Origin of the sequence: Enterobacter sp. SES19, assembly GCF_011765665.1 — a bacterium.
GTDB classification, from domain to species: domain Bacteria; phylum Pseudomonadota; class Gammaproteobacteria; order Enterobacterales; family Enterobacteriaceae; genus Enterobacter; species Enterobacter pseudoroggenkampii.
This window is the reverse complement of the sequence record NZ_CP050320.1, coordinates 1945311-2057973: the sequence shown is the minus strand read 5'-3', so window position 1 is coordinate 2057973 and position 112663 is coordinate 1945311. Positions and strand designations below refer to the sequence as shown.

Below are 112663 nucleotides of genomic sequence, written 5' to 3'. Positions count from 1 at the left end.
TTAGCTGACATTGAGAGTGGGTGGCGCTATTGTGCGCCGCCCCTGTAAAAATCTCAACGCTTCGGGTTTTCGAGCTGGCAATTGTTCAGCACAATGCGGTCGCGCTTGTAGACCGTGGCGCTGTCGCCTTTCGACCAGAAGACGTAGATACCGTCGGAGTAACGTGCGCCGGAGGCCGACATACCCTGCTTCAGCGTCAGCAATTTATTGTCGTAAACAAAGCTGGCCTCCTGACGTGGATTATTCAGCTTCACGGTCAACGGTTTTTCGTCGCAGCGATACTCCAGCGTATCGGTCTGCATGCGCTCAAGGAACTGGTTATAGACGCTGCATCCTGACAGCAACAAAGGGGCGGCAATAAGAAGAAGTTTTTTCATGGGCGTATTCCGAAGACTTTCCTGGTCCTGGAGGGCATGGCTGCCCCCCTGTTTCGTTCCATTCTAACGACGACGCGCCGCGCTGAATTTCAGTTAACTCTGATTATGACGAGGATTGGCCGGGAAAATCGCCCCGAGGACGCTCGCTTCACGCGCACCGGTTACCGACGGCAAGTTGCCCGGCAGTCCGGCAATGGTGCGCCAGGCGAGCCATGCGAAGGCCAGCGCCTCCATATCATCACCGCTGATGCCGGCCTCATCGGTCGTGGTCACTTCGGTACCCGGCAGCAGCCCGGCAAGACGCGCCATCACTAGCGGGTTACGGCTTCCTCCGCCGCACACCAGCAGGCGCTCACACCCACCGCTGAGCAGAACCTGTTCGGAGATCGACACGGCCGTCAGCTCAGCAAGCGTCGCCTGGACATCCTGCGGCGCGAGCGCCGGGAATGGCGCCAGCTGACGCTCAAGCCAGCCCAGGTTGAAGTATTCACGCCCCGTGCTCTTAGGGGCCGGCAGGGCAAAATAAGGATCGCTTAGCATCGACTGCAGCAGCGGAAGAATCACTTTCCCTCCGCTCGCCCACTCCGCGTTTTTATCATACGCTTGGCCGCACTGACGCCAGATCCAGGCATCCATTAGCATATTGCCCGGGCCGGTATCGTAGCCGCGGACCGGCTGTCCAGGAATAAGCATCGACAGATTGGCGATCCCACCAATGTTAAGCACCATGCGCCGTTCTGAAGGGTGCGCCAGTAACGCCTGATGGAACGCGGGCACCAGCGGCGCGCCCTGTCCGCCAAGGGCGATGTCACGACGACGGAAATCGCCTACTACCGTCACGCCCGTCTTCGCCACAATCTGGTTGTTATCGCCGATTTGCAGAGTATGCGGGGCCTCTCCGATGGGCTCATGCCAGACCGTTTGTCCGTGACACCCGATGGCCACCACATCCTGCGGGCGAAGACGTTCTTTTTGCATCAAAGCCTGCACCGCATCCGCAAACAGCGCTCCCAGGCGGACATCCAGCTGTCCAAGCTGGAAGAGGGTCAGCTTCTGCCCCTGACAGATACTCAGAATATCCTCTTTCAGTGAAATGGGGATTGGCCAGGTCAGGCTCGCCTGCTGTGCCACCATGTTTTCGTCAATGGCGGCCAGAACGACATCTACCCCATCCAGACTGGTGCCTGACATCACACCAATGTAGCGACCCGATTTCATGCGCTTTCCTTACGTTGCGTGGGCTAAGGATATCCACTCAACCATAAACGGCGCCGCTTTGCCATCCGGCAATAATATTTTTTAACAATGTCAGACGGGTAACACAGGCGGACCTGTTTATGTCTCGTTAAGTCAAATTCAAGTACAATTTTCCTATTGTTAATGCAAAGATATGAACTATGGCTCCTTATGCCATATAATTTAGCCATAACGGATGCCCTCAATCGGGCGTTTTTGGTGAACAGGAGATTCAAATGATTTTACGTGTACTGGGCGTTTCGCTGATTGGTTTAACTCTGGCTGGCTGTGTGAATGACAGTTCACTTTCTGGCGACGTTTACAGCGCTTCTGAAGCGAAACAAGTTCAGAACGTGACTTACGGTACCGTTGTTAACGCACGCCCTGTACAGATTCAGGGTGGCGATGAAAACAACGTGATGGGCGCAATTGGCGGTGCCGTCCTGGGTGGTTTCCTGGGTAATACCGTCGGCGGCGGCACGGGTCGCTCTCTGGCAACAGCCGCAGGTGCCGTTGCGGGTGGCGTAGCCGGCCAGGGCGTTCAGGGTGCGATGAACAAAACCCAGGGCGTAGAGCTGGAAATCCGTAAAGACGACGGCAGCACGATCATGGTTGTTCAGAAACAAGGCAGCACCCGCTTCTCTGCAGGCCAGCGCGTTGTGCTGGCGAGCAACGGAAGCCAGGTGACCGTTTCCCCACGTTAATTAAAAGTGGATGTGGTCCTCGGGCCACATCCATTTACAATATATATCACTCTCACAAATATAATTACAAAATACATTCACCTCATCCATTATTAATCACGCCTTATATTGTTTCTGCGCAAAGTATTTATTGCACTAATTGATTAGACTCTTCGCAACCATCTTCTCTTTATTCATTATAATTTGTAAAAATTCTATGCTTGCGAATCGTCGCGCTCTAACGAGCCGTTATATTACGTTCTGTCTCGGTTGCCTTGTTGTTATCGAGATATTACACGCGCTTTTTTTAAAACTCGTTGAATGGGTTCCGTCCTTTTCACCACTTTTATTCCCTACGCTCACCATTTTTCTTCTGGTGTTTCACCTGTTTATTGCCTGTTTTATGGCAATGAAATACTGGTGTGACAAAAGACGGTTGTATCTGGTCGCAATCGCCTTTGCCTTTGCCGGGTCCGCACTGCTGATGGTCGGAACGCTGACCAGCTTCCCCGCCTGGCTGGATCTCTATCAGTTCAACGTCGTGAACTACAACGATGCGATGATCTACTATATGTTCCGCCACTTTTTAATGGCGGTGCTGTTTATCGTGGCAGCAATACTCTATCCCATGCGCGATTACCCTCTTTCACGGTTGGCGCATATCTCAATTGTGAGCGGGGCGTCTCTTTTTACCGCCTGTGCAGTGGGACTGGCCTGGATATATTCCAGCCACTCACCCTTGTTATCCATTGACCTGGTTGATAATGAAACCCGGCAGTTTATGGTCCTCTGGAGCCATTGCATTAATATATCTTTAATTGTTTTCTGGGTGATAACATTAGTAGCGCTGATGTTTGTCACGCGCGTGCGCAATTTATTCTGGGTAGGCGGAAATTTTCTGTGCGTTTGCTATATCGTCACGCTTTCAATGCTGTTAGCAGGTGGACATGCCGAAGATATCTCCTGGTACCGCGCCCGGTTATTTGAAACTGTCGCCACGCTGCTGATTATTTTTGTTCTGCTTTACGATGTCTTCAGACTGTATCGCGACTCACACGTAAAATATCAGCAGTCGTATCAGAACTCGATCCGCGACCCGCTCACGCGCCTTTATAACCGCAGCTATTTTTATGAATCGTTAAACCAGGCGCTGGATATCGCCAGACCCAATCGCCCCGTTTCCGTCATCGTCAGCGATCTCGATCGCTTCAAGCGTATTAACGACACCTACGGACATCTCCAGGGCGATAAAGTCCTGCAGTTTGTCGCCAACCTGCTAATGGATTCCGTGCGCCCGCAGGACATCGCGGCCCGTATCGGCGGTGAGGAGTTTGTGCTGATGCTGGCCAACACGTCGTCAGACTCCGCGTACCAGGTGGCCGAGCGCATACGCATGAAGCTAAGCAGCTTTGATAAAACCAGCAGCGGCGGTCAGTTGCCGGAGCCCATCACCATCAGTATGGGGGTGTTTACGGCAACGTCATCAACGATAACCGCAGAAACGTGCGTGGAAAGTGCCGACAAGGCGATGTATGAAGCGAAGGAGACGGGTCGTAACCGTGTGGTCGTCTTTAAGTAAAAAAAGGCCTTGCTGCTGCAAGGCCTTATTGTTTGTCAGTCTCGCGACTGCAGCTCATGGATGTTTTGCTCAAGACGCCCAATGAGGCTGATGAGCATTTCCAGCTCCGCCGGTGAAACGCCTGACAGGATTTCACCGCGCGTCTTGGTAATCACGGCTTCCATTTCCGTGATGATAGGCGCCGCTTTTTCGGTGAGTTTAATCCGTTTCGCACGACGATCGCTCGCGCAGGTTTGTCGCGAGATCAACCCCTTCTCTTCCAGCTGGTCAAGCGTGCGCACCAGCGACGGTTGCTCAATGCCTATCGCTTTTGCCAGTTGAATTTGCGACTGATCGGGCGGCAGCTGATGAATGTTGTGCAGCGTGACCCAATGCGTCTGTGTGAGTTCCAGAGGTTTCAGGCGATGGTCAATCAGAGCACGCCAGACGCGTACCAACCTTGCCAGATCAGAACCTAATGGCGATTCCAATTTCATCTCCTTATAATTAGCTTGCTAAGTTATTATACTGATTTTAGAATAGTGTGCAGCATTTGTATTGCCAAAACAAATGCAATACTGCATTCATCGAACTTAAAAGTATGACTTACACTGAATTGTGATGCTTCATCATACTATGACAAGCCAACGCGGCATTCTGTTCACTGCAAAGGATTTCTGCCCGTGACGTTTTTTCATCGCTCAGAGGGGTTACCCCTTCAGGACCTGATCTTCGGTGCGTCAGTCTACTTTCCCCCCCTGTTTAAGGCCGTGCTGGTGGGCTTTATTCTCTGGCTCATCGCGCATCGTCTGCTTCGCGACTGGATGTATTCCGGCGAAATATGGCATCCCATGCTGATGGATCTTTCCCTGTTTGCCCTCTCCGTATGTCTGGGCCTTGCTGTCTTGATGGTGTGGTGACTATGCCTCTGAAAACGCTGAAGTACTTTTCCACCCTGTTTGTCCTTGCCCTCGCGCTGGTTGCAGGCTGGTGGATGTGGAATTTTTATATGCAGTCGCCCTGGACGCGTGACGGTAAAGTTCGCGCTGAACAGGTCAGCATCACCCCTCAGGTGTCGGGAAGTATCACGACGCTACTGGTTAAGGATAACCAGTTCGTCAAAAAGGGAGATGTTTTATTCCGAATTGACGACACCCCGTACCACATTGCGATTCTGAACGCCGAGGCGCAGCTGGCGAAAGCCCAGTCTGACCTGGCAAAGGCCAACAACGAGGCCAACCGCCGCCGTCACCTGTCGCAAAACTACATCTCAGCGGAAGATTTAGACACCGCGAATATCAACGTTAAGGCCATGCAGGCGAGCGTCAACGTGGCGGAGGCGACGCTGAAGCAGGCGCAGTGGCAACTGACCCAAACCGTGATTACGGCACCGGTCGATGGATGGGTGACCAACCTCTCCGCCCGCGTGGGAAACTACGCCACTACCGGCCAGCCAGTTTTTGCCCTCGTCGACAGCCACTCCTTCTACGTCGTGGGCTATTTCGAAGAGACCAAGCTTCGCCATATCCGCGAGGGATCCCCCGCCGCGATTACGCTTTACAGCGGCTCGCAGAAGTTACAGGGTCACGTATCCAGCATTGGCCGGGCCATTTACGATCAAAGCGTTGAAACAGATTCCGGGCTGGTGCCGGACATTAAGCCGAACGTGCCCTGGGTGCGCCTGGCCCAGCGCGTTCCGGTTCGCGTAGAATTTGACCGTTTACCGCAGGACATTACCCTGGTCTCCGGCACCACCTGCACCGTCTCCATCGGAAACCGGTGATGAAGCTGCCGGCACTCTCCTGGCACAACACCCCGTGGATGAAAGCGACGCGTCCCCAGTGGCGCTACGCGCTGCGTAACGGCATTGCCATGTGCCTGGCGCTGACCGTCGCCTACTACCTGAACCTGGATGAACCCTACTGGGCGATGACGTCTGCCGCGGTGGTGAGTTTTCCTACGGTCGGCGGGGTAATCAGTAAAAGCCTTGGCCGTATCGCAGGCAGCCTGCTCGGCGCCACCGCGGCGTTAATTATCGCCGGCCATACGCTGAACGATCCGTGGCTGTTCCTGCTGAGCATGGCGGCGTGGCTGGGGTGCTGTACCTGGGCCTGCGCCCATTTTACCAATAACGTCGCCTACGCTTTCCAGCTGGCGGGCTATACCGCCGCCATTATCGCCTTCCCGGTCGTCAACGTACTCGACACCACCGAGCTGTGGGATATCGCGCAGGCGCGCGTCTGTGAAGTCATTGTCGGGATCCTCAGCGGCGGCTTCATGATGATGATCCTCCCCAGCACCTCCGACGGCACCGCGCTTATCACCGCCCTCAAGACCATGCACACCCGGCTGCTTGAGCACGCGAGCCTGCTGTGGCAACCGGATACCAGCGATGAGATCCGCCTCGCGCATGAAAAGGTGATCGGACAGATCCAGACGATGAATCTGTTGCGTATTCAGGCGTTCTGGAGCCACTACCGCTTTCGTCGTCAGAACACCTTGCTAAATTATTTGCTGCACCAGCAGCTGCGTATGACCAGCGCCATCTCCAGCCTGCGCCGGATGCTGCTCAACTGGCCGACGCCGCCGGAAAACACCCGTGCCGTCATCGAAACACTGCTCGCGGCCCTTGCGCGCCCGGATGCGGACATCTACACCGTTGCGAAGATCATCGCCCCGCTCGCCCCGGTTGATGAATACGACTATCGCCATCGCGCCTTCTGGCAGCGTCTGAATTACTTTTGCCGACTGTACCTGCGCAGCAGCCGCTGGATTAACGCGGTTGAGAATGCCACGCCGGTCACGGAGTTCAACGTGCCCGGGAGCCCGGCTCTCGCCCGCCATACCGACTACCTGGAGGCGCTGTGGAGCGGTTTTCGCACCTTCTGCGCGCTGATGTTGGTGGGGGCGTGGAGCATCACCACGCAGTGGGAGTCCGGTACGGCGGCCCTGACGCTTGCCGCCATCAGCTGCGTGCTTTACTCCGTCGCGGCCTCGCCGTTCAACTCGCTGACGCTGCTGCTGCGCACCCTGGTGCTGCTGTCATTGTTCAGTTTTGTGGTGAAGTTTGGCCTGATGGTGCAGATAAGCGATCTGTGGCAGTTCCTGCTGTTTCTGTTTCCGCTGTTGACCACCATGCAGCTACTCAAGCTGCAAATGCCAAAACAGGCGGGCCTCTGGGGACAGCTGATTGTCTTTATGGGCTCGTTTATCTCCGTGACCAATCCGCCGGTGTACGATTACGCCGATTTTCTCAATGACAACCTGGCGAAAATCCTTGGCGTGGGGCTGGCGTGGCTGGCTTTCGCGGTGTTGCGTCCCGGCTCCGATGCCCGCAAGAGCCGCAGGCATATCCGGGAGTTACGCCGGGGGTTTGTAGACCAGCTCAGCCGTAAACCGCATCTGGGTGAAAACGTGTATGAATCGCTGGTGTATCACCACGTCAGCCAGCTGAATAACAGCCAGGACGCGCTGTCCCGACGCTGGCTGCTGCGCTGGGGCGTGGTGCTATTGAACTGCTCGCACGTGGTCTGGCAGCTTCGCGCGTGGGAAACGCGTTCCGATCCGCTGTCGCAGGTTCGTGATGTGTGTATTTCCCTGCTGCGCGATGTAATGAGCGAGCGCGGTGTTCAGCAGCGGCCGCTGGCAGCCACGCTGAATGAACTGCAGCGGATCTGCGATACGCTTGCACGACATCATCTTCCCGCCGCCCGTGATTTGGCCTCGATAATCTGGCGGCTGCACTGCTCGCTGTCGCAGCTGGAGCAGGCCCCACCGCCGGGAACGATTGGGGATCAGATCACGCCGCAGGCATAGCGTGCCCCGCCGCCGCCAAGCGGTTTAGGTTGATCGGACATATTGTCGCCGCCGACATGGATCATCAGCGCTTTGCCTTTGACTTCATCCAGCTTTTTCAGACGCGGCGCGACAACGGGATCGGTGGCTTTACCGTCGTTATTGACCACCAGCACGGGCAGATCACCTAAATGCCCCATTCCATCCGGGCCTTCATGCTTGCCGGTATGCTGCGGATCGAGGTGACCCCCTGCCGCTTCTGCTGCTGACGCTTTGCCCTCTTTTAATGCGGGCTGACAGCTGCCTTTGGCGTGAACATGGAAACCATGCTCACCGGGAGGGAGTGCTTTGAGGTTGGGAGCGAACTCCAGCCCTTTGTCGGTTTCCGTGATTTTCACCGTACCGATGGACTGACCCACACCCTGAGAGGTGACGAGATTCATTTCCACTTCGTCGCTGGCTGCCTGCGCCCCTGCGCAAACAACCAGCGCGACCATTGCCAGAGCAAAACGCTTCATATGACCTCCGCTGGTTATTTTTTGCCCCTTAAGTGTATACCAGGGGCAAAGATTTCACCGGAAAGTCACCTTCTGGCGGTTTATGGCACGTCGTAACCCAGCGCGGCTTTGCGGATGCGGAACCACTGCTGGCGGGTCATCTGCAGCTCTTCAGCGGCCAGTGCAGAACGCACGCGTTCTATTTTGCCGGAACCAATAATGGGCAGCGGTTTTGACGGCAGACGCAGGATCCAGGCATAAACCACCTGTTCGATGCTCTCCGCGTTCAGCTCGCGGGCGATAGTGTCCAGTTCGTTGCGCAGCGGCTGGAATTCATCATCATTAAACAGGCGTCCGCCTCCCAGGCACGACCAGGCCATCGGGCGAATACGCAGTTGTTGCAGCTGGTCGAGGGTACCGTCCAGCAGCAGCGGCTGGTGTACCGGGGAGATCTCAACCTGGTTAGTGGCCAGGGTAAACGGCAGACGAGACTGAAGCAGCGCAAACTGTGCCGGGGTAAAGTTAGAAACGCCGAAGTGACGCACTTTCCCACTCTGGTGCAGGTTCAGGAAGGCTTCCGCCACCTCATCGGCATCCATCAGCGGGTCCGGACGGTGGATTAACAGCAGATCGATACGATCGGTCGCCAGATTGACCAGCGACTGCTCGGCGCTCTTGATGATATGCGCGCTGTCAGTGATGTAATGACCGAGGGCGTGTTCTGGTTTTGCCGTGGTGGCAATTCCACACTTCGTGACGATCTCCATGCGATCGCGCAGTGCCGGGACCAGCTTGAGCGCCTCGCCGAACGCGGCCTCGCACTGGTAACCGCCGTAAATATCCGCATGGTCGACCGTGGTGACGCCCAGATCGATATGCTCTTCAATAAAGCTCGCCAGCTGGAGGGGGGACATATTCCAGTCCATCAGGCGCCAGTAGCCCATCACAAAACGGGAGAATTTTGGCCCCTGGGGGGCAAGGGTAATTCGCTGAACCATAACATTTTCCTCAAGGACGTGATGTCATGAGTATACGCAATTACCGTGTTAAAAAAGTGAAGGTTGCTGGGGTTCTTCGGTCTCACCGGCTTTGTTTGCGCGTATTTTGCGCAGAAGACGCTGACGGCAGAGGCGTAATACCTCCTGCTTCTGCGTGTCGCTAAAGTTTTGCCAGTTAAAACGCTCATCGCGGGTACGCATGCACCCGCGGCAATATCCGCGTTCATCCACCTGACAAATCCCCCGGCACGGGCTCTGGATGGGGAAAAACTCCAGCTGCTCTGCCACACTCACCTCCGGATAACCACTCTCACCTACAGTGAAGACGCTAAACGCGCCACGTGCAAGGCCTGTACCACAGATTTGTGGCATTAAGGTTTCACTAATCTTCCCTCTTTATACTCGGCCCATCATGATAATGACAGGTTCATCGATCGATGTGGTTAATCAAAAAGTTACAATGTAACGACATTAAATTTACTCTGGGCTGTGCACTCTTCTTTACGCTAATCAACGGACTGTTTATCCAGCGCAGCTGGGCCATTATTGCCCCTGCGCACCTGCACGACATCCTCTTTGCCGCGTCCGTACCGCTGGTGCTGTTTTGCGGCTGGGTGATTGTCTTTAGCCTGCTGAATATCCCCTATATCCGCAAGCCGCTGCTGATTGTATTGACGATCGGCTGCGCCGCGGCAACCTACTTTATGTACACCTACGGCGCGGTGATCGATCAGAACATGATTGTGAACGTGTTCGAAACTAACTCTCAGGAAGCGACGGCCCTGGTGACCCCGCAGATGATTTTGTGGATTGTCATCGCTGGCCTCGTGCCTTCCGTGGTGCTGGCGTTGACCCGCATTCGTACCGGAAAATGGTGGTATGCGCTGCTGACGCGTGTTGCCGCGATGCTCGGCGCTCTGCTGGTGATTATCCTGATTGCCGCGCTGTTTTATAAAGACTACGCGTCGCTGTTCCGCAATAACAAAAGCATCGTCAAAATGGTCACGCCGGCGAACTATGTCAGCGCCGTGGTGAAGTACAGCAAAATGCGCTGGTTTGCTGGCGATCAAACTCTGGTGCGTATTGGTGAAGATGCCCACAAAGGGCCACTGATTACCGGTCAACAAAAGAAAACCGTTCTGGTACTGGTCGTTGGGGAAGCCTCTCGCGCGGCGAACTACTCCCTTAATGGTTACGATCGTGAAACTAACCCGGAGCTGAAAAAGCAGGATGTGATTAACTTCCCGCAGGCTTCCTCATGCGGCACCGAAACCGCGGTTTCCGTTCCGTGCATGTTCTCCGGCATGACGCGCAGCAAATACGATGCCGACCTGGCTCACCATCGCGAGGGGCTGCTCGACGTGCTCAAGCATGCGGGTGTCAACCTGCTGTGGCGCGACAACGACGGGGGCTGTAAAGGGGCCTGCGATCGCATCCCTCACACCGACATGACGCAGTGGAATCTGGATCAGTTCTGCAAAGACAAATCCTGTATTGACGATGTCAATTTCTATCGACTGGACAACGTGCTGGATGGTCTGAAGCAGGACACGGTACTGGTTATCCACCTGATGGGAAGCCATGGTCCGGCGTACTATCGCCGTTACCCGGACAACTTCCGTAAATTCACCCCAACCTGCGACACCAATGAGATTCAGGATTGCGATCATCAGGCGCTGATGAATACCTATGACAACACTATTCTCTACACCGACAGCATGGTCAGCAAAACCATTGATGCGCTGAAAGCCCGTCAGGCGAGCATGAACACCGCGCTGATTTATCTCTCCGATCACGGTGAATCACTGGGTGAAAGCGGTATTTATCTGCACGGTACACCGTACATGCTGGCGCCGGAGCAGCAAACGCATATTCCGTTTATGTTCTGGCTGTCACCGGATTACGCGAATAACTTTGGCATCAACGAACAGTGTTTGCGTGACCATGCAGCAAAAAATGCGGTTTCTCAGGACAATTTGTTCTCGACCGTGCTGGGTATGATGGACGTGAAATCAACGGTTTATCAACAGCAGCTGGATATACTGAGCGCATGTCGTCAGTAAACTCTCTTGCATTAGACCGAACGGTCTATTAGAGTGCAGCCATGAGCAGAAATACTGAACACGATACCCGCGAACATCTACTGGCGACCGGCGAGCAACTTTGCATGCATCGCGGGTTTACCGGTATGGGGTTGAGCGAGTTATTAAAAACCGCTGAGGTACCGAAAGGGTCGTTTTATCACTACTTTCGGTCCAAAGAGGCCTTCGGCGTAGCGATGCTGGAGCGTCATTATGCTGGCTACCACCAGCGCCTGGCGACCCACTTTGCATCGGGTGAAGGTAACTACCGGGATCGTGTTCTGAACTACTATCAGGAAACGCTGAACCAGTTCTGTCAGCAGGGCATTATCAGCGGTTGCCTGACCGTTAAACTGTCTGCAGAAGTATGCGATCTTTCTGAAGATATGCGCACAGCGATGGATAAAGGTGCCCGCGGCGTGATCGCCCTGCTGGCCCAGGCGCTGGAAAAAGGCCGCGACGAAAAAACGCTGGCCTTTACCGGCGACCCCTTAATGCAGTCTCAGGTGCTCTATTCCCTCTGGTTAGGGGCCAACCTGCAGGCAAAAATTTCGCGCAGTGCCGTGCCGCTGGAAAGCGCGCTGGCACATGTGAAAAACAGCATTACTGCGCCTGACGTATAATGGGCGCTTTTTATTTACCTTATTACTAGTCGACTGGTCTACTCAGGAGTCTTTATGTCAGCTGAAAAACTGTTTACCCCATTGAAAGTGGGTGCCGTCACGGCGCCAAACCGCGTGTTCATGGCTCCGCTGACCCGTCTGCGCAGCATTGAGCCGGGTGACATCCCAACCCCACTGATGGGTGAATACTATCGTCAGCGCGCAAGCTCTGGCCTGATCATCACCGAAGCCACGCAGATTTCTGCTCAGGCGAAGGGTTATGCGGGTGCGCCGGGTCTTCACAGCCCGGAACAGATCGCCGCATGGCAGAAAATCACCGCGGGCGTCCACGCTGAAGAGGGTCGCATTGCGGTCCAGCTGTGGCATACCGGTCGTATCTCTCACAGCAGCATTCAACCTGGCGGCCAGGCACCGGTCTCCGCTTCGGCCCTGAGCGCCAATACCCGTACGTCCCTGCGCGATGAAAACGGCAATGCGATCCGCGTGGATACCTCTATGCCGCGTGCGCTGGAGCTGGACGAAATCCCGGGGATTGTTAACGACTTCCGCCAGGCCGTGGCCAACGCCCGTGAAGCCGGTTTTGACCTGATTGAGCTGCACTCCGCGCATGGCTATCTGCTGCACCAGTTCCTGTCACCGTCGTCTAACCATCGCACCGACCAGTACGGCGGCAGCGTCGAAAACCGCGCCCGTCTGGTGCTGGAAGTGGTGGATGCGGTATGCAAGGAGTGGAGCCCGGACCGTATCGGCATTCGCGTTTCCCCTATCGGGTCTTTCCAGAACGTCGACAACGGCCCGAACGAGGAAGCGGATGCTCTGTACCTGATCGAAGAACTGGCTAAACGTGGCATCGCTTATCTGCACATGTCCGAGCCTGACTGGGCCGGCGGTAAGCCTTACACGGATGCTTTCCGTCAGAAAGTGCGCGAGCGCTTCCACGGCGTGATCATCGGTGCAGGCGCCTATACCCCGGAGAAAGCCGAAGACCTGATCGGCAAAGGGCTGATTGATGCTGTCGCGTTTGGCCGCGACTACATCGCCAACCCGGACCTGGTTGCTCGTCTGCAGAAAAAAGCAGCGCTCAACCCGCAGCGTCCGGAAAGCTTCTACGGCGGCGGCGCGGAAGGCTACACCGACTACCCTTCTCTGTAATCTCGCCATTGTTCATTGATAGCGGCGATATTTCGCCGCTATACTAAAACATCGTTTCTGTTCAAAAAGACAGTCTATTTCATTGTTTAATGAGGAAATTATGCGCCTACTTCACACCATGCTGCGCGTTGGCGACCTGCAACGTTCTATCGATTTCTACACTAACGTCCTGGGCATGAAGCTGCTGCGCACCAGCGAAAACCCTGAATACAAATACTCGCTGGCGTTCGTGGGTTACGGCCCGGAAACGGATGAAGCGGTGATCGAGCTGACCTACAACTGGGGCGTTGACAGCTATGAGCTGGGCACGGCCTACGGCCATATCGCGCTGGAAGTGGACAACGCGGCCGAAGCGTGTGAGCGCATTCGCAGCAACGGCGGTAACGTCACGCGCGAAGCGGGCCCGGTAAAAGGTGGCACCACCGTGATTGCATTTGTGGAAGATCCCGACGGTTACAAAATCGAGCTGATTGAAGCCAAAGACGCCGGTCGCGGTCTGGGCAACTGATCCCTCAGGGCGCAACGTGCGCCCGTAGTTTTACTGCATCCCCCCGCAAAATTTGCCATAATGCGCTCTGCTTTTTCCCCATGTAAGAGACCCTGATGTCCGATAACGCTCAATTTAGCGGTCTGTGCGACCGTTTTCGTGGTTTTTATCCCGTTGTCATTGATGTAGAAACAGCCGGATTTAACGCTAAAACCGATGCGCTGCTCGAAATTGCCGCCATCACGCTGAAGATGGATGAACAGGGCTGGCTTACACCGGACACCACGCTGCATTTCCACGTTGAACCTTTCGAAGGGGCAAACTTACAGCCGGAAGCGCTGGCGTTTAACGGTATCGATCCGCATAACCCGCTGCGTGGTGCAGTAAGTGAATATGACGCGCTGCACGCCATTTTTAAAATGGTGCGTAAAGGCATGAAAGAGAGTAACTGCAGCCGCGCCATTATGGTGGCCCATAACGCCACCTTCGATCACAGCTTTACCATGGCCGCCGCCGAGCGCGCGTCGCTTAAACGCAACCCCTTCCATCCTTTTGTCACCTTCGACACCGCCGCGCTGAGCGGCCTGGCGCTGGGACAAACGGTGTTATCAAAGGCCTGTATTACGGCTGGCATTCCGTTCGACGGCACGCAGGCGCACTCCGCGCTGTATGACACGGAGCGTACCGCAGAGCTGTTCTGTGAGATCGTCAACCGCTGGAAGCGTCTGGGCGGCTGGCCGCTGCCGATGGATGACAGCGAAGAATAAAAAAAAAGCGACCTTATCTGGTCGCTTTTTTATTTGCGCAGAAAATTACTCTGCGTCCGGCTCTTCCGTTTTGTACTTCGCTGCCGTCTCTTTGATCAGCTGCTGCAGTTCGCCGCGCTGATACATTTCAATCAGGATATCGCAGCCGCCAACCAGTTCACCGTCAACCCACAGCTGTGGGAACGTCGGCCAGTTCGCGTACTTCGGCAGTTCAGCGCGGATGTCAGGGTTCTGCAGGATATCAACGTAAGCAAAACGCTCACCACAGGCAGACAGCGCCTGAACCGCTTGCGCGGAGAAGCCGCAGCTTGGCAGCTTTGGAGAACCTTTCATATACAGCAGAATCGGGTTTTCAGCGATCTGGCGCTGGATTTTTTCAATAGTGGTGCTCATGTCTTGCTTCCTTTAACTTCTGTTACGGCATTCGTCTGACATTGTAGCGGTTCAGACTGGCATCGGAAAATAACATTTTTGTCACGTTTATACATTCTACTCCGAGTCAGGAAAAGTTGCATTGCAAATGGTGTTTACCCCTGCGGCGGTCAGGGTTTTGCTTAGGGAATGGGCAAATGAGCGACAGAACGATGAATTTTTTTGCACTTGCTTACGAAACACGATTGTAGATTGAAAAATGCTATTAACTTTCTGGCTTTTTATAGATTAGAATCGACGGGCTTTGTAAATCACACGCGGGTATTATTGATGACCTGCATTTATCAGGGGACTGCCCAGTGGCGCGGATAAATAAAATCTCGATCACGCTCTGTGCTTTACTGTTTACTTCACTCACTTTCACGCCAGTGGCAAACGCCTCTCAGCAGGCGCGGCATTCTGCTGTACAAAAAAACCATCTGGTGAAAGCCACAGAACGTAAGAAAAAAACCACCGCTAAGAACGACAAGAAAAAAACACCGGCTCAGACGAAACAGACCGCTTCCAGCAAGACGAAAACCAAACCTTCCCGTACTGCCCACTCCGCCAAAAGTAAAGCTTCGCAAACCGCCGCTAACCTTGTTACTGAAAAATGCATCACGCGTAAAGGCCATAAGGCGAAATGCACGAAGGTCACGAAAATAGCGGAAGTGCATAAAGTGCGCGTACAGAAAGCGCAAAAAACCGCGATGAACAAACTGATGGGGCAGATTGGCAAACCCTATCACTGGGGTGGCAGCTCGCCACGTACCGGTTTTGACTGCAGCGGCCTCGTCTATTACGCCTATAAAGATCTGGTCAAGTTCCGCATTCCTCGTACCGCTAATGAGATGTACCACCTGCGCGATGCCTCACCGGTTGACCGCGGTGAGCTGGAAAACGGCGATCTGGTGTTCTTCCGCACTCAGGGTCGCGGCACGGCTGACCACGTCGGCGTCTATGTCGGCAACGGAAAATTCATCCAGTCACCGCGTAGCGGCCAGGATATTCAGATCACCTCTCTCAGTGAAGACTACTGGGTACGCCATTACGTCGGCGCACGTCGCGTGATGACGCCGAAAACCATTCGCTAACCCCTGCCCTGCCACACCCGTGGCAGGGTAAGTTCCTCTTTTGCATACCCTTTCAATTTGCTATCCTGTCCCTGTTGTCTGTGTGGTTATTGACAACGCAAAATACAATAAGGAGAGAAGCAATGTCGTTCGAATTACCTGCACTACCGTATGCAAAAGACGCCCTGGCACCGCACATTTCTGCGGAAACCCTGGAATATCATTACGGCAAGCATCACCAGACGTACGTCACTAACCTGAACAATCTGATCAAGGGCACCGATTTTGAAGGCAAAACGCTGGAAGAGATCGTCCGCAGTTCAGAGGGTGGCGTATTCAACAACGCGGCTCAGGTGTGGAACCACACCTTCTACTGGCACTGCCTGGCGCCAAACGCCGGTGGCGAACCTGCCGGTGAACTGGCTACCGCTATCAACGCCGCCTTTGGCAGCTTCGCGGATTTCAAAGCGAAATTTACCGATGCAGCCATCAAGAACTTCGGTTCGGGCTGGACGTGGCTGGTTAAAGAGGCGGATGGCAAACTGGCTATCGTGTCCACCTCTAACGCAGGCACTCCGCTGACCACCAGCGCTAAGCCGCTGATGACCGTGGACGTATGGGAACACGCTTACTACATTGATTACCGCAACGCGCGCCCGAACTACCTGGAGCACTTCTGGGCACTGGTTAACTGGGACTTTGTGGCGAAGAACTTCGCCGCGTAAGAGACACGCAGAAGGGTTCGCCCTTCTGCGTTTTTGGTTTATTCCGCAGCGCAGGCTGCTTCAGGCTGTTTACGACCCGACATCATCACCAGCAGCAGGCCGAGCGCGGCAATAATCGCCCCCATCACCGGCACAAAGCTGTACCCCAGTCCCCCTGAAATCACGGCCCCACCGGCCGCCGCACCGAGCGCGTTGCCCAGGTTGAAGGCGCCGATGTTGACCGACGATGAGAGGCCCGGCGCTTCATGCGCGACGCGCATCACGCGCATCTGCAGCGGCGGCACCACGGCAAAGGTGGCGGCTCCCCAGACGACCATCGCGATCGCGGCGCCAAACTCATTACGCGCCAGCCACGGAATGGCAATCATGATGACAATCAGCAGGGTTAAGAAGCCCTTCAGCGTGCCGCTTACGGAACGGTCGGCAAATTTCCCACCGAGATAGTTGCCGATCGAGAAGCCCACGCCTATCAGCACCAGCATCGCGGTCACAAAGAGAGGCGTTGCGTGGGTGATGTCATGCAATACCGGTGAAATATAGGTGTAGAGGGTAAACATCGCCCCTGCCCCCAGCACGGTGGTGAGCAGCGCGGAGAGCACCTGCGGGCGCACCAGCACCGACAGCTCTCTGCGCACGTCAGGACGTTCACCCGCGCTGCCTTTCGGCAGGGAGAAGAACAGCGCCACCATTGCGACCACGCCCAGTCCAGCCGTCGCCAGGAATGACATCCGCCAGCCAATAACCTCGCCCAACCAGGTTGCCGCAGGCACCCCGCCAATGTTGGCAATCGTTAGCCCCATAAACATGGTGGCTACGGCGCTCGCCTGCTTATGTTTTGGCACCACGCTGGCAGCCACGACCGATCCCAGCCCGAAGAACGCGCCGTGGTTAAGGCTGGTCAGAATGCGTGACAGCATCAGCGTGGTGTAGTCCGGCGCAATGGCCGAAAGCACGTTGCCCAGGGTGAAAATCGCCATCAGGAAAATCAGCGCATTGCGGCGCGCGCGGTGCGAAAGGAGAAGCGTCATCAGCGGCGCCCCCACCATCACGCCGATAGCATAGGCGCTGATTAACATCCCTGCCGCAGGGATCGAGACGTCCACGCCACGGGCGATGACGGGCAGTAACCCCATCGGGGAGAATTCAGTGGTGCCAATCCCAAAAGCGCCAATCGCCAGGGCCAGCAGGGGAAAATTGATTTTCATGCGTCAACTCCGGATGCCGTGTCATGTGGTGACACAGAACAAAGAAGCGGAAAGCATGACATCAATCACAAAAAATGAGAAGTTAACAAAATGGCAAAAGATTTTTGCCAGAGAAGTAACAATCGGGTCGATCGGGAGGGAGAAGGCTCTCCCTCCGCGTAAATCAGTGCAGCGCAGCCGTCAGACCGGCCGCGACAATCAGAGCCAGCACAATAACGGTGGTGAACAGCGAAAACTTCAGATCGGAACTCATCAATTTTTCTCCTTTTAATCCCCCCACGAAAAGTGAGCCTGCTCATTTTTGCATAATTTACGTCAAAAATCTTCCTGGATTTAGGCTGATAAACACTTTACCTCTTCCCCTTTTCATCAAGATAGGACAAAATTCCACGCTAAATTTATTAGCGTACCGGCCATTGACCCCCTCCTGACGTCCCGTGTCGTTTTCCCGGCGTGCCGCAATTCAAGATTGCGTGATAAGGGTGAGAGAAGGCAAACGTTTACCTTCAAGTTTTTCAGGAGTTTAGGATATGGTCTGGAGTGACATTTAATGGCAACAATTAAAGACGTAGCAAAACGCGCAAACGTTTCCACTACAACCGTATCACATGTAATTAACAAAACCCGCTTTGTGGCGGAAGAGACGCGCAACGCCGTCTGGGCAGCGATCAAAGAGCTGCACTATTCGCCAAGTGCGGTTGCGCGCAGCCTCAAGGTTAATCACACCAAGTCCATTGGATTGCTGGCCACCAGCAGTGAAGCGGCCTATTTTGCCGAGATCATTGAAGCGGTTGAGAAAAACTGCTTCCAGAAAGGCTATACCCTGATTCTGGGCAACGCGTGGAACAGCATTGAAAAACAGCGCGCCTACCTGTCGATGATGGCGCAAAAGCGCGTTGATGGCCTGCTGGTAATGTGTTCCGAGTATCCGGAGTCCGTGCTGTCCATGCTCGAAGAGTATCGCCATATTCCGATGGTGGTGATGGACTGGGGAGAAGCGCGCGCGGACTTCACCGATTCCGTTATCGATAACGCCTTTGAAGGCGGCTATATGGCCGGTCGTTATCTGATCGAACGCGGTCACCGCGAGATTGGCGTGATCCCCGGTCCGCTGGAGCGCAACACCGGCGCGGGCCGTCTGGCCGGTTTTATGAAAGCGATGGAAGAAGCGCTGATCAACGTGCCGGAAAACTGGATTGTGCAGGGCGACTTTGAGCCGGAGTCGGGCTACCGCGCAATGCAGCAGATCGTCTCCCAGCCACACCGTCCGACCGCCGTTTTCTGCGGGGGTGACATCATGGCTATGGGCGCGCTCTGCGCTGCCGACGAGCTGGGTCTGCGCGTACCGCAGGATATTTCCGTGATCGGGTATGACAACGTGCGTAACGCGCGTTTCTTCACGCCAGCGTTGACCACCATTCACCAGCCGAAAGATTCGCTGGGCGAAACGGCCTTCAATATGCTGATGGACAGGATCGTCAACAAACGTGAAGAGTCGCAGTCCATTGAAGTTCACCCGCGTCTTATCGAACGCCGTTCCGTTGCGGACGGTCCGTTCCGCGACTACCGTCGTTAATCGCTTTACGGGGCCAGCTATGCTGGCTCCCGTAACCATTCCCGGTTTAGCGTTTCGCTGTCTCCCAGATAATCCAGCAGCCAGGCCATCGCAGGCGAGACATCACTTTGCTGCCAGGTCAGGCAGCAGGCCGCATCCGGGAACGGATTCTCCAGCGTCAGCTCAACCCACTCTCCGGTATCGATGCGCGGACGCGCGAAATGAACGGGCACCATCGCGACGCACAGTCCGGCGCTGAGGCACGTCGCCGACGATTCCCAGTCAGGGGCCACCACCCGCCGCTGGTTGTCCAGAAGCCAGGTGATACGCTTCGGCAATGAACGGGAGGTATCCTCCAGCACCAGCGACGGCCAGTTGCGCAGCGTATCATCGCTGAGCGGCCCCTCCATCGCCGCCAGGGGATGATCGCGTGCCACCACGCATTTCCAGCTCAGCATCCCCATGTCGCGAAAGGCGTAACGTCCCCCAACCGGGATCGCCTGCGTAGCGCCAATCGCCATCTCCGCCCTGCCGTCCGCCAGCGCATCCCACACCCCGTTGAACACCTCCTGCGAGACCCGCAGCTCAACGTCAGAGAAATGACGATAGAAATCCACGATCATCTGCCGGGTGCGTTCCGGCTTCACGATGTTATCCACCGCGATGGCGAGATGTCCCCGCCAGCCGTTGGCGATCTGCTGACACTGTTCGCGGGTGATCTGCATTTTTTTGATAACAGAACGCCCTTCCTTCAAAAACCACGCGCCTGCGGGCGTTAATTCCACATCACGATGGCGTCGCTCAAACAGCGGAACCGCCAGCCACTCCTCCAGCTGACGCACCGTGTAGCTGATGGCCGAAGGGACGCGGTGCAGCTCCTGCGCTGCACCGCTGAAGCTGCCGTTACGTGCAACAGCATCGACCACTTCAAGAGAATAATCTGACCACATTTTCTGCCTGCAAAAAATTTGAATGCACCCGACAAATATTAGCGTTTCACAAGCCGCTTTGCACTCCCTACACTCTGCGCCAACGTACACCTGCCTCCTCAGGAGAATAAGAGAATGCAACCCAGGAAAGGATTTTTAGTCTGGCTCGGCGGCTTAAGCGTGCTGGGCTTTTTGGCCACCGACATGTACCTGCCCGCGTTTGCCGCGATGCAGGAAGACCTGCAAACCCCTGCGGCGGCCATCAGCGCCAGCCTGAGCCTGTTCCTTGCCGGTTTTGCTTTCGCGCAACTGCTGTGGGGACCGCTCTCGGATCGCTTTGGCCGTAAACCGGTACTGCTGCTGGGTCTGGCCATTTTTGCCGTGGGCTGCCTGGGGATGTTGTGGGTGCGCGATGCCACCTGGCTACTGGTGCTGCGCTTTATTCAGGCCGTGGGCGTCTGTGCTGCGGCGGTGACCTGGCAGGCGCTGGTGACCGACTACTATCCGGCTAACCGCACAAACCGTATTTTCGCCACCATTATGCCGCTGGTGGGTCTTTCCCCTGCCCTGGCTCCGCTGCTGGGCAGCTGGATCCTCGCGCACTTTGACTGGCAGGCCATTTTTGCCACGCTGTTTGCCATCACGCTGGTGCTGATGCTGCCGGCGTTTGCCCTCAAGCCCGCGCATAAAAAAGAGGCGCATGCGGATGCGAAGCCGATTACCTTCACCTCCCTGCTGAGCACCAAGGCGTATCGCGGGAATGTCCTGATCTATGCCGCCTGCTCGGCCAGCTTCTTCGCGTGGCTCACCGGTTCGCCGTTTATTCTGCACGATATGGGCTACAGCCCGGCGGCCATCGGCCTGAGCTATGTTCCGCAGACTATTGCGTTCCTGGTGGGCGGATACGGCTGTCGCGCGGCGCTGCAAAAATGGGAAGGTCAGCAGATGCTGCCATGGCTGCTGGTGCTGTATGCGCTGAGCGTCATCGGCACCTGGGCCGTCGGGTTTATTCCGGGCGCGGGCCTGGCTGAAATTTTGGTCCCCTTCTGCGTGATGGCCGTGGCGAACGGGGCGATTTACCCGATCGTGGTGGCACAAGCGTTACGTCCGTTCCCGCAGGCGACAGGCCGCGCCGCAGCGCTGCAAAATACCCTGCAGCTGGGTCTGTGCTTCCTGGCAAGTCTGGTGGTCTCGGCGCTGATTGCGACGCCACTGTTAACCACCACCAGCGTGATGCTGGTCACCGTTGCGCTGGCGGTGATGGGTTATCGCATGCAGGCCTCCGCGCAGCGTGAGCAGGATAGCGGCGCTCAGGTGGAAACCTCGCATGCCTGATTGCGCCAGAAATCATGTTACATTTCAGTGATTAGGTTGCTAACAATTTTCTATTGAATCACCAAATTTTGAGGCCTATACTAAATTTGGTTCGATTAAATACGATAAATATTAAGTGTTAACGGGAGCCGGAGCGCTCCCGTTTTACCATGGAAGGCATTTCGGCAAGGGTAATCTCCCTTCCTCTGTTCTACGTCGGATATTAGCCTCGCGGTATTTACCGTGAGATTTCTCACAAACCAAAAAAAGCGTCTACGCTGTTTGAAGGTTCTGATCACATCAGGGTGATGGAGAAGCTATGAGTTCATCGTGTATAGAAGAAGTCAGCGTTCCGGACGATAACTGGTCCCGGATCGTCAGTGAACTGTTAGGTCGAGCAGGCATCACTATCAATGGATCATCGCCATCCGATCCTCAGGTTAAACATCCCGACTTTTTTAAACGCGTATTGCGGCAGGGATCGTTAGGCCTGGGAGAAAGTTATATGGACGGCTGGTGGGAGTGCGAACGTCTGGATACCTTTTTTGCCAGCGTGCTGCGTGCCGGTCTGGAAAACCAACTCCCGCGCAATCTGAAAGACACCCTGCGCGTCGCCTCTGCCCGACTGTTCAATCTGCAAAGTAAAAAACGCGCGTGGATCGTCGGCAAAGAGCATTACGATCTCGGCAATGACCTGTTCAGCCGTATGCTGGACCCGTTCATGCAGTACTCCTGCGCCTACTGGAAAGACGCGTCGACGCTTGAAGAAGCGCAGCAGGCAAAGCTGCGTCTGATTAGCGAGAAGCTGCAGCTACAGCCCGGCATGCGCGTGCTGGATATCGGCTGCGGCTGGGGTGGGCTGGCGTATTTTATGGCGAAGCACTATGGCGTCAGCGTAGTGGGCGTCACGATTTCAGCGGAACAGCAAAAAATGGCGCGGGAGCGCTGCCAGGGTTTCGATGTGGATATCCGGCTGCAGGATTACCGTGATCTGAATGAACAGTTTGACCGTGTCGTTTCCGTCGGCATGTTCGAGCACGTCGGGCCGAAAAACTACGACACCTATTTTGAGGTGGTGGATCGTAATCTGAAACCGGACGGCATCTTCCTGCTGCACACCATCGGCTCTAAGCGGACCGACAATAACGTTGACCCGTGGATCAATAAATACATCTTTCCGAATGGCTGTTTACCGTCCGTTCGCCAGATTGCCAACGCCAGCGAATCCCATTTTGTGATGGAAGACTGGCATAACTTTGGCGCGGATTACGACACCACGTTGATGGCATGGCATGCGCGTTTTCAGGAGACCTGGCCTGAGATTGCGGACAACTATTCTGAGCGATTCAAACGGATGTTTAGCTATTATCTGAATGCCTGCGCGGGGGCGTTTCGCGCACGGGATATTCAGCTCTGGCAGGTGGTATTCAGCCGGGGGATTGAACACGGACTGCGTGTCGCACGCTAAAAAATAACCCCGGATATCCGGGGTTATTTTTTATTCTTCTTCAGTGGTCTTTATTATTGCGGCTTCTTTTGCTGCCAGCACGCGCTCAACCGTATCCACCACCGCCTGGGTTTGCGGATCGATTTCGATATTCACACGATGCCCCAGTTTTTTGGTGCCCAGCGTGGTGCGCTGCAGCGTTTCAGGAATTAAATGCACGCAAAAACGCGTTGGCGTCACTTCTCCCACCGTCAGGCTAATCCCGTCAATGCCAATAAATCCTTTATAGAGGATGTATTTCATTAATGACGGGTCCTGCATTTTAAACCAGATTTGACGGTTATTTTCCGAGGTCACGATTTTCGCCACTTCGGCAGTGGTCATGATGTGCCCGGACATCAGGTGACCGCCAATCTCATCGCTGAACTTCGCCGCGCGCTCAACGTTGACGGTATCGCCTACCACCAGCTCGCCCAGGTTAGTGATCCGCAGCGTCTCTTTCATTAAATCAAAGCTAATCTGGTTGCCGTTAATTTCGGTCACGGTCAGGCAGCAGCCGTTATGCGCAATCGACGCACCGGTTTCAATGCCCTCAAGCATATATTCCGGCAGCTCAACAACATGAGTACGGAAATTAGGTTTTTCATCAATGGACACCACTTTGGCGGTGCCCTGCACAATACCAGTAAACATGCTTACAACTCCTGTTTTTTCCGGACGGTGGTGACACCGTTTAATCCCACCACAATAACAGTTGGAAAAACAGGTTGCCAGCGGAGCGCATTTTCTGGCGATTTTTTCACTAGATAAATAGCTAAAGCCCGCTACAATAGCTGGCACCCCCCTGCATTTTCTTCTCGCTGCCCGTTTCGGCGGCTTTTTTAGTCTCTCAAATAACAACAAAATAAAGGTGTTCACGTGCAGAAGTACATGAATGAAGCGCGCCAGTTATTGGCACTGGCTATACCAGTGATCATCGCGCAAGTGGCCCAGACCGCAATGGGATTTGTGGATACGGTAATGGCAGGTGGCTACAGCGCCACCGATATGGCGGCCGTGGCTATCGGTACGTCAATCTGGCTTCCGGCCATCCTGTTCGGCCACGGTCTGCTGCTCGCACTCACGCCTGTTATCGCTCAGCTCAATGGCTCGGGTCGTCGCGAGCGCATTGCCCATCAGGTCCGTCAGGGGTTCTGGCTGGCAGGGTTTGTCTCCGTGCTGATCATGGTCGTGCTCTGGAACGCGGGCCATATCATCCGCGCTATGCATAACATTGACCCGGCCCTGGCGGATAAAGCCGTGGGCTATCTGCGTGCCCTGCTTTGGGGTGCGCCCGGCTACCTCTTTTTCCAGGTAGCGCGTAACCAGTGTGAAGGCCTGGCGAAAACCAAGCCCGGGATGGTGATGGGTTTTATCGGGCTGCTGGTCAACATCCCGGTTAACTATATCTTTATCTACGGTCATTTCGGGATGCCGGAACTGGGCGGCGTCGGCTGCGGCGTGGCGACAGCAGCCGTTTACTGGGTGATGTTCTTCTCGATGCTTACCTTCGTGAAGCACGCCCGCTCCATGCGCGACATTCGCAACGAGAACAGATTCAGCACGCCGGACTGGAGCATCATGACGCGTCTGGTGCAGTTAGGGTTGCCGATTGCCCTTGCGCTGTTCTTTGAGGTGACCCTGTTTGCCGTGGTTGCCCTGCTGGTCTCCCCGCTGGGCATTGTGAACGTGGCCGGGCACCAGATTGCGCTGAACTTCAGCTCCCTGATGTTCGTCCTGCCAATGTCGCTGGCCGCGGCAGTGACGATTCGCGTGGGCTTCCGCCTGGGACAAGGTTCGACGCTAGATGCGCAAACCGCCGCGCGGACCGGACTGGGCGTCGGCGTCTGCATGGCCATTTGCACAGCGCTTTTCACCGTGGCGCTTCGCGAGCAGATTGCCCTGCTCTATAACGACAATCCGGAAGTCGTTACGCTGGCATCGCACCTGATGCTGCTGGCTGCGATTTACCAGATTTCGGACTCCATCCAGGTGATTGGCAGCGGCGTGCTGCGCGGTTATAAAGACACGCGCTCCATTTTCTTTATCACTTTCATCGCCTACTGGGTGCTGGGTCTGCCGTGTGGTTATATTCTGGCCCTGACCGACCTTGTGGTTGACCGCATGGGACCAGCGGGGTTCTGGATGGGCTTTATCATCGGCCTGACGTCGGCGGCGATTATGATGATGATGCGCATGCGCTTCCTGCAGCGCCAGCCATCAACGATCATTTTGCAACGCGCTGCCCGTTAAATACGCAGTAGCCGCCACCCGGCGGCTACTTTCTCTTCACTTTGCGCGGTAATACAGCAATCGCGTGAAATCAGAGAGAAAATTGCATTTTCCCTCTTGCCACCTCGGTGCTGTGCCGCTAATATTCGTCCCCGTTGTCACCGACAACACGTTGCGTTCATAGCTCAGTTGGTTAGAGCACCACCTTGACATGGTGGGGGTCGTTGGTTCGAGTCCAATTGAACGCACCATTCTGCGTCCGTAGCTCAGTTGGTTAGAGCACCACCTTGACATGGTGGGGGTCGGTGGTTCGAGTCCACTCGGACGCACCATTTCAGTCCTGAAATGGTGCAAATTCTCCTCTGATAGCCTGAATTTTCCTAATCCTTCATTTTCATTACTGTTCTCCTGCTACGCTTTTCTCATGGAAAAAAGAGAGGACAACCGTCGATGAAGAAAATCGCCATTATCGGTTCCGGCCCAACAGGGATTTATACCTTTTACGCCCTTCTTAAAAACCCGCAGCCGCTTTCGGTCTCCGTCTTTGAACAAAGTGATGAAGCGGGCGTGGGTATGCCCTATAACGACGACGATAACTCTCGTCTGATGCTGGCAAATATCGCAAGTATTGAAATCCCGCCCATTTTTATGACCTACCTCGACTGGCTCAAAGGCCAGAGCGAAGCCCATCTGGCACGCTTTAAGGTTGATAAAGCCCGCCTGCATGACCGACAGTTCCTGCCCCGGCTCCTGCTGGGTGAGTATTTCCGCGACAGCTTTCGGTCCATCGTAAAAGAGGCGGAAAAACGGGGATTTCAGGTTGATGTCCATAAATCCGCCCAGGTCACCGATATCGTGCCCTCGAAAGAAGGCGTTACGCTTTCCGTCAACGGCAGCGCCTTTCCTGAACGCTTCGACCTTGCGGTTATCGCCACCGGCCACGTCTGGCCAGAGGAGGATGAAGCCACGCGCACGTTCTTCCCCAGCCCGTGGTCCGGTCTGATGGACGCCAGTATTCCGCCCTGTCGCGTCGGTATTATGGGGACATCGTTAAGCGGTCTCGACGCGGCCATGGCGGTCGTAATGCAGCACGGTGCGTTTCGCGATGATAAATTTGTGCTAAATAAAGGCAGCGAGGCGCTGGAGATTGTCCTGATGTCCCGGACGGGCATTCTGCCGGAAGCCGATTTTTACTGCCCTATTCCTTACGAGCCGCTGTCGATATTGACCGAACGCGTGTTAGAAAGCGAGATTGCCAAAGGACCGGATGGCCTGCTCGATCGTATCTTTGTCCTGATGGTCAAAGAGCTTCAGCTTGCCGATCCGGCGTGGTGCGAAAAAATGTCTCTGCATACGCTGAATGCGGACACCCTTCGTGAGGCCTGGTTTGAGGATCGTAAACGGCACGGACCCTTTACCTGGGCGGAAGATAACCTGAAAGAAGTTGAGAAAAATAAACGCGAACGCCGTACCGTGGCCTGGCGCTATACCGTGCTTCGGCTGCATGAAGTGGTTCAGGAGATCGTTCCCCATCTCAGCGATCGAGACGTTGAACGCTTCAAACAGGGGCTGGCTCGGGTATTTATCGACAACTATGCCGCCATCCCTCCGCAGTCTATCCGCAGGCTGCTCGCACTTCGCGAAGCCGGCATCATCAGCGTGGCCGCGCTCGGTGACGACTACACGCTCGACGTTGGCAGCGATCGAACGGTGATAACCACACAAGAGACCGTTTACCGCTTCGACGTTTTTATTGATGCGCGCGGGCAAAGGCCGCTCAAAACGAAAGATCTGCCCTTCCCGACGCTGCGAAAACAGCTGGAAGCGACCGGCGATGAGATACCCGATATCGGCGAGGATTACACCTTAAAAGCGCCTGACACCGTTCGCGGGCGCATCACCTTCGGTGCGATACCTTGGCTGATGCACGATCGTCCCTTCGTTCAGGGGCTGGCGGAGTGTGCAGAGATTGCAGAGGCGATGGCGCAAGCGGCGGAAAAACCCGCGTCGGGGGTGCGGCGGAGATTGCCCTATTTTGAAAACTGACAGGGCATCCGTGCCCTGCTGTCGCGGATTACTCGAAGAAGACTTCCGGGTTTTCCGACAGCGAAACGAAGGTTTTCGTCTCTTTATTCAGGGCGAGGATTTCGCCGCTTTCAATGTCGTACACCCAGCCGTGCAGTCGGATGGAGTTATTACGCAGGCCCACCGCGACGGAAGGATGGGTCTTAATGTTGCTCAGTTGCGCAAACACGTTCTCCTGCACCATCGCATTGACCTTATCGATCGGCTTATCCCAAGTTTTTTTCTCCACCACGGCTTTCGCCGCGTCGGAATAGCGCAGCCAGTGTGACACGGCAGGCATCGGCTCCAGGTTCGCGTTATCGGCAATCGCCTTCATCGCGCCGCAGTTGGAGTGACCACAAATCACGATATCCGTGACGCCCAGCGCCACAACGGCGTATTCGATGGTAGCGGACACACCGCCAGGCTCGGGTCCGAACGGCGGCACGATGTTGCCAGCATTACGAATGACAAAGAGTTGTCCTGGCTCTTGCTGGGTGACAAGTTCCGGGACCAGACGGCTGTCGGAGCATGAGATGAACAGCGCTTTGGGATTCTGGCTGGACGCTAAACTGCGGAAGAGTTCTTTACGTTGCGGGAAAATCTCTTTTTGAAAGCTGAGAAAACCTTCAATGATATGTTGCATAGCAATGTCTCTTTTATCTGTTTTAGTTTAGGTATGATCGAGATCACACTCGTAAAGTTTACCCATCGGGGTTTACTTCAGACAAGCAATATATTTCTGGCCCGAGCGCTGCACAATTTCGTCCGCGTTAGCGAGGATGTTCTGCCCTTCGAACGCGCCGTACAGACGTTCAAACGTTCTGCCTTCCAGATGATTCACGACCGACGCCACGGTGCGGGCCGGCAGTGGAAGATAGTTCGGGTAGCTCCACATAAACGAGACGGCGTCTTTACCCGGCGTGACCTGCAGAATATCGCCCGCCAGCAGCACCCCGTCCCCCTCCTGCCAGTGCAGCACCGTTCCCCCGGCAAAATGCCCCCCCAGACGCAGCAAGGTGACCGACGGGAAAATCTCCAGCGCATCCCCCTCCCAGAAATGAATGGCCGGGCTGTCGCGCATCACCCACTCGCTGTCGCTGGCGTGCAGGTACACCGGCGCATCATACGCCGCAGCCCACTCCTGCATCGTGGTGTAATAGTGCGGATGTGAAATCGCAATCGCGCTGATGCCGCCGAGGGCGGTAATGAGCGTTTTGGTTGCGGGGTCGAGGTTGGCGATACAGTCCCAGAGAATATTGCCGTGGGGCGTTTGCAGCAGCAGCGCCCGCTGGTTGATCGCAAACGCCGGGACCGTTTTGATCCCAAACAATCGCGGCTCCAGCTGCTGCCATTTGTTGCTATGCGTGGCGGTGACGGTATCGAGATCGGTCCACGCCTGCCCCGTGCTGGGGACATACTGGCGTTCATCCTCGCAGATCGGGCATTTCTCAGGCCGTGTATCGTAAGCCGTTCCGCAGGTTTTACAGAGTGTAATCATGTGCTCTCCTCAGCGATAAAGCACTGAGTATGGCAGGGATTATCCTTATGTGCTGCGAGGTACATTGCTGGCTTTTTTTGCCCTATACTGTGCCAGTATCGAAAACTGAACAGAGCAGGTGCAACATGGAAATTGATCTCGATAATTTAGTCTTTAACGGTCTGGATGAAGCAGAAGAGCGTAATGCGGAACGTCTGGACGACGCGGATAAAAAAGCGCAGGCGATTGTCGCCGACGACGACTGCGGCGACGCCTGCAAGATCTAATAAAAAAGCACCGGGAAACCGGTGCTTTTTTATTTCACTCGTTAAACGTCACGCACACCTCGTTCCAGTACGTTTCGCGCGTGCGGCGCAGTTCAGCGTGACGTTTTATCATGGAACCACTCCGGGTCAATGTTGGCAACGTCTACGCCATACAGGCTGGCGACAGGCAGTATTGACTCAAGAACACGTTGCGCGCTGTTCTCCGCATTCACTGGTCGGGTCGCAAAAAACCGCCGTAACGTGCTGATCCACTTTTTCATCGCCTTACCCTCTCTCGCCGTGTCTGACCTCAGTTAAGCACTCAAATGCCGCGCGGGTGAAATACCAAAATCCACTGTCCATGTGCAGGATTTGCAAATAGCCTCCCGTTCTTTTCACGCTTCATTAACACCTTGTTCACTAATGCTTTTTTGCTCAAAGCAAAGAACGATTTCTTATTTGGCGATAGCTTTCGCTTATGGGAGCGTAGCGGGGTAAAACAAAAACAACGGGATGGCGTATGACTATGGCAGCAAACATGAAAGGGTTTACCAAACGGACACTGGTTCTGGGATTACTGGCGGCGGGGAGCCTGCTTTCAGCGCAGGCACAGGCCGATCAGCTGGCGGATATTAAGGCCGCAGGGGTGGTGAAAGTGGCCACGTTTGACGCCAACCCGCCGTTTGGCTCGATTGATGCCAAAACGCACGAGATCGTGGGTTACGACGTGGACTTCGCCAAAGCGCTGGCAAAATCGCTCGGCGTGAAGCTTGAACTGGTTGCCACCAATCCGGCCAACCGTATTCCGCTGCTGCAGTCCGGGAAAGCAGACCTGATCGTGGCAGATATCACCATCACCCCGGAACGCGCGCAGGTGATTGATTTCTCGACGCCTTACTTCGTCACCGGCCAGCAGTTCCTCGTTCCGGTGAAATCACCGGACAAGCTCGATGACTATAGCCGGGCGCGCATTGGCGCGGTCAAAGGCACGACGGGCGAGCAGGCGCTGCACCAGCGTTTCCCGCAGTCCCGCGTCCTCTCTTATGACGACATTCCCCTGGCGTTGACCGCACTGCGCAATGGTAACGTCCAGGCCATTACCCAGGACAGCACCATTCTGGCCGGTCTGCTGGCGCAGGCGCCGGATAAAGCGAACTTCAAAATCCTGCCCGATCTGCTCAGTAAAGAAGAGATTGGCGTGGGGGTGAGGAAAGGTGAAACGGCGCTGCTGAAGGCCGTTAACGACGAGCTGGTTAATCTCGAGAAGAACGGTCAGGCAGCAAAAATCTACGATGTCTGGTTTGGCCCAAACACGCCTGCCCCGCAGCCTCGCGCCTTTAAAATAGAAGCCAGATAATTATGCTCTCAGGTTTATTTTCACACTCCGCGGCCGGTGCCGCGGATTTTTCACATCTGGAACAGGCCAGCGTCGAGTTTCGTCATGTGGACAAACGCTACGGTGACCATCAGGTTTTAAACGACATTAATCTCACCATCACCCCCGGTGAAGTGGTCGCCATCCTCGGCCCGTCGGGTTCCGGTAAATCCACCCTGATTCGTCTCATCAACCAGCTTGAAACCCTGAGCGGCGGGGAGATTCTGATCGATAACAAGCCTACCGGAAAGCTCTCCGGTACCGGGCTGCGTCAGCTGCGTAGCCGCGTGGGGTTTGTGTTCCAGCAATTCAATCTTTACGCCCATCTCACCGCCAGCCAGAACATCACCCTGGCACTGGAGCACGTTCACGGCTGGAATCCACAGCCTGCCCAGGCGCGCGCGCTGGCCCTGCTGGAGAAGGTCGGGATGCTGGAAAAAGCCCACCATTTCCCGGCAGAGCTTTCCGGCGGGCAGCAGCAGCGCGTCGCGATTGCCCGTGCCCTGGCCTCTTCACCACAAATCATCCTGTTCGATGAGCCCACCTCGGCGCTGGATCCGGAGATGATTGGTGAAGTGCTGTTTGTGATGAAAGCCCTCGCCCACAGCGGGATCACGATGATTGTCGTAACCCATGAGATGCAGTTCGCCCGGGAGATTGCCGACAGAGTCGTCTTTATCGACGGGGGGCAAATTCTGGAAATTGCGCCGCCGGCGCAATTTTTCAGTCGGCCCTCGCATCCGCGCGCGCAGCGGTTCCTGCAAAAGGTGCTCAACCCGCTGCATCAGGAGCATCTGTAATGCCCGCGCTCGACTGGCAGGGGGTACTGACCGGACAGCCTCTGCAGTGGATACTCTCCGGATTCCTCACCACCCTGTGGGTAACGCTTGCCGGGATGATGCTGGCCAGCCTGCTCGCATTGCTCTTTATGCTTCTGCGCCTTTCCGGCGGACGCCTCGGGAACGCGGTCGTTAGCAGCTGGGTGTCGCTGTTTCGCAATACGCCGCTGCTGGTGCAGCTGCTGTTCTGGTATTTTGCCGCCTGGAACGGTCTACCGCAGGCGTTCCGCGACGCGGTGAACGCGGATCACAGCTGGTCAATTCTGCCCGGCGACGTCTGGTGGTTTACGCCCGAATTTTTATGTTCTGCCTGGGGGTTGGGTGTCTTTACCTCGGCGTTTTTAATTGAAGAGGTGGAGTCGGGCTTACGTTCCGTACCTGCCGGACAGCGGGAGGCGGCGCTCGCTCAGGGATTCTCCGCGTGGCGCCTGTTTCGCTACATCCTGCTGCCGCAGGGGCTGGCCAACGCCTGGCAGCCGGTCGTTGGCCAGTACCTTAATCTGATGAAGCTCTCCTCGCTCGCCAGCGGGATTGGCTTCGCCGAGCTGACCTATCAGGTCAGGCAGATTGAGAGCTATAACGCGCACGCGCTGGAAGCATTTACCTTCGGAACCGCACTCTATCTGCTGACCGGCCTGGTCATGGGGATGGTGCTGGTTCGCATTGGACCTGAAGCGAAACGTAAACGCCCAAACGTCGCCACCTCAGGGAGTGAAAAACATGATTGCCGGACTTAATGTCATCACCGATAACCTCGATTATCTGCTGTGGGGACGCGCGGCAACGGGTGAACCGGGGGGCGTATTGCTCTCGTTGATGATGGCGATTGGGGCCGCCGTCATTGCTCTGCCCGGTGGGATAGTGCTCGCGTGTCTGGCCTGGCGCTTTACCGGGCTCGTGCGCAAGACCCTCTTTTTGTGGGCAGAGCTGATTCGCGGTATCCCGCTCATCTTCGTAATTTTCTGGATGTGGTATCTCCTGCCGCTCATTACCGGGGGCGATCTGCCGGGGGCGCTGACCGTCACGCTGGCGCTGGCCTGGTTTACGGCGGCTACCGTAATGCACTCGGTACTGGCCGGACTTAATGCGCTACCGTCCGGGCAGTACGAAGCTGCACTGTCACAGGGATTCAGCACGCAGCAAACCCTGTGGCGCGTGCTGCTGCCACAGGCGCTGAGGAACATTCTGCCGTCGCTGGTGGGGATTTTTATCAGCCTGCTGAAGGATACGTCGTTGGCGTTTATCGTGAACGTCCCGGAACTGACCACGGTGGCGGGACAGGTCAACAACCGGGTGCAAATCTACCCGGCGGCCATTTTTATCTTTACGGGCGTGGTCTACTACCTGCTCTGCTGCTCGCTCGAGCAGCTTGCGAAGCGCTGGCGCTTTACCCGGCCAGCGCTTTAACCACCGTTTCCATCGCTTCGGTTGTCAATTCACTGCGTTTCACGCGCTGGTTCGCCAGCGCGGTACGCAGGACTCCGGCAATGACAATATGCTTTGGCTCCTGCCCTAAATCACGCATCTCAAGCACCACCTTCCCGACCACCCGGCACATCTCCTGGTACAGCGCTTCATCTTTGGTCACGTTACCCATCGTCATCACTCCATTGCCTGTTAAACGTTGAGCTTAAATGATTCTCCAGCCGGATACAAAAAAGAAGCCCGGCGAGAAACTCGCCGGGCTTCATCTGTAAAATCAGTAAATTAGTTATTTACTGGAATGACCGCGCCTTTGTACTTGGTGCGGATCCAGTCCTGAATCTCTTTTGAGTGCAGCACGTTCACCAGCGCGACGATGTCTTTCTTCTTCTCGTCACCGCGATGCACGGTGATGATGTTGGCATACGGGTTGTTTTCACCGCTCTCAACCGCAATCGGGTCGTGAACCGGATCCAGACCCGCGTCAATCGCATAGTTGGCGTTAATCACCACCGCGTCGCCTTCGTTGTTGTTGTACATCTGCGGCAGCAGAGACGCTTCAACGTTAGGCGTGAACTTCAGCTTTTTCGGGTTCTCGACGATATCGCTGATGCGCGCGGTCACTTTATCGATGCCCGGCTTCAGCTTGATCACACCCTCTTTTTCGAAGATAGAGAGAATACGCCCCTCTTCAGAAACCGCGTCACGCATGATGATTTTGCCGCCTTCCGGCAGGTCTTTCAGCGACTTGTATTTTTTGGAGTAGATGCCGATTGGCTCAATGTGGATCGCGCCCGCACTGACAAAATCGTAGTCTTTATCGCCCGCATGATCTTTCAGCACGCTGTTCAGGTAAGGAATGTGCTGGAAATAGTTCGCGTCGATGTCATGACCCGCCAGCGCGGTGTTCGGCAGAATATAGTCCTGGAACGGTTTAATCTCCAGGTCGATCCCCTGCTTCGCCAGAATCGGCTTTGCCTGCTCCAGAATTTCGGCGTGCGGCGTGTTGGATGCGCCCACGGTCAGGGTGTCAGCCCAGGAAGCGAAGCTCAGGGCGCTCAGGGTTGCGGCAGCGATCAGTGTCAGTGTCTTTTTCATGATGTGGTTCCTGTGTGTATTTATTAGCGTTTATCTAACAGTGAAGTAATGACATCGCCGCAGAACTGGATAATGAAAACGATGATTAAAATGGTCACCGTTGCCACCAGCGTGACGTCACCATGGTTGCGCTGGAATCCTTCCAGATAAGCCAGATTTCCCAAACCACCGGCGCCAATCACCCCCGCCATTGCGCTGTAGCTCACCAGCGCAATGAGCGTCACCGTAATACCTGATACCAGTGCAGGTGATGATTCCGGCAGTAAAACCCGAAACACTAACGTGCTCAGTCGTGCGCCCATCGAGCGCGTTGCTTCTATGACGCCTTTATCCACTTCACGCAGGGCGATCTCCACCAGGCGTGCGTAGAACGGTGCGGCACCCACAATCAGCGCCGGCAGCGCCGCGTTGGCGCCAAGGATGGTGCCGACGACGGTCTTGGTGAACGGGATCAGCAGGACAATCAGAATGATGAACGGAATCGAGCGGAACACGTTCACCACAATCGAAATGACGCTGTAGACCGTCCGGTTGTGGAACAGCCCGCCGCGTGCGGTTAAAAACAGCGCCAGACCCAGCACGATACCCAGTACAAAAGTCGCCACGCCGGACAGCGCGGTCATGTACAGCGTCTCCAGCGTCGCCGCCCAGAGCTGGTCCCACTTGAGATGCGGAAAGAGATCCTCAGCCATGTTTAATCACCTCGCCTTCAATATCGCTGTGCTTCAGGTCGGCGAGGATATTGTTCAGTTGTTCATCGGATGCCACTACATGTACCCAGAGCTGGCCAAACACGCCGTGGGCGGTTTGCGTCATTTTCCCGTGCAGGATATTAAACGGCAGGCCATAGCGCAGGGTCAGTTCACCCACGATCGGCTTATGCGTGCTGTGCCCGGTAAAGGTCAGTCTGATGACCGTACCTTCCAGATCGTTTGCCAGTTCTGTATTGAACGTTTCTTCTTCAGCATACTGGCTCACCTGACGGACAAACTGCTGCGTAATCGGCTGCTGCGGATGGGTAAAGACGCTCAGCACGTCGCCCTCTTCAACGACTTTACCGTTCTCCATCACCGCCACGCGGTCGCAGATTTTGCGCACCACATGCATCTCGTGCGTGATCAGCACGATGGTCAATTTGAACCGGCGGTTAATATCGAGCAGCAGATCGAGGATCTGATCGGTGGTCTGCGGGTCAAGCGCGGACGTGGCTTCATCGCAGAGCAGCACGTCAGGGTTGTTAGCCAGCGCACGGGCGATGCCGACGCGCTGTTTCTGGCCGCCACTGAGCTGAGACGGGTAGGCATGCTCGCGACCTTTCAGGCCGACCAGCTCCACCAGCTCGGCGACGCGGGCGGTGATTTTTGCTTTCGGCACGCCGGCAATCTGCATCGAGAACGCAATATTCTCGCTGACCGTGCGCGACCACAGCAGGTTGAAGTGCTGAAACACCATGCTGATTTTCAGGCGCGCCTGACGCAGCGCTTCACCTTTTGCCGCCGAAATGTCCTGTCCATTAATGGTGACGCTACCGGCGCTGGGTTTTTCCAGGCCGTTGAGCAGACGAATCAGCGTGCTTTTACCTGCCCCGCTGTAACCGATAATCCCGTATATCTGTCCCTGTGCTATCGTCAAATTGACGTTATCAACGGCTGTGAGTGCCACCTTTCCGTTGTCAAAAACCTTCGAAATATTGCTCAGTACAATCATTATTATTCGTTATCCGTGCCGCTCATGGCGGTTTAGCAGTATGGATGTCCAAACGATAGTAAACAGGCGTTATCAGCTTTTAAATGAACAAAAAAGAATTTGTTATAACTTTCGGAAATAAACAGCGGATTTACCGGGTGGGATGCATTTAGACCAATTTCAGCAATGATTATCTGCCGGATGCATATCTGCTGGCGAATGCCTGCGAAAAACGGTCATTTTTTCAGCATTTCATGCCAATATAGCCATCCTCACATCCAGACAACTTTACGTCTTGCTGTCCTGACTTCCAAAAACGGCATTTATATTCCTTTCTGATCTAAAGAGCAGTGAATGGTTCTTTATTGAGAAAATTTCACCGCCCTATCATCCCGTCATGACATCCAGAAAGGAAAACATCATGACGATTTATCACTCCGTCACTGAACTGATTGGTCGTACCCCGCTGATCCAGCTGCATAAGCTTGATACCGGTCCCTGCTCGCTGTTCCTGAAGCTGGAGAACCAGAATCCGGGCGGTTCGATTAAGGATCGCGTTGCGCTGTCGATGATTAACGAAGCGGAACGCACCGGGCAGCTGCAGCCGGGCGGCACGATTATTGAGGCCACGGCGGGCAATACCGGCCTCGGTCTGGCCCTGATCGCCGCCCAGAAAGGCTACTCGCTGATCCTGGTGGTGCCGGACAAAATGAGCCGCGAGAAGATTTTCCACCTGCGAGCGCTGGGTGCCCAGGTGGTGCTGACCCGCTCCGACGTCAACAAGGGCCATCCTGCCTATTACCAGGATTACGCCCAGCGTCTGGCGAACGAACTGCCCGGCGCGTTTTACATCGACCAGTTCAATAACGAAGCCAACCCGCTGGCGCACCGCACCACCACGGCGCCGGAACTGTATGAGCAGCTTGACGGCAGGATCGACGCCATCGTGGTGGGCGTCGGCTCAGGCGGTACCCTGGGCGGCCTCCAGGCGTGGTTCGCCGAGCACTCTCCGCACACGGAGTTTGTCCTGGCTGATCCGGCCGGTTCCGTTCTGGCCGACCAGGTGGAGACCGGACGCTACCACGATGCGGGCTCCTGGCTGGTTGAGGGTATTGGCGAAGACTTTATTCCGCCGCTGGCCCACATTGAAGGGGTGAATCGCGCCTGGCGTATCACCGACCGGGAAGCGTTTACCACCGCGCGCGAGCTGCTGAAAACGGAAGGCATTCTGGCGGGCTCCTCCAGCGGCACGCTGCTGGCGGCCGCGCTGAAGTATTGCCAGGCGCAGACCGCGCCGAAGCGCGTGGTGACCTTCGCCTGTGACAGCGGCAATAAATATCTCTCGAAGATGTTCAACGACGACTGGATGCGACAGCAGGGACTCATCACGCGCCCCCAGGCCGGCGATCTCTCTGACTACATTGCCCTGCGCCACGATGAAGGCGCCACCGTCACCGCCGCCCCGGACGACACGCTCTCCACCGTCCTGGCACGGATGCGCCTGTATGACATCTCCCAGTTGCCGGTGCTGGAGAACGGCAAGGTGGTGGGCATTATCGACGAGTGGGATCTCCTGCGGCACATCGGCGGCGACGGCGATCGCTTCGCGCTTCCGGTGACGGCAGCCATGACGCGTCAGGTGGAGTTCCTGGATAAACACGCCCCGGAAAGCGCCCTGAACGCCATCTTCGACCGCGGTCTGGTGGCCGTGATTAATGACAACGACCGTTTTCTCGGTCTGATTACGCGCAGCGACGTTCTGACCGCCTGGCGCAACCGTCTTCAGCAATAAAGGAATTAATGATGAAAAATCTGGCCACCCTCAGCGTCCACAGCGGCGAGTTTAACGACCAGCACGGCGCCGTCATGCCGCCGATTTACGCCACCTCGACTTTTGCGCAACCCGCGCCCGGGGAGCATACCGGATATGAGTACTCCCGCAGCGGCAACCCTACCCGCCATGCGCTGGAAACGGCGATTGCCGAACTGGAAGGCGGCACGCGCGGCTACGCCTTTGCCTCCGGTCTGGCGGCCATCTCCACGGTGCTCGAACTGCTGGATAAAGACAGCCACATCGTCGCTATTGATGATGTATACGGCGGCACATACCGTCTGATCGAGAACGTGCGCAAGCGCAGCACCGGCCTGCAGGTCAGCTGGGTTAAACCGGACGACTTAGCCGGGCTTGAGGCCGCCATTCGCCCGGATACCCGCATGGTGTGGGTCGAGACGCCAACCAACCCGCTGCTGAAGCTGGCGGATCTGGCGGCCATCGCGGCAATCGCCCGTCGTCATAACGTCATCAGCGTGGCGGATAACACCTTCGCGTCGCCGGTGATCCATCGTCCGCTGGAGTCGGGTTTCGACATTGTGGTGCACTCCGCCACCAAATACCTGAACGGCCATTCTGACGTGGTGGCCGGGCTGGCGATTGTCGGGGACAACAAGGAACTGGCGGATAAGCTGGGCTATCTGCAAAACGCGGTGGGCGGCGTACTGGATCCGTTCAGCAGCTTCCTGACGCTGCGCGGTATTCGCACGCTTGCGTTGAGGGTCGAAAAGCACAGCACCAACGCGCTGGCGATTGCGCAATGGCTCGATCAGCATCCTCTGGTCGAAAAGGTGTTCTATCCCGGCCTGGAATCACATCCGCAATATCAGCTTGCCCGTACGCAGATGGCCCTGCCCGGCGGGATGATTTCTGTCGTGGTCAAAGGCGATGCGCAACGCGCCACCGAGGTGATACGCAACCTGAAGCTGTTCACCCTCGCGGAGAGCCTGGGCGGCGTGGAAAGTCTGGTGAGTCAGCCTTACAGCATGACGCACGCCTCGATTCCGCTGGAGCAACGCCTGGCAAACGGCATTGTGCCGCAGCTGATCCGTCTGTCAGTCGGGATTGAAGATCCCAAAGACCTGATTGCCGACCTCAGCCAGGCGCTGCAGAAATAAGCAAATGGCGGCAGGTCTATCACCTGCCGCCACAAGTTGTCATCATGGCTTAACGCCTTGATAACAATATTATGAGAAACAGCACAGATTATTTCTGAAACACCGTTTCCATTTTCCTTTTATCTTAAAATCAGCGTATAATGCGCGCCAAATCCCTGGTGAATGGTTTCAGCGCTTGGAATACAAAAAACAACGTACAACTTCTCCACTCCTTCGTTGGGCTGTCACTCAGGCACACTTTCTTCTGCACGCTCATTTGATGTCTCCTATCCTTAGTGCGTGTCATATACTCTTTTGCAACACAGGTTTGACTCCGCGGCGGTGCGCCCCCGGAGCGAGATTTCCATATCCTTCCCAACTTAAAGACTAAGACTGTCATGAAAAAGACGAAAATTGTTTGTACTATCGGCCCGAAAACCGAATCTGAAGAGATGCTGACCAAAATGCTGGACGCCGGCATGAACGTGATGCGTCTGAACTTCTCCCACGGCGATTACGCAGAACACGGTCAGCGTATCCAGAACTTGCGCAACGTAATGAGCAAGACCGGTAAAAAAGCCGCGATCCTGCTGGATACCAAAGGTCCAGAAATCCGTACCATCAAACTGGAAGGCGGTAACGACGTCTCTCTGAAAGCGGGCCAGACCTTCACCTTCACCACCGACAAAACTGTTGTCGGCAACAGCGAAATCGTTGCAGTGACCTACGAAGGTTTCACCAGCGATCTGTCCGTCGGTAACACCGTGCTGGTAGACGATGGTCTGATCGGTATGGAAGTCACCGCGATCGAAGGTAACAAGGTTATCTGTAAAGTGCTGAACAACGGCGACCTGGGCGAAAACAAAGGCGTTAACCTGCCGGGCGTTTCCATCGCGCTGCCAGCCCTGGCTGAAAAAGACAAACAGGACCTGATCTTCGGTTGCGAGCAAGGCGTTGACTTCGTTGCTGCCTCCTTCATCCGTAAGCGCTCCGACGTGGTTGAAATTCGTGAGCACCTGAAAGCCCACGGCGGCGAGAAGATCCAGATCATCTCCAAAATTGAAAACCAGGAAGGCCTGAACAACTTCGACGAAATCCTCGAAGCGTCTGACGGCATCATGGTTGCACGTGGCGACCTGGGCGTAGAAATCCCGGTCGAAGAAGTGATCTTCGCGCAGAAGATGATGATCGAGAAATGCGTGCGCGCGCGTAAAGTGGTTATCACCGCAACGCAGATGCTGGACTCCATGATCAAAAACCCACGCCCAACCCGCGCTGAAGCAGGCGACGTGGCAAACGCCATCCTCGACGGTACTGATGCCGTTATGCTGTCCGGCGAATCCGCGAAAGGTAAATATCCGCTGGAAGCGGTGTCCATCATGGCCACCATCTGCGAACGTACCGACCGCGTTATGAAAAGCCGTCTGGACTACAACAACGACAGCCGCAAACTGCGCATCACCGAAGCAGTATGCCGCGGTGCTGTAGAGACGGCTGAGAAACTGGAAGCACCACTGATCGTGGTTGCCACCCAGGGCGGTAAATCTGCTCGCGCGGTGCGTAAATACTTCCCGGATGCGACTATCCTGGCACTGACCACCAACGAAACCACTGCCCGTCAGCTGGTGCTGAGCAAAGGCGTGATCCCTCACCTGGTGAAAGAGATCGCGTCTACGGATGATTTCTACCGTCTGGGTAAAGAAGTGGCGCTGGAGCTGGTGGATCGTGGTCTGGCACAGAAAGGTGACGTTGTGGTCATGGTTTCTGGTGCGCTGGTACCAAGCGGCACCACCAATACCGCATCTGTTCACGTGCTGTAATAATTTCCGAACGAATTAATTTTGATAAAAAGCGCCCGCCGGGCGCTTTTTTTATTCCTCGCATTAGCCAAAGTCATTCAAATTGCAAATCGGGTTTTTCTATTTAATTGCGAATTATCTAAGATGAATCCGATGATAAATGCCTTTTTTTACTTAGATTTTTGCCCGAAAAGGGCTGATTCGATGCTTCTTTGAGCGAACGATCAAAAATAGGTGTATTCCCATCAAAAAAATATTCTCAACCCAAAAAACTTTGTGTAATACTTGTAACGCTACATGGAGATTAACTCAATCTAGAGGGTATTAATAATGAATCGTACTAAACTGGTACTGGGCGCGGTAATCCTGGGTTCTACTCTGCTGGCTGGTTGCTCCAGCAACGCTAAAATCGATCAGCTGTCTTCTGACGTTCAGACTCTGAACGCTAAAGTTGACCAGCTGAGCAACGACGTGAACGCAATGCGTTCCGACGTTCAGGCTGCTAAAGACGACGCAGCTCGCGCTAACCAGCGTCTGGACAACCAGGCTACTAAATACCGTAAGTAATAGTACCTGTTAATAAAATGGCGCACATTGTGCGCCATTTTTTTTGCCTGCGTCAAACCACTACTGCGTCACCTTCTCCCCTTCATCTTCCGCTACCGCTGCGGACATCCGACTGTTCTGCACCGACAACACGCTATTGCTGGCTGACGGGCCGCTGCCTGACGACACGATAACCGGGATCCCGGCACGGCGTGACAGGGCTTTATCAATCAGCGCCTTGTCGCTTCCCGCCTGAGAAACAAAGGTGGCAAAGTCTGCGGAATGGGTAATGGGCGAGACCTGCGGGTTTTCTCCCTCAGCCTGCGCCAGCGGGCGGTGGACTTCAATATAGCGTTTACCATCCGGCTCCACAGAGAACTTAACGGGTTCATTGATAATCTGTACCCGCGTGCCCACCCGCACCTGTTCGAACAGGGCTTTGATGTCCGGGGCATTCATCCGCATACAGCCGGAGCTGACCCGCAGGCCGACGCTGTCCGGTGCGCTGGTGCCGTGGATGAGATATTCCCCATTGCCCACGCCTAAACGCAGTGCGAAGCGTCCCAGGGGGTTATTGGGCCCGGCAGGTACCACCGGAGGTAATTTAATTCCCTGCTCCAGAGAGCGTGCTCTGATGCCCGGCGTAGGTGTCCAGGTAGGATTAGGGATTTTCTGGCTCACGCGCGTGGTCGTGACCGGCGTTTCCAGCCCCAGCTGTCCGATGCCGAGCGGGAAGACCTGAACGATGTTTTCTCCCGGCGGGAAGTAGTAGAGCCGAAGCTCTGCGAGGTTCACCACAATGCCCTCGCGCGGCGTGTCCGGCAGCAGCATCTGCGACGGGATGGTAATCACGGTTCCCGGCGCAGGGTTTACCGGCGCAATGGTATTGTTCGTTTCCAGGATCACCTGTGCCGCCGTATTAAACCGACGGGCGATGGTCTGCAGCTTATTATCCCCTTCCTGTATCGTGTAGGTTTGATTTTGCCCAATCAGACGACTGCCTGCGGGCGGCAACGGATAGTCCATCGCGCGGGCCGAATTAAGGGCGCCGAGCGAACTGAGGAGTAATAGAGTTATTAGAGACGCGCGCTTCATGCTGAGATTCCTTATTCACTGACAGAACGCCAGAAAGCTGAAAAACCAGCGAGGCGGGAACCACCTCGCGAAACAGAATGAATGCTGTTCTGTAAGTCTAGCTAAGGATTGCAGCTTTGGCGCGGATGGCGCGAATCATCGCTTCCAGTCCCTGGGAACGAGACGGGGTGAGGTGTTGGGTCAGGGCCATTTTTTCAAACCACGGGCGGACATCAAACGCGACAATATCCTGCGCCGACATCCGGTGATAAAGAATAAAGACGACCGCAATAAGCCCTTTTACAATGGCCGCATCGCTGTCGCCGTGCAGTTCGACAGTGCCGTCATCCGACTGCGCCATCACAATCCACACCTGGCTCTGACAGCCCTGAATACTGTTCTCCGGGGTATGCGCCTCTTCGCTGAGCGGCGGCAAGCGCTGTCCCAGCTCAATGATATAGAGATACTTCTCTTCCCAGTTTGCGCAACGCGAGAAGTTACGCAGCAGTTTATCTTTGTCCGGCAGTTCTGCCATCTTTCGCCTCTCCGTTAGCCCAGCAGCTGATGAATGCGCTTAAGCCCCGCCACCAGCCTGTCGACCTCTTCCGTTGTGTTGTACATCACCAGCGACGCGCGGCACATTGCCGGCACCTGGTAAAACGCCATCAGCGGCATGGCGCAGTGGTGCCCGGTACGGACCGCCACGCCGTAGTTATCGAGGAAACTGCCCACGTCATAGGCGTGATGTTTCCCGAGATTGAACGCGATCACCCCTTGCCGGTCGGCAGGCCCGTAGAGGGTCAGATCCGGCACGCCGGCAAGCTCCTCAAGCGCATAGTGCATCAGCAGCTGTTCGTACTCCTGAATGCTATCAAGGCCGATTGAGGAGACATAAGAAATCGCCGCTCCTAAACCGATAATCCCACCGGTGTTGGGCGTGCCCGCCTCAAAACGCCACGGCGCGCGCGCATAGGTGGTGCCTTCCGTCAGGCTGACGGTGGCGATCATCGACCCGCCCCCTTCCCACGGCGGCATCGCCTGCAGGATCTCTTCTTTCACATACAGCACGCCAATCCCGGTCGGCCCGTAGAGCTTGTGGCCTGAAAAGACGTAGAAATCGCAGTCCAGCGCCTGGACGTCAATCGCGTGATGCATCACCGCCTGGGCACCGTCAATCAGCACCTTTGCACCTGCCTGATGGGCCTTTTCGACGATATCTGCCACCGGGTTTTCCGTCCCCAGCACGTTGGAGACCTGGGTGACCGCCACCAGCCGCGTTTTATCGTCAAGCAATGCGTCTAGCTGCTCGAGCTGCAGCGTCCCGTCGGCATTTAACGGGATCACCCGCAGTTGCGCACCCACGCGCTCGCAGAGCATCTGCCACGGCACGATATTGGCGTGGTGCTCCATCTGGGTGATGATGATGTTATCCCCCGCGTGAACCTGAGCGTTGCCCCAGCTGTTAGCGACAAGGTTAATCCCTTCGGTGGTTCCGCGCACGAAGACCAGTTCTTCCGGCGAGCGGGCGTTAAGGAAGGCGGCCAGCTGCGTACGCACGTTTTCCATTCGCTGGGTCGCCTCGGCGCTCAGGGTATGAATACCGCGATGCACGGCGGCATAGCCGTGGCGATAAAACTCGGCTTCCGCATCCACCACCTGATTCGGCTTCTGTGCGCTGGCCGCGCTGTCCAGATAGGCCAGCGGCAGACCGTTTACTTCACGGGTCAGAACCGGGAAATCTGCCCGTACTTTCTCGACGGGAAAACTCATGCTTCGCCTCCAGGCAGGCGCTGACCGATCCGATCCAGCACCTGCAGTTTTAACTGACCATCGTGCAGCGCTTCCGTCAGTTCGGCGGCAAACGCGTAGATAATCATTTTCTGCGCCGCCTGCTGGTCGATGCCGCGCGAGCGCAGGTAGAACATCTGCTCGTCGTCGATTCGCCCGACCGTCGCACCGTGGCTGCATTTGACGTCGTCGGCGTAGATCTCCAGCTGCGGTTTAGTGTCCACTTCCGCAAGGCGGCCTAACAGCAGATTATTGTTGGTCATCTGCCCGTCGGTTTTAATGGCGTGCTGCGCCACGTTAATCAGTCCGTTAAACACCGCGCGGCCTTTATCACTGACGATGGTTTTGTGCAGCTGGCGGCTGTTGCAGTAGCCTTTGTTGTGCTCCAGCCAGGTGCGCGTGTCGCACACTTCCGATTTAACCGGCATCGCCAGGCTGTTGATGCGCAGCGTGGTGTTTTCACCGTTAAGCTGCGTGCTGGTGTTGTGGCGCAGCACCGCCCCGCCGAGCAGGAAGCTGTGGCTGTACGCCGCGGCATCCTGGCCAAGGACAATGTCGTTATGGGCAAAGTGGTGGCTCTGCGCATTCTCAAACGCCAGCTTGACATGATGAAGCTGCGCATTCGCGGCAACATTCATCGTCAGACGCGATCCGGTAAAGTGACGCGTCTCATTGAGGCTGACGTAATGTTCGATGACCGTGGCCTCCGCCCCCTCCGCCAGCTCCAGATGGTGGCGATAGTGCGCGGTATTGATTTCATCGCCGTTCAGCCCCTGAGTGATGTGCATCAGCAGCAGCGGTTTTGCCGGACGCTGGTTACGCTTCACGCGGATGTGCGTCACGCTGCGGGCCAGACTCTCGGTCAGGTGCAGGAAGACCTCAGGCTGAACCGGGGCGCTCAGGCGCTGGCGATCGTCGTTTATCTCAATCTCAAAGCCGCTCTCCTGAACCGTGTCGCTCAGTTCCGGACGGAACTGACCGTCGACGAACACCAGGCGCAGGGCATCGACACGCAAGGCCAGCGCGTCGCGCTGTACTGGGGTGAGATCCGCCAGACGAGTCACAAACTCGGCGTTCAGCAGACCCTCAAGCGGGGTGTATTTCCAGTTCTCGTGCTTACGCGTCGGCAACCCGAGACGCAGCATTTGCTGGAGATGCTGCTGCGCCTGCTCGGAGCGCGTGCCCCCCTGGGCTTCAAACAGCCGGTGCCACTGCTGGAGCGCATTACTGCTGTTCGGTAAGCCAGCCATAACCCTGCTCCTCCAGTTGTTTAACCAGCGTGAAATCACCGGATTTCACAATACGTCCCTGGTAAAGCACGTGGACGTAATCCGGCTTGATGTAGTCCAGAATGCGCTGGTAGTGGGTGACGATAATAAACGAGCGCTTGCCGTCGCGCAGGGAGTTCACTCCGTCAGCGACAATCTTCAGGGCATCGATGTCCAGACCGGAGTCGGTCTCATCCAGAATGCACAGCTCGGGTTCCAGAACCGCCATCTGCAGAATATCGTTACGCTTTTTCTCACCGCCGGAAAAACCAACGTTCACCGAGCGGGTCAGCAGATCTTCCGGCATTTTCAGCAGCTTAATCTTCTCTTCCATCAGATCCTGGAAGTCGAAGCGGTCCAGCGCCTCCAGCCCGCGATACTTACGCACCGCATTCAGCGCCGTCTGCAGGAAGAACTGGTTGCTGACGCCCGGAATTTCGACCGGGTACTGGAAGGCCATAAAGATGCCCTCGCCCGCACGGTCTTCCGGCGACATCTCCAGCAGATCTTTGCCGTTAAACTCGACCGAGCCGTGGGTCACCTCATAATCTTCGCGCCCCGCCAGCGTCGCAGAAAGCGTACTTTTCCCGGAACCGTTCGGCCCCATGATGGCGTGGACTTCCCCCGGCTTGACGTCAAAATTGAGGCCACGCAGGATGGCTTTGTCTTCTACGCTGACCTGTAAATCTTTAATGCTTAACATGTGCTTTCCTTAACCGACGCTGTGTTCAAGACTAATGGCGAGGAGTTTCTGGGCTTCAACGGCAAATTCCAGCGGCAGTTCAGAGAACACATCCTTACAGAAGCCGTTAACGATCATCGAGATGGCGTCTTCTTCGCTGATCCCGCGCTGCAGGCAGTAGAAGAGCTGATCTTCTCCTATCCGCGACGTGGTCGCCTCGTGTTCAAGCTGGGCCGTGTTATTACGGCATTCGACGTACGGGAAGGTATGCGCCCCGCAATCTGCGCCAATCAGCATCGAGTCACACTGGGTGAAGTTTCGCGCATTGGTGGCCGTCGGCATGATTTTCACCAGCCCGCGATAGCTGTTCTGGCTGTGACCGGCGGAGATGCCTTTCGAGATAATGGTCGATTTGGTGTTTTTACCAATGTGGATCATCTTGGTGCCGGTATCGGCCTGCTGATGGCCGCTGGTGAGCGCCACCGAGTAAAACTCGCCGATGGAGTTATCCCCGCGCAGAATGCAGCTTGGGTATTTCCAGGTGATGGCCGAGCCGGTTTCTGACTGGGTCCAGGACATCTTGCTATTTTCCCCTTCGCACAGCGCACGCTTGGTGACGAAGTTCAGGATACCGCCGGTATTGCCGTCGCCCGGGAACCAGTTTTGCACCGTGGAGTATTTCACCTCGGCATCTTTGTGGATGATGACCTCCACCACCGCCGCGTGCAGCTGGTAGCTGTCGCGAACCGGGGCGGAACACCCTTCTATATAGCTGACGTAGCTGCCTTCATCTGCGACCAGAATCGTGCGTTCGAACTGACCGGTCTTTTCGGCATTGATGCGGAAATAGGTGGAAAGCTCCATCGGACAGCGCACGCCTTTCGGCACGTAGATAAAGGTGCCGTCCGAGGCTACCGCCGCATTGAGCGCCGCAAAGAAGTTGTCGTTAGAGGGCACCACGGTCCCGATGTACTTTTTCACCAGTTCCGGATGATCGTGAATCGCTTCGCCGAAGGAGCAGAAAATGATCCCCTGCTCTGCCAGCTTCTCGCGGTAGGTGGTCGCCACCGAGACGGAGTCGAAAATGGCGTCTACCGCCACCTCTTTCCCTTCGCGCACCGGCACGCCCAGCTGATTAAAGGCTTCTTCCACCTCTTTGCTGAGGAAGCTGTTCTCCGCGCCGGTTTGCTGCACCGCGCCGGGCTGCGAAGCGCAGGTGTCGTCACAGCTGCCGCAGGAGGGCGCAGAGTAGTAGCTGTAATCCTGATAGTTCAGCTTGTCATAATGCGCTTTCAGCCAGTGCGGTTCTTCCATTTCCAGCCAGGCACGGAAGGCGCTCAGGCGAAACTCCAGCATCCACTCCGGCTCGTTACGTTTCGCCGAGATCGCCCGCACGACATCTTCATTGATGCCTTTTGCCAGCTCATCGGTCTGCAGCTGGGTGAAGAACCCCTCTTTATAGTTGAGGTGCCCACCGCTCCAGGTATTTACTTCACTCGTTGCTTCAGTATTACGAGACATAGTTCCGCCTATACCCCAAAGCTTTCGCCGCAGCCGCATTCGTTCTGGGCTTTCGGGTTATGAAATTTGAATAACTGGTTTAAGCCTTCGCGGACGTAGTCCACTTCGGTGCCGTCAATAAACGGCATGGCCTGCAGCGCGACGTACAGTTTCGCGCCGTCGGTCTCGAATACCAGGTCATCTTTCTCGGGTTCGGTGACGGTATCGAGCACGTAGCCAAAACCCGCGCAGCCGGTCTGTTTGACACCCAAACGCACGCCGAGGATCTCGGGCTTTTTCGCCACCAGCTCGTGAATATGTGCCGCCGCCGCTGGCGTGAGCGTTAACCCGCGCCAGGCAAAATCGGCTGGATTAAAGGTTTCTGAATGCAGTTCCATAGGTCCACCTCATCTGATAAGCCATCAGGGCATAACACCATATTAGTGATAACGATTATCACTTCAACCCTCTGTCAGCAGGGGCATTCGGTTAAACCGCCCTTTTTGCCTACTTTTATTAAGCATAGACCCTGTGGCAGGATGCAGGCAGGATGGATTTAATTGTTCAATGCATTGATTAATAATGCATTTCGTTGTGTCATTTTTGACGGAGAGGAGAAAAGTAAAATATGCATCGGAAATGCCTATTTTTGAGATAGCCTCTTTGATTGTCGTGAACTCAGTCTAACAGATGCGATTTGGCGCACTAAAAGAAGGCCAGGGCTTCAGGTGCCCGGCCAGCAAGCGCTCCTCAGCAGTAGACAACCTGTTGATGCGAGTCTTTTTCTGAAAATCATACGCACACTCTGGAACACATTATTAATCACTGTAGCATTAACCACACTCTTGCAAAGGAAGTAAGGTGGCATATGGCGTTACAGGGGATGATGATTCATAACGCGCTAATGAATACATCGCTTATTCAGGTTCCATGCATGCGGTCACTCATGGCGCGAGGCTGGGTGGAGGTAGTAGCGGGTGGCTACATTAAAAAACCTTGCTCGTAGGGCAAGTAAAATTATTTACTTTCTCATTTTATTACTCGCTCTTGGTCATATGCTACCAGGCCCAGAGTTATATATTAACTATGATGTAGCCAGAACAACAGCAATCATTATCGCCGGAAATGAAAATGCAGAATCAATGTATGATGCCTATTCACTTATTGACTGGCTTACAATGCTAATTATCGCTACCCCTCTCTATATTTTAACAATGAAGTTAATCAAAAATTAAGGAGACAATAAAATGCCTATACCTCCCTATATGTGGCTTAAAGACGATGGCGGTGCAGATATCAAAGGATCTGTTGATGTACAAGATCGTGAAGGTAGTATTGAAATTATCGGTCTGAGCCACGGTATAAATTTACCCGTTGACAGCGCAAACGGCAAAATCACCGGCACCCGCCAGCACTCATCCATGATGATCGAGAAAGAAGTTGATAGCTCTACGCCATATCTTTACAAGGCTGCAGCAACTGGGCAGACGTTGAAAAGCGCAGAAATAAGATTTTATCACATCAATGATGCAGGTCAGGAGGTTTGCTACTACACCGTTCTTATGGAGAATGTGAAATTAACTGGCGTCCACTGTAGCGTTCCGAATATTAAGCTGGCGGGGAACGATAAAATGAATCACATAGAAAGTGTCAGCATTCAATATGAAAAAATCACCTGGAGAATTCTTGACGGTAATATTCAATTTTCAGATGCATGGAATGAGCGCCATACTCGCTGAGTATTAATAAGGGGACACCGTCCCCTATTGAACAAGTTGCCGACAGCAAAGCCCCCAGAAAAAAGCAGATGTCGTTTAAAATTAACCGGGTAAATCTCATCCGCAGGAATAATGCCTATTCTTAAGATAGCTTTTTGCAAGGAAAGTGACAAAGACAAAAAAAGGCCCTTAAGGCCTCTTACACTCAGTGATGAAATGAGACAGCAAACCCCTGCTCACGCCAGTGGTCAAGCTGTTCCTGCTGGCGAGGCGTTGGGGATTTCCCGGTCCAGACAAAGATTTTTTGCCCCGGGAAGAGTTCAGGACGCGGCGAGTCAATGGGCTCTGCCAGCACGTCAATGTGCCAGCCCTTTTGCGACAGGCGCGCGGCTTCCAGCCACAGGTGGGTGCGGTCATCACATTCCCAGCCAATCAGGAGCGCGTCTTTGCCGGCTTTTTTGCGGGACTCCGCCAGGCTTGCAATCGCAAATTCGATCAGTACGCCGTCAAACAGGCTCGCCATGTGACGCACGGTATTTTGATCCTGGTTCATACGCTGACGGACGGGAGAGATAATATTGTCAATCAGCGCATCCATCGCGTGATCGCGGCGGAATTCACCTATTTTGGCCCGCAGCTTTGCAGGACTGGCGTAGCGCAGAACGGTCATCATCTCTTCCTGGAACGAGACCCAGTTGCCCTGCGTCAGCACTTCCTTGTTTTCCAGCAAGGCTTTAACTTTTCCGACCGAAACGCCGCTTTTCATCAGGCGTTTGATCTCTTCAATGCGCAGGATATCTTCATCGTCAAACTGACGATGGCCCCCTTCGCTGCGCTGCGGCTTCAATAATCCATAACGGCGCTGCCAGGCACGCAGCGTAACGGGGTTGATACCGCATCGTTCGGCCACTTCGCCGATACTGTAATAGGCCATTAACTCCCTCACGCTCAGAACTTCCATACCTAACTGCACCAACCTTATCAGATTGTACACATCATTTGTATAACTAAGACCGCATTTTGAACGGGCGAACGGGGTTCTTTTCCATCCACCTGTTAATACATTGTTGTATAAAATTTGCCGTTCGTACAGTTAAGTCTGCCGGATTGTGTACAGCTTTATCCGAAGTCGAACTTTTTCTCCGGCCACGCAATCGCGGGAATACCCCCGTGTCGTGGGCTGGCAAAAAGATGTCCCTGGAACTGGGAAATCCCCGCGGACTCCAGCCACATCCACTCTTCCGCCTTCTCTACGCCCACCGCGCAGAACTGGATCTCAAGCGAGGAACAGCATTTGATAATCGCCTGAATAATGGCCTGACGAGGGCCACTTTTATGCACGTTCGCGACCAAATCGCGATTAATCTTAATTCTGTCCGGCTGGAACTGGGCCAGCAGCTGCAGCCCGGCAAAACCGGCACCAAAGTGATCGATCGTCACGCTGATACCCGCACTTTTTAGCTGCCTGACCGAATCCGTGAATTCATCAAAACGAGATATAGCTTCGCTCTCGGTGAACTCCACCACAATTTGCTCGGGCACAAACCCATTAGCTTCAATCGCGGTGAGCAGGAAATCCACGGCGTTAGGAATGTTTACCAGCGTCATGGGCAGCAGGTTCAGGGATAACGTCTGGTCCTGTAGCCCCAGCGCGCTGGCCATAGAAAGTGCCACCTGCTTGCTTTGCAAATCAGACGTGTACACTTCGTCACGCGGGCGGCTGGCGAAATAGGCCCCCGGCGAGTCACCGTCAGGAGTGCGCAGAAGCGCCTCCCAGGAGACAACCTGCTGCATAAACGGATCGACTATCGGCTGGAACGCAAAGCTGCAATCCGCCCCTTTCGCAACCACCTCAGGCTGCGCGGACAGGCGCGTTTCTTCGCGAACGAATTCCCAGGAATCCGCAGGCGGCAGTTCAAAATAGTTCGCTTTTTCCGTGGCCTCAACAAAGGTGCGGAAAAACTGCAGCGGGCGGTCGTTATAGGTCAACTGGTAGCGTGTCGTCCCCTTATTGAGCACCTGCTGCAGCACCTCGTCCCTGTCGAAGTGGCGCAAGTCAAAAAGCTCCATGCCCACGTTGCCAAAACGCCGGACAGGGCCGTGATCGCGCATTAACTCGACCACGTTATGGTGGCGCGGGTCGTTGCAGATCTGCTCATAGATAGCAGAAACCTGCTCCACCGGCCCTTCAAGCAATTGAAAAAAGTGTGTGCCGTTAAACAGCAAGATCCCCGTGACATTGGATTGCCGATTTTTACGATTTGCAGCAGCGACCATTGATTCCAGCGCTTTCACCGGAACGTCCTCGCAGATATGACTGCGGTAAATGATGGTTGTGAGCATGCTTTTCCTGGGGTTAGGGTTTTGGCCACAGTAGACGTGGGTAATTTTCACTTATAGCACATTAATTGCCTGACAAATAATTTACATCTCAATCATTTACGGCAGTTGATGGGACCGTTCTTCTCGATTGTATAACTTACCAGCGCCCGACCTTTTTGTACAATATATCCTGTCACATTACCGATTCATGACAATTCAGTAACACAATGAAAATAAAGTGATTTATAAAATATATCATAAAAACATTAAAAATCTGTACATTTTATATGTACAGATTTAGGAATTGTGTATACCTTAATTGTAACGTTAGTGATTACAAAATTTTACAGGAGCGAAACATGCAGCAGAAAGGTTACGCCACAGATTCCGCAGCAGCAATCGCGCAGTACTTCGAAAAAGCCGCGCTCCCTACCCAGCAGGAGACGCTGGGCCAGGTGGTTGTAGAAATTCTCAGCGACGGGCGAAACCTTAATCGCAAATCGCTCTGTACCAAACTGCTCAGCCGCCTCGAAAAGGCCGATGGCCCGGAAGAGGAAGAGCATTACCATATGCTGCTTGGTCTGCTCTTCGAACGGTAACGTGATGAATAGCAGTGACGCAGACCGACTGATCGACACGCTTATCGGTGAAGCCGTTCTTTCTCTTCTGAAAGAGCGGGGGCCAGTGACAACCGAAGGATTGCTGCAGCGTCTGCGGGTAATGAAAGAGCATGAAAAGGATCCCCGGCGGCGGGAGACACTTGCGGTGGTGATTGCCGATATCGGCTCAAACAGCATCGCCTTTACACGTCGCAGAACCGCGCAAGGACGAACGAACAGAGAGGGACCTCTCAACGATAACCGAGACAATGTAGTGCCGTTATTTGGAAGTGGAAAACCGTCCGACCCCAAAAAAATACATTGACTGCAATTTAACAGCTACGGTGAGAACAAATGAGACAAAATATTCAGCTTCAACCCGAATACCATTCTGCTTTTTTAGACAGTGCGCTGTCGGAATATTTCCGTCACGCAGGCGATCGTTTTGCTGAAGAGTCCGCTGTTTTTTCTACTGCAGTACGCTGTGTTCTGGCCTCCGAAGGTCATCTGTCCAATAAAGCGATCATCCTCTGGCTCATTCAGACGCTGGAAGCCACAAACGACGTGGTTCAGGCGGATGTGATTCGTAAGACGCTGGAAATCGTGGTGGGTTACACGATGGACGATCTCTAAGTTCCTGCTCGCCACGCCCCTAACGTGTCATCGTCAAAACTGACGATCGGCCTGACGATGACACGCGTCTTTCCCGCTTAACACCCTGTAAAACCAGCAAAGCCAACCTGGCACGGTTCCTGCTTAACACCGTTTACGGGACTGGGTTTTCCAGTCAACTTTGCTTCATTTCTTAACAGGTCTGTTATTGATGAAAAAGATCGCCAGCGTCTGCCCCTACTGTGGTGCAGGCTGTAAATTAAACCTTGTCGTTGAAAATAACCGTATTATCCGTGCCGAAGCGGCAGAGGGCGTCACAAACCAGGGCACCCTGTGTCTGAAGGGCTTTTACGGCTGGGACTTCCTCAACGATACCCGTCTGCTCACCCCGCGCCTGACTCAGCCGATGATCCGCTACCACAAAGGCGAGGCTTTCACCCCCGTTACCTGGGAAGAGGCTATCCGCTACACCGCCCACAGGCTCACCAGCATTAAAGCGCAGCACGGGCCCCGGTCGATCATGACCACCGGCTCCTCCCGCGGAACCGGCAATGAAACAAACTATGTGATGCAAAAATTTGCCCGCGCGGTGCTGAACACCAACAACGTGGACTGCTGCGCGCGCGTCTGTCATGGCCCTTCCGTGGCCGGTTTACAGGAAACGCTCGGCAACGGCGCCATGAGCAACTCCATCAACGATATTGAAAACTCAAAATGTCTGCTGGTGTTTGGCTATAACTGCGCGGACTCCCACCCTATCGTCGCCCGGCGCGTGCTGAAAGCGCGTGAAAACGGCGCGAAAATTATCGTTTGCGATCCGCGGCGCATCGAAACGGCACGCATCGCCGACCAGCATCTGCAGCTGAAAAACGGCAGCAACATGGCGCTGGTGAACGCCTTCGGCTACGTGCTGCTGGAAGAGGAGTTATACGACAAAAGCTACGTGGCGCGCTTTACGGAGGGGCTTGAGGCCTACCGCCAGACGGTGAAAGACTATGCGCCGGAGAAGGTTGAGCATCTTACCGGCATTCCCGCCCGCGACGTTCGCCAGGCGATGCGCACCTTCGCGGCGGCCCCTTCCGCCACCGTGATGTGGGGTATGGGCGTGACCCAGTTTGGTCAGGCTGTGGATGTGGTCAGAGGGCTTTCCAGCCTGGCGCTGCTGACCGGTAATCTCGGTCGCCCTGCCGTCGGCGTCGGGCCGGTACGCGGTCAAAATAACGTCCAGGGTGCCTGCGACATGGGCGTGCTGCCGAATATGTTCCCCGGCTATCAGGATGTGACCGATCCGGCGGTCAGGCAGAAGTTCGCCGACGCCTGGGGGATTGACGTCAATAAAATGGACGATCGCGTCGGGACGCGCATTACCGAGGTGCCTCATCTGGCGCTGGAAGGTAAGGTCAAGGCCTACTACATCATGGGGGAAGATCCGCTTCAGACCGAGGCCGATCTCGGTCTCGTTCGCAGCGGTTTTGAGGCGCTCGACTTTGTTGTGGTTCAGGACATCTTTATGACCAAAACGGCAGAAGTGGCGGACGTTCTGCTCCCTGCCACTTCCTGGGGTGAACACGGTGGCGTCTTTACCTGTGCCGATCGCGGGTTCCAGCGTTTCGGCAAAGCCATCGAAGCCAGCGGCAACGTGAAGCGCGACTGGGAGATCATCAGCCTGCTCGCCACCGAGATGGGCTACCCGATGCATTATGACTCCGACCAGCAGATCTGGGATGAGATGCGCGAGCTGTGCCCGCTCTTCTTCGGCGTGACGTATGAAAAAATGGGCGAGATGGGCCACGTGCAGTGGCCGTGCCCGACGCTGGATCATCCGGGCACGCCTTACCTGTACAAAGACAATCAGTTCGATACCCCAACCGGTAAAGGACAGCTCTTTGCCGCACCGTGGCGCGCGCCGGCGGAAACCCCGGATGAAGATTTCCCGCTGGTGCTGTGTACGGTACGCGAGGTGGGACACTACTCCTGCCGCTCGATGACCGGGAACTGCGCTGCGCTGCAGAGTCTGGCCGACGAGCCGGGCCGGGTGCAAATGCACCCTGCCGATGCGGAAAAACTGGGCATCAAGGAGGGTCAACTGGTCTGGGTACGTTCACGTCGCGGTAAAGTGATTACCCGCGCCAGCATCAGCGAGCGTATCAACAAGGGCGCGGTTTATATGACCTATCAGTGGTGGATTGGCGCCTGCAACGAGCTGACCCAGGATAATCTCGATCCCATCTCCAAAACGCCGGAAACGAAGTACTGCGCGGTACAGCTGGAGGCGATTGAGGACCAGCGCTGGGCGGAGGACTATGCCGCGTCGGCGTATCAGTCCATGAAGTCGCGGCTGATTAACGCGGTGAATGTCTAAAGAAATGTCGGGTGGCGTCACTGCCACCCGGCAACTAAACGACTACAGTCCCACCGTCTCTTCCGCTCATCCGTCGAAACCGATCAGATGGTCACGCAATTTGTTCGGGTAGGCATTTTTTTCGACCATCCTGTGAATGAGCGCCATAAGCTCATAATCACTGCGCAGATCGAATTTTTGCATCAGCAAATACTTATGCGTAAATATCGTTTTATCACTCGTCCTGAGTACATCAGCAATCTGCCCTACCGAGAATCCTCTGTAAAAATTCACCGTGACGCGGATCTGCTGCGGCGAAAGTATTTTATGCTGGCACTCGAAACAGCCGTTATGCTGCCAGCGATATCCCGGCAGTTGCGTCCGGTACCATGCAATAAAAAGCATCTCGCTAACCTGACCAAGCGGGGCGCGGCGGGAGATAAAAATGATATCCTGAAAACAGGATGTAAAAGCGGAAAAACGCCGCTCATCGTCCACCAGCCCAATCACAATCCCTTTTTTTCGCGCTTTCAATTCAGGAACACAGGTCAGCGTTTCCCCGGGGCATAGAGCGAGAATAATAATATCCGCGGCACTGACGCTGTCATAAGTAAGCTCAGTGTCAAAATGAATGTGATGCCTGAAATTATGCAGGAAAAAATCCACAAGAAAATATTGCAGGCCATTTTTAAAAAAAGAATCCGGTTCTTTAATCAGGATATTCAACATATCAATTACCAACATCTGCATATCAATAAGGACAACCAACGCGCGTGCCGATCAGTTGTATTGCATCGTCATGACCACGACGGCACTGATGCTCCCCGGCGTCGCACCGCCGGTGACAGATTTGACTGATGCCTGCATGACCATCGTCGCGGTTCTGTCTGACGCAATAGTCTGCGTAATGCTTGTCCCTGTGCCCTTTAACGCACCGGTTGCGGCCTCGCTCATCGCAATCGCGACGTTCGTGGCCGAACCGCTGTTCATGTAGTAACTCGCCCCCAAGACGGGATCGGGGTTGCCGGTAAAGGAGACCGTAACGCTGCGCGTGCCTGCCGGACACTGGGTAAACGGCAGGCTAAAAAACACAGGATCGGATGTCGACCCCGGCGTGGCCATATTGGATGCCTGAATATTGCCGAGGTTAATATCCAGACTGGTATTGCCCCCATTGAATACGCAGGGAGAGGCAATAATATTGCCAGCGACGCTGACGTTAACGCTATCCGCTGCAATAACATTGCCGCTTATTACTGCCGCGATGAACGCTGCCGTGCGCATTATATGCATCGTCATCCCCTTTACTGGTAGGTCAAATTTAAGGTTGCTGACGCATTTGCGGTACCGGGTTCTACCGTCGTTTGCGTCTGGTAATAACGCGCCGTTAATGGGAACGCTTCCTGCCCCCCTGCCGCAAGCTTCAGCGGCAAACGCGCATTGAGAGTGAGCGGTGTACCGTTATAGAGCAACTGAACGCCAACCCCTTTCGCCGTACCGGTATTACCCTGCCCCGTAAGCGCGAGCACGCTGGGTGTTGCAACGTCAGGATTCTGAATGCCGCTGAGTGATACGTTGACGTTAGCCCCCGCATCGCAGTTAAGCCCGAGATTTTGCGTATTTTGAGCGCCAGCCGGTGTGGTGCCTATCGTTGAGCCAAAAAGCGCGGCAGAAATATCGCCTATCGGAAATGTCAGTTGCGGTGTTGTAATATTGCAGGCCAGTACATTAATGGTTCCGCCCAGCAGGGTGGTCGTCAGGCCATCACGGTAAACGCCGTCACTGCCCTGCAGCATCACTACCCCCAGCACGCCCGGCGTCAGCGACCCCGACGAGACCGGTCCGGTAACGATAAGTTCTATTTTACCGCCCCACCATTCGACATAACTTGCCTGCGCATTATAGGAAAAGGTATTGGCCGGGTTTTCAAAATAATTACCCGACGAAAAACGCACGCCTATACCGTTTACATTCGTGTCATAAACATGATTACCGTAAGCACTCGGTGTCGCATTCAAATACCGCATGCTAAAACCCAGCATTAATGGATTGGCACACCCCGTTAAATAGGAACCGGTTATTGTCGCGTTTCGCGAAAATAATACGGTTCCAACTGCCACGTCACGTTGAACCGTAATGGTGCCGATGGACAAAGTTGATTCCTGCGGCGTAATCGTCGTGCAGGTTCCTGCATGAGCACTGTTCCAGCCTGCTGCGATACACAGCAGGAATATGATGTTAATTAAGCGCATGTTAAAAAACCCTAAAGACAATTGACGTTAATTTCGGTAATTCCCCCCGCCGACGGCTGCGGGGAAAGCACGTAAGGTGCGCGGCATTGCCGTTCGCTTTCCGCTCCCCACGTGACGAAGACGGTTCCCTGAGTATCCAGGCCGGTGAGATAAGCCTGGCCTTTATCGCCAACAATAACGCTGCTGCCGTCGGCGCCCTTAAGGCTTGCCATCGCGCCAAAGGGAACAAACTGGCCGTTATGCAGTAAATTAAATAACACCCGCCGCCCCACCTTCGCCTTATAGTCGGCCAAAACGATCGCTCCACGCGTCGGCGTCACCGTCCGGGTATTAATATCCAGCTCAACATCATCCGGCAGACTTTCCGGGGCAAGGGTGATGTCATTTTTACGGTATACGGAGAGATTGCTGACCACCGTATATCCGCGGTAATCCGTTTTAACGCCCGCCTGATTGCGGATATCGACGCCGTGTGCGCCCGGCGCGCTAATCAGAACATTGGTCTCGCCCAGGGGTTGCGAAAGCGTGATCCCCTCTCTGTGAGCAAGAATGCCCCCTTGCAGGCCGTAATTAAGGCGCTCGCTGTTTTTATCGTAGCTGTAGCCCGCCGTCGCTTCGCCGTAGGTTCCCTTATAATCACCGTTCAGATTGCCCGTGTAGCCGACGCCGTCCGATCCAAAGCCTTGCTGCACGTTCCAGTTCAGGGCGTGGTTTTCCAGCGCTACGCCGTTCAGGCCGATGTTGTGGGTGGTGCCATTATTCTTGCTGGCGCTTACGCCATAGTTAGCCCAGGTCTGCGGCAAAAACGTCTCCAGCGGGATACTGACGTTAAAGGCCAGCAGCTGATCTTTGTCGTACCGTTTATTGTTATCATATGAACCCGCACTGCCGTTTTTACTGTAGGTCCAGGTGAGTCCGTAACTGATGTTGTGCCAGTAGTTGTTGTAGCCCAGGCTGTATGACGCCATTGTTTTACCCGAATTCCAGTAGTCTTCACGGGCCGCGCTCAGCGTCAGCGAGCCAAGATTACCGCCCAGCGTCTGGCTCATCGTCAGCTCGGCGCGGTTTCGGCGTCGGTCCTGAAGCGCGGAGCTGTCACCGTACGAATCAAGGATCTCCTGCATACCGTAGTAACCACTGGTCGAGTAGCGGTAACCCGCAATCGAGAAATGGGTTCCGGTCCCCACAATGTTTTTGCTGTATCGTGCACGCCAGGACTGGCCATTGGATTTCTCACCGCCCTGCGGGGTGGACCAGGCCTGGGACATGTCCGCAGAAATCGCGCCGAAATCACCCATGTTTTTTCCAAGCCCGGTGGCGATCGACTGATATTTGCTCGACTCCTGCAGCCCGCCATACAGCGTTAGCCCATACGGCAGACCATAGATCCCGGTGATTTGCCCGAAAGGTGTCTTATCGACGCTGCCGTTATAAGAACGGTATTGTCCTCCGGTTACTGAATACTTGAGCCGTCCTTCGCGCTGTAAAACCGGTAATGACGCGTACGGGAGAGTGAAATGTTGCTCACTGCCATCAGCCTCTTTAACGGTGACGTCCAGATCCCCTGCGCCGCCCGTGGGGTACATATCGGTAATCTCAAAAGCGCCTGGCGCCACGTAGGTCTGATAAATCTGATAGCCGTTCTGCCGCACCACCACCTGGGCATTGGTGCGCGCGATCCCCCGCACCACGGGTGCATAGCCTTTCAGCGAATCCGGGAGCATGTCATCATCCGAAGCCAGCTGTCCGCCGCGAAACGGCATACTGTCGAACACGTCGGCTGGCGCGGAGCTATCCCCCAGGGTGAGCTGCGCTTTGAGCGGAATAATGGCCCGCTGCGCATAGGTGTAGACGGTATCCCATTTGTCCTGACCGGTTTCATCCCGCGACCAGGTGGTGTAATTTCGCAGTCGCCACGGTCCAACGTTGAGACCCGGGCGCAGGTTGGCATATTGACTGTTGCTGTTTTTACTGCCGTTTTGTTTTGCCCGGCTGTTTGCGCCGCTCAGGCTGTAATTCAACATGGCGGCGGCGATCCCTTCATCCCATAGCGCTGGCGAGACATACCCGCGTGCCGGCATATCAATGGCGGCCTGAGGAATGCTGACGATCAGTCGCTGCGCGGCAAACTGAAAATCCGTGCTGGCGTGAGGAATAGCCTGAAGGTTGACACAGGACGCGTCCTTACTGGCTAAGTCGGGAAAAAGCGCGGTTTTGACGCCCCATCTGTTGAGCTGTTCAATACTCAGACAAGGCTTAAGGCTATCGCCCTCTTCCCCACTTTTTACTGCGGTAAAATCAATATCGCTGGTCTCGATGAGTTGGTCGTCAAGGATGATGTCAACGTGGTATTTCCCTGGTGCCTGCGAACCTGATTCAAAAGCAGATAAATCAGCTTTACCCGTGCCCGGATTGTCCAGTTCAACCAACTCGGCGTTGAACGAATCACGGGCATAAACAGTCTGCATTGCATTTACCAGCGCAAAGGCGATACAGATCGCCAGACGCGCAGGCTGCATTTTTTTAGTTTTCGTTGCCATCATCATTAACCTGACCTGCTATGAGGATCGCCGCTTTTGATGAATTAAAAGCTGGCCTGATACATTCTTCCGGGGCTGCCGTAATCATTAATGACTTTGAATGAAATGTGGTTACCATTGGCACCTGCGGGTAAGCTAAATACCGCCGTTGCACCCGGTGCCACCCAGGAGACCTCATCCAGTTTTTTATCACCGACGCTTATTTCATTAAAGTTGATGACATATTGCGTTGGATTGGTGACCATGAGCTTATTCCCGCTACGCGACCAGGTTAATTTATTCGCTTGTTCTTCCGGCGTTGTTCCCTTCAGACCTGACGGGCGATAAATAAGCTTGATGCGCGTTTTGACAGCAATTTGCAGTGAGTTTTCCTGTTTTGAGGCAGACGGTATGGCTTTAATATTCAGCCAGAAAAGACTTTCTTTATCCTGGGGTAGTGAACCCGAGAGTAAAATACGTTCAATGTTTTGCTGCCCGCCATCCAGTCGATATAAAGGCGGCGTTACAATAAAAGGTGCTTTATTAGCATTACCCTCTGGCATGTCAACCCAGGACTGGATTAAATAAGGCACGCTATCAGCATTATTGATACTGATTGATGCCTCTTTTTTCCCACCATCAAAAATAACGCGGGTACCGCCAATAATGACCCCGGCATAAGCGTTCGAAAACGATGCTGTCAGGGCGGCCGATATGAGCAGGGCCTTGCTAATAAAATGCATGTTACACCTCTTGAAACACGGGGGCAGAGACTGCCCCCACGCAGAACGTCATGGAACCAACTCGTGTTCTGCTTAATGACTAGTTATAAACAACGGAGAAATTTGCCACGGAGTTTGCAGGACCGGCCGTCACCGATGCAGCCGTTGAAATATACTGCGCGTAGAAATTCAGCGTATTATCGGCGGTGCTGCTTAGCACATAGCTATAGCTGTTACTGCCGTGCAACGGCAGATCCGCTTTATCAGCGGTCATCAAATTAATAGCAACACCCGTTGCCGCTCCGGCGACGGAGGTATCAATAGCAAGCAGATCGGCGTTAGTCAGATCGGGCGTACCGTCAAAACGGACTTTGGCACTGTTGACCGTAACCGGGCAGTTCTTCAGGACGATATCGAATTTCGTTGCCGCAGTGCGGGATCCTGTTGCTGGAAATTCTGTTTTATTGTAATCGCCTAATACCACCACCTGATTTTGAGAAGCAACCGCGACATCGCAGGCAGAATCCAGGATGTTACCGTTAAAATTAACGGTTCCTGCAGCAGCGAGTGCATTGCTCATCATCAAGGCAGAACCTGTCGCAACCATCGCTAAAATAATGTTCTTTTTCATAATCTTCATTTTCCTGTTTACGGGATAACTTTATTTATTATTAAAACGTACGCAGCAGAAAGTTGATAAATAAATCACAGTGGATTCATCTTCTTTTTAATTAACGCTATAAGGTTTTTCTGACTGGCTGATTAAAATTTATATAATCATTTTGGTGAATACAACTTTTTGATGATCTAGCTGTAGACTCTGATTTAACGTAATTTCAACAATTCTTTCAGGATACGCTTACGTCTTATTTCCTGGTCTATTAGTAGACTTGATCGTCTTTATGTTTTCATTCAAGGGGTTAGATATCAGATGCTCAACGGTCTACTTTTGGACCTTGCCGAAATATTCCCTGACTCCTTCATTTTTAAGATAATTCTCCAGGCAGATCAAAAAACGATCAGACCCGTAGTCGCTGTGAGGTATCTTATGAATACGCGTTTAACCACGCCATTGAATAACCACGAATCAACCGTTCTGGGTTTAAAACCGTTTATCCATATAGATACCCTGATTAAATCAGTGCTACCTGCTGCGGACAGAATGGTCATCTGTCGGGGAGAAACCGTACATTATTATAAAGATGATGTGCGCCAGTGTTTTTTACTTCTCCAGGGAAGCGTGGCGCTTCATCGTCGCGGCGACGGCATTGTTTTAAACTCTGAATCAGCGCCTTTTATTCTTGGCGTCAGCAGTCAATTTTCTTCGGAGCATCTCTATGTCAGGGCCCTGGAGACGGCAGAAATCGCCCGCGTGTCGCTGGAGACGTTTAATCAGATTGTTGCGCAGCAGGATTTATGGGAGCACTTTTCAAAGCTGCTGATTTATACGGCCTCACGGGTGTATGAGCACTGCGCGCAAATATCGCAAATGTCTGCCTACGACATCATTCGCTTCCAGCTTGTTGAACTCATGCAGGAGCCCGATGCCATACGGAAAAATACGACGGCCGCCGCGTACATCAAAAGCAGGACCTATCTTTCACGTAGCGGAATTATGCGTATTCTGGCAGAACTGCGGACCGGGAAGTACATCACCATGGAACGTGGGGTGCTGCTTGACATTCATCATCTGCCGCGAAAATATTGATAGCCAGCGTGCCTGTACCCGGGAGAAGCGCTATAATTAGCCAGGTTATTTTTAAGGTTGTCGGCTGCCATGTCCCTTCCAGAAAAGTCTCAACGGGGTTCTCCCTACGCGCAAGAGCTTATTTCACACCTGTTGCCTGATTGCACAACACGACATAGCGCCCGCGGCGAGCGACTGGACCTGCAAATTAACGGTCAGGGCATGTGCTATTTAATTCTCGAAGGAACCATCGCCATCTACAGAAGAAGCGATGACATGATGCTGTCTACGGCTCGCAGTCCGGCCGTGTTCGGCCTCGCCAACCTGACCGACATCTATTTCAATGATTATATTAAGACCGTCAGCCCTTGTCTGATAGGGACGCTCACCACCGAGCGGGTGAATGAAATTATCAAAGAGAAGGCGCTATGGGGACTGCTTTCTAAGCAGCTCATCTTTGTGTATAGCCGTCTTTATAACAACGTGATGCCGCAGGGCGCGCCGACGGCGTATGAGATGATTCGCCAGCAGCTGGTCAAGCTGATGGAGGAAGATGAGAGTTATCGGCTCAGCGTGACGGCGGAAAGGTATATCAGAGAGAAAACCCAGCTCTCCCGCAGCGGCGTGATGCGCATTCTGGCGGATTTAAAAACCGGCGGATTCATCGAAATGGAAGAAGGCAGGCTCATCAAAATCAATAAACTCCCCGCCCGATACTGAATGTCAGACACAAAAAAGGCCGCATTCGCGGCCCTTTGATTCTCATGTACTCAATGGACGTGAACGCCCAACCGCCAGGCAAAGTAGATCTCTTCTTTCAGCTCATTTGAAGAGAGCGCCAGCAAATCTGTAAATTCCAGCTCAAGCTGTTTCAGCTTTTTCAGGTACTGCGCCGGAGACAGGTTGCTCTTATCGCGACGTAAATATTCAATTGCCAGCTGTGTTGGGGTTATTTCAGTATCCATGATGTCCTCGCTTATGTACAAAACCTGACCAGTATACCACAACGTACTGGCTAGTTTTTGACCAAAGGCAAGACATCTGAAAACTTTACACAACCGCCGTGGTCAGCCGCGACGAGCAGCACAGGCGATCCTGCTCATCGAGGATATCTATTTGCCACACCTGATGGCGGCTTCCGGCGTGCAGCGCGCGGCAAACACCGCGCACGCGTCCGCTGCGCACCGAGCGAATGTGGTTAGCATTCACCTCAAGTCCGACAACCTTCTGCTCCCCTTCGGTGCAGAGATACCCCGCCACCGAGCCCAGCGTTTCGGCCAGCACGACGGACGCTCCGCCGTGCAATAAACCAAACGGCTGGTGGGTGCGGCTATCGACGGGCATGGTGGCCTCAATCTCATCGTCGCCAATGCGGATAAACTGGATATCCAGCAGCCCCACCATATTCCCCTCGCCCATGGCGTTCAGCGCCTGCAGCGTCACGGCACGTTTCCAGATCATCCAATTATCTCCAGTAAAGCCTGCAATGGGTGACGTACACCGTTGCCTTCTACCCGTTTTACCTGGCTGCGGCAGGAGTAACCCGTCGCCAGACAGCGGTTTCGCGGCAAACGCTGCATCGCCTGATGCCAGGATAGCTCATAGATGCCGAGCGAGTTGGCGTGGTTTTTCACTTCGTGTCCGTAGGTACCGGCCATCCCGCAGCAGCCGACGCTGACGCTCTCCAGCTTCGCACCGAAGCGGGCAAAGACAGACGCCCACTGCGCGGGGGCACCCGGCAGCGCGGTCACTTCCGTACAGTGACCGAACAGATACCACGGTTCACCACTGACATCCTGAACAGCCTTATCTTCCAGCGCCATCGGCAGCCACTCGTGCACCAGCATCACGTTGAAGTCGCCGCGCTTATCGCCCAGGGTCTGCTTGTATTCATCGCGATAGCACAGCACCAGCGCCGGATCGACGCCGACCATCGGTATCCCGAGTTGCGCCACGCGATTCAGGAAGTCAGACGTTTTCTGCGCGGTCTTCGCAAAGCGATTCAGGAAACCTTTAATGTGCTGCGCCTTGCCATTCGGGGAGAACGGCAGCACAACCGGCTGGTAACCCACTTTCTCCGCCAGACGGACGAAATCGGCCACAACCTGCGCATCGTAGTAGCTGGTGAACGGATCCTGCACCACCAGCACCACCTTCGTTTTTTGCTCAGGCGTGAGTGCCTCCAGTTGCTCCAGGGTCATGTTCGCCGAGCGATGCCCGACGAGCTGGCGCTGCAGAGACGGCACCGACAGCAGCGGCAGATCGACCATGCCGATATGTTTTTCTGAGAGCTTGCGCACCAGCGGCTGGTTGATAAAGAAGTTGAAGGTCTTCGGCGCGCGCGCCATCAGCGGCGCGTAGCTTTCCACCGTCGCCACCAGATGGTCGCGCACCGGGCGGAGGTAGCGGGTGTGATACAGCTGCAGGAAGCGCGAGCGGAATTCCGGCACATCGATTTTAATCGGGCACTGGGTGGAGCAGGCTTTACAGGCCAGACAGCCGGACATCGCCTCTTTCACCTCATGGGAGAAATCATACTCGCCCTTGTTGGCATGCCAGCTGTTGCGGGTGCGCTCAATCAGCGAACGCAGGCTAGCCCGTTTTTCCGGCAGCTCCTGCTCCAGCCTCAGCGGATCCACCCCGCGGTCGGCCAGCAGACGCAGCCACTCGCGCACCAGCGTCGCCCGCCCTTTTGGCGAGTGGATACGGTTGCTGGTGATTTTCATCGACGGGCACATCGGGCTCTTCACATCAAAGTTGAAGCACAGGCCGTTGCCGTTGCACTCCATCGCGCCGCGCCAGGAGGAGCGCACCGCAATCGGGATCTGCCTGTCGTAGGTGCCGCGCTTGACGGCATCCACCTGCAGCATTGGCGCGTCCACGCCTTCAGGCGGGCAGATTTTACCCGGGTTGAGGCGGTTATGCGGGTCGAAAGCCGCTTTCACCTTGCGCAGCTCCGCGTAGAGCTGTTCGCCGAAGAATGCCGGGCTGTATTCCGCGCGGAACCCTTTCCCGTGCTCTCCCCAGAGCAGACCGCCGTATTTGGCGGTTAAGGCCACCACGTCGTCGGAGATCTGCTTCATCAGGATCTCCTGCTGCGGGTCGCACATATCCAATGCAGGACGCACGTGCAGTACCCCGGCATCGACGTGGCCGAACATGCCATAGCTCAGGCCGTGGCTGTCCAGCAGGGCGCGAAACTCGACGATATAATCCGCCAAATGTTCAGGCGGCACGCAGGTATCTTCGGCAAAGGGAATCGGCTTCGCCGCCCCTTTCGCATTGCCGAGCAGGCCCACGGCTTTTTTACGCATCCCATAGATACGCTCAATCCCGGCCAGATCGTTACAAAGCTGCCAGCCGATCACGCCGCCCTGACCCTGCGCAATCAGCTCGTCCAGACGCTGGCAGAGCGTGGTGACCTGGCGCTCAATCAGCTCCGCATCATCGCCGGCAAACTCCACGATATTGAGACCGAGCATCTCTTTATCCGGCACGTCGGTAATCAGCTCGCTGACGGAGTGCCAGACAATGTCTTCCCTGGCCAGATTAAGCACTTTGGAGTCGACCGTTTCCACCGACAGCGCTTTCGCTTCCACCATAAACGGCGCATTGCGCAGCGCAGAGTCGAAGGAGTCATATTTCACGTTCACCAGACGACGCACCTTCGGCAAGCGGGTGATATCCAGCCGCGCCTCGGTGATAAAAGCCAGCGTCCCTTCGGAACCGGTCAGCACGCGGGTTAAATCAAACTGGGTCAGGTCGTCGTTAAAGACGTGACGCAGGTCGTACCCGGTTAGGAAGCGGTTTAGTTTGGGGAACTTATCGAGGATAAGCTGGCGGTTGTCGCGGCAGCGTTCCAGCACGGTACGATAGATGCGTCCGCTGGCGGTGTTATCTTTACCCAGCGTTTCCGCCAGTTCGACCGGCATCGGCTGGGTATCGAGGATATCGCCGCCCAGCAGAACGGCACGCACGCCCAGCACGTGATCGGAGGTTTTACCGTAGACCAGCGAGCCCTGACCGGAGGCATCCGTGTTGATCATCCCGCCAAGGGTCGCGCGGTTACTGGTGGAAAGCTCCGGGGCGAAAAAGTAGCCGTAAGGCTTGAGATACTGATTAAGCTGATCTTTGATAACGCCCGCTTCGACCCGCACCCACCCCTCTTCCGGGTTGATCTCAATGATGCGGTTCATATAGCGCGACATATCAACAATGATGCCCTGATTCAGCGCCTGACCATTGGTCCCGGTGCCGCCGCCGCGCGGCGTAAAGACCAGTGAAGCAAAGCGCTCCTGCGTCGCCAGCCGGGCGATAAGCGCCACGTCGGCCGTTGAACGAGGGAAAACCACGGCATCGGGAAGAAGCTGGTAAATACTGTTATCGGTCGCCATCGTCAGCCTGTCGGCATAGTTCGTGGCGGTATCACCTGTAAAACCCTGTTGCTCCAGTGCTTGCAAAAAATTAAGCACCAGCTGAACGACGCCAGGTGCCTGAGAAATCTGTGGGATCATGACTGTCGACCCTAATTAGAGTTGTATGAAATCGTTTGCGTGTATCTTAAAAGTTTTATCACATTTTTTTCTTATAATCTCTGCTGAATTACAGGCAAAATCCGCCTGTCAAAAACCGCCGAGATCATCAATGATTAGAGAGACGCGGTTTTCCGTTCCCGCCAGTCGTACTGGCGTTCTTTTAAGGAAAGTTTCATTTATGGTCAATCTTCGCCAGCCCAGGGATGTTGCGCAAATTTTACTGTCGGTGCTGTTTCTGGCCCTCATGATTATTGCGTGTCTGTGGATTGTTCAACCCTTTATTCTCGGCTTCGCCTGGGCCGCGACCGTGGTCGTGGCCACGTGGCCTCTGCTGCTGCGTTTGCAGAAGCTGCTGTTCGGCCGCCGCGGGTTAGCCGTGCTGGTCATGACGCTCCTGCTGTTCCTGCTGTTTATTATTCCGATTGCCCTGCTGGTGAATAGCCTGGTGGATTCCAGTGGCCCGGTTATTCGCGCCATTAGCAGCGGCGACGTGACGCTGCCGGATCTGGCCTGGCTGAACAGCATTCCGGTGGTGGGCGCCAAGCTCTACAGCGGCTGGCATAGCCTGCTGGAGATGGGCGGCAGCGCGCTGATGGCAAAAGTCCGCCCGTACATTGGTACCACGACCACCTGGTTTGTTGGTCAGGCGGCACATATCGGCCGGTTTATGATGCACTGTACCCTGATGCTGCTCTTCAGCGCCCTGCTCTACTGGCGCGGCGAGCAGGTCGCTTTAGGCGTTCGTCACTTTGCCACCCGCCTGGCGGGCAAACGCGGTGATGCTGCGGTACTGCTGGCTGCGCAGGCCGTGCGCGCGGTTGCGCTGGGCGTGGTGGTCACCGCGCTGGTGCAGGCGGTGCTGGGCGGTATCGGTCTGGCGATTTCCGGCGTACCGTACGCCACCGTATTTACCGTTGTTATGCTGATGACCTGTCTTGCGCAACTGGGACCGCTGCTGGTGCTGGTCCCTAGCATTATCTGGCTGTACTGGACGGGTGATACCACGTGGGGAACGGTGCTGCTGGTCTGGAGCTGCGTGGTCGGCACCATGGATAACGTCATTCGTCCGATCCTCATCCGCATGGGTGCTGACCTGCCGCTGATCCTGATCCTCTCCGGGGTCATTGGCGGTCTGATTGCCTTTGGCATGATTGGCCTGTTTATTGGCCCGGTTCTGCTCGCCGTTACCTGGCGCCTGTTCTCCGCCTGGGTGCATGAAATTCCGCCTCCGGGAACAGACCCGGACGTGATTCTGAGCGAACTGGAAGAGCTGGAAGAGAAGAACACGCATTAAGTTTTTTGCCGGGTGGCGCTAACGCTTACCCGGCCTACATTCCCCCTCACAATACTTTAACGCTGCTAAAGTATTTATTCGTTGCACACTGGTCAGACCCGCCGTTTCTGCATTAAACCCGCGATTAACCTCAAGAAATCTTTACGCCTCTTTAACTATTGAGACGAATCTGATCGACGCTAAAGATCACAATGCCTACTATTAGCTCACGGTTATAAATCAACACCTTGATTTATAAGCATGGAAATCCCCTGAGTGAAACAACGAATTGCTGTGTGTAGTCTTTGCCCATCTCCCACGATGGGCTTTTTTTTATCCTGACTACGCGCGTGTCACCTTACAGGTACTGAGCATCCGCCACTCGGCAGGCAGCACGCGGGTTTCCCCGGTTACCCTGACCGTCACCCTCTCGCGGATATCCGCCGACGATGCGCCAACCTGCAGTTCAAACTCGCCCGGCTCAACGATGCGTTTCCCGTCCCGGCGGGTAAAGTTGAACATCTCAACCGGTAGCGTAAAGCTGAGCGTGGCGGTTTCGCCCGGCGAGAGCGTGACGCGCTGGAAGGCTTTCAGCTCCTGGAGCGGCCGAACCTGGGTGGCGACCTTATCCCTGACGTAAACCTGCACCACCTCGCTGCCGCTGCGTTCCCCGGTATTGGTGATATCCACACTCAGCGTCACCTCGCCGTCGACCGCCGCGCTGCTTTCCGCTACGCGGGCAGCCCCCCAGCTAAACGTCGTCCAGCCGAGGCCGAAGCCAAACGGGTAACGCGAACCGAAGTGGAACGCAAACGGCGTGCCGCCGCTTTTGAGCTTGTGATTGTAGTAATACGGCATTGCCCCGGCGCTTTTCGGCACGCTCACCACCAGACGCCCCTGCGGCTCCGCCCGCCCCGTCAGCACGTCCGCAATCGCCCAGCCCCCTTCCTGCCCCGGCGCCCACGCCATTATTAGCGCCGCGACCTTATCTTCCAGCCCCTGAAGGTTGTACGGACGCCCGCCGGTCATCACGACAATCACCGGCTTGCCTGTCGCTACAAGCGCCTCCAGCAGCTGTTGCTGCACGCCCGGCAGATTCAGGGAGTCGGTGTCGGAACCTTCCCCCACGGTGCCGCTCTGGAACAGCCCGGCGAGATCGCCCACGCAGGCGACCACCACATCACTCTCCTGCGCCGCGTTCACGGCCTCGGGGATCAATGCGGTGCTTTGCGAGACCGGCGACTGCTGCATCGGTTTGCTGCCGCTGTCGCCAGGGAAGACCGGCGCGCCCGCCATCCGTTTTTCGATGATGTGACACCCTTTGGCATAGCGGACGTTCGATTCCCCGAGATACTGCTCCAGCGCCGCGCGCGGGGTCATGACCTGCAAGGTCTCTTCCACCATATCGCTGATGATCAGATGCACCGGGAAGCTGTAGCCGCTGAGTAACGCCAGCGGATCGTCTGCCGTCGGCCCCACTACCGCCACGCGGGGTTTGCCGCCTAGCGGTAAAATGCCGTTGTTTTCCAGCAGCGTGACCGATTTTGTCGCCACCTCCCGCGCGGCCTGGCGGGTCAAATCATTTTGCAGATCGATACCGTTTTCATCCGCGTACGGCTTTTCAAACAGCCCCAGGCGGAATTTTTCCGTCAGTACGCGCGCCACGATCTCATCCACTTTGGTCATAGAAATTAGCCCGCGCTCAACGGCGTCCGCCAGATGTCGCGCGCAGTCGTCTTTCGGCAGCTCAACGTCCAGCCCGGCGTTGAACGCCAGCGCGGCGGATTCGGCCGCATCGTGGGAAATCCCGTGATGCTGGTGCAGCAGGCTGACGCCGCCGTAGTCCGCCACAATAATCCCGTCGAATCCCCACTGTTCGCGCAGGACGGTGGTCAGCAGAAAGCTGTCGCTGTGCCCCGGCTGATTGTCGATATCGTGGTAGGCCGGCATCACCGACCCGGCATTGGCCAGCTTCACCGCCATTTCAAACGGCAGCAGGAAGGTGTCGTTCAGTTCGCTAAAGCCCAGATGTACCGGCGCATGGTTGCGCGCCCCTTCGCTGAACGAGTGACCCACGTAGTGCTTGAGCGTCGCCAGCAGATCACGCCTATCGCCCTGCAACCCTTTCACGTAGGCGGTTGCCATCACCCCCACCAGCCAGGGATCTTCCCCGAAGGTCTCTTCGGTCCGCCCCCAGCGCACGTCGCGGGACACGTCCAGCACCGGGGCCAGCCCCTGCTGGCAGCCGACGGACCGTGCCTCTTTACCGATCTGCTCTGCCGCGCGCTGCACCAGTTCCGGATCCCAGGTAGAGCCGTAGTTCAGCGACGACGGGAACAGGGTGGCGTCTTTACACAGCAGCCCCACCAGACACTCTTCATGAAACAACGCCGGGATGCCGAGGCGCGTCTCTTCCATCATCATCCGCTGCAGGCGGTTCGCGGCGCGCACGCCGGTTTTCGCATCAACGATGTGGGTGCCCAGCGGACGGGTGATCTGCCCGACGCCCAGCTTCAGCCGTTCGCTCAGCGCGGCCTGCTCGCTCACGCCGGCGAATTCATCGCTCAGATCGCTGCGCTCGCGGTGGTTGCCGTTTTCATCGAGAATCAGCCAGTACGCATGCATCTGGGCGAATTTCTCTTCCGGGGTCATACGCGCCAGTAAATCGGCGACGCGCTCGTGCACGGGACGTCCCGCGTCCTTATAGATAGAAGTCATATTTTACTCCTGTAGTGCGGAAGGGGTTGCCGGGCTGAGCTGCCCCGCGTCGGGTCTTACCTCACGCTTGCTGGCCAGCTCCCGGGCGATGGAATCCACCAGCCGGCTGTTGAGCTTGTAGATGGCAAGCAGCGCGACCATGCAGAGGAACAGCGCGCACGGGATAAGGGTGAACAGCGCGTTAATCGTAGAGAGTACGTGGGGTGCCTGAGTTGCCTGTCCCGGGGCGTAATCCACCATGCCAAGCACCCAGCCGACCACCGCTCCACCCAGCGCCAGACCGAATTTGATGGCAAACAGCGCGGTAGAGAAGACCAGCCCGTCCAGGCGACGACCGCTGCGGTGCTCTTCGTAGTCGACCACATCGGAAAACATGGTCCACTGCAGCGGCGTGGTCAGGTTTTGCACAAAGCTAAATACGATGTTGAGGCCAAAAATCAGCCACACCTGTGAAGGCGGCAGGAAGAAAATCAGCGCGCCGAAAATGACGAAGGAAATAATGGTCCACTGATAGGCGCGTACGCGATCAAATTTCCCCAGCAGCCGTTCAGATAATAAAGCGCCGCTTAAGGAGGCGACCATTCCGGAAACAATAAAGGCAAAAACCAGATCCGGACGCAACAGCACGTAGTTCACGTAATACATCGTGGCGGAACCGCGCGTCACCACCGCCGTTAACAGCAAAATATTAAACAGGAACACAATACGCCACTGGCTGTTACCGGCCAGCAGTTTTAAATCGGTCAGCATGGAGCCGGAGGTATCATTGCGCGGCGAATAGCGCTCGCGGGTCATCAGGAAACAGCAGAAAAAGAGCACAATGCCCAGCAGCCCCATCAGGCTCATGGCATAGAAATAGCCTTTCTGCACGTTGCCCTGGCCTAACAGTGAAACCAGCGGCAGGGCGATGACCGTCACAATCAACCCGCCGATAAACGACAGGCCAAAGCGCCACGACTGCAGGGAGTGACGCTCGCGCGGGTCTAACGTCAGCGCGCCAGGCATGGCGCAGTAAGGCACGTTAATGGCGGAATAAATCAGGCTTAAGATCGCGTAGGTCAGGCAGGCATAAACGATTTTCGCCGTCGGTCCCACGTCCGGTACATAGAAAGTGATAAGGCAGCTTACGCCAAACGGAATGGCGAACCACAGCAACCAGGGACGGAAACGACCGTGACGCGTCTGGGTGCGATCCACCAGGGCGCCAATGCACGGGTCGACAAACGCATCGACCACGCGCACCACTAAAAACATGGTGCCCATAATCGCGGCGGGCAGCCCAAAAACGTCCGTATAGAAATAGGCGAGAAATAACGTTGCCGTTTGCCAGACCAGCGCGCTGGCCATATCACCTAAGCCATAACCTATTTTATCTTTGGTACGCAATACAGAGGAGAGTGTCATTGTTATTTGCCTTTTTATCAGGTTAAAACGTATTTCAACCAGTTGCGCATCATCTGAAGGGAAATGCGCATGTAAGGCTCAAGTATTAGCAACGGTTTGCGCGCTAACAATTGTCTAAATTGACAGGCAAATTATGATATTTGGTTTTTTACTTTATTTGTGATGGGGAGCAAATAAGAGGGGGAAATAAAAAAGGCGAGGAATAATATCCTCGCCTTTTCGGGTCAACGCGGCGTTACTTGTTCAGTTCCGCCAGGCTCAGCCAGGTTTGCACCACGGTGTCCGGGTTCAGGGACAGGCTATCAATCCCCTCTTCCATCAGCCATGCGGCAAAGTCTTCATGGTCGGATGGACCCTGACCACAAATCCCAACGTATTTACCCTGCTTCTTCGCCGCACGGATGGACATGGAGAGCAGCGCTTTCACCGCCTCGTTACGCTCGTCGAACAGCTCGGAGACCACGCCGGAATCGCGGTCCAGACCCAGCGTCAGCTGCGTCATGTCGTTCGAACCGATAGAGAAGCCGTCGAAGTGCTCCAGGAACTGCTCGGCCAGCAGGGCGTTGGACGGAATTTCACACATCATGATGATCTTCAGCCCGTTCTCGCCGCGCTTCAGCCCCTGACGCGCCAGCTCGTCCACAACCGCTTTCGCCTGATCTACGGTACGTACGAACGGGATCATGATCTCCACGTTGGTCAGCCCCATGTCGTTGCGCACGCGCTTCACCGCCTCACACTCCAGCGCGAAGCAGTCGCGGAAGCTGTCGGACACGTAGCGTCCGGCCCCGCGGAAGCCCAGCATCGGGTTCTCTTCTTCCGGCTCGTAGCGCTCGCCGCCGACCAGGTTGGCGTATTCGTTAGACTTAAAGTCAGACAGACGCACGATCACGCGTTTCGGATAGAAGGCGGCGCCCAGCGTCGCGATCCCTTCGGTCAGACGGCCGACGTAGAACTCTTTCGGCGAGTCGTAGCCTTTCATCATCTCGCGGATTTCGTTCTGCAGCTTCGGATCCTGAGCGTCAAACTCCAGCAGCGCACGCGGGTGAACGCCGATCATACGGTTGATGATAAATTCCAGACGCGCCAGGCCTACGCCTTCGTTCGGCAGGCAGGCGAAGTCAAACGCGCGATCCGGGTTACCGACGTTCATCATGATCTTCAGCGGCAGGTCCGGCATGGTATCTACGCTTGAGCTCTTCACGCTGAAGTCGAGGATATCGGCGTACACGTAGCCGGTATCGCCTTCGGCACAGGAGACGGTCACGTTCTGTCCGTCCTTCATGCGCTCGGTGGCGTCACCGCAGCCGACAACCGCAGGGATACCCAGCTCGCGGGCAATGATCGCCGCGTGACAGGTACGGCCGCCGCGGTTGGTGACGATAGCCGCCGCTTTCTTCATGATCGGTTCCCAGTCCGGGTCGGTCATGTCGGTCACCAGCACGTCGCCTGGCTCAATACGGTTCATCTCGCTGATGTCGTGGATCACTTTGACCGGACCGGCACCGATGCGGTGACCGATGGCACGGCCTTCCGCCACGATTTTGCCCTGGGCGTGCAGCGTATAACGCTCCATTACCTGACCGCGTGAGCGGACGGTTTCCGGACGCGCCTGCACGATAAACAGCTTGCCGGTGTTCCCGTCTTTCGCCCATTCGATATCCATCGGACGGCCGTAGTGTTTTTCAATCTGCACCGCCTGCTTCGCCAGCTCCTGCACTTCGGCGTCGGTCAGGGAGAATCGGTCGCGCTGTTCCTGCGGTACATCTTCAATTTTAACCTGCTTGCCATGCTCCTGGGTCGGGGCATAGATCATGCGGATTTTTTTCGAGCCCATGGTGCGGCGCACCACCGACGGACGGCCAGCGGCCAGCGTAGGCTTGTGGACATAGAATTCGTCAGGGTTTACCGCGCCCTGCACGACCATCTCACCCAGACCCCACGCGGAGGTGATAAACACCACCTGGTCGAAGCCGGATTCGGTATCAATGGAGAACATCACGCCGGATGAGCCCACGTCCGAGCGCACCATGCGCTGCACGCCAGCGGAGAGCGCGACGCCGCGATGGTCGTAGCCCTGGTGCACGCGATAGGAGATGGCGCGGTCGTTGAACAGGGAAGCAAAAACGTGCTTCACCGCCACCAGCACCGCATCGTAACCCTGGACGTTCAGGAAGGTTTCCTGCTGCCCGGCAAACGAGGCGTCCGGCATATCTTCTGCGGTTGCAGAGGAACGCACGGCAAAGGAGGCCTGCGCATCGTCAGCAGAGAGCTGGTTGTACGCGTCGTGAATGGCTTTTTCCAGTTCCGGCTGGAAAGGTGTGTCGATGATCCACTGGCGGATCTGCGCCCCGGCCTTGGCAAGCTCGGTAACGTCATCAATATCCGTTTTATCCAGCAGGTCGTAAATGCGCTGGTTAACACCGCTCTGGTCTAAAAACAGGTTAAAGGCATCGGCGGTGGTGGCAAACCCGTTCGGTACGGAGACACCCATACCCGACAGATTTGTAATCATTTCACCCAGGGAGGCATTTTTGCCCCCAACTCTGTCTACATCATTCATGCCGAGTTGGTTATACCAAAGCACCAGCGGTGACGAGCCATTGTTGGACATCGAAACAATCCTTTTGTGATATTTGATCGGAGTAAGTAACACCTGACTACGTATTTATACTGGCATATTTATTAGCGCTAAAAAAACGGTGAATCGTGTAAGCAATTTAAAATTTCAACTTTTCGGATACTTTCCCACCAGGCATTAACCCGATGATTCCTATATTTTCAGCCAGAAACCCCAAAAATAAAGTCGCTATTTGAAAAATGAAATCCACTTTTCAGGAAAATCAAAAACGCCGTTTCATTTATAATTAAGATAAGTTCTTTGCTGTGTAATTTACTTTTTTAATTTATGCTTTCAGACAATTAGGTCTGATATTCAGGGTGAGTAAAATGGATAGTGCTGTCGATCGCCACGTTTTTTATATTTCTGATGGTACGGCGATCACCGCCGAGGTCCTGGGCCACGCGGTGATGTCGCAGTTTCCCGTTTCGATAAACAGCATCACGCTGCCGTTTGTCGAAAACGAGAGCCGCGCCAAAGCGGTGAAGGACCAGATTGACGCCATCTACCAGCAGACCGGCGTCCGCCCGCTGGTGTTCTACTCGATCGTGATCCCCGAGATTCGCTCCATCATTCTGCAAAGTGAAGGCTTCTGCCAGGATATCGTGCAGGCGCTGGTGGCTCCGCTGCAAAGCGAACTTAAGCTCGATCCGACGCCTATCGCCCACCGCACCCACGGGCTGAACCCCGGCAACCTGACCAAGTACGACGCGCGTATCGCCGCCATTGACTACACCCTTGCACATGATGACGGTATCTCTCTGCGTAATCTCGACCAGGCGCAGGTGATCCTGCTTGGCGTGTCGCGCTGCGGCAAAACCCCGACCAGCCTCTATCTGGCGATGCAGTTTGGCATTCGCGCCGCAAACTACCCGTTTATCGCTGATGACATGGATAACCTGGTGCTGCCTGCCGCCCTTAAGCCGCTGCAGCACAAGCTGTTCGGCCTGACGATCAACCCGGAACGCCTTGCGGCCATCCGCGAAGAGCGCCGCGAGAACAGCCGCTACGCCTCTATGCGCCAGTGCCGTATGGAGGTCTCCGAAGTGGAAGCGCTGTACCGCAAAAACCAGATCCCGTGGCTGAACAGCACCAACTATTCGGTTGAAGAAATTGCCACCAAAATTCTCGACATCATGGGGCTTAATCGCCGCATGTACTAATATGCTAGTACATTAGCTCAGATTCAGGTATCATCATCTGCAACCACGGGGCGGTGTCGCCCCGAACTTGAAATCAGCAGGGATTGGTTTAAGGTGATGCCCATCACTTCCCGGTAGTCTGCCGATGAAGCAAAAATTTTCTGAGACATTCCATGAATAAAACCGATGAACTCCGCACTGCGCGCATTGACAGCCTTGTCACGCCGGCTGAACTGGCCCAGCGGCATCCTGTTTCCGCCGCCGTCGCGGAACACGTGACGGCTTCCCGCCGCCGCATTGAAAAAATCCTGAATGGTGAAGACAAACGTCTTCTGGTGGTGATTGGGCCTTGCTCCATCCACGCTCTGGATGCCGCGATGGATTATGCAAAACGACTTCAGGGACTGCGGGATAAGTACCAGCATCGCCTTGAGATCGTCATGCGCACCTACTTTGAAAAACCGCGCACCGTGGTGGGCTGGAAAGGGCTGATTTCCGATCCTGACCTCAACGGCAGCTATCGCGTGAACCACGGTATCGAGCTGGCGCGGAAGCTGCTTTTACAGGTCAACGAGCTGGGCGTGCCGACGGCGACCGAGTTTCTCGATATGGTGACCGGGCAGTTTATCGCCGATCTGATCAGCTGGGGCGCGATTGGCGCACGCACCACCGAAAGCCAGATCCACCGTGAGATGGCCTCCGCCCTCTCCTGTCCGGTCGGCTTTAAAAACGGGACCGATGGCAACACCCGTATCGCGGTTGATGCCATCCGCGCAGCCCGTGCCAGCCACATGTTCCTGTCGCCGGACAAAAGCGGTCATATGACCATCTACCAGACCAGCGGTAACCCGTACGGGCACATCATTATGCGCGGCGGGAAGAAACCCAATTACCATGCAGAAGATATTGCGGCGGCCTGTGAAACGCTGGCCGAGTTCGACCTGCCGGAACATCTGGTGGTGGATTTCAGCCACGGCAACTGCCAGAAGCAGCATCGCCGCCAGCTGGACGTCTGCGACGAGATCTGCCAGCAGATCCGCAGCGGTTCAACCGCCGTTGCAGGGATTATGGCCGAGAGTTTTATCAAAGAAGGCACGCAGAAAATCGTTGCCGGACAGCAGATGGTGTACGGCCAGTCGATCACCGACCCGTGCCTGAGCTGGGAAGACAGCGAACTGCTGCTGGAGAAACTCGCAGCAGCCGTGGACACACGCTTTTAAAATCCAGTCCTTCTCCCTCTCCCTGTGGGAGAGGGTTGGGGTGAGGGCATCAGACCGCATCTCACCCCAAATTTGATCCCCTCACCCTTTTTTCACAAAAATGCTTGCCGTGAATTTGCAGTTTATTGATAATGATTATCATTGTTACATTGATTGTTATTTATAAACATTATGTCACGTACGGATAACAGCGCGGCAACGCCAGCAAAAACAGACACAGCACCAGCCCCTACCGAGCGTCGGATTGACAGCAAAACCCTGCTCGGCGATGAGGGCCGGGTCATTATCGAGCATGACGGCCAGCGCTATCTGCTGCGCCAGACCCATGCCGGAAAACTGATCCTCACAAAATAAACAACACAAAAAACTTCGCCAGCCACCCAGGTAACTCCCAGGCAGCCAGCGCTTTTCACTTCTTATGGAGAGTTGCTATGCCACACCTACCTTCCACATCTTTACGTCCGTCACTTCTGGCGCTGGCGATTGTCAGCACCCTGCCGGGCGTCGCGTTCGCCGCCGCAGACGACATTACCGTCACCGCCACGGGCAACGCCCGCAGCGCCTTTGAAGCCCCTATGATGGTGAGCGTGATTGACGCCAGCGCGCCGGAGAAACAAACCGCCAGCTCGGCGGCCGAACTGCTGCGTAACGTCCCCGGTCTGACGCTGGACGGCACCGGGCGCACCAACGGGCAGGACGTCAACCTGCGCGGCTATGACCGTCGCGGCGTGCTGGTGCTGGTTGACGGCGTGCGCCAGGGGACCGATACCGGCCACCTGAACAGCACCTTCCTCGATCCGGCGCTGATTAAACGTATCGAAGTGGTTCGCGGCCCGTCGGCCCTGCTGTACGGCAGCGGCGCGCTGGGCGGCGTGATCTCCTATGACACCGCCGACGCCAACGATCTGCTCGAACCGGGTAATAACAGCGGCTACCGCGTGTTTGGAACAGGCGCGACGGGCGATCATAGCCTCGGGATGGGGGCCAGCGCCTACGGCCGCACCGACACCCTGGACGGTCTGGTGGCCTGGTCCAGCCGGGATCGCGGTGACATCCGCCAGAGCGACGGAGCAACCGCCCCTAACGACGAATCCATCAACAACATGCTGGCGAAAGGCAGCTGGAAACTCGACCCGGCCCAGACCCTGAGCGGCTCCCTGCGCTACTACAATAACGCCGCTCAGGAGCCGAAAAACCCGCAAACCACCGGGGCGGACAGCAGCAACCCGATGACCGATCGCTCCACCATTCAGCGTGACGCGCAGGTGGGCTACCGCATCGCCCCGGAAGGTAACGACTGGCTGAACGCCGACGCGAAGGTCTACTGGTCCGAAGCGCGCATTAATGCCCAGAATATCGACAACAGCGGCGAGTTCCGCAAGCAGACCACCAAAGGCGGTAAGGTGGAAAACCGCACCCGCCTGTTCAGCGACACCGTTGCAGCACACCTTCTGACCTACGGCGGAGAATACTATCGTCAGGAGCAGCATCCGGGCGGGGCAACCACCGGCTTCCCGGACGCGAAAATCGACTTCAGCTCCGGCTGGCTGCAGGATGAGATCACCCTGCGCGATCTGCCTGTTACCCTGCTGGGCGGCACGCGCTATGACAACTACCGCGGCAGCAGCGACGGCTACAACGATGTGGATGCCGATAAGTGGTCTTCCCGCGCCGGGTTAACCGTCAGCCCAACCGACTGGCTGATGCTGTTTGGCTCTTACGCGCAGGCCTTCCGCGCGCCGACCATGGGCGAGATGTATAACGACGCCAAACACTTCTCCATTGGCCGCTTCTATACCAACTACTGGGTGCCGAACCCGAACCTGCGCCCGGAAACCAACGAAACGCAGGAGTTTGGTTTTGGCCTGCGCTTTGACGATCTGATGCTTGCCAACGATGCGCTGGAGTTTAAAGCCAGCTATTTCGATACCAAAGCCAAAGACTATATCTCCACCACCGTCGATTTCGCGGCGGCAACCACCATGTCTTATAACGTCCCGAACGCCAAAATCTGGGGCTGGGACATGATGGCAAAATACTCGGCCGACCTCTTCAGCCTCGACCTGGCCTATAACCGCACGCGCGGGAAAGACACCGATACGGGCGAGTACATCTCCAGCATCAACCCGGATACCGTCACCAGCAAGCTGGACGTTCCGGTGGCGCAAAGCGGGTTCTCCGTCGGCTGGATTGGGACCTTTGTCGATCGCTCAACGCATATCAGCAGCAGCTACAGCGAGCAGCCGGGCTATGCGGTCAACGACTTCTATGTCAGCTACAAAGGCCAGGAGCGACTCAAAGGCGTGACCACCACGCTGGTACTCGGCAACGCCTTCGACAAAGCGTACTGGTCACCTCAGGGCATTCCACAGGACGGTCGTAACGGCAAGATTTTCGTAAGCTATCAGTGGTAATTCCCTTCGGGGCAACTTTTCAGAAGGAAGAGACAATGAATCACTACACGCGCTGGCTTGAGCTAAAAGAAGCCAATCCGGGTAAGTACGCGCGCGACGTCGCGGGGTTAATGAACATCAGTGAAGCAGAGTTGACCTTTGCCCGCGTGGGTCACGATGCCTGGCGACTGCGCGGTGACATCCGCGAGATCCTGGGCGCGCTGGAGGCGGTGGGCGAAACCAAATGTATCTGCCGCAACGACTACGCCGTTCACGAACAGGTCGGGAACTTCACCAACCAGCACCTGAACGGCCACGCTGGGCTGGTGCTGAACCCGCGCGCGCTGGATCTGCGCCTGTTCCTCAACCAGTGGGCGAGCGCGTTTCACATCAGTGAAGCCACCGCCCGCGGCGAGCGGCAGAGCATTCAGTTCTTCGATCACCATGGCGATGCCCTGCTGAAGGTCTACGCCACGGATAACACCGACGTTTCCGCCTGGGGCGACGTGCTGACCCGCTTTATCTTTGCCGACAACCCGCCGCTGGCATTGAAGGTCCCCGATGCCCCTGCTCACGCGGAAAATGCGGAGGCTGCTCTCGTGGATAACGAGTGGCGCGCCATGACCGACGTTCATCAGTTCTTCAGCCTGCTCAAACGTCATAATCTCAGCCGCCAGCAGGCGTTTCGCCTGGTGGGTGACGATCTGGCCTGCCGGGTAGAAAACACCGCGCTGGCGCAGCTGCTGGAAGCGGCGCGCCGGGACGGTAACGAAATCATGGTCTTCGTAGGCAACCGCGGCTGCGTGCAGATTTTCACCGGCGCGGTGGAAAAGCTGACGCCGATGAAAGGCTGGCTGAACATCTTTAACCCAACCTTTACCCTGCACCTGCTGGAAGACGCCATTGCGGAGACGTGGGTCACGCGCAAGCCGACGGCTGACGGGCATGTCACCAGCCTGGAGCTGTTTGCCGCCGATGGAACGCAGATCGCCCAGCTGTACGGCCAGCGTACGGAAGGCGAACCGGAGCAGAACCAGTGGCGCAGCCAGATTGACGCCTTAACGGCGAAAGGGCTGGCGGCATGAAACGGTGGCTTGCCCTGCTCAGCGCCCTGCCCCTGCTGGCGTTTGCTGCGCCGCAGGAGAAAATCGTTACCCTCGGCGGCGACGTCACCGAGATCGTCTACGCCCTCGGCGCGGCGTCTTCGCTGGTGGCCCGCGACAGCACCAGCCAGTGGCCGCAGGCGGCGAACGACCTGCCTGACGTGGGCTATCTGCGCCAGCTCAATGCGGAGGGGATTTTGTCCATGCGCCCCACGCTGGTGCTGGCCAGCGCCCAGGCGCAGCCGTCTCTGGCGCTAAAGCAGGTTGAGCAAAGCCACGTCCGGGTAATCGCTATTCCTGCCGGTAACGACCTGAACGTCATTGATGAAAAGGTGCGGATCGTCGCTGAAGCGACGCACCGAGAGGCCGAGGGAGAGGTCCTGCGCAGCACGCTGCGCCAGGCGCTGTCGGCGCTTCCCGCGTCACCGCTCAATAAGCGGGTGCTGTTTATTCTTAACCACGGCGGGATGACCGCCATGGCTGCCGGACAACAGACCGGCGCGGACGCGGCCATTCGTGCGGCGGGCCTGCAGAACGCCATGCAGGGGTTCACCCGCTATCAGCCGCTGTCTCAGGAGGGCACGATCGCCAGCCAGCCTGACCTTGTGGTGATTTCGCAGGACGGGATCAACGCCCTTGGCGGTGAAGCGAATCTGTGGAAACTGCCCGGCCTGGCGCAAACCCCGGCAGGACGGAACAGGCAGGTGCTGGCGATTGACGATATGGCGCTGCTGGGCTTCAGCGTGCGAACGCCGGAAGCCATCCGGCAGCTGCGTGCCAAAGCGGAGCAACTGCCCTGATGTCCCGGCGGATAGCCTTATCGTTATGGATGCTGACCGCGATCCTGACCGTCATGACGCTCGCAGCGACCGGGGTTGGGGCATTACACCTGCCGGCCAGCCTGCTGTGGGACGGCAGCGACGAGGCGCTGCGTCAGATCTGGCTGACGATCCGCCTGCCTCGCGTGCTGCTGGCGCTGGCGATCGGCGGTTCACTGGCGCTGGCAGGCTGCGTGATGCAAGGGCTGTTCCGCAACCCGCTGGCGGACCCGGGCCTGCTCGGCATCAGCAGCGGCGCGGCGCTCGCCGTTGCGCTATGGGTGGTGCTTCCGCTCTCGCTGCCTGCCCTGGTAATGCTGTATGCCCCGATGCTGGCGGCGTTTCTCGGCGCGCTGGCCGCCACCGTCGTGATTTTCCTGCTCAGCCGGCAGCGTGACGCTTCCCTGTCGCGCCTGCTGCTGGTAGGCATTGCCATCAACGCCCTGTGCGGCGCGGCCGTCGGCGTGCTGTCATGGCTCAGCAATGATGCCCAGCTTCGCCAGCTTTCCCTCTGGGGAATGGGCAGCCTCGGCCAGGCGCAGTGGTCGACGCTGCTGGCCGTCGCGTCTCTGATGATCCCCACCCTGCTGGCGATCTGGCGTCTGGCAGGGCCCCTCAACCTGCTGCAGCTGGGCGATGAAGAGGCGCACTACCTCGGCGTGGAGGTTGCCGCCGTGCAGCGGATCCTGCTGCTGTGCAGCGCCCTGCTGGTGGCCGCCGCCGTGGCGGTCAGCGGCGTGATCGGCTTTGTCGGCCTGGTGGTGCCGCACCTGGTGCGCATGTGGCTGGGGGCCGACCATCGGGCCGTGCTCCCCGGCTCGGTGCTGGCCGGTGCGCTACTCCTGCTGGTGGCCGATACGCTGGCGCGCAGCCTCGTCGCCCCGGCGGAAATGCCGGTTGGCTTATTGACCAGCCTTCTCGGCGCGCCGTGGTTCCTGTGGCTTATCTTTCGTCGCGGAGGTGCGCATGGCTGAGCGCTACTGTGCAGAAAACCTTGTTTTTCGCGCCGGACAACGCACGCTGATTAACGACGTGTCGCTGACCTTATCTCAGGGCGAGCTGGTGGCGCTGATTGGCCCCAACGGCGCCGGAAAATCAACGCTGTTGCGGCTGCTGACCGGCTATCTTAAACCTGCGGGCGGACGGTGCAGCCTGGCGGGCACACCGCTTGCGGCCTGGCAGCCGGACAGGCTCTCCCGCTACCGGGCGGTCATGCGCCAGAACACGCAGATCGGATTTGACTGGCCGGTTGAGGCGGTCGTCGGTATGGGGCGAGCGCCCTGGACCCACACGCCTGAAGCGTCGGTTATTGAGGAGGTCATGGCCGTCACAGGCTGTTTACCGCTGGCGGGCAGGCGGTTTGCCGCACTCTCCGGCGGCGAGCAGCAGCGCGTTCAGCTCGCCCGCGCGCTGGCTCAGCTCTGGTGCGACGGTGCGCCGCGCGGCTGGCTGTTCCTTGATGAACCCACCTCTGCGCTGGATCTCTATCACCAGCAGCATCTGCTGCGCCTGCTGAAATCCCTGACCAGCCGGGGACATCTGCACGTGTGCACGGTGCTGCACGACCTCAACCTGGCGGCGCTGTGGGCGGACCGCATCCTGCTGCTGCATGGCGGCACAATCGTGTCCCAGGGAGCACCGGAAACCGTTTTGCAGGCCGACACGCTGGCACGCTGGTACGGCGCACAGGTTCACGTCGGTAGGCATCCGGCTCACGCCGCGCCGCAGGTGTTTCTCGCCCCTTAATCGGGCTGGTAAAAATCCTTCAGCGTTTCCAGCAGGGCATGCGCCGCTTTTGAAAGCTGCGTGTGCCCGGGATGGATCACTCCGATACACTTTTCAATGGGCGGACTGTCCAGCGGAATACAGACCGCGCCCAGCGACGCCATCTGCGTCTTGCATAGTGCCGGTACGGCGCTGCCGCCCAGCCCGCTTGCGACCATCCGCCCGACCGTCACCAGCTGATGGCTCTCCAGCGCGACGTCCAGCTTTCTGCCGCTTCGCGCCAGCTCCTCTTCCATCATCAGACGCACCGCAGAGGGGCGCTGCAGGGTGATGAAATCCAGCGTCAGCAGCGCTTCCCATGTCAGGCGTTTTTTGCCCGCCAGCGGGGAATCTTTCGGCACAATGGCCACAAACCGGTCGAGGCCCAGCGGGGTAAACAGCAGGTTGTGCGTGGGCGCGGGCTCAAAGGCGATGCCCATCTCGACCCGCCCTTCCCGCACCATCTCAATCACCTGCTCGTTAATCACGTCATGCACGGTGACGTTGATCCCGGCATGGCGATCGCGAAACGCTTTTAGCACCTCGGGCAGAACATTCGCGGCAAACGACGGCATCGCCGCGACCGAGATTTTACCGCGCTGCAGGGTAAAGCACTGGTGCATCGCCTCTTCGACGTTATCCCAGTCGGCAAGCAGCTGCCGCGCCATCGGCAAAAACGTCTCGCCCTCCTGCGTCAGCGCGACCTTGCGCGTGCTCCGCTGCAGCAGCGGTCCGCCCAGCGCATCCTCCAGCGCTTTAATCGTCAGGCTCAGGGCCGGCTGGGAGAGATTCAGCCGTTCGCTGGCGTGGGCGAAATTCAGAGTGTGAGCTACCGCTAAAAACGCGCGTAACTGTTTGACACTCATTCTCATTTTTCATCCTGTTAACTAATTGAAAAAATTTAGTTAACAGGAAATTAATAAAAAAACCAAATGAGTGGGTCACAAATTCAAAATTAACAAATGAGTCGCCGCCCCTAATGATACCGCCACGGTTAAGAGGAGGAATGACGATGGCGGGACTGGATAAGCGCGTCGACAGCTATGCGCAGGCGCTGGATGGGCTGACGGACGGGATGACTTTGCTGGCGGGCGGCTTCGGCCTGTGCGGGATTCCGGAGAACCTGATTGCAGAGGTCAAACGCCGTCAGGTGAAAGATCTGACGGTGGTATCAAACAACTGCGGCGTGGACGGTTTCGGTCTCGGGCTCCTGCTCGAAACGCGGCAGGTTCGCAAAGTGGTGGCCTCTTACGTCGGCGAGAACGCGCTGTTCGAGCGGCAGGTGCTGAGCGGTGAACTGGAGATTGAACTCACGCCTCAGGGCACGCTGGCGGAAAAGGTGCGCGCGGGCGGCGCGGGTATTCCGGCATTTTACACGGCCACCGGCTACGGCACCCCCGTGGCTGCTGGCAAAGACGTGCGCCAGTTTGCCGGTAAGCACTACATCCTCGAAGAGGCCATTACCGGTGATTTCGCGCTGATCAAGGGCTGGAAAGCGGACTGGTACGGCAACGTCGTCTACCGGCATACCGCGCAAAACTTTAATCCGCTGATGGCAACGGCGGGCAGGATAACGGTCGTCGAGGTGGAAGAGATTGTTCCCCCGGGCGAGCTGCCCCCGTCGGCCATTCATACACCGGGCATTTACGTCGACAGGCTGATTGTCGGCCAGTTTGAAAAACGCATTGAACAGCGCACGCTGCGCGCGGAAGGAGTGGGACGATGTTAACCCGTGAACAGATGGCCATGCGCGTCGCCCGCGAGCTGCGCGACGGGTATTACGTCAACCTGGGGATTGGTATCCCTACCCTGGTGGCGAATTACATTCCGGACGGGATGGATGTGATGCTCCAGTCGGAAAACGGACTGCTGGGGATGGGGGCTTTTCCTGACGAGCAGAGCCTCGACGCCGACATGATCAACGCCGGTAAACAGACCGTGACCGCACGGACAGGCGCGGCCATTTTCGACTCGGCCCAGTCGTTTGCCATGATCCGCGGCGGCCATGTTGACCTGACCGTGCTGGGCGCGTTTGAGGTGGACGTCGAGGGCAATATCGCCTCGTGGATGATCCCCGGAAAGATGGTGAAGGGCATGGGCGGCGCGATGGATCTTGTCGCCGGGGCGCAGAACATCATTGTGGTAATGACCCACGCGTCAAAAAGCGGTGAGTCAAAGCTGCTGTCGCGCTGCACGCTGCCGCTCACGGGCGCGGGCTGCATCCGCCGGGTCTTAACCGACCTCGCGCTGCTCGAGATCGCGGACGGCGCGTTCATCCTGCGGGAATACGCCCCCGGCGTCAGTATCGACGACATTGCGGCTAAGACCGCCGGGAAATTAATTGTGGCGGACGACGTTCGCGAGATGCGCTTCAGCTGAGGACTCACGATGAAAGAGGTCATGATTGTCGGGGCAACGCGAACCCCCATTGGCAGTTTTCGCGGATCGCTATCTTCCCTTTCAGCGGTTGAGCTGGGGGCCATAGCGGTGAGTCGTCTGCTGGAGAACAGCGGTCTTCCAGCTGAGACGATAGATGAGGTGATTTTCGGTCAGGTGCTGACGGCGGGATGCGGACAAAACCCTGCGCGCCAGACGGCCATCAACGCCGGATTGCCCGTCTGCACTCCAGCGACAACGGTCAACCTGGTCTGCGGTGCGGGCTTGAAAGCGGTGCAGCTCGCCGCGCAGGCGATCCGCTGCGGCGACGCGGATGTGGTTATCGCTGGCGGTCAGGAGAGCATGAGCAATGCCCCTTATCTGCTGGACGGCGCACGTTCAGGGCTGCGTTTTGGCCATACTGGCCTGCAGGACAGCATGATTACGGACGGTCTGTGGGACGCGTTCAACGGTTACCACATGGGGATCACCGCTGAAAACGTCGCCCGTGAGAATGATATTTCCCGCGAGCAGCAGGACGCCTTTGCCGCCCGGTCGCAGCAAAAAGCGGCCTCCGCCGCCGAAGCGGGCCGGTTTGATGCCGAGATAGCGCCGGTGACGGTGAGGCAGGGTAAAAAGCCGCCGCTTATTGTCAGCCGTGACGAGCAGCCCCGGCCAGGCACCAGCGCCGAGCAGCTTGCGCAGCTGCGCCCCGCCTTTTTGCAGGAGCAAGGCACGGTCACGGCGGGAAATGCCTCTACGCTCAACGACGGCGCCGCGGCGGTGCTGCTGATGAGCGGCGAAAAGGCGCGGGAGAGCGGTTTGCCGATTCTGGGGCGCATCGTGAGCTATGCCGTGACGGGCGTTGACCCGTCGGTGATGGGCATCGGGCCGGTCAGCGCCTGCCAGACGGCGCTGGCGCGGGCGGGCTGGACGCTCGATGACGTGGACCTCATTGAAGCCAATGAAGCCTTTGCCGCCCAGGCGCTGGCGGTGGGCCAGCAGCTCGGCTGGGATGAACGCAGGGTGAACGTTAACGGCGGCGCGATCGCCCTCGGTCATCCGATTGGCGCTTCCGGCTGCCGCATCCTCGTGACGCTGCTGCACGAAATGCAGCGCCGTGACGTTAAAAAAGGGCTCGTCACCCTGTGCGTAGGCGGCGGGCAAGGCATTGCCCTGACCGTTGAGCGTTAAACATCTCGTTGGTACCCGAATAATAATGACAGTGAGGAGTCGTGATGAGTGTATTAATTGCCCTGGCGGCGCTGGCGCTGCTGATGCTGGCGGCCTATCGCGGATACAGCGTGATTTTGTTTGCGCCGATTGCGGCGCTCGGCGCCGTGCTGCTGACCGACCCGGGCGCCGTCGGCCCGACGTTTACCGGCCTGTTTATGGAAAAAATGGTCGGCTTCGTCAAGCTCTACTTCCCGGTGTTCCTGCTGGGAGCGGTGTTTGGCAAACTGATTGAGCTTTCCGGTTTCTCACGGTCCATCGTCGCTGCGGCGATTCAGATCCTCGGCCGTCGCCACGCGATCCCGGTAATTGTTCTCGTGTGCGCGCTGTTAACCTACGGCGGCGTGTCGCTGTTCGTGGTGGCGTTTGCGGTTTATCCGTTCGCCGCGGAACTGTTCCGCCAGAGCGGCATTCCTAAACGGCTGATACCGGCCACCGTGGCGCTGGGGGCATTTTCGTTTACCATGGATGCCCTGCCCGGCACGCCGCAGATCCAGAACATTATCCCCACCAGCTTCTTTGGTACCAACGCCTGGGCCGCGCCGTGGCTGGGGCTGATTGGCTCGCTGTTTATTATCTGTTTTGGCCTGCTCTGGCTGGAGCGCCAGCGTCGTAAGGCGCTCAGCAACAACGAGGGTTACGGCACGGAACTGAAAAATGAACCGGAGACGCCGGACAACATTAATCTCCCTCACCCGCTGATTGCTATCTCCCCGCTGCTGGTAGTGGGCATACTGAATCTGCTGTTTACCCGCTGGATCCCCGGCTGGTACGGCACGACCCACGAGCTTACGCTGCCAGGTCTGGCGAAACCGATTGTGACCGAGGTGAGCAAGATCACCGCCATCTGGGCCGTGGAAGCGGCACTGATCTCAGGTATCGTGCTGGTGCTGATTTTTGGCTTTCGCAATATCCGGGGGCGTCTGGCTGAAGGCAGCCGGACCGCGGTGAGCGGTGCCATTCTGGCGGCGATGAATACCGCCTCGGAATACGGTTTCGGCGCGGTTATCGCCGCCCTGCCCGGTTTTCTGGTGTTATCCCACGCGCTGGCGGCCATTCCGAATCCGCTGCTGAATGAAGCCATCAGCGTGACGGTGCTTGCGGGGATCACCGGCTCGGCGTCCGGCGGGATGAGTATTGCCCTCGCCGCCATGGCCGACTCGTTTGTCGCCGCCGCCCACGCCGCCAATATCCCGCTTGAGGTGCTGCACCGCGTGGCCTCAATGGCGAGCGGCGGTATGGATACGCTGCCCCATAACGGCGCGGTGATTACTTTGCTGGCGATTACCGGCCTGAGCCATCGCCAGGCCTACGGCGGCATTTTCGCTATCACCATCATTAAAAGTCTGGCAGTGCTTTTTGTCATTGCCGTGTTCTATCTGACCGGCATTGTGTAAGGAGAGAAAGATGAATCTGAACGGTAAGACCGCACTGGTGACCGGCTCGACCAGCGGCATTGGTCTGGGGATCGCCCGCGTGCTGGCGAAGGCCGGGGCGCAGCTGATCCTCAACGGTTTCGGCGACAGCGAATCAGCACGAGAAGAGATTGCGCAACTGGGCAAAAAGCCGGGCTATCACGATGCAGACCTGCGTGACGTGTTGCAAATTGAAGCCATGATGCGCTACGCCGAATCGCAGTTTGGCGGCGTGGACATTCTTGTCAACAATGCCGGGATACAGTATGTCGCCCCGGTTGACGCGTTTCCGGTGGAGAAATGGAACGACATTATCGCCATTAATCTCTCCTCGGTGTTTCATACCAGCCGGCTGGCGCTGCCCGCCATGCGCGAGAAAAACTGGGGGCGCATCATTAATATCGCCTCCGTTCACGGGCTGGTCGCGTCAAAAGAGAAGTCCGCCTACGTGGCCGCCAAGCATGGCGTAGTGGGCTTTACGAAATCGCTGGCGCTGGAAACCGCGCGCACCGGCATTACCGCCAATACGATCTGTCCCGGCTGGGTGCTGACGCCGCTGGTGCAGCAGCAGATCGATAAACGTATCGCTGAGGGCGTACCGCCGGAGCAGGCTCGCGATCTGCTCCTTGCAGAAAAACAGCCTTCGGGCGAGTTTGTCACCCCGGAGCAGCTGGGCGAACTGGCGCTGTTTTTGTGTAGCGACAGCGCCGTGAACGTTCGCGGCGCCGCGTGGAATATGGATGGCGGCTGGGTCGCGCAGTGATGTTCAGGCCGGGTTAGGCGACACCGCCGCCCGGCAAAAATCGCTAGCTTGAGCAGCTGACCTCCAGCCGCTTGCCCCAGTCAGGCGGGCGGCTGACGTAGTCGTCGTCCCGATCGGCAAACGGCGTGCGCAACGCCACGTGCAAACGGTGTAGCTCGTCGTACTCGCCCTGCTCTGCCTGCTCAATCGCCCGCTGCGCCAGCCAGTTGCGCAACACCATCGCGGGGTTCGTGGCGTTCATCTGCGTCTGGCGGGCGGCGTCATCCACCTGCTCCTGCTGCAGCCGCGTGCGGTAGGATGCAAACCAGTCGTCAAACGCCTGTCTGTCAATAAACTCATCGCGCAGCGGCGAGGCGGCGCTGTACTGCTCCGTCTGCCCCAGCATCCGGAAGGTACGCGTGTAATCGCTGCCCTCGCGCGCCATCAGGGCAAACAGGCCATTGAGGATGTCGTTATCGCCCTTCTCCTGCGTCACCAGCCCCAGCTTGTTGCGCATCAGCGTGCCATATTCCCGCAGTAAGATCTCCTGATAGCTGTCGAGGGCATCATTCAGGGCATCAACGTCGATAAACGGCGACAGGGTTTGTGCAAGCCGCTGCAGGTTCCACAGGCCCACCGCGGGCTGATTGTCAAAACTGTAGCGCCCCTGATAGTCGGAGTGGTTGCAGATGTACCCAGGCTGATAATCATCCAGGAAGCCAAAAGGACCGTAGTCAAAGGTCAACCCGAGAAGCGACATGTTGTCCGTATTCATCACGCCATGGGCAAAGCCTACCGTTTGCCAGCGGGCAATCAGGGTTGCGGTACGAGCCACCACGTCCCGGAACCAGAGAACGTATTTATCCGCTTCGTCCTGCAAATGCGCCCAGTGGTGACGAATGGCAAAGTCAGCCAGCTGGCGCACCTTTTCCGGCTCGCGACGATAGTAAAAATGCTCAAAATGACCGAAGCGCAAATGGCTTTGCGCGATACGCATTAGCATTGCGCCCTTTTCCACGGTTTCACGCACAACCGGGGTATCGCTGGTAACGATCGACAGCGCGCGGGTGGTGGGAATACCCAGGGCATGCATCGCCTCGGAGCCCAGGCACTCGCGAATCGTTGAACGCAGTACCGCGCGCCCGTCGCCCATCCGCGAATAGGGAGTCAGGCCCGCGCCTTTCAGGTGCCAGTCAACCGTCTCCCCGTTGGGAAGCTGTTGTTCGCCGAGCAGGATCCCCCTGCCGTCGCCCAGCTGTCCCGCCCAGACGCCAAACTGATGTCCGCTATAGACCTGAGCCAGAGGCTGCATACCGGCAAGAAGCGTTTCACCGCCCCAGACGCCAGCGCCCTCTGAACGCTGAAACAGGTCAGGTGGAATAGCCAGTTCTTCAGCCAGCAAATCGTTATGCCAGATAAGGCGTGAATTGTGTAACGGTGTAGGTTTGAGTGCGGTATAAAAGCCAGGCAACTCGTCATGCCAGTGAGCAGTAAAAGACAGGGTCATAAGTCCTCCTGCTTTTAGTGTAGAGGGTTTACCCGGACTTAAACACGGGCGAAAGCAAGGGTTATCGCTGCTGAACCAGCGTAGTGACGTGTTCTGCAGAGACGGCTGGCCAGAGAGCCCCCTGCATTGCACCAAAATTGAAGGACAAAACGCGCTGCAACAGGCCGTGGTCGTCAATACCCGAGACAATCACTGACTGGCAGTGCGGCGTGATTTGCCAGAGGATTGCGCGCATAAAAGGCTCAAAAGAGAGCTCCGGGGCACGCTGCTGAATGAATCCTTTATCAAGGATGACCCGTTTAAATAATCCATCATAGACCGCTTTGAGCGAGGCGGCGCCTGCACCAAAGTTTGCCAGGACCAACGGGAAATGGATTGCCATTCTCGCCAGCTGCAGGTCGTCCTTTCCGTTATTTAAACCTGGATAATTCTCATTAACAGTAAACTCAAGAAACGGATAACGCTCAAGGATTGAAACAGCGTTTCCATTACTTAATAAAAATTCAACTATTGCAGGTGTAATATTGATCCATGCAATTAACTGATGCTGAATAAAAAACAGTTTACAGGTATCAAGCAATTGCAGTTTTTCGTCAAACAGCGCTAACTCTTCAGCCGCTGAAAGCCGAGGGATAACAAGCTCAGTGGGGATCCGCACATTGCTGCCGACGCCAGTAAAGTTAACCAGAATTTCTAAACCTTTCAGCTCACCTGCGCTATTACGGGCAGGCAGAAGCAGCAGTTCAGACTGGTAAGCATTATCTAGCGTAATAATCATTGCACTCGCCCCGCATTAAAGATGAGAGAGGACATCCTGGAGCAATTGCCGACACAATTCCACTGTCTTGATTTTAATAAGATTAATTTCATTAGTTCCGTATTAATTTTCAGATTTATCCCTGAATCTAAAATAATTTTATCCTGGTTGCAGAATAATAGCCAGTTTTAGATAAAACAGACACATGCAGGATTCGCTAATTTTAGGTAAATTTAACTTTAAGCATCTTATTTGAGAAAAAACGGCATGATTTATTCTTATCATGCCGTCATAAGAGAAGTATCCGACAAAGACTATATACGTCGTGCCTGCCAGAAATTTTTACGCCAGTAAACATTATCAAGAGAGGAGCGCATCACCCCGCGACTGGTCGAGGCGTGAATGAACTGATTGTCTGTATCATATATGCCCACGTGAAGACCGCTTTCACCCGAACCAGTTTTGAAGAAAACTAGGTCTCCGGGGAGAAGATCGTCTTTATCAATTTCAGTGCCGATTTCTGCCTGCTTGCGCGTTTCTCGCGGAAGCTGTAAATCAAACTTATCGCGAAACGTCATCAGAACGAAGCCGGAGCAATCCACACCGCCGCGGCTCATGCCGCCGTAACGATAAGGCGTGCCGCGCCAGTTGCTCAGCTGATCGTTAAGGCTGGCAATAACGGTGATCGAATCTGAAAGCCGTGGGTTAGGCGGCGGCGCACGATGGCTACTGCATCCCGCAAGAAAGAGTGTGGCCATCAGGAGAAACCAGAATCGCATTTTCAGACGAATCCTCTGCTTTTATTGTTCTTTTCGTAATTTAGCGTGCAATTGTGCTCACAGGCAAGAAACGGTTACGCCTGCCCGGTAGAAATCAGCATCTTATGTCCTTCTATATCCAGCCTGCGGAACGACATGTTGTATGCGCGGGCAAGATGGGGTGGCGTAAGAACCTGATCCCGTGCACCGCTGGCGATCATCTTTCCCTTCGAGAGCAGCCATACCCGGTGGGCATGACGCAGGGTGTGGTTGAGGTCATGGCTGCTCATCACCACGGCAATGCCTTTTCGGCTCAGGGTGCTTAACAGCGTATCCAGTGCCGCCTGCTGCGCCACGTCCAGACCGCTCATGGGCTCATCGAGAAGCAGCATCCGCCCGTGAGGATTGCCGGCCGGGTGGATCTGAAGGATGACAGCCGCCAGGCGAACCCGCTGCCACTCTCCGCCGGAAAGCTGGCTGGCGTGCCGGGACAGTTTATCTTCCAGCCCCAGAGCCGCGGCCACGTCCGTCAGCAGTGACGTTTGTTGTTTGTCGTGCAAATGCAGCATCAGATAGTGCCAGACCGGCATAGCAAAGGGCGGCATCTGCTGCTGCACGAGGTAACTGCGCCGATGCGCCAGCGAGACCGGCGACCAGTCGGCGAGCGTATGCTCCAGCAGCGTTATCTGCCCTTCTCCGTCGGTCATGCCTGCCATCCGTGCCAGCAGCGTGCTCTTCCCCGCACCGTTTGGCCCGACGAGATGCAGAATTTCTCCCGCATTGACGGCACCGGATATCGCCTCCAGACGCCCCTTCTCGGCAACGTCCGTGAGCTGCATCAGCAATGACATTATTTCGCCAGCGCCAGCTTGATAGATTCCATGACGATCGGATCCTCAGGGGTCATATCCGGCGAAAAGCGCTGAACCACCTGGCCGTCGCGACCAATCAGGAATTTTTCAAAATTCCACAGGATATCGTCCGGGTAAAGCGGCGCGCGGCCTTTGCTGGCCATGCGTTCATAAAAACCGCTTCCTTCCGGCGCAACGGCCTTCGGTGCGGCAGCAATAAGCTTCGCATACAGCGGATGGCGGTCTTCACCGTTGACATCGATTTTGCTGAACATCGGGAACGTCACGCCATAGGTGGTGCTGCAGAAGGTTTTGATCTCCTCTTCGCTGCCCGGCTCCTGGCCGAGGAACTGGTTGCACGGGAAGCCCAGCACGGTGAAACCGTCTTTCTCCCAGGCCTTCTGAATGTTTTCCAGCTGCTCGTACTGCGGCGTCAGGCCACATTTGGATGCAACGTTGACGACAAGCAACACGTTGCCTTTGTAGCCTTCCAGCGTAGTTTTCTCGCCGTCAATGGTGGTCACTTCAGTATTCAGGATAGTTGACTGCATAGCATTCCCTCAGGTTGTCTTACGGCTAGTTGATTTAACGTCCAGCTTTTAATAGTAGCCAGATAAAGACCGGCGCGCCCAGCGTGGCGGTCACCACGCCAATCGGCAGCTCTGCGGCCGTCAGGGCTAGCCGGGCGATGATATCGGCCACCAGCAGCGTGACGGCCCCGGCGACCGCCGAGGCCGGAAGCAGAGTCCGATGGTCCGTGAGGCCCCACAGACGCAGCATGTGCGGAATAACCAGCCCGATAAAACCGATCGCGCCCGCCAGAGCCACGCTGACGCCAACCAGCCAGCCAATGACGATCACCAGCACATTACGCCAGAACCCAATCGGCATGCCGAGCTGGCGGGCAGAGGTTTCACCCAGCGCGAGCATATTCAGCGGCTGCGCCTGCAGGGCAGCCCACACGATGGCCGGTACCAGCAGCGCCATCAGCCAGCCCTGGTGCCAGTCAACGCCCCCAAAGCCACCCATCATCCAGTACATCAGCTGACGCAGGTCAAAGGATGTTGAGAAGTAGACCGCCCAGGTCATCAACGCGCTACAGATGATCCCCAGCGCCACGCCGGCAAGCAGCAGACGGCTGGTCGATAAGTGCCGTCTGGCGAAGCGAAGAAGGATCGCTGTGATCAGTAATGCGCCGAGAATAGCGCTCAGGCTAATACTCCATCCGGAGAGTTCTCCCCCGCCCAGCATCACCGCTGCAATCAGCCCCACGCCTGCCCCGTTCGACACGCCAAGCAGCCCTGGCTCCGCCAGCGGGTTATCAAACAACGCCTGCATAATGGTGCCGCACAGCGCCAGCGCGGCACCCACCAGAACCACCGCGACGGTGCGCGGCAGGCGAATTTGCCAGACGAAGAGCTGCCCGTCCGGCCCCCACCAGCTTTCAGGCCCTATCCATCGGTCTCCGGCACAGAGGCTCACGGCCGCGGCGATAATGAGCAATAGCACCAGCAAAAGCAGGCGACGCTTATCGGAACGGTGCTGGCGATGGGCATAATCAAGCATGTGTACGGTTTTAGTAGCGTGAGATGTAATTGATTTTACGGCGGGTTTGCCGGAGAGCGCAAAGAAAAAAGGCCGCGTGGGCGGCCTTTTTAGTTAGTTCATATTACTCTGCTTTGGGCGTTGCGTTTTCGACACGGCTTTTTAACTTCTGGCCGGGTCTGAAGGTCACCACGCGGCGGGCTGTAATGGGAATATCTTCCCCCGTCTTCGGGTTGCGGCCCGGACGTTGGTTTTTGTCTCGCAAATCAAAATTGCCAAAACCGGAGAGTTTTACCTGCTCACCATTTTCCAGAGCACGACGGATCTCTTCGAAAAACAGCTCTACCAGCTCTTTGGCATCCCGTTTGCTAAGCCCAAGCTTATCAAACAGATATTCTGACATTTCAGCTTTTGTAAGCGCCATAGGTTCAATCCCTCAATGATGCCTGGAATCGCTCTTTTAATGCCTCTACACATTTGGCGACGGTAGCGGCAATCTCCTCTTCTTCGAGTGTACGGCTGGTATCCTGAAGGATAAGGCTAATAGCGAGGCTCTTGAAACCTTCTGCTACGCCCTTGCCGCGGTACACGTCAAATAAGTTTACGCCAACTACCTGATTTACGCCAACTTTCTTACATTCGGCCAAAATATCTGCTGCGGGCACATTTTCCGCGACCACAACCGCGATATCACGGCGGTTTGCCGGGAAGCGGGAGACGTCCTGAGCCTGAGGAATAACGCGGTCAGCCACCGGGTTCCATTCCAGCTCAAACACGATGGTACGGCCGTTCAGGTCCAGCTTGCGCTCCAGCTCAGGGTGAACAACCCCAATAAAACCAACGCGTTTGCCGTCTAAATAGATAGCTGCGCTCTGGCCCGGATGCAGTGCCGGGATGGCTTCTGCGCGGAATTCAATTTCAGATAATTTACCGGTCAGATCCAGAATTGCTTCCAGATCGCCCTTCATATCGTAGAAATCAACCGTGCCTTTTGCCAGGTCCCAGTGCTCTTCATAGCGGTTGCCGCTGATGGCGCCAGCCAGCATGAGATCCTGACGGATGCCTAAATTTGCCTGATTATCCGGTACAAAGCGCAAACCGCTTTCGAAAATTCGCACGCGGTTTTGCTGACGATTCTGGTTATAAACGACAGTGCCCAGCAGGCCCGTCCACAGAGACAGACGCATCGCGGACATTTCGCTGGAGATTGGGCTTGGCAGGATCAGCGCCTCCTGGCCCGGGTGGATCAGCTGCTGCAGCTTTGGATCCACAAAGCTGTAGGTGATCACTTCCTGGTAGCCTTTGTCATTCAGCATGGTTTTCACACGCTTCAGGGACAGGTCGGCTTCACGGTGGGTGCCCATCACCAGACCTGCCTGGACAGGCTCATCAGGGATGTTGTTATAGCCGTAAACGCGGGCCACTTCTTCCACCAGATCTTCTTCAATTTCCATGTCGAAACGCCATGATGGCGCAACGGCTTTCCACTCGTCCTGGCCTTCGGTCACTTCGCAACCCAGACGCGTCAGGATATCGGTCACCTGCGCATCGGCAACGTGGTGACCAATCAGGCGATCCAGCTTGCTGCGGCGCAGGGTAATGGTGGCACGCTTCGGCAGGGTCGCTTCGTGGGTGACGTCGATAACCGGGCCCGCTTCACCGCCGCAGATATCGATCAGCAGGCGAGTCGCACGTTCCATCGCTTTATACTGCAGCGCCGGGTCAACGCCACGCTCGTAGCGGTGAGAGGCATCGGTATGCAGGCCGTGACGGCGTGCGCGACCGGTGATGGAGAGCGGGCTGAAGAACGCGCATTCCAGCAGGACGTTTTGCGTCTCGTCGTTCACGCCTGAATGCTCGCCCCCGAAGATACCGCCCATTGCCAGCGCTTTGCTGTGGTCAGCAATCACCAGGGTGTCGGCGTTCAGTTTCGCTTCGCTGCCGTCCAGCAGAACCAGGGTTTCACCCTCTTTCGCCATGCGCACAACGATGCCGCCGTCGATACGATCTTTATCGAACGCGTGCATTGGCTGGCCCAGCTCCAGCAGAACGTAGTTAGTCACGTCAACCACGGCGTCGATAGAGCGGATACCGCAGCGGCGCAGCTTCTCTTTCATCCACAGCGGGGTTGGCGCTTTTACGTTAATGCCTTTCACCACGCGACCGAGGTAGCGCGGGCAGGCATCCGCAGCGTCAACCTGAATAGGCAGCACGTCACTGATGGTCGCTTCAACCGGCACAATGTCTGGCGCGTTCAGTTCGGTCTGGTTCAGCACGGCAACATCGCGCGCCACGCCGATGATCCCTAAGCAGTCGGCACGGTTTGGCGTGACGCTGATTTCGATGGTGTTGTCATCAAGCTTCAGGTACTCACGGATATCGGTGCCAATTGGCGCATCCAGCGGCAGCTCAATGATGCCGTTGTGGTCGTCAGAAATACCCAGCTCGGAGAAGGAGCACAGCATGCCTTCAGACGGCTCGCCGCGCAGCTTAGCCGCTTTAATTTTGAAATCGCCCGGCAGCACCGCACCGACGGTCGCCACCGCCACCTTCAGGCCCTGACGGCAGTTTGGCGCACCGCAGACGATATCCAGCAGACGGTCACCGCCCACGTTCACTTTTGTTACGCGCAGTTTGTCAGCGTTAGGGTGCTGGCCGCACTCTACCACTTCGCCGACGACCACGCCGTTGAAGGCACCGGAAACCGGCTCAACGCCGTCCACTTCCAGACCCGCCATGGTGATCTGGTTAGAAAGCGCTTCGCTGTCCAGCGTGGTGTTCACCCACTCGCGTAACCACAGTTCACTGAATTTCATTGTTCTGTCCTGCCCTTATTTAAACTGTTTGAGGAAACGCAGATCGTTTTCGAAGAATGCACGTAAGTCGGTCACGCCGTAACGCAGCATAGTCAGACGCTCCATGCCCATGCCGAAGGCAAAGCCGGAGTAAACTTCCGGATCGATACCCACGTTGCGCAGCACGTTTGGATGCACCATGCCGCAGCCCAGCACTTCCAGCCATTTGCCGTTTTTACCCATCACGTCAACTTCTGCAGACGGTTCGGTGAACGGGAAGTAGGACGGACGGAAACGAACCTGCAGATCTTCCTCAAAGAAGTTGTTCAGGAAATCGTGCAGCGTGCCCTTCAGGTTGGTGAAGCTGATGTTTTTATCAACGATCAGACCTTCCATCTGGTGGAACATTGGGGTGTGGGTCTGATCGTAGTCGTTACGATAGACGCGGCCCGGCGCGATAATGCGGATTGGCGGCTCCTGATCCTTCATGGTACGGATCTGAACGCCGGAGGTCTGGGTACGCAGCAGACGCGTAGCGTCGAACCAGAAAGTGTCGTGGTCAGCGCGTGCCGGATGATGGCCAGGAATGTTCAGGGCGTCGAAGTTATGGTAATCATCTTCGATTTCCGGGCCAGTCGCCACGGTAAAGCCGAGCTCACCGAAGAAACTTTCAATGCGATCGATGGTGCGGGTAACCGGGTGCAGACCGCCGTTTTCGATGCGGCGACCCGGCAGAGAAACGTCAATCGTCTCTGCGGCCAGACGCGCATTCAGCACCGCGCTTTCCAGCTCGGCTTTGCGCGCGTTCAGCGCCTGCTGTACCTGCTCTTTGGCTTCGTTAATCACCGCACCCGCAGCCGGGCGTTCTTCTGGCGGCAGCTCACGCAGGGTTGTCATTTGAAGGGTCAGATGCCCTTTCTTCCCAAGATATTCGACGCGGACATTGTCTAACGCGGCAACATCTGAGGCCTGATTAATGGCGGCTGTTGCACTGGCAACCAGCTCTGCGAGATGTGACATGATTTTCCTCATTATGTCGGTGCAGACACCGATTTGGTGGAGTTATTCTCTCAAATTCAGGCACAAAAAAAGCCTCCATCGGGAGGCTTATCTGGCGCTGTTTTTCGTTTCATCTTTCACGCGCTAGCCTCCTGAAATCAGGTGCTAAAGTAAAAGAAGAAGCGGAAAATAGCAGCATTCATGCTTGCGTTACCTTGTTGGGTAAAAACCGTTAAGACCTTATTGAAAAGCCTGGACGGATAAATGTCAATCTTCTGATGGTGTTAAATGAAAAGAGGGAGCCAGGCCCCCTCTCTCAACTGGCTTATGCCAGTGCTGCTTTCGCTTTTTCGACCAGAGCGGTGAACGCTACTTTGTCGAATACTGCGATGTCAGCCAGGATCTTACGGTCGATTTCAACAGAGGCTTTTTTCAGGCCGTTGATGAATTTGCTGTAAGAAATACCGTTCTGACGTGCTGCTGCGTTGATACGCGCAATCCACAGTTGACGGAACTGACGCTTACGCTGACGACGGTCACGGTAAGCGTACTGACCTGCTTTGATAACAGCCTGGAAGGCAACGCGGTATACGCGTGAACGCGCACCGTAGTAGCCTTTAGCTTGTTTCAAAATTTTCTTGTGACGTGCACGTGCAATTACACCACGTTTTACGCGAGCCATATGTGCTCTCCTGTATCTATATTCTTAGTAAAAAATTAAACGTTAACGGCTTATGCGTACGGCAGGCACGCGATAACCAGACCCAGATCGCCTTTAGAAACGAGGCCTTTTGGACGCAGGTGACGTTTACGCTTAGTAGATTTTTTGGTCAGAATATGACGCAGGTTTGCGTGCTTACGCTTAAATCCACCACCACCGGTTTTTTTGAAGCGCTTAGCAGCACCGCGTACGGTCTTAATTTTTGGCATCTTAATAACTTCCACTTCGCATTGTTAAATAAACGAAACATAGGCGAACAAAACCTATGAAACCCGAAGGCTCCACAGATTTTGCTGCTTGAAGGCCTTACTGTTTCTTCTTAGGAGCGAGCACCATGATCATCTGGCGGCCTTCGATCTTCGTAGGGAAGGATTCGACTACTGCCAGTTCACTCAGATCGTCACGGACGCGGTTAAGCACTTCCATACCAATCTGTTGGTGGGCCATCTCACGACCGCGGAAACGCAGTGTGATCTTGGCCTTATCGCCATCTTCCAGAAAGCGAATCAGGCTGCGGAGTTTTACCTGATAATCGCCATCGTCGGTACCAGGACGGAATTTGATTTCCTTAACCTGGATAACTTTTTGCTTCTTCTTCTGTTCCTTAGAAGACTTACTCTTTTCATAAAGGAACTTGCCGTAGTCCATGATACGACAAACTGGCGGTTCGGCGTTAGGGCTGATTTCAACTAAATCTACTCCAGCTTCTTCAGCCTTTTCGATTGCTTCTCTCAGACTCACAATCCCCAGCTGCTCGCCTTCCAGACCTGTTAAGCGAACTTCCTGGGCGCGAATCTCGCCATTGATACGATTCGGACGTGCCGTTTGAACTCGTTTTCCGCCTTTAATACCTTATTCCTCCAGTTGTTGAAGACTGCGGCTGCGAATCTCTTGTTGCAGCTTCTCAATCACTTCACTTACGTCCAGGCTGCCCAGGTCTTTACCACGGCGGGTGCGAACGGCAACTTTGCCTGCTTCCACCTCTTTATCACCACAGACCAACATATACGGGACACGACGTAAAGTGTGCTCGCGGATTTTAAAGCCAATCTTCTCATTTCTCAAGTCTGCTTTTACGCGAATGCCCGCATTTTGTAGTTTCTGCGTCAATTCTTTAACGTAATCCGCCTGAGAATCGGTAATGTTCATCACCACGACCTGCACTGGCGCAAGCCAGGTTGGGAAGAAGCCAGCGAACTCTTCGGTCAGGATGCCGATGAAGCGCTCCAGAGAACCGAGAATTGCGCGGTGAATCATTACCGGTACCTGACGCTCGTTGTCTTCGCCAACATAAGAGGCGCTTAAACGCTGCGGCAGGGAGAAGTCCAGCTGTACAGTACCGCACTGCCATGCGCGATCGAGGCAGTCATACAGGGTAAATTCAATTTTCGGACCGTAGAATGCGCCCTCGCCCAGCTGGTATTCGAACGGAATGCCGTTCTCTTCCAGCGCCACGGCGAGATCCGCTTCTGCGCGATCCCAGGTCTCATCGCTACCGATACGTTTTTCCGGACGCGTTGAGAGTTTGACCACGATCTTCTCGAAGCCAAAGGTGCTGTACATATCGTAGACCATACGAATACAGGCGTTAACTTCGTCACGGACCTGATCTTCAGTACAGAAGATATGCGCATCATCCTGCGTAAAGCCACGAACACGCATCAGACCGTGCAGCGCACCTGATGGCTCGTTACGGTGACAGCTACCGAACTCCGCCATACGCAGCGGCAGGTCGCGGTAGGATTTCAGACCCTGGTTGAAGATCTGAACGTGGCCCGGGCAGTTCATTGGCTTGATGCAGTATTCACGGTTCTCAGACGAGGTGGTGAACATCGCATCTTTGTAGTTGTCCCAGTGGCCGGTTTTTTCCCACAGCACACGGTCCATCATGAACGGGCCTTTCACTTCCTGATACTGGTACTCTTTCAGCTTGGAGCGTACGAAAGTTTCCAGTTCACGGAAGATAGTCCACCCGTCGTTATGCCAGAACACCATACCCGGCGCTTCTTCCTGCATGTGGTACAGGTCAAGCTGCTTGCCGATTTTACGGTGGTCACGCTTCGCCGCCTCTTCCAGACGAAGCAGGTACGCGTTCAGGGCTTTTTTATCGGCCCACGCGGTACCATAAATACGCTGCAACATCTTGTTGTTGCTGTCGCCACGCCAGTAGGCGCCTGCGATCTTCATCAGCTTAAAGTGATGACAGAAGCGCATGTTCGGCACGTGCGGTCCACGGCACATGTCGACGTATTCTTCGTGATGGTACAAGCCAGGCTTGTCATCATGCGAAATGTTTTCGTCAAGAATAGAGACCTTGTAGCTCTCGCCGCGCTTCACGAAGGTTTCACGCGCTTCGTGCCAGCTGACTTTCTTCTTGATGACGTCATAGTTGGTTTCGGCGAGCTCGTGCATGCGTTTTTCGAGCGCGTCGATATCTTCCTGAGTCAGGGTGTGGTCGAGGTCAACGTCGTAGTAGAAACCGTTGTCGATAACCGGACCGATCGCCATTTTGGTGTTTGGCCACAGCTGTTTGATGGCATGGCCTAACAGGTGCGCGCAGGAGTGACGAATGATCTCCAGACCTTCTTCGTCTTTCGCGGTGATGATGGCAAGCGTCGCATCGTTTTCGATCAGATCGGAGGCATCCACCAGCTCACCGTTCACACGGCCAGCGATAGTCGCTTTCGCGAGACCAGGACCAATGTCCAGGGCAACATCCATTGGGCTAACAGCACGGTCGAAATGGCGTTGACTGCCATCAGGAAGAGTAATTACAGGCATTTTATATCCTTATTTGCAGTGATGCCCCACACATAAGAGCATATACAAAGAAAATAATCGTGATTTGACAATAGATTACGACACCATCTGACCAACAATCGTCAAATTGGTTCGTCATCATTCACCTGCCGAATTCAGATTAATGTGGATTTACGGCAAGCGACGTAATGTTAACACTAACGCAAAGGAGATTGCACCCTCTGCGGCCAGATTGATGGGCTGGCACTTTCGTACGAATTTGCGGGTTGCTTCTCCCCTGCGCTCGCATTTCGAAGATGCTGAGCTACTCTTGAACAGGTCCTTAAACCCAAAGGTGCATACCATGAACGTATCCAGCAGAACGGTTGTGATATTGAATGTCCTTTCCGCCACAGGTTTATTGTTGATTCTCGCCGAACGATTCCACTGGTTCTGAGCCGAACCCTATGCTGGCATAACCCAATCGATCCCGAGAAGGGGCATATTTCGGCCCTGTTTGATAGACTGTGGGTATCAACGAACAAGGATTAGGTTATGCCAACAAAACGATTTGCCGTAAAACACTGGAAAATGGTGCTGGTGCTGATTGCCATCTGCGGCGCAATGCTGCTACTCCGTTGGGCGGCAATGATTTGGGGCTAGGTGCGAAGACAGGTCATCAGAAGGGACGTCAAATAGCCACTGACAATAAACGGGCCGACATCAACATCGGCCCGCTTTTATTACATTCTGTAACCCAGTGAAACCGTGGTTCTGCGGTCGGTATGATCCGGCGCGGTTTCTGGTGGTGAAGAGTTCCAGGTCACGTTGTAGGCCACTTTCAGACCAAAGTGTTCGTTGATAGCCACGTTCAGCGCCGTCTCAGAGTTCAGCGTCGTGTCGTCGGCACCAAATACGGAAACACCCTGCGTAAATTTGGTGTTGTCAGTCATCTGCCAGGCATAGGTACCGGAAGCGTAACCGAGCGGTTGGGTTTTGGTATCGCCATTGGTGTACTCGTCATAACGCACACCCGGACCGAATTCAAAACGGAGGCTGTGTACCGGACCGTTCAGGAACTGGCGACCATAACCGGCGGTGAACACATCACGCTGGCGATAACCGTTGTAACGGTCGGTTAACCAGCTTGCCTGTCCAAACAGGTAGTCATAGTCGGTCATGTTGTAACGGCTACGTCCGCCTACCGCATATTTCTCGGAAGAACGTTCGTCATTAGCGGAAGTGTTGCTGGCATTACCCCACAGAGACCAGGCGGTGGTGTTGCCGTACCAGGTGAGCGTACTGTCCGCCGTCAGAGAAGAGCTTTTCGTGTTACCGGATTGTGCCAGGTACCCGGCGTTGAGGTTACCTTCAAACGGTTTTTTCGCGGTGGAAGGATCGTCCATGACAGTAAAAACGGTATCATCAGCGGTTGCGTTCATAGCCGCAAACACGCCACCCGCCAGCATCAGTGCAGCGGGCACTGTCTTTAAAAGCTTCATTTTATTAAGGAGTCCGTACAACAAAAAAAGAGACCACACGGTCCCGGAATCTTTCTTGAGGATCAATGACAAGGCGTCCAGAGAAAGGTAACAAATTATAAAAAGCCGCAAATAACATAGCAATGTTTTCTTATTTCATTTTTTGAATAAGAACGATCTCAAAAAGCGTTTTATTTTATATATCCCCCGCCTCACTTTTTGTCAGTATTCATATTTAAAATCATACTGTTATTTACATTGCCTTCCTGTCAAATGGTGCCAGGCTAATAAGAACCCATACTAAAAGGAGGTAATGATGGTTTCTATCTATACCCTGACGCTCTCCCCTTCCCTGGATTCCGCCACCCTGACGCCGCAGATTTACCCGGAAGGTAAATTGCGCTGTAGCGCCCCGGTATTTGAGCCCGGCGGCGGCGGGATCAACGTGGCGCGCGCTATTACCCACCTCGGCGGCAAAGCCACGGCAATTTTCCCCGCAGGCGGTGCCACCGGTGAACACCTGGTCTCTCTGCTGGCAGATGAACAGGTAGCCGTAGAGACCGTCGAGGCCAAAGACTGGACGCGGCAAAACCTGCATGTCCACGTGGAGTCCAGCGGCGAGCAGTACCGTTTTGTCATGCCGGGTGCGAAACTCAGCGATGACGAGTTTCGTCAGCTTGAAGAGAAAGTGCTGACGATAGAAAGCGGCGCGCTGCTGGTGGTAAGCGGCAGCCTGCCGCCCGGCGTCAGCACGGAAAAATTAACGGCGCTGATTCAGGCGGTACAGAAACGCGGCATCCGCTGCATTGTCGACAGCAGCGGCGAGGCCCTGCAGGCGGCCCTGGTGCCGGGCAATCTTGAGCTGGTCAAACCCAACCAGAAAGAGTTAAGCGCGCTGGTCAACCGCGAACTGACGCAGCCTGATGATGTTCGCACCGCCGCGCAGGAGCTGGTACGCAGCGGCAAAGCGCGACGCGTAGTCGTTTCCCTTGGTCCTCAGGGGGCGCTGGCCGTCGATGAAACGTCGTCCTTTCAGGTTGTCCCACCGCCGATGAAGAGCCAGAGCACGGTTGGTGCGGGCGATAGCATGGTGGGCGCGATGACGCTAAAACTGGCGCAGGGCGCGTCTCTGCTGGAAATGACGCGCTACGGCGTGGCGGCGGGTAGCGCCGCAACTATCAATCAGGGCACGCGTCTCTGCTCACTTGCCGATACGCAAAAAATCGTCGATTACCTATCCCGAAATTAACGCCTTTCCCCTTCGTCTTTACGGAGGGGAATGTCCGCTCTGAGTCGCCAAACGCAAACTATCGACTATGCTAAGAAAACTTCCATGATAACAATGAGGTGAATTATGAGCAGTGGTGACATCACACGTTACGTCGTGACCATCAACCTTCATGAAGCATCGCTGACCGAGCTGAATGAGCTCAACAACGCCTTCACCCGGGCTAATTTTCTCCTCACGCTCACGGATGACGAGGGCAATATTCATGATTTAGGCACCCTGGCATTTGGTCTCATCGGCGCCCTGAGCCAGGAAGAGGTTCATGCGCTGGCCGCCAGTCTGGTAGAGAGCGTGACCGACAAGCCTGCCGAAATTGACGTGGATACCTGGGAAAGCTGGCGGAAAAAAGAACAATAAGTGCGCTGCATGAATTTAAACCGCTCAGGTGTGCGTTAGTTCGTATTTTTTTACCGCAATTATGCGCTAACTTTATGATCTGGCAGACAACATGGGAGAGACAACATGTGGCAGGCTATCAGTCATCTTTTACGTGAGCAGCTGGGTGAAGGTGAAATTGAACTGCGTAACGAACTGCCAGGCGGTGAGATCCACGCCGCGTGGCATTTACGCTACGCAGGACGCGATCTTTTCGTTAAGTGCGATGAGCGAGAACTGCTTCCGATATTTACCGCCGAAGCCGACCAACTGGAGCTGCTGTCGCGCAGTAAAACGGTGACGGTCCCACAGGTGCTGGCCGTCGGTAGCGACCGCGATTACAGTTTTCTGGTCATGGAATATCTCCCCGCCCGACCGCTGGATGCCCATAATGCGTTTATCCTCGGCCAACAGTTAGCGCGCCTGCATCAATGGAGCGACCAGCCGCAGTTTGGTCTCGATTTTGACAACGATCTCTCTACCACGCCACAGCCCAATGCCTGGCAGCGTCGCTGGTCGACATTTTTTGCCGAGCAGCGCATTGGCTGGCAGCTTGAGCTGGCCGCCGAGAAAGGGCTGGAATTTGGCAATATTGATGCCATCGTCGAGCACGTTCAACAGCGTCTGGCCTCCCACCAGCCCCAGGCGTCTCTGCTTCACGGCGATTTGTGGTCTGATAACTGCGCGCTGGGTCCCAACGGCCCCTACATCTTCGACCCGGCCTGCTACTGGGGTGACAGAGAGTGCGATCTTGCCATGCTGCCGCTTCATCCGGAGCAGCCGCCGCAAATATACGACGGATACCAGTCTGTTTCCCCCCTGCCGCCCGGTTTCCTCGACCGCCAGCCGGTGTATCAGCTTTATACGCTGATGAACCGCGCCATTCTTTTTGGCGGAGAACATCTGGTTAACGCCCAGCGGGCACTCGAGCGTATGCTTGCCGCCTGAAAAGCGCACGGGTGGCCTTGCCGCCACCCTTATCGCTTACAGAAAACCGAGCAGTGAGAAGAAGAAGTATCCCGCCACAATGATGATTACGGGAAGGATATAGAGCGGGAAAATTTGCAGGAAAATGGTGTGACGCGGCACAACAATGCGGGATTCAATCTGCTCCCGACTCATGCCTTCCGGGCCTTTGGCCTGCTCCAGAATCAACTGATCCTCAACGCCTTCGCGTAAAAAGCGCGTCTGACGGCTCATTCTCGCGCCAGAGGCCTGCAGTGCCAGCGCGACAAAGATCAGGGCGTATATCACCCAGAAGCCGATATTCAGCTGTTGATGAAAATCCGGGGTGGGTGAGTTAAACCAGAAGACATTCAAAAATGGCGTATTAAAACGCATCATCTCAATCATGACATGAGCGAAATCAAGCATTACCGCATTGATACCCGGCTGTTTTTCGCTGTGATCGTACATAAATTTGAGTACAGAAATCAGCGTAGAAATGACGGCAGGAATAAAAATCACCCAGCCAGCAATACGTTTTAAGACCGCAATGCGTCCAGCTTGTTGATACGTCATCAGTTCCTCTTCATAAAGACGCGTTATTTGTGCCTAAGTCTACCTGCTGGTCATCAATTTCGCCCGCTCTTTAAAAGCAATATGCTAAATTGCAGATTGTGCTTAGCACGTATCGTCTGTCGAACACCCTGGATAAGGAGACGTTGTGATGTCGACACCGCGCCAAATTCTTGCCGCAATTTTTGACATGGATGGATTACTGATCGATTCCGAACCGCTGTGGGATCGCGCCGAACTGGATGTGATGGCCAGTCTGGGCGTCGATATCAGCCGCCCTAATGAACTACCCGATACGCTGGGCCTGCGCATCGATATGGTGGTTGACCTGTGGTTTGCCCAACAGCCGTGGGTGGGTCCCGATCGCAATGAGGTGACCGCACGCATTATCAGCCGCGCCATTTCTCTGGTGGAAGAGAGCCGGCCGCTGCTGCCCGGCGTACGTGAGGCTGTCGCGTTGTGTAAAGCCCAGGGGCTGAAGGTTGGCCTGGCTTCCGCTTCACCGCTGCATATGCTGGAAAAAGTGCTCACGATGTTTGAACTGCGCGACAGTTTTGACGCGCTGGCGTCCGCTGAAAAATTGCCTTACAGCAAGCCGCACCCGCAGGTCTATCTGGACTGTGCCGCTAAGCTCGGCCTGGATCCCCTCAACTGCGTTGCGCTGGAAGATTCCGTTAACGGTATGGTGGCGTCGAAGGCTGCGCGGATGCGCTCCATTGTGGTGCCCGCTGAAGAAGGCCGTCACGACCCCCGGTTTGCGCTTGCCGACGTGAAGCTTAATTCACTGGAAGAACTGACGGCGCATCATCTGCAGGGCGGTTAACGCCCTCCTTCGGTTTGTGACAAACAGTTACACCGTCACCTCTTCCGCCTACTGTATAAAAACCCTATACTGTATGAATTGACAGTTTCGTGGGTTTTATCATGACGGCGGAAGGCCACCTGCTTTTTTCTATTGCGTGCGCAGTATTTGCCAAAAACGCTGAACTTACCCCCGTGCTGGCACAGGGGGACTGGTGGCATATTGTCCCTTCCGCCGTATTGACCTGTCTGCTGCCCGACATCGACCACCCTAAATCCTTCCTCGGACAGCGTCTGAAATGGGTGTCGAAACCCATCGCACGCGCGTTTGGTCACCGGGGGTTTACGCACAGCCTGCTGGCCGTGTTTGGCCTGCTGACGCTGTTCTATTTAAAAGTGCCTGAAAGCTGGATAGTCCCCGCCGATGCCATCCAGGGGATGGTGCTGGGCTATTTAAGCCATATTCTGGCCGATATGCTGACGCCTGCGGGCGTGCCGCTGCTATGGCCCTGCCGCTGGCGTTTCCGTTTTCCCATCCTCGCACCGCAGAAAGGTAACCAGCTTGAGCGGGTATTATGCATGGCGCTGTTTGCTTACGCCGTCTGGATGCCGCAAACCTTGCCCGAAAACAGTGCAGTTCGCTGGTCATCCCAGATGATTAATTCGCTGCAATTTCAGTTTAATCGCTTTATTCATCACCAGATTGAACAGTAAACCGACAAAATTATCCCATTTGTCATAACCCATTCCATTTGGATATAAGCGCTACATCACACTTCTGCTAACCTTCCGCCAACAGGATCGGTAAAAACCGACCCAATAATAAATCAGGAGAACGGGGATGAATTTTCCACTCATCGCGAACGTCGTTGTGTTCGTTATATTGCTATTGCTTCTCGCGCAGGCGCGCCACAAACAGTGGAGCCTGGCGAAAAAGGTGCTGGTTGGTCTGGCCATGGGTGTCGTATTTGGTCTGGCATTACAGGCAATTTATGGCTCCGATAATCCAGTTCTGAAAGATTCCATTCAGTGGTTCAACATTGTCGGTAACGGCTATGTCCAGCTGCTGCAGATGATCGTTATGCCGCTGGTGTTCGCCTCTATTCTGAGCGCCGTGGCCCGCCTGCATAACGCCACTCAGCTAGGAAAAATCAGTTTCCTGACCATTGGTACGCTGCTGTTCACCACGCTGATTGCCGCGCTGGTGGGTGTGCTGGTCACCAACCTGTTTGGCCTGACCGCAGAAGGTCTGGTTCAGGGTACCGCTGAAACGGCACGTCTTACCGCGATTCAGACCAACTATGTGGGTAAAGTAGCTGACCTGACCGTGCCGCAGATGGTGCTCTCCTTCATTCCGAAGAACCCGTTTGCTGACCTGACCGGTGCGAGCCCAACCTCGATCATCAGCGTGGTTATTTTCGCCGCGTTCCTGGGCGTCGCGGCGCTGAAGCTGCTGAAAGACGACGCGCCAAAAGGCGAACGCGTGCTGACCGCGATTGACACCCTGCAAAGCTGGGTGATGAAGCTGGTTCGTCTGGTTATGCAGCTCACCCCTTACGGCGTGCTGGCGCTGATGACCAAAGTGGTTGCCGGCTCTAACCTGCAGGACATCATTAAGCTGGGCAGCTTCGTTGTCGCCTCTTATCTGGGCCTGGGCATTATGTTCGTGGTGCACGGCATCCTGCTGGGCGTGAACGGCGTCAGCCCGCTGAAATACTTCCGTAAAGTCTGGCCGGTACTGACCTTTGCCTTCACCAGCCGTTCCAGCGCCGCGTCTATTCCGCTGAACGTTGAAGCGCAAACCCGTCGTCTGGGCGTGCCTGAATCCATCGCCAGCTTCTCTGCCTCCTTTGGTGCCACCATTGGTCAGAACGGCTGTGCGGGTCTGTACCCGGCGATGCTGGCCGTAATGGTCGCGCCGACAGTGGGTATCAACCCGCTGGATCCGGTATGGATCGCCACGCTGGTCGGGATTGTTACCGTAAGCTCCGCAGGCGTTGCGGGCGTTGGCGGTGGCGCAACCTTCGCCGCACTGATTGTGCTGCCTGCGCTGGGTCTGCCCGTAACGCTGGTCGCCCTGCTGATCTCCGTTGAGCCGCTGATCGACATGGGTCGTACCGCGCTGAACGTGAGCGGCTCCATGACCGCCGGTACGCTGACCAGCCAGTGGCTGAAGCAGACCGACAAAGCGATTCTGGAAAGTGAAGACGACGCCGAGCTGGCGCACCGTTAATCACGGTAGAAATAAAAAAACCGCCATCAGGCGGTTTTTTTATGGCTGTTATTCTTCAACCTCTTCATCCTGGCGGATCTGCATCGCCCACCGCTGTGCGGACTCCGGCACCGTAAACGTGGGAGAGCGACGGAAATGTTCGCCGATCAGCACAAAGGCCACGTATTTCCCCCGCAGCAGCCAGACATCACGAAAGCCCTCCACTTTCAGGGCATGGTCAGGCGGCGCGGGCTCAACGCGGGGCACATAGCTAATAACCTGGCGGTTTTGTTGACGAAGAGGTTTCATAAGCGACGGATTCACTAAAGCAAAATTCTTGAAGCAGGAAAATTCTATGATAGCCGATCCTGCTGCCTTCCGTCGCGCTCCGAGTGGGTGAGATGGCTCCTTTCGCTAATCACGGCATGTGAAAACTCTTAGTTCGCGAACCATGTCGCGACATTGTTCTATCCTTAATAGGGTTTTTAGCAATGGATAAAGGAGAAGCGTGCAATGTCGAACAAAGATAAAACACATCAATCACCGATTCATGGCACTGAAGAATCTCAACCGGGTATGGACTCTCTCGCCCCTGCAGACGGCTCTCACCGCCCCTCCCCTGGCCCCTCAGCACCGGGCGAACAGCCTACCGCACCGGGAAGCATGAAATCGCCGGACACGGGAAACGAGAAGCTGAAATCTCTTGAGCCACACCGTAAAGGCGGCGAGGGTTTTGCGCTCACCACCAATCAGGGCGTGCGTATTGCTGACGATCAGAACTCCCTTCGCGCAGGCGTGCGCGGCCCAACCCTGCTGGAAGACTTTATCCTGCGGGAAAAAATCACCCATTTTGACCACGAGCGGATACCAGAACGCATCGTCCACGCGCGCGGTTCCGCTGCGCACGGCTACTTTCAGCCCTACAAGAGCCTGAAAGCGATCACCAAAGCGGATTTCCTCTCCGACCCGGATAAAATTACCCCGGTGTTTGTGCGTTTCTCCACCGTGCAGGGCGGCGCGGGGTCGGCAGATACCGTCCGGGATATCCGCGGCTTTGCCACCAAGTTTTATACCGAAGAGGGTATTTTCGATCTGGTCGGCAATAACACCCCGGTGTTTTTCATTCAGGACGCGCATAAATTTCCTGACTTTGTCCATGCGGTAAAACCGGAGCCCCACTGGGCCATACCGCAGGGACAAAGTGCGCACGACACCTTCTGGGACTATGTTTCCCTGCAGCCTGAAACCTTACACAACGTGATGTGGGCGATGTCAGACCGCGGCATTCCGCGCAGCTATCGCACCATGGAGGGGTTTGGCATCCACACCTTCCGTCTGATCAACGCCGAGGGGAAAGCCACGTTTGTCCGCTTCCACTGGAAGCCTGTCGCGGGTAAAGCCTCGCTGGTGTGGGACGAGGCGCAGAAGCTGACCGGGCGCGATCCGGACTTCCATCGCCGCGAGCTGTGGGAATCCATTGAAGCGGGCGACTTCCCGGAATACGAACTGGGCCTGCAGCTCATACCGGAAGAGGACGAATTTAAGTTCGATTTCGACCTTCTGGACCCGACGAAGCTGATCCCGGAAGAGCTGGTGCCGGTGCAGCTGGTGGGTAAAATGGTGCTCAACCGCAACCCGGATAATTTCTTTGCCGAAAACGAGCAGGCCGCGTTCCACCCGGGGCATATCGTGCCGGGGCTGGACTTCACCAACGATCCGCTCCTGCAGGGACGCCTGTTCTCCTATACCGATACGCAGATTAGCCGACTCGGCGGGCCGAACTTCCACGAAATTCCGATTAACCGCCCAACCTGCCCGTATCACAACTTCCAGCGCGACGGGATGCACCGTCAGGATATTGATACCAACCCGGCAAACTATGAGCCGAACTCCATCAACGATAACTGGCCGCGTGAAACGCCTCCCGGACCGAAACGCGGTGGATTCGAATCGTATCAGGAGCGTATCGATGGCAATAAAATTCGCGAGCGCAGCCCCTCGTTCGGTGAGTATTACGCCCACCCTCGCCTGTTCTGGAACAGCCAGACGCCGATTGAGCAACAGCACATCATAGGTGGCTTCAGCTTTGAGCTGAGTAAAGTGGTGCGTACCTACATCCGCGAGCGGGTGGTCGATCAGCTGGCACATATTGATATTCAGCTTGCCCAGAGCGTCGCGGATAACCTGGGCATTACGCTGACCGACGAGCAGCGCAACCTTGCTCCGCCGAAAGAGGTTAACGGCGTGAAGAAAGATCCGTCGCTGAGCCTGTATGCCGTGCCGGGCGGCTCGATTAAAGGCCGCGTGGTCGCCATTCTGCTGAATGACAAAACACGCGCCAGCGACGTGCTGGGGATTATGCAGGCGCTGAAGACTCAGGGCGTGCATGCCAAACTGCTCTATTCCCGCATGGGTGAAGTGACGGCTGACGATGGCTCTGTGCTGCCGGTCGCGGCGACCTTTGCCGGGGCGCCATCGCTGACCGTCGATGCGGTGATTGTACCGTGCGGGGATATTGCCAGCCTGCTGACCAACGGGGACGCCGTGTATTATCTGCTGGAAGCCTATAAGCACCTGAAACCGATCGCGCTGTCCGGCGACGCGCGACAGTTCAAAGCGCAGCTGAAGGTGGCCGATCAGGGTGAGGACGGGATTGTCGAGGGAGATAACGTTGACGATGCCTTTATGACGAAGCTGTTTGATTTGCTCGCCGCACACCGCGTCTGGTCGCGCAGCAGCAAGATCGATCAGATCCCGGCGTAAAAAAAGCCGGGTGGCGCTTGCGCTTACCCGGCCTACATTCGATTGGTTTTGTAGGCCCGGTAAGGCGAAGCTGCCACCGGGCTTTATCTCAAAGATCCCCAAACGTCCCCAACCGATACCCGCGCTCGGCAATCGCATACTTCAGCGACGCCGACGTCAGCACGTCCAGCTCCGCCAGGCGCGGCCAGCAGTAGGCGCTTTTCAGCACGGTGTTATCGACAAAAGCCGGATGCGCCATCACTTCTACCGACTTTTCCCCCCGCGCGGCGGAATCGTCCAGCACCTTCAGGAACAGCGCGTCGTCGATCTCGTCGCCGTAAAATGCGCTGCTGAACCCCTCAGTGGTTGTCACGTCGCAGTCGGGCACGCCGCGCGCCTCCCTATCCACGCGCATCGCCACGCCTTTGCGCTGGGCAAACCCGGCGACAATCGGGAAAATCGCCGGGATCATATGCACGTGGTGATGGCTGTCGATATGCGTCGGCGCCTGACCAAACACATCAACGAAGCGGTTGAACTGACAGTCCAGCTCGCGGGCAATCTCTTCGAGCGGCAGAGCATCCTGCTCCGCCAGTTCCCAAATCCACTTTCCAAGCTGGCCGTCGCGCGTCAGGCCCGGCATTGGCGAAAGCGGCATCCCGAGCGTCAGCACAAAATGCATGCCGACGCCCAGCGCCGGCACCTCGCGTCTCAGCTGCGCCGCGTGTTCAACCGCCTCACCATTCACCAGTGCCGTGGTAGAGGTCACAATCCCCCGGCGACAGGCTTCAATAATGCCGTAGTTCTGGCCTTTCGAGAGACCAAAGTCATCAGCATTAACGATCAGCAGGTTTTCCATTGTGCGTCCTCTTAGTGGTGTTTGAACTTCAGCTTCTCGATCGTGGCGGCAAAATTCGGCAACCATTTTTCATGTGCCAGGATCATCTCGCTGGCCAGCTGCTCCGCGTCGCGGTCAGAATGCACCAGCGGGCTGAGGTTCAGGGCCAGCAGCACGTCATTGAGCTCACCGCTCAGCGCCGCGTTGCT

The 112663-nt window shown here is 55.8% G+C and carries 116 protein-coding genes, 2 tRNA genes, 1 other RNA gene, 1 pseudogene and 1 other annotated feature (1 of these 121 running past the window's edge); of the genes and pseudogenes, 61 read left to right on the top strand and 59 right to left on the bottom strand.

The features are described 5' to 3' along the window. Positions 1 to 53 precede the first annotated feature (53 nt). Together mliC and anmK are read right to left on the bottom strand one after the other, a co-directional pair. Positions 54 to 377, bottom strand: a complete 324-nt coding sequence (gene mliC / locus GXP72_RS09835; protein ID WP_024909356.1) for a C-type lysozyme inhibitor — start codon at positions 375 to 377, stop codon at positions 54 to 56. A gap of 93 nt (positions 378 to 470) precedes the next feature. Continuing rightward, positions 471 to 1595: an anhydro-N-acetylmuramic acid kinase gene (gene anmK / locus GXP72_RS09830; protein ID WP_208763801.1), complete on the bottom strand. Its 1125-nt coding sequence runs from the start codon at positions 1593 to 1595 to the stop codon at positions 471 to 473. A 254-nt stretch (positions 1596 to 1849) separates the two neighbouring features. On the opposite strand from anmK, the gene slyB reads away from it, so the two are divergent. Together slyB and GXP72_RS09820 are read left to right on the top strand one after the other, a co-directional pair. Then, positions 1850 to 2317, top strand: a complete 468-nt coding sequence (gene slyB / locus GXP72_RS09825; protein ID WP_008500578.1) for an outer membrane lipoprotein SlyB — start codon at positions 1850 to 1852, stop codon at positions 2315 to 2317. A 196-nt stretch (positions 2318 to 2513) separates the two neighbouring features. Beyond that, positions 2514 to 3875 (top strand): GGDEF domain-containing protein, encoded by a 1362-nt coding sequence (locus GXP72_RS09820; RefSeq protein WP_090417237.1) that lies wholly within the window; start codon positions 2514 to 2516, stop codon positions 3873 to 3875. Between the two features lie 35 nt (positions 3876 to 3910). Here GXP72_RS09820 and slyA read toward each other — a convergent pair whose 3' ends face one another. Continuing rightward, entirely contained in the window at positions 3911 to 4351 is a 441-nt protein-coding gene (slyA, locus tag GXP72_RS09815) for a transcriptional regulator SlyA (RefSeq protein WP_024909359.1), read from the bottom strand. A 186-nt stretch (positions 4352 to 4537) separates the two neighbouring features. Between slyA and GXP72_RS09810 the strand changes: the two genes are divergently transcribed. Genes GXP72_RS09810 through GXP72_RS09800 form a run of 3 tightly spaced genes read left to right on the top strand, consistent with a single transcriptional unit; the run spans position 4538 to position 7670 of the window. Continuing rightward, a complete protein-coding gene (locus GXP72_RS09810; RefSeq protein WP_024909360.1) occupies positions 4538 to 4774 on the top strand; it encodes a DUF1656 domain-containing protein in 237 nt (78 codons plus the stop codon). A 2-nt stretch (positions 4775 to 4776) separates the two neighbouring features. Next, positions 4777 to 5637 carry an HlyD family secretion protein gene (locus GXP72_RS09805; RefSeq protein ID WP_048991240.1) on the top strand — a complete coding sequence of 287 codons (861 nt, stop codon included), beginning with the start codon at positions 4777 to 4779 and terminating at the stop codon, positions 5635 to 5637. Next, positions 5637 to 7670: an FUSC family protein gene (locus GXP72_RS09800; RefSeq protein WP_208763800.1), complete on the top strand. Its 2034-nt coding sequence runs from the start codon at positions 5637 to 5639 to the stop codon at positions 7668 to 7670. Before GXP72_RS09805 ends, GXP72_RS09800 begins: the two co-directional genes overlap by 1 nt. Here the strand turns inward: GXP72_RS09800 and sodC are convergent. From sodC to GXP72_RS09785, 3 genes are all read right to left on the bottom strand, one after another. Then, positions 7649 to 8167, bottom strand: coding sequence for a superoxide dismutase [Cu-Zn] SodC (gene sodC, locus GXP72_RS09795; RefSeq protein WP_048030739.1), 519 nt, complete (start codon positions 8165 to 8167; stop codon positions 7649 to 7651). The genes GXP72_RS09800 and sodC overlap by 22 nt on opposite strands. 80 nt (positions 8168 to 8247) lie before the next feature. After that, positions 8248 to 9144: an aldo/keto reductase family oxidoreductase gene (locus GXP72_RS09790; RefSeq protein ID WP_090417240.1), complete on the bottom strand. Its 897-nt coding sequence runs from the start codon at positions 9142 to 9144 to the stop codon at positions 8248 to 8250. 48 nt (positions 9145 to 9192) lie between these two features. Then, complete coding sequence (locus tag GXP72_RS09785; protein WP_008500587.1) at positions 9193 to 9432, bottom strand: DUF1289 domain-containing protein; 240 nt, start codon at positions 9430 to 9432, stop codon at positions 9193 to 9195. A gap of 149 nt (positions 9433 to 9581) precedes the next feature. On the opposite strand from GXP72_RS09785, the gene eptA reads away from it, so the two are divergent. The 5 genes from eptA to rnt all read left to right on the top strand — a co-directional run bounded on the left by eptA (position 9582) and on the right by rnt (position 14254). Then, complete coding sequence (eptA, locus tag GXP72_RS09780) at positions 9582 to 11207, top strand: phosphoethanolamine transferase EptA (protein ID WP_208763799.1); 1626 nt, start codon at positions 9582 to 9584, stop codon at positions 11205 to 11207. Positions 11208 to 11248: 41 nt separating this feature from the next. Beyond that, positions 11249 to 11848, top strand: coding sequence for a TetR/AcrR family transcriptional regulator (locus GXP72_RS09775; protein WP_024909366.1), 600 nt, complete (start codon positions 11249 to 11251; stop codon positions 11846 to 11848). 54 nt (positions 11849 to 11902) lie between these two features. Continuing rightward, positions 11903 to 13000, top strand: coding sequence for an alkene reductase (locus GXP72_RS09770; RefSeq protein ID WP_024909367.1), 1098 nt, complete (start codon positions 11903 to 11905; stop codon positions 12998 to 13000). A 100-nt stretch (positions 13001 to 13100) separates the two neighbouring features. After that, positions 13101 to 13508: a lactoylglutathione lyase gene (gene gloA, locus GXP72_RS09765; RefSeq protein ID WP_013096923.1), complete on the top strand. Its 408-nt coding sequence runs from the start codon at positions 13101 to 13103 to the stop codon at positions 13506 to 13508. Positions 13509 to 13603: 95 nt separating this feature from the next. Further along, positions 13604 to 14254 carry a ribonuclease T gene (gene rnt, locus GXP72_RS09760; protein WP_024909368.1) on the top strand — a complete coding sequence of 217 codons (651 nt, stop codon included), beginning with the start codon at positions 13604 to 13606 and terminating at the stop codon, positions 14252 to 14254. 45 nt (positions 14255 to 14299) lie between these two features. Here the strand turns inward: rnt and grxD are convergent, their stop codons facing one another. Then, complete coding sequence (grxD, locus tag GXP72_RS09755) at positions 14300 to 14647, bottom strand: monothiol glutaredoxin 4 (protein WP_003832760.1); 348 nt, start codon at positions 14645 to 14647, stop codon at positions 14300 to 14302. Positions 14648 to 14985: 338 nt separating this feature from the next. Between grxD and GXP72_RS09750 the strand changes: the two genes are divergently transcribed. Both GXP72_RS09750 and sodB read left to right on the top strand, forming a co-directional pair. After that, the gene (locus tag GXP72_RS09750; protein ID WP_023311354.1) at positions 14986 to 15759 is read left to right on the top strand and encodes a C40 family peptidase; all 774 of its coding nucleotides are present in this window, start codon (positions 14986 to 14988) and stop codon (positions 15757 to 15759) included. Between the two features lie 122 nt (positions 15760 to 15881). Then, the gene (gene sodB / locus GXP72_RS09745; protein ID WP_023311353.1) at positions 15882 to 16463 is read left to right on the top strand and encodes a superoxide dismutase [Fe]; all 582 of its coding nucleotides are present in this window, start codon (positions 15882 to 15884) and stop codon (positions 16461 to 16463) included. Between the two features lie 38 nt (positions 16464 to 16501). On the opposite strand, the gene GXP72_RS09740 is transcribed toward sodB, so the two are convergent. Together GXP72_RS09740 and GXP72_RS09735 are read right to left on the bottom strand one after the other, a co-directional pair. Continuing rightward, positions 16502 to 17668: an MFS transporter gene (locus GXP72_RS09740; protein ID WP_024909369.1), complete on the bottom strand. Its 1167-nt coding sequence runs from the start codon at positions 17666 to 17668 to the stop codon at positions 16502 to 16504. Positions 17669 to 17831: 163 nt separating this feature from the next. Further along, complete coding sequence (locus GXP72_RS09735) at positions 17832 to 17921, bottom strand: YnhF family membrane protein (protein ID WP_020688313.1); 90 nt, start codon at positions 17919 to 17921, stop codon at positions 17832 to 17834. A gap of 297 nt (positions 17922 to 18218) precedes the next feature. Here GXP72_RS09735 and purR point away from each other — a divergent pair, with 297 nt between their 5' ends. Beyond that, entirely contained in the window at positions 18219 to 19244 is a 1026-nt protein-coding gene (gene purR, locus GXP72_RS09730) for an HTH-type transcriptional repressor PurR (RefSeq protein WP_023335431.1), read from the top strand. Positions 19245 to 19261: 17 nt separating this feature from the next. Here the strand turns inward: purR and punR are convergent, their stop codons facing one another. Continuing rightward, the gene (gene punR / locus GXP72_RS09725) at positions 19262 to 20173 is read right to left on the bottom strand and encodes a DNA-binding transcriptional activator PunR (protein WP_208763798.1); all 912 of its coding nucleotides are present in this window, start codon (positions 20171 to 20173) and stop codon (positions 19262 to 19264) included. 114 nt (positions 20174 to 20287) lie between these two features. Between punR and punC the strand changes: the two genes are divergently transcribed. Next, the gene (punC, locus tag GXP72_RS09720; protein ID WP_208763797.1) at positions 20288 to 21487 is read left to right on the top strand and encodes a purine nucleoside transporter PunC; all 1200 of its coding nucleotides are present in this window, start codon (positions 20288 to 20290) and stop codon (positions 21485 to 21487) included. Positions 21488 to 21785: 298 nt separating this feature from the next. Then, positions 21786 to 22934: a cyclopropane fatty acyl phospholipid synthase gene (cfa, locus tag GXP72_RS09715; RefSeq protein WP_208763796.1), complete on the top strand. Its 1149-nt coding sequence runs from the start codon at positions 21786 to 21788 to the stop codon at positions 22932 to 22934. A gap of 30 nt (positions 22935 to 22964) precedes the next feature. Here cfa and GXP72_RS09710 read toward each other — a convergent pair whose 3' ends face one another. Then, positions 22965 to 23606, bottom strand: a complete 642-nt coding sequence (locus GXP72_RS09710; RefSeq protein WP_208763795.1) for a riboflavin synthase subunit alpha — start codon at positions 23604 to 23606, stop codon at positions 22965 to 22967. A gap of 225 nt (positions 23607 to 23831) precedes the next feature. On the opposite strand from GXP72_RS09710, the gene mdtK reads away from it, so the two are divergent. The 4 genes from mdtK (at position 23832) to GXP72_RS09690 (ending at position 27230) form a co-directional block, all read left to right on the top strand. Beyond that, a complete protein-coding gene (gene mdtK, locus GXP72_RS09705) occupies positions 23832 to 25205 on the top strand; it encodes an MdtK family multidrug efflux MATE transporter (RefSeq protein ID WP_024909374.1) in 1374 nt (457 codons plus the stop codon). A gap of 153 nt (positions 25206 to 25358) precedes the next feature. Next, positions 25359 to 25435: transfer RNA gene (locus GXP72_RS09700), tRNA-Val, on the top strand. 4 nt (positions 25436 to 25439) lie between these two features. After that, positions 25440 to 25516: transfer RNA gene (locus GXP72_RS09695), tRNA-Val, on the top strand. Positions 25517 to 25634: 118 nt separating this feature from the next. Further along, a complete protein-coding gene (locus GXP72_RS09690; protein WP_090417256.1) occupies positions 25635 to 27230 on the top strand; it encodes an FAD-NAD(P)-binding protein in 1596 nt (531 codons plus the stop codon). Between the two features lie 28 nt (positions 27231 to 27258). Here the strand turns inward: GXP72_RS09690 and GXP72_RS09685 are convergent, their stop codons facing one another. Both GXP72_RS09685 and GXP72_RS09680 read right to left on the bottom strand, forming a co-directional pair. Further along, positions 27259 to 27894 (bottom strand): carbonic anhydrase, encoded by a 636-nt coding sequence (locus tag GXP72_RS09685; RefSeq protein ID WP_024909376.1) that lies wholly within the window; start codon positions 27892 to 27894, stop codon positions 27259 to 27261. A gap of 72 nt (positions 27895 to 27966) precedes the next feature. Next, a complete protein-coding gene (locus GXP72_RS09680; RefSeq protein WP_090417258.1) occupies positions 27967 to 28749 on the bottom strand; it encodes an MBL fold metallo-hydrolase in 783 nt (260 codons plus the stop codon). Between the two features lie 125 nt (positions 28750 to 28874). On the opposite strand from GXP72_RS09680, the gene GXP72_RS09675 reads away from it, so the two are divergent. Then, positions 28875 to 29015, top strand: coding sequence for a hypothetical protein (locus GXP72_RS09675; RefSeq protein ID WP_003857665.1), 141 nt, complete (start codon positions 28875 to 28877; stop codon positions 29013 to 29015). Between the two features lie 92 nt (positions 29016 to 29107). Here the strand turns inward: GXP72_RS09675 and GXP72_RS09670 are convergent, their stop codons facing one another. Continuing rightward, positions 29108 to 29275, bottom strand: a complete 168-nt coding sequence (locus tag GXP72_RS09670) for a hypothetical protein (protein WP_014831607.1) — start codon at positions 29273 to 29275, stop codon at positions 29108 to 29110. Between the two features lie 245 nt (positions 29276 to 29520). Here GXP72_RS09670 and GXP72_RS09665 point away from each other — a divergent pair, with 245 nt between their 5' ends. From GXP72_RS09665 to GXP72_RS09650, 4 genes are read left to right on the top strand one after another with little or no spacing between them, the layout of a single operon-like run. Next, on the top strand, positions 29521 to 30351 hold the full coding sequence (locus GXP72_RS09665; protein WP_175557792.1) for an ABC transporter substrate-binding protein: 831 nt from the start codon (positions 29521 to 29523) through the stop codon (positions 30349 to 30351). 2 nt (positions 30352 to 30353) lie between these two features. Further along, on the top strand, positions 30354 to 31169 hold the full coding sequence (locus tag GXP72_RS09660; protein WP_090417260.1) for an amino acid ABC transporter ATP-binding protein: 816 nt from the start codon (positions 30354 to 30356) through the stop codon (positions 31167 to 31169). Next, positions 31169 to 31945, top strand: coding sequence for an amino acid ABC transporter permease (locus tag GXP72_RS09655; RefSeq protein WP_032651006.1), 777 nt, complete (start codon positions 31169 to 31171; stop codon positions 31943 to 31945). Before GXP72_RS09660 ends, GXP72_RS09655 begins: the two co-directional genes overlap by 1 nt. Then, positions 31929 to 32615, top strand: coding sequence for an amino acid ABC transporter permease (locus tag GXP72_RS09650; protein WP_024909381.1), 687 nt, complete (start codon positions 31929 to 31931; stop codon positions 32613 to 32615). The genes GXP72_RS09655 and GXP72_RS09650 overlap by 17 nt, the downstream gene beginning before the upstream one ends. Here the strand turns inward: GXP72_RS09650 and fumD are convergent. The 4 genes from fumD to GXP72_RS09630 form a co-directional block, all read right to left on the bottom strand. Further along, positions 32596 to 32805 carry a fumarate hydratase FumD gene (gene fumD / locus GXP72_RS09645; protein ID WP_008500615.1) on the bottom strand — a complete coding sequence of 70 codons (210 nt, stop codon included), beginning with the start codon at positions 32803 to 32805 and terminating at the stop codon, positions 32596 to 32598. The genes GXP72_RS09650 and fumD overlap by 20 nt on opposite strands. Before the next feature lie 110 nt (positions 32806 to 32915). Continuing rightward, positions 32916 to 33728, bottom strand: a complete 813-nt coding sequence (locus GXP72_RS09640) for a MetQ/NlpA family ABC transporter substrate-binding protein (protein ID WP_008500616.1) — start codon at positions 33726 to 33728, stop codon at positions 32916 to 32918. A 23-nt stretch (positions 33729 to 33751) separates the two neighbouring features. Continuing rightward, positions 33752 to 34420, bottom strand: coding sequence for a methionine ABC transporter permease (locus tag GXP72_RS09635; RefSeq protein ID WP_024909382.1), 669 nt, complete (start codon positions 34418 to 34420; stop codon positions 33752 to 33754). Further along, a complete protein-coding gene (locus tag GXP72_RS09630) occupies positions 34413 to 35435 on the bottom strand; it encodes an ATP-binding cassette domain-containing protein (protein WP_024909383.1) in 1023 nt (340 codons plus the stop codon). The genes GXP72_RS09635 and GXP72_RS09630 overlap by 8 nt, the downstream gene beginning before the upstream one ends. A gap of 400 nt (positions 35436 to 35835) precedes the next feature. Here GXP72_RS09630 and GXP72_RS09625 point away from each other — a divergent pair, with 400 nt between their 5' ends. The 4 genes from GXP72_RS09625 to lpp all read left to right on the top strand — a co-directional run bounded on the left by GXP72_RS09625 (position 35836) and on the right by lpp (position 40708). Continuing rightward, positions 35836 to 37206: a cystathionine beta-synthase gene (locus tag GXP72_RS09625; RefSeq protein ID WP_032651000.1), complete on the top strand. Its 1371-nt coding sequence runs from the start codon at positions 35836 to 35838 to the stop codon at positions 37204 to 37206. Between the two features lie 11 nt (positions 37207 to 37217). Next, positions 37218 to 38363 carry a PLP-dependent aspartate aminotransferase family protein gene (locus tag GXP72_RS09620; RefSeq protein ID WP_024909385.1) on the top strand — a complete coding sequence of 382 codons (1146 nt, stop codon included), beginning with the start codon at positions 37218 to 37220 and terminating at the stop codon, positions 38361 to 38363. Positions 38364 to 38740: 377 nt separating this feature from the next. Further along, positions 38741 to 40162 (top strand): pyruvate kinase PykF, encoded by a 1422-nt coding sequence (pykF, locus tag GXP72_RS09615; protein ID WP_024909386.1) that lies wholly within the window; start codon positions 38741 to 38743, stop codon positions 40160 to 40162. Positions 40163 to 40471: 309 nt separating this feature from the next. After that, positions 40472 to 40708 (top strand): murein lipoprotein Lpp, encoded by a 237-nt coding sequence (lpp, locus tag GXP72_RS09610; protein ID WP_001082307.1) that lies wholly within the window; start codon positions 40472 to 40474, stop codon positions 40706 to 40708. 60 nt (positions 40709 to 40768) lie between these two features. Here the strand turns inward: lpp and GXP72_RS09605 are convergent, their stop codons facing one another. The 7 genes from GXP72_RS09605 to sufA all read right to left on the bottom strand — a co-directional run bounded on the left by GXP72_RS09605 (position 40769) and on the right by sufA (position 47397). After that, positions 40769 to 41782: a L,D-transpeptidase family protein gene (locus tag GXP72_RS09605; RefSeq protein ID WP_090417262.1), complete on the bottom strand. Its 1014-nt coding sequence runs from the start codon at positions 41780 to 41782 to the stop codon at positions 40769 to 40771. 97 nt (positions 41783 to 41879) lie between these two features. Next, positions 41880 to 42296, bottom strand: coding sequence for a cysteine desulfuration protein SufE (gene sufE, locus GXP72_RS09600; RefSeq protein WP_048991554.1), 417 nt, complete (start codon positions 42294 to 42296; stop codon positions 41880 to 41882). A gap of 14 nt (positions 42297 to 42310) precedes the next feature. Then, positions 42311 to 43531, bottom strand: a complete 1221-nt coding sequence (sufS, locus tag GXP72_RS09595) for a cysteine desulfurase SufS (RefSeq protein ID WP_090417264.1) — start codon at positions 43529 to 43531, stop codon at positions 42311 to 42313. Beyond that, the gene (gene sufD, locus GXP72_RS09590) at positions 43528 to 44799 is read right to left on the bottom strand and encodes a Fe-S cluster assembly protein SufD (protein ID WP_090417266.1); all 1272 of its coding nucleotides are present in this window, start codon (positions 44797 to 44799) and stop codon (positions 43528 to 43530) included. Before sufD ends, sufS begins: the two co-directional genes overlap by 4 nt. Then, a complete protein-coding gene (gene sufC, locus GXP72_RS09585; RefSeq protein WP_014831592.1) occupies positions 44774 to 45520 on the bottom strand; it encodes a Fe-S cluster assembly ATPase SufC in 747 nt (248 codons plus the stop codon). The genes sufD and sufC overlap by 26 nt, the downstream gene beginning before the upstream one ends. 9 nt (positions 45521 to 45529) lie before the next feature. Next, positions 45530 to 47020 (bottom strand): Fe-S cluster assembly protein SufB, encoded by a 1491-nt coding sequence (gene sufB, locus GXP72_RS09580; RefSeq protein WP_024909392.1) that lies wholly within the window; start codon positions 47018 to 47020, stop codon positions 45530 to 45532. Between the two features lie 8 nt (positions 47021 to 47028). Further along, positions 47029 to 47397: a Fe-S cluster assembly scaffold SufA gene (gene sufA / locus GXP72_RS09575; protein ID WP_008500631.1), complete on the bottom strand. Its 369-nt coding sequence runs from the start codon at positions 47395 to 47397 to the stop codon at positions 47029 to 47031. Between the two features lie 488 nt (positions 47398 to 47885). Between sufA and GXP72_RS22615 the strand changes: the two are divergent. The 3 genes and pseudogenes from GXP72_RS22615 to tssD form a co-directional block, all read left to right on the top strand. Next, positions 47886 to 48005, top strand: a pseudogene (locus GXP72_RS22615) (DUF2778 domain-containing protein); the annotation flags it as partial. After that, positions 47977 to 48234, top strand: a complete 258-nt coding sequence (locus GXP72_RS09570) for a hypothetical protein (RefSeq protein WP_075201550.1) — start codon at positions 47977 to 47979, stop codon at positions 48232 to 48234. The pseudogene GXP72_RS22615 and the gene GXP72_RS09570, both read left to right, overlap by 29 nt. 12 nt (positions 48235 to 48246) lie before the next feature. Beyond that, the gene (gene tssD, locus GXP72_RS09565; protein ID WP_048991558.1) at positions 48247 to 48738 is read left to right on the top strand and encodes a type VI secretion system tube protein TssD; all 492 of its coding nucleotides are present in this window, start codon (positions 48247 to 48249) and stop codon (positions 48736 to 48738) included. Positions 48739 to 48922: 184 nt separating this feature from the next. Here tssD and GXP72_RS09560 read toward each other — a convergent pair whose 3' ends face one another. Together GXP72_RS09560 and GXP72_RS09555 are read right to left on the bottom strand one after the other, a co-directional pair. Next, the gene (locus tag GXP72_RS09560; protein WP_032650989.1) at positions 48923 to 49651 is read right to left on the bottom strand and encodes a MerR family transcriptional regulator; all 729 of its coding nucleotides are present in this window, start codon (positions 49649 to 49651) and stop codon (positions 48923 to 48925) included. A 185-nt stretch (positions 49652 to 49836) separates the two neighbouring features. Continuing rightward, a complete protein-coding gene (locus GXP72_RS09555; protein WP_032650987.1) occupies positions 49837 to 51060 on the bottom strand; it encodes a diguanylate phosphodiesterase in 1224 nt (407 codons plus the stop codon). 338 nt (positions 51061 to 51398) lie between these two features. Between GXP72_RS09555 and ycgZ the strand changes: the two genes are divergently transcribed. From ycgZ to fdhF, 4 genes are all read left to right on the top strand, one after another. Then, positions 51399 to 51638, top strand: a complete 240-nt coding sequence (gene ycgZ, locus GXP72_RS09550; protein WP_024909397.1) for a regulatory protein YcgZ — start codon at positions 51399 to 51401, stop codon at positions 51636 to 51638. Positions 51639 to 51642: 4 nt separating this feature from the next. Continuing rightward, the gene (locus GXP72_RS09545; RefSeq protein ID WP_032650984.1) at positions 51643 to 51963 is read left to right on the top strand and encodes a hypothetical protein; all 321 of its coding nucleotides are present in this window, start codon (positions 51643 to 51645) and stop codon (positions 51961 to 51963) included. Between the two features lie 29 nt (positions 51964 to 51992). Beyond that, positions 51993 to 52271, top strand: a complete 279-nt coding sequence (locus GXP72_RS09540) for a biofilm development regulator YmgB/AriR family protein (RefSeq protein ID WP_023617825.1) — start codon at positions 51993 to 51995, stop codon at positions 52269 to 52271. 190 nt (positions 52272 to 52461) lie between these two features. Continuing rightward, the gene (gene fdhF / locus GXP72_RS09535) at positions 52462 to 54612 is read left to right on the top strand and encodes a formate dehydrogenase subunit alpha (protein ID WP_090417270.1); all 2151 of its coding nucleotides are present in this window, start codon (positions 52462 to 52464) and stop codon (positions 54610 to 54612) included. 66 nt (positions 54613 to 54678) lie between these two features. On the opposite strand, the gene GXP72_RS09530 is transcribed toward fdhF, so the two are convergent. The 6 genes from GXP72_RS09530 to GXP72_RS09505 all read right to left on the bottom strand — a co-directional run bounded on the left by GXP72_RS09530 (position 54679) and on the right by GXP72_RS09505 (position 60715). Next, positions 54679 to 55320, bottom strand: coding sequence for a LuxR C-terminal-related transcriptional regulator (locus tag GXP72_RS09530; RefSeq protein ID WP_024909401.1), 642 nt, complete (start codon positions 55318 to 55320; stop codon positions 54679 to 54681). Positions 55321 to 55371: 51 nt separating this feature from the next. Then, entirely contained in the window at positions 55372 to 55884 is a 513-nt protein-coding gene (locus GXP72_RS09525) for a fimbrial protein (RefSeq protein WP_090417272.1), read from the bottom strand. Between the two features lie 11 nt (positions 55885 to 55895). Next, complete coding sequence (locus GXP72_RS09520) at positions 55896 to 56843, bottom strand: fimbrial protein (RefSeq protein ID WP_048991562.1); 948 nt, start codon at positions 56841 to 56843, stop codon at positions 55896 to 55898. Between the two features lie 11 nt (positions 56844 to 56854). Next, complete coding sequence (locus GXP72_RS09515; protein WP_090418210.1) at positions 56855 to 59383, bottom strand: fimbria/pilus outer membrane usher protein; 2529 nt, start codon at positions 59381 to 59383, stop codon at positions 56855 to 56857. Between the two features lie 44 nt (positions 59384 to 59427). Further along, the gene (locus tag GXP72_RS09510; protein WP_208763794.1) at positions 59428 to 60105 is read right to left on the bottom strand and encodes a molecular chaperone; all 678 of its coding nucleotides are present in this window, start codon (positions 60103 to 60105) and stop codon (positions 59428 to 59430) included. A gap of 79 nt (positions 60106 to 60184) precedes the next feature. Further along, positions 60185 to 60715 carry a fimbrial protein gene (locus tag GXP72_RS09505; protein WP_024909406.1) on the bottom strand — a complete coding sequence of 177 codons (531 nt, stop codon included), beginning with the start codon at positions 60713 to 60715 and terminating at the stop codon, positions 60185 to 60187. A 417-nt stretch (positions 60716 to 61132) separates the two neighbouring features. Between GXP72_RS09505 and GXP72_RS09500 the strand changes: the two genes are divergently transcribed. Next, a complete protein-coding gene (locus GXP72_RS09500) occupies positions 61133 to 61792 on the top strand; it encodes a winged helix-turn-helix transcriptional regulator (RefSeq protein WP_090417276.1) in 660 nt (219 codons plus the stop codon). Positions 61793 to 61861: 69 nt separating this feature from the next. Continuing rightward, positions 61862 to 62491: a helix-turn-helix domain-containing protein gene (locus tag GXP72_RS09495; RefSeq protein WP_090417278.1), complete on the top strand. Its 630-nt coding sequence runs from the start codon at positions 61862 to 61864 to the stop codon at positions 62489 to 62491. A gap of 50 nt (positions 62492 to 62541) precedes the next feature. Here the strand turns inward: GXP72_RS09495 and GXP72_RS09490 are convergent, their stop codons facing one another. From GXP72_RS09490 to GXP72_RS09480, 3 genes are all read right to left on the bottom strand, one after another. After that, positions 62542 to 62736: a YdiH family protein gene (locus tag GXP72_RS09490; protein ID WP_003857766.1), complete on the bottom strand. Its 195-nt coding sequence runs from the start codon at positions 62734 to 62736 to the stop codon at positions 62542 to 62544. Positions 62737 to 62821: 85 nt separating this feature from the next. After that, the gene (menI, locus tag GXP72_RS09485) at positions 62822 to 63232 is read right to left on the bottom strand and encodes a 1,4-dihydroxy-2-naphthoyl-CoA hydrolase (protein WP_023311321.1); all 411 of its coding nucleotides are present in this window, start codon (positions 63230 to 63232) and stop codon (positions 62822 to 62824) included. Continuing rightward, positions 63229 to 66285, bottom strand: a complete 3057-nt coding sequence (locus GXP72_RS09480) for an FAD-binding and (Fe-S)-binding domain-containing protein (RefSeq protein WP_090417282.1) — start codon at positions 66283 to 66285, stop codon at positions 63229 to 63231. The genes menI and GXP72_RS09480 overlap by 4 nt, the downstream gene beginning before the upstream one ends. Before the next feature lie 199 nt (positions 66286 to 66484). On the opposite strand from GXP72_RS09480, the gene ydiK reads away from it, so the two are divergent. Next, entirely contained in the window at positions 66485 to 67600 is a 1116-nt protein-coding gene (gene ydiK, locus GXP72_RS09475; protein ID WP_090417284.1) for an AI-2E family transporter YdiK, read from the top strand. Between the two features lie 208 nt (positions 67601 to 67808). Next, positions 67809 to 67916: antisense sRNA RprA (gene rprA, locus GXP72_RS09470), an RNA gene on the top strand. 5 nt (positions 67917 to 67921) lie between these two features. Here the strand turns inward: rprA and GXP72_RS09465 are convergent. The 3 genes from GXP72_RS09465 to ppsA all read right to left on the bottom strand — a co-directional run bounded on the left by GXP72_RS09465 (position 67922) and on the right by ppsA (position 74315). After that, positions 67922 to 70297 (bottom strand): glycoside hydrolase family 3 N-terminal domain-containing protein, encoded by a 2376-nt coding sequence (locus tag GXP72_RS09465; RefSeq protein ID WP_090417286.1) that lies wholly within the window; start codon positions 70295 to 70297, stop codon positions 67922 to 67924. A gap of 3 nt (positions 70298 to 70300) precedes the next feature. Beyond that, complete coding sequence (locus tag GXP72_RS09460) at positions 70301 to 71701, bottom strand: MFS transporter (RefSeq protein ID WP_024909412.1); 1401 nt, start codon at positions 71699 to 71701, stop codon at positions 70301 to 70303. 235 nt (positions 71702 to 71936) lie between these two features. Next, a complete protein-coding gene (ppsA, locus tag GXP72_RS09455) occupies positions 71937 to 74315 on the bottom strand; it encodes a phosphoenolpyruvate synthase (RefSeq protein WP_090417288.1) in 2379 nt (792 codons plus the stop codon). A gap of 335 nt (positions 74316 to 74650) precedes the next feature. Between ppsA and GXP72_RS09450 the strand changes: the two genes are divergently transcribed. The 8 genes from GXP72_RS09450 (at position 74651) to GXP72_RS09415 (ending at position 82743) form a co-directional block, all read left to right on the top strand. After that, the gene (locus GXP72_RS09450) at positions 74651 to 75484 is read left to right on the top strand and encodes a pyruvate, water dikinase regulatory protein (protein ID WP_023311315.1); all 834 of its coding nucleotides are present in this window, start codon (positions 74651 to 74653) and stop codon (positions 75482 to 75484) included. A gap of 152 nt (positions 75485 to 75636) precedes the next feature. Continuing rightward, complete coding sequence (aroH, locus tag GXP72_RS09445) at positions 75637 to 76683, top strand: 3-deoxy-7-phosphoheptulonate synthase AroH (RefSeq protein WP_061715443.1); 1047 nt, start codon at positions 75637 to 75639, stop codon at positions 76681 to 76683. 171 nt (positions 76684 to 76854) lie between these two features. Next, a complete protein-coding gene (hemP, locus tag GXP72_RS09440; RefSeq protein WP_024909414.1) occupies positions 76855 to 77037 on the top strand; it encodes a hemin uptake protein HemP in 183 nt (60 codons plus the stop codon). Positions 77038 to 77114: 77 nt separating this feature from the next. Then, positions 77115 to 79097, top strand: coding sequence for a TonB-dependent hemoglobin/transferrin/lactoferrin family receptor (locus GXP72_RS09435; RefSeq protein WP_090417290.1), 1983 nt, complete (start codon positions 77115 to 77117; stop codon positions 79095 to 79097). 35 nt (positions 79098 to 79132) lie between these two features. Beyond that, positions 79133 to 80161, top strand: coding sequence for a hematinate-forming heme oxygenase ChuS (gene chuS, locus GXP72_RS09430; RefSeq protein ID WP_024909416.1), 1029 nt, complete (start codon positions 79133 to 79135; stop codon positions 80159 to 80161). After that, positions 80158 to 80979, top strand: coding sequence for a hemin ABC transporter substrate-binding protein (locus GXP72_RS09425; RefSeq protein WP_024909417.1), 822 nt, complete (start codon positions 80158 to 80160; stop codon positions 80977 to 80979). The genes chuS and GXP72_RS09425 overlap by 4 nt, the downstream gene beginning before the upstream one ends. Then, positions 80979 to 81971 (top strand): iron ABC transporter permease, encoded by a 993-nt coding sequence (locus tag GXP72_RS09420; RefSeq protein ID WP_090417292.1) that lies wholly within the window; start codon positions 80979 to 80981, stop codon positions 81969 to 81971. Before GXP72_RS09425 ends, GXP72_RS09420 begins: the two co-directional genes overlap by 1 nt. Then, a complete protein-coding gene (locus tag GXP72_RS09415; protein ID WP_024909419.1) occupies positions 81964 to 82743 on the top strand; it encodes a heme ABC transporter ATP-binding protein in 780 nt (259 codons plus the stop codon). Before GXP72_RS09420 ends, GXP72_RS09415 begins: the two co-directional genes overlap by 8 nt. Here the strand turns inward: GXP72_RS09415 and GXP72_RS09410 are convergent. After that, positions 82740 to 83633 carry a LysR family transcriptional regulator gene (locus GXP72_RS09410; protein WP_032645461.1) on the bottom strand — a complete coding sequence of 298 codons (894 nt, stop codon included), beginning with the start codon at positions 83631 to 83633 and terminating at the stop codon, positions 82740 to 82742. The two genes, GXP72_RS09415 and GXP72_RS09410, sit on opposite strands and share 4 nt — an antisense overlap. Positions 83634 to 83773: 140 nt before the next feature. On the opposite strand from GXP72_RS09410, the gene GXP72_RS09405 reads away from it, so the two are divergent. Genes GXP72_RS09405 through GXP72_RS09385 form a run of 5 tightly spaced genes read left to right on the top strand, consistent with a single transcriptional unit; the run spans position 83774 to position 88548 of the window. Beyond that, a complete protein-coding gene (locus GXP72_RS09405) occupies positions 83774 to 84490 on the top strand; it encodes a CoA transferase subunit A (protein ID WP_208763793.1) in 717 nt (238 codons plus the stop codon). After that, positions 84484 to 85140 carry a CoA transferase subunit B gene (locus GXP72_RS09400; protein ID WP_032650952.1) on the top strand — a complete coding sequence of 219 codons (657 nt, stop codon included), beginning with the start codon at positions 84484 to 84486 and terminating at the stop codon, positions 85138 to 85140. The genes GXP72_RS09405 and GXP72_RS09400 overlap by 7 nt, the downstream gene beginning before the upstream one ends. A 9-nt stretch (positions 85141 to 85149) precedes the next feature. After that, entirely contained in the window at positions 85150 to 86331 is a 1182-nt protein-coding gene (locus GXP72_RS09395; RefSeq protein ID WP_208763792.1) for an acetyl-CoA C-acetyltransferase, read from the top strand. A gap of 41 nt (positions 86332 to 86372) precedes the next feature. Next, entirely contained in the window at positions 86373 to 87767 is a 1395-nt protein-coding gene (locus GXP72_RS09390) for a GntP family permease (RefSeq protein ID WP_208763791.1), read from the top strand. Between the two features lie 10 nt (positions 87768 to 87777). Next, complete coding sequence (locus GXP72_RS09385; RefSeq protein WP_048991578.1) at positions 87778 to 88548, top strand: 3-hydroxybutyrate dehydrogenase; 771 nt, start codon at positions 87778 to 87780, stop codon at positions 88546 to 88548. A 43-nt stretch (positions 88549 to 88591) separates the two neighbouring features. Here GXP72_RS09385 and selO read toward each other — a convergent pair whose 3' ends face one another. The 14 genes from selO to thrS all read right to left on the bottom strand — a co-directional run bounded on the left by selO (position 88592) and on the right by thrS (position 101241). Then, a complete protein-coding gene (selO, locus tag GXP72_RS09380) occupies positions 88592 to 90034 on the bottom strand; it encodes a protein adenylyltransferase SelO (RefSeq protein ID WP_208763790.1) in 1443 nt (480 codons plus the stop codon). 61 nt (positions 90035 to 90095) lie between these two features. Continuing rightward, complete coding sequence (locus GXP72_RS09375) at positions 90096 to 90812, bottom strand: EAL domain-containing protein (RefSeq protein ID WP_024909427.1); 717 nt, start codon at positions 90810 to 90812, stop codon at positions 90096 to 90098. Positions 90813 to 91105: 293 nt separating this feature from the next. Further along, positions 91106 to 91570 (bottom strand): NlpC/P60 family protein, encoded by a 465-nt coding sequence (locus GXP72_RS09370; protein WP_023335377.1) that lies wholly within the window; start codon positions 91568 to 91570, stop codon positions 91106 to 91108. Between the two features lie 74 nt (positions 91571 to 91644). After that, positions 91645 to 92400: a vitamin B12 ABC transporter ATP-binding protein BtuD gene (btuD, locus tag GXP72_RS09365; protein WP_024909428.1), complete on the bottom strand. Its 756-nt coding sequence runs from the start codon at positions 92398 to 92400 to the stop codon at positions 91645 to 91647. Then, entirely contained in the window at positions 92400 to 92951 is a 552-nt protein-coding gene (locus GXP72_RS09360; protein ID WP_024909429.1) for a glutathione peroxidase, read from the bottom strand. The genes btuD and GXP72_RS09360 overlap by 1 nt, the downstream gene beginning before the upstream one ends. 34 nt (positions 92952 to 92985) lie before the next feature. Next, positions 92986 to 93966 carry a vitamin B12 ABC transporter permease BtuC gene (btuC, locus tag GXP72_RS09355; protein ID WP_024909430.1) on the bottom strand — a complete coding sequence of 327 codons (981 nt, stop codon included), beginning with the start codon at positions 93964 to 93966 and terminating at the stop codon, positions 92986 to 92988. A gap of 103 nt (positions 93967 to 94069) precedes the next feature. Then, positions 94070 to 94369 carry an integration host factor subunit alpha gene (gene ihfA, locus GXP72_RS09350; protein ID WP_003857805.1) on the bottom strand — a complete coding sequence of 100 codons (300 nt, stop codon included), beginning with the start codon at positions 94367 to 94369 and terminating at the stop codon, positions 94070 to 94072. Positions 94370 to 94373: 4 nt separating this feature from the next. Then, on the bottom strand, positions 94374 to 96761 hold the full coding sequence (gene pheT, locus GXP72_RS09345) for a phenylalanine--tRNA ligase subunit beta (protein ID WP_090417299.1): 2388 nt from the start codon (positions 96759 to 96761) through the stop codon (positions 94374 to 94376). Positions 96762 to 96776: 15 nt separating this feature from the next. Next, entirely contained in the window at positions 96777 to 97760 is a 984-nt protein-coding gene (pheS, locus tag GXP72_RS09340; protein ID WP_010426091.1) for a phenylalanine--tRNA ligase subunit alpha, read from the bottom strand. A gap of 62 nt (positions 97761 to 97822) precedes the next feature. Next, positions 97823 to 97947, bottom strand: a sequence feature (Phe leader region). After that, entirely contained in the window at positions 97898 to 97942 is a 45-nt protein-coding gene (gene pheM / locus GXP72_RS09335) for a pheST operon leader peptide PheM (protein ID WP_001386830.1), read from the bottom strand. It overlaps the preceding feature by 45 nt. A gap of 117 nt (positions 97948 to 98064) precedes the next feature. Then, the gene (rplT, locus tag GXP72_RS09330; RefSeq protein WP_000124850.1) at positions 98065 to 98421 is read right to left on the bottom strand and encodes a 50S ribosomal protein L20; all 357 of its coding nucleotides are present in this window, start codon (positions 98419 to 98421) and stop codon (positions 98065 to 98067) included. 50 nt (positions 98422 to 98471) lie between these two features. Further along, positions 98472 to 98669, bottom strand: a complete 198-nt coding sequence (gene rpmI, locus GXP72_RS09325) for a 50S ribosomal protein L35 (RefSeq protein WP_003030583.1) — start codon at positions 98667 to 98669, stop codon at positions 98472 to 98474. 97 nt (positions 98670 to 98766) lie between these two features. Beyond that, complete coding sequence (infC, locus tag GXP72_RS09320) at positions 98767 to 99309, bottom strand: translation initiation factor IF-3 (RefSeq protein ID WP_023616141.1); 543 nt, start codon at positions 99307 to 99309, stop codon at positions 98767 to 98769. A 3-nt stretch (positions 99310 to 99312) separates the two neighbouring features. Further along, entirely contained in the window at positions 99313 to 101241 is a 1929-nt protein-coding gene (gene thrS, locus GXP72_RS09315) for a threonine--tRNA ligase (RefSeq protein WP_008500657.1), read from the bottom strand. 142 nt (positions 101242 to 101383) lie between these two features. Here thrS and yncL point away from each other — a divergent pair, with 142 nt between their 5' ends. After that, on the top strand, positions 101384 to 101656 hold the full coding sequence (gene yncL, locus GXP72_RS22815) for a stress response membrane protein YncL (protein ID WP_080350507.1): 273 nt from the start codon (positions 101384 to 101386) through the stop codon (positions 101654 to 101656). Between the two features lie 98 nt (positions 101657 to 101754). After that, entirely contained in the window at positions 101755 to 101862 is a 108-nt protein-coding gene (gene yniD, locus GXP72_RS09305; RefSeq protein WP_008500658.1) for a small membrane protein YniD, read from the top strand. A gap of 80 nt (positions 101863 to 101942) precedes the next feature. On the opposite strand, the gene GXP72_RS09300 is transcribed toward yniD, so the two are convergent. Beyond that, a complete protein-coding gene (locus GXP72_RS09300; protein ID WP_024909432.1) occupies positions 101943 to 102701 on the bottom strand; it encodes a YdiY family protein in 759 nt (252 codons plus the stop codon). 295 nt (positions 102702 to 102996) lie between these two features. On the opposite strand from GXP72_RS09300, the gene pfkB reads away from it, so the two are divergent. The 3 genes from pfkB (at position 102997) to GXP72_RS09285 (ending at position 105291) form a co-directional block, all read left to right on the top strand. After that, complete coding sequence (gene pfkB, locus GXP72_RS09295; protein ID WP_048991582.1) at positions 102997 to 103929, top strand: 6-phosphofructokinase II; 933 nt, start codon at positions 102997 to 102999, stop codon at positions 103927 to 103929. A gap of 105 nt (positions 103930 to 104034) precedes the next feature. Beyond that, complete coding sequence (ghoS, locus tag GXP72_RS09290) at positions 104035 to 104325, top strand: type V toxin-antitoxin system endoribonuclease antitoxin GhoS (RefSeq protein ID WP_047648044.1); 291 nt, start codon at positions 104035 to 104037, stop codon at positions 104323 to 104325. A 105-nt stretch (positions 104326 to 104430) separates the two neighbouring features. After that, entirely contained in the window at positions 104431 to 105291 is an 861-nt protein-coding gene (locus GXP72_RS09285; RefSeq protein ID WP_024909435.1) for a fructosamine kinase family protein, read from the top strand. A gap of 36 nt (positions 105292 to 105327) precedes the next feature. Here the strand turns inward: GXP72_RS09285 and GXP72_RS09280 are convergent, their stop codons facing one another. Continuing rightward, positions 105328 to 105864: a YniB family protein gene (locus GXP72_RS09280; RefSeq protein ID WP_023311291.1), complete on the bottom strand. Its 537-nt coding sequence runs from the start codon at positions 105862 to 105864 to the stop codon at positions 105328 to 105330. A 148-nt stretch (positions 105865 to 106012) separates the two neighbouring features. Between GXP72_RS09280 and hxpB the strand changes: the two genes are divergently transcribed. The 3 genes from hxpB (at position 106013) to GXP72_RS09265 (ending at position 108895) form a co-directional block, all read left to right on the top strand. After that, positions 106013 to 106684, top strand: coding sequence for a hexitol phosphatase HxpB (gene hxpB / locus GXP72_RS09275; RefSeq protein ID WP_208763789.1), 672 nt, complete (start codon positions 106013 to 106015; stop codon positions 106682 to 106684). A 101-nt stretch (positions 106685 to 106785) separates the two neighbouring features. Continuing rightward, positions 106786 to 107376 carry a metal-dependent hydrolase gene (locus GXP72_RS09270; RefSeq protein WP_014883483.1) on the top strand — a complete coding sequence of 197 codons (591 nt, stop codon included), beginning with the start codon at positions 106786 to 106788 and terminating at the stop codon, positions 107374 to 107376. Between the two features lie 127 nt (positions 107377 to 107503). Continuing rightward, a complete protein-coding gene (locus GXP72_RS09265; RefSeq protein ID WP_024909437.1) occupies positions 107504 to 108895 on the top strand; it encodes an L-cystine transporter in 1392 nt (463 codons plus the stop codon). 48 nt (positions 108896 to 108943) lie between these two features. On the opposite strand, the gene cedA is transcribed toward GXP72_RS09265, so the two are convergent. Beyond that, positions 108944 to 109183, bottom strand: a complete 240-nt coding sequence (gene cedA / locus GXP72_RS09260) for a cell division activator CedA (RefSeq protein ID WP_024909438.1) — start codon at positions 109181 to 109183, stop codon at positions 108944 to 108946. Positions 109184 to 109387: 204 nt separating this feature from the next. On the opposite strand from cedA, the gene katE reads away from it, so the two are divergent. Beyond that, positions 109388 to 111637, top strand: a complete 2250-nt coding sequence (katE, locus tag GXP72_RS09255; RefSeq protein WP_090417308.1) for a catalase HPII — start codon at positions 109388 to 109390, stop codon at positions 111635 to 111637. Between the two features lie 88 nt (positions 111638 to 111725). On the opposite strand, the gene chbG is transcribed toward katE, so the two are convergent. Next, positions 111726 to 112475 (bottom strand): chitin disaccharide deacetylase, encoded by a 750-nt coding sequence (chbG, locus tag GXP72_RS09250; RefSeq protein WP_090417310.1) that lies wholly within the window; start codon positions 112473 to 112475, stop codon positions 111726 to 111728. Positions 112476 to 112486: 11 nt separating this feature from the next. After that, a protein-coding gene (locus GXP72_RS09245; protein WP_024909441.1) for a 6-phospho-beta-glucosidase crosses the window boundary here: on the bottom strand, positions 112487 to 112663 show its end. 1179 nt of this gene lie beyond the right edge of the window; 177 of the gene's 1356 nt are visible here — the last part of the coding sequence; its start codon lies beyond the right edge, outside the window — the gene reads right to left on this strand; its stop codon occupies positions 112487 to 112489.

Coding starts and splice junctions, on each gene's coding strand:
- mliC (WP_024909356.1), bottom strand. CDS start 377: ATGAAAAAACTTCTTCTTATTGCCGCCCCTTTGTTGCTGTCAGGATGC.
- anmK (WP_208763801.1), bottom strand. CDS start 1,595: ATGAAATCGGGTCGCTACATTGGTGTGATGTCAGGCACCAGTCTGGAT.
- slyB (WP_008500578.1), top strand. CDS start 1,850: ATGATTTTACGTGTACTGGGCGTTTCGCTGATTGGTTTAACTCTGGCT.
- GXP72_RS09820 (WP_090417237.1), top strand. CDS start 2,514: ATGCTTGCGAATCGTCGCGCTCTAACGAGCCGTTATATTACGTTCTGT.
- slyA (WP_024909359.1), bottom strand. CDS start 4,351: ATGAAATTGGAATCGCCATTAGGTTCTGATCTGGCAAGGTTGGTACGC.
- GXP72_RS09805 (WP_048991240.1), top strand. CDS start 4,777: ATGCCTCTGAAAACGCTGAAGTACTTTTCCACCCTGTTTGTCCTTGCC.
- GXP72_RS09800 (WP_208763800.1), top strand. CDS start 5,637: ATGAAGCTGCCGGCACTCTCCTGGCACAACACCCCGTGGATGAAAGCG.
- sodC (WP_048030739.1), bottom strand. CDS start 8,167: ATGAAGCGTTTTGCTCTGGCAATGGTCGCGCTGGTTGTTTGCGCAGGG.
- GXP72_RS09790 (WP_090417240.1), bottom strand. CDS start 9,144: ATGGTTCAGCGAATTACCCTTGCCCCCCAGGGGCCAAAATTCTCCCGT.
- eptA (WP_208763799.1), top strand. CDS start 9,582: ATGTGGTTAATCAAAAAGTTACAATGTAACGACATTAAATTTACTCTG.
- GXP72_RS09775 (WP_024909366.1), top strand. CDS start 11,249: ATGAGCAGAAATACTGAACACGATACCCGCGAACATCTACTGGCGACC.
- GXP72_RS09770 (WP_024909367.1), top strand. CDS start 11,903: ATGTCAGCTGAAAAACTGTTTACCCCATTGAAAGTGGGTGCCGTCACG.
- gloA (WP_013096923.1), top strand. CDS start 13,101: ATGCGCCTACTTCACACCATGCTGCGCGTTGGCGACCTGCAACGTTCT.
- rnt (WP_024909368.1), top strand. CDS start 13,604: ATGTCCGATAACGCTCAATTTAGCGGTCTGTGCGACCGTTTTCGTGGT.
- grxD (WP_003832760.1), bottom strand. CDS start 14,647: ATGAGCACCACTATTGAAAAAATCCAGCGCCAGATCGCTGAAAACCCG.
- sodB (WP_023311353.1), top strand. CDS start 15,882: ATGTCGTTCGAATTACCTGCACTACCGTATGCAAAAGACGCCCTGGCA.
- GXP72_RS09740 (WP_024909369.1), bottom strand. CDS start 17,668: ATGAAAATCAATTTTCCCCTGCTGGCCCTGGCGATTGGCGCTTTTGGG.
- GXP72_RS09735 (WP_020688313.1), bottom strand. CDS start 17,921: ATGAGTTCCGATCTGAAGTTTTCGCTGTTCACCACCGTTATTGTGCTG.
- purR (WP_023335431.1), top strand. CDS start 18,219: ATGGCAACAATTAAAGACGTAGCAAAACGCGCAAACGTTTCCACTACA.
- punR (WP_208763798.1), bottom strand. CDS start 20,173: ATGTGGTCAGATTATTCTCTTGAAGTGGTCGATGCTGTTGCACGTAAC.
- punC (WP_208763797.1), top strand. CDS start 20,288: ATGCAACCCAGGAAAGGATTTTTAGTCTGGCTCGGCGGCTTAAGCGTG.
- cfa (WP_208763796.1), top strand. CDS start 21,786: ATGAGTTCATCGTGTATAGAAGAAGTCAGCGTTCCGGACGATAACTGG.
- GXP72_RS09710 (WP_208763795.1), bottom strand. CDS start 23,606: ATGTTTACTGGTATTGTGCAGGGCACCGCCAAAGTGGTGTCCATTGAT.
- GXP72_RS09690 (WP_090417256.1), top strand. CDS start 25,635: ATGAAGAAAATCGCCATTATCGGTTCCGGCCCAACAGGGATTTATACC.
- GXP72_RS09685 (WP_024909376.1), bottom strand. CDS start 27,894: ATGCAACATATCATTGAAGGTTTTCTCAGCTTTCAAAAAGAGATTTTC.
- GXP72_RS09680 (WP_090417258.1), bottom strand. CDS start 28,749: ATGATTACACTCTGTAAAACCTGCGGAACGGCTTACGATACACGGCCT.
- GXP72_RS09675 (WP_003857665.1), top strand. CDS start 28,875: ATGGAAATTGATCTCGATAATTTAGTCTTTAACGGTCTGGATGAAGCA.
- GXP72_RS09670 (WP_014831607.1), bottom strand. CDS start 29,275: ATGAAAAAGTGGATCAGCACGTTACGGCGGTTTTTTGCGACCCGACCA.
- GXP72_RS09665 (WP_175557792.1), top strand. CDS start 29,521: ATGGCAGCAAACATGAAAGGGTTTACCAAACGGACACTGGTTCTGGGA.
- GXP72_RS09660 (WP_090417260.1), top strand. CDS start 30,354: ATGCTCTCAGGTTTATTTTCACACTCCGCGGCCGGTGCCGCGGATTTT.
- GXP72_RS09655 (WP_032651006.1), top strand. CDS start 31,169: ATGCCCGCGCTCGACTGGCAGGGGGTACTGACCGGACAGCCTCTGCAG.
- GXP72_RS09650 (WP_024909381.1), top strand. CDS start 31,929: ATGATTGCCGGACTTAATGTCATCACCGATAACCTCGATTATCTGCTG.
- fumD (WP_008500615.1), bottom strand. CDS start 32,805: ATGGGTAACGTGACCAAAGATGAAGCGCTGTACCAGGAGATGTGCCGG.
- GXP72_RS09640 (WP_008500616.1), bottom strand. CDS start 33,728: ATGAAAAAGACACTGACACTGATCGCTGCCGCAACCCTGAGCGCCCTG.
- GXP72_RS09635 (WP_024909382.1), bottom strand. CDS start 34,420: ATGGCTGAGGATCTCTTTCCGCATCTCAAGTGGGACCAGCTCTGGGCG.
- GXP72_RS09630 (WP_024909383.1), bottom strand. CDS start 35,435: ATGATTGTACTGAGCAATATTTCGAAGGTTTTTGACAACGGAAAGGTG.
- GXP72_RS09625 (WP_032651000.1), top strand. CDS start 35,836: ATGACGATTTATCACTCCGTCACTGAACTGATTGGTCGTACCCCGCTG.
- GXP72_RS09620 (WP_024909385.1), top strand. CDS start 37,218: ATGAAAAATCTGGCCACCCTCAGCGTCCACAGCGGCGAGTTTAACGAC.
- pykF (WP_024909386.1), top strand. CDS start 38,741: ATGAAAAAGACGAAAATTGTTTGTACTATCGGCCCGAAAACCGAATCT.
- lpp (WP_001082307.1), top strand. CDS start 40,472: ATGAATCGTACTAAACTGGTACTGGGCGCGGTAATCCTGGGTTCTACT.
- GXP72_RS09605 (WP_090417262.1), bottom strand. CDS start 41,782: ATGAAGCGCGCGTCTCTAATAACTCTATTACTCCTCAGTTCGCTCGGC.
- sufE (WP_048991554.1), bottom strand. CDS start 42,296: ATGGCAGAACTGCCGGACAAAGATAAACTGCTGCGTAACTTCTCGCGT.
- sufS (WP_090417264.1), bottom strand. CDS start 43,531: ATGAGTTTTCCCGTCGAGAAAGTACGGGCAGATTTCCCGGTTCTGACC.
- sufD (WP_090417266.1), bottom strand. CDS start 44,799: ATGGCTGGCTTACCGAACAGCAGTAATGCGCTCCAGCAGTGGCACCGG.
- sufC (WP_014831592.1), bottom strand. CDS start 45,520: ATGTTAAGCATTAAAGATTTACAGGTCAGCGTAGAAGACAAAGCCATC.
- sufB (WP_024909392.1), bottom strand. CDS start 47,020: ATGTCTCGTAATACTGAAGCAACGAGTGAAGTAAATACCTGGAGCGGT.
- sufA (WP_008500631.1), bottom strand. CDS start 47,397: ATGGAACTGCATTCAGAAACCTTTAATCCAGCCGATTTTGCCTGGCGC.
- tssD (WP_048991558.1), top strand. CDS start 48,247: ATGCCTATACCTCCCTATATGTGGCTTAAAGACGATGGCGGTGCAGAT.
- GXP72_RS09560 (WP_032650989.1), bottom strand. CDS start 49,651: ATGGCCTATTACAGTATCGGCGAAGTGGCCGAACGATGCGGTATCAAC.
- GXP72_RS09555 (WP_032650987.1), bottom strand. CDS start 51,060: ATGCTCACAACCATCATTTACCGCAGTCATATCTGCGAGGACGTTCCG.
- ycgZ (WP_024909397.1), top strand. CDS start 51,399: ATGCAGCAGAAAGGTTACGCCACAGATTCCGCAGCAGCAATCGCGCAG.
- GXP72_RS09545 (WP_032650984.1), top strand. CDS start 51,643: ATGAATAGCAGTGACGCAGACCGACTGATCGACACGCTTATCGGTGAA.
- GXP72_RS09540 (WP_023617825.1), top strand. CDS start 51,993: ATGAGACAAAATATTCAGCTTCAACCCGAATACCATTCTGCTTTTTTA.
- fdhF (WP_090417270.1), top strand. CDS start 52,462: ATGAAAAAGATCGCCAGCGTCTGCCCCTACTGTGGTGCAGGCTGTAAA.
- GXP72_RS09530 (WP_024909401.1), bottom strand. CDS start 55,320: ATGTTGAATATCCTGATTAAAGAACCGGATTCTTTTTTTAAAAATGGC.
- GXP72_RS09525 (WP_090417272.1), bottom strand. CDS start 55,884: ATGCATATAATGCGCACGGCAGCGTTCATCGCGGCAGTAATAAGCGGC.
- GXP72_RS09520 (WP_048991562.1), bottom strand. CDS start 56,843: ATGCGCTTAATTAACATCATATTCCTGCTGTGTATCGCAGCAGGCTGG.
- GXP72_RS09515 (WP_090418210.1), bottom strand. CDS start 59,383: ATGGCAACGAAAACTAAAAAAATGCAGCCTGCGCGTCTGGCGATCTGT.
- GXP72_RS09510 (WP_208763794.1), bottom strand. CDS start 60,105: ATGCATTTTATTAGCAAGGCCCTGCTCATATCGGCCGCCCTGACAGCA.
- GXP72_RS09505 (WP_024909406.1), bottom strand. CDS start 60,715: ATGAAAAAGAACATTATTTTAGCGATGGTTGCGACAGGTTCTGCCTTG.
- GXP72_RS09500 (WP_090417276.1), top strand. CDS start 61,133: ATGAATACGCGTTTAACCACGCCATTGAATAACCACGAATCAACCGTT.
- GXP72_RS09495 (WP_090417278.1), top strand. CDS start 61,862: ATGTCCCTTCCAGAAAAGTCTCAACGGGGTTCTCCCTACGCGCAAGAG.
- GXP72_RS09490 (WP_003857766.1), bottom strand. CDS start 62,736: ATGGATACTGAAATAACCCCAACACAGCTGGCAATTGAATATTTACGT.
- menI (WP_023311321.1), bottom strand. CDS start 63,232: ATGATCTGGAAACGTGCCGTGACGCTGCAGGCGCTGAACGCCATGGGC.
- GXP72_RS09480 (WP_090417282.1), bottom strand. CDS start 66,285: ATGATCCCACAGATTTCTCAGGCACCTGGCGTCGTTCAGCTGGTGCTT.
- ydiK (WP_090417284.1), top strand. CDS start 66,485: ATGGTCAATCTTCGCCAGCCCAGGGATGTTGCGCAAATTTTACTGTCG.
- GXP72_RS09465 (WP_090417286.1), bottom strand. CDS start 70,297: ATGACTTCTATCTATAAGGACGCGGGACGTCCCGTGCACGAGCGCGTC.
- GXP72_RS09460 (WP_024909412.1), bottom strand. CDS start 71,701: ATGACACTCTCCTCTGTATTGCGTACCAAAGATAAAATAGGTTATGGC.
- ppsA (WP_090417288.1), bottom strand. CDS start 74,315: ATGTCCAACAATGGCTCGTCACCGCTGGTGCTTTGGTATAACCAACTC.
- GXP72_RS09450 (WP_023311315.1), top strand. CDS start 74,651: ATGGATAGTGCTGTCGATCGCCACGTTTTTTATATTTCTGATGGTACG.
- aroH (WP_061715443.1), top strand. CDS start 75,637: ATGAATAAAACCGATGAACTCCGCACTGCGCGCATTGACAGCCTTGTC.
- hemP (WP_024909414.1), top strand. CDS start 76,855: ATGTCACGTACGGATAACAGCGCGGCAACGCCAGCAAAAACAGACACA.
- GXP72_RS09435 (WP_090417290.1), top strand. CDS start 77,115: ATGCCACACCTACCTTCCACATCTTTACGTCCGTCACTTCTGGCGCTG.
- chuS (WP_024909416.1), top strand. CDS start 79,133: ATGAATCACTACACGCGCTGGCTTGAGCTAAAAGAAGCCAATCCGGGT.
- GXP72_RS09425 (WP_024909417.1), top strand. CDS start 80,158: ATGAAACGGTGGCTTGCCCTGCTCAGCGCCCTGCCCCTGCTGGCGTTT.
- GXP72_RS09420 (WP_090417292.1), top strand. CDS start 80,979: ATGTCCCGGCGGATAGCCTTATCGTTATGGATGCTGACCGCGATCCTG.
- GXP72_RS09415 (WP_024909419.1), top strand. CDS start 81,964: ATGGCTGAGCGCTACTGTGCAGAAAACCTTGTTTTTCGCGCCGGACAA.
- GXP72_RS09410 (WP_032645461.1), bottom strand. CDS start 83,633: ATGAGAATGAGTGTCAAACAGTTACGCGCGTTTTTAGCGGTAGCTCAC.
- GXP72_RS09405 (WP_208763793.1), top strand. CDS start 83,774: ATGGCGGGACTGGATAAGCGCGTCGACAGCTATGCGCAGGCGCTGGAT.
- GXP72_RS09400 (WP_032650952.1), top strand. CDS start 84,484: ATGTTAACCCGTGAACAGATGGCCATGCGCGTCGCCCGCGAGCTGCGC.
- GXP72_RS09395 (WP_208763792.1), top strand. CDS start 85,150: ATGAAAGAGGTCATGATTGTCGGGGCAACGCGAACCCCCATTGGCAGT.
- GXP72_RS09385 (WP_048991578.1), top strand. CDS start 87,778: ATGAATCTGAACGGTAAGACCGCACTGGTGACCGGCTCGACCAGCGGC.
- selO (WP_208763790.1), bottom strand. CDS start 90,034: ATGACCCTGTCTTTTACTGCTCACTGGCATGACGAGTTGCCTGGCTTT.
- GXP72_RS09375 (WP_024909427.1), bottom strand. CDS start 90,812: ATGATTATTACGCTAGATAATGCTTACCAGTCTGAACTGCTGCTTCTG.
- GXP72_RS09370 (WP_023335377.1), bottom strand. CDS start 91,570: ATGCGATTCTGGTTTCTCCTGATGGCCACACTCTTTCTTGCGGGATGC.
- btuD (WP_024909428.1), bottom strand. CDS start 92,400: ATGTCATTGCTGATGCAGCTCACGGACGTTGCCGAGAAGGGGCGTCTG.
- GXP72_RS09360 (WP_024909429.1), bottom strand. CDS start 92,951: ATGCAGTCAACTATCCTGAATACTGAAGTGACCACCATTGACGGCGAG.
- btuC (WP_024909430.1), bottom strand. CDS start 93,966: ATGCTTGATTATGCCCATCGCCAGCACCGTTCCGATAAGCGTCGCCTG.
- ihfA (WP_003857805.1), bottom strand. CDS start 94,369: ATGGCGCTTACAAAAGCTGAAATGTCAGAATATCTGTTTGATAAGCTT.
- pheT (WP_090417299.1), bottom strand. CDS start 96,761: ATGAAATTCAGTGAACTGTGGTTACGCGAGTGGGTGAACACCACGCTG.
- pheS (WP_010426091.1), bottom strand. CDS start 97,760: ATGTCACATCTCGCAGAGCTGGTTGCCAGTGCAACAGCCGCCATTAAT.
- rplT (WP_000124850.1), bottom strand. CDS start 98,421: ATGGCTCGCGTAAAACGTGGTGTAATTGCACGTGCACGTCACAAGAAA.
- rpmI (WP_003030583.1), bottom strand. CDS start 98,669: ATGCCAAAAATTAAGACCGTACGCGGTGCTGCTAAGCGCTTCAAAAAA.
- thrS (WP_008500657.1), bottom strand. CDS start 101,241: ATGCCTGTAATTACTCTTCCTGATGGCAGTCAACGCCATTTCGACCGT.
- yncL (WP_080350507.1), top strand. CDS start 101,384: ATGTGGATTTACGGCAAGCGACGTAATGTTAACACTAACGCAAAGGAG.
- yniD (WP_008500658.1), top strand. CDS start 101,755: ATGCCAACAAAACGATTTGCCGTAAAACACTGGAAAATGGTGCTGGTG.
- GXP72_RS09300 (WP_024909432.1), bottom strand. CDS start 102,701: ATGAAGCTTTTAAAGACAGTGCCCGCTGCACTGATGCTGGCGGGTGGC.
- pfkB (WP_048991582.1), top strand. CDS start 102,997: ATGGTTTCTATCTATACCCTGACGCTCTCCCCTTCCCTGGATTCCGCC.
- ghoS (WP_047648044.1), top strand. CDS start 104,035: ATGAGCAGTGGTGACATCACACGTTACGTCGTGACCATCAACCTTCAT.
- GXP72_RS09285 (WP_024909435.1), top strand. CDS start 104,431: ATGTGGCAGGCTATCAGTCATCTTTTACGTGAGCAGCTGGGTGAAGGT.
- GXP72_RS09280 (WP_023311291.1), bottom strand. CDS start 105,864: ATGACGTATCAACAAGCTGGACGCATTGCGGTCTTAAAACGTATTGCT.
- hxpB (WP_208763789.1), top strand. CDS start 106,013: ATGTCGACACCGCGCCAAATTCTTGCCGCAATTTTTGACATGGATGGA.
- GXP72_RS09270 (WP_014883483.1), top strand. CDS start 106,786: ATGACGGCGGAAGGCCACCTGCTTTTTTCTATTGCGTGCGCAGTATTT.
- GXP72_RS09265 (WP_024909437.1), top strand. CDS start 107,504: ATGAATTTTCCACTCATCGCGAACGTCGTTGTGTTCGTTATATTGCTA.
- cedA (WP_024909438.1), bottom strand. CDS start 109,183: ATGAAACCTCTTCGTCAACAAAACCGCCAGGTTATTAGCTATGTGCCC.
- katE (WP_090417308.1), top strand. CDS start 109,388: ATGTCGAACAAAGATAAAACACATCAATCACCGATTCATGGCACTGAA.
- chbG (WP_090417310.1), bottom strand. CDS start 112,475: ATGGAAAACCTGCTGATCGTTAATGCTGATGACTTTGGTCTCTCGAAA.